100 protein-coding genes (1 of these 100 running past the window's edge) are annotated in these 115,343 nt (G+C 62.3%); 33 read left to right on the top strand and 67 right to left on the bottom strand.

Annotation, left to right across the window (positions count from 1 at the left end; translation table 11 throughout):
* The 5 genes in view from SJI03_RS00500 to SJI03_RS00480 are tightly spaced (at most 57 nt apart) and all read right to left on the bottom strand, a layout consistent with a single transcriptional unit that may run on beyond the window.
* Window positions 1-218 carry the beginning of an ABC transporter ATP-binding protein gene (locus tag SJI03_RS00500; protein WP_322425894.1) on the bottom strand. It extends 814 nt beyond the left edge of the window, so the window shows 218 of its 1,032 coding nt (coding positions 1-218); it begins with the start codon at window positions 216-218; its stop codon lies off the left edge, out of view.
* Window positions 219-231: 13 nt separating this feature from the next.
* The gene (locus tag SJI03_RS00495; RefSeq protein ID WP_322425893.1) at window positions 232-1,011 is read right to left on the bottom strand and encodes an ABC transporter permease; all 780 of its coding nucleotides are present in this window, start codon (window positions 1,009-1,011) and stop codon (window positions 232-234) included.
* Window positions 1,008-1,847: an ABC transporter permease gene (locus SJI03_RS00490; protein WP_034778816.1), complete on the bottom strand. Its 840-nt coding sequence runs from the start codon at window positions 1,845-1,847 to the stop codon at window positions 1,008-1,010. Before SJI03_RS00490 ends, SJI03_RS00495 begins: the two co-directional genes overlap by 4 nt.
* A 21-nt stretch (window positions 1,848-1,868) precedes the next feature.
* The gene (locus SJI03_RS00485; RefSeq protein WP_233515970.1) at window positions 1,869-2,891 is read right to left on the bottom strand and encodes an ABC transporter substrate-binding protein; all 1,023 of its coding nucleotides are present in this window, start codon (window positions 2,889-2,891) and stop codon (window positions 1,869-1,871) included.
* 57 nt (window positions 2,892-2,948) lie between these two features.
* A complete protein-coding gene (locus SJI03_RS00480; protein ID WP_233515969.1) occupies window positions 2,949-4,064 on the bottom strand; it encodes a porin in 1,116 nt (371 codons plus the stop codon).
* Window positions 4,065-4,289: 225 nt separating this feature from the next.
* Here SJI03_RS00480 and SJI03_RS00475 point away from each other — a divergent pair, with 225 nt between their 5' ends.
* Window positions 4,290-5,207 (top strand): LysR family transcriptional regulator, encoded by a 918-nt coding sequence (locus tag SJI03_RS00475; RefSeq protein WP_034778821.1) that lies wholly within the window; start codon window positions 4,290-4,292, stop codon window positions 5,205-5,207.
* Window positions 5,208-5,299: 92 nt separating this feature from the next.
* Here SJI03_RS00475 and rsmA read toward each other — a convergent pair whose 3' ends face one another.
* The 4 genes from rsmA to SJI03_RS00455 form a co-directional block, all read right to left on the bottom strand.
* Window positions 5,300-6,079: a 16S rRNA (adenine(1518)-N(6)/adenine(1519)-N(6))-dimethyltransferase RsmA gene (rsmA, locus tag SJI03_RS00470; RefSeq protein WP_099403958.1), complete on the bottom strand. Its 780-nt coding sequence runs from the start codon at window positions 6,077-6,079 to the stop codon at window positions 5,300-5,302.
* Window positions 6,080-6,131: 52 nt separating this feature from the next.
* Complete coding sequence (pdxA, locus tag SJI03_RS00465; protein WP_099376268.1) at window positions 6,132-7,181, bottom strand: 4-hydroxythreonine-4-phosphate dehydrogenase PdxA; 1,050 nt, start codon at window positions 7,179-7,181, stop codon at window positions 6,132-6,134.
* A gap of 19 nt (window positions 7,182-7,200) precedes the next feature.
* Window positions 7,201-8,589, bottom strand: coding sequence for a peptidylprolyl isomerase (locus SJI03_RS00460; protein ID WP_322425892.1), 1,389 nt, complete (start codon window positions 8,587-8,589; stop codon window positions 7,201-7,203).
* 103 nt (window positions 8,590-8,692) lie between these two features.
* On the bottom strand, window positions 8,693-10,930 hold the full coding sequence (locus SJI03_RS00455) for an LPS-assembly protein LptD (protein WP_322425891.1): 2,238 nt from the start codon (window positions 10,928-10,930) through the stop codon (window positions 8,693-8,695).
* A 99-nt stretch (window positions 10,931-11,029) separates the two neighbouring features.
* Here SJI03_RS00455 and SJI03_RS00450 point away from each other — a divergent pair, with 99 nt between their 5' ends.
* The 5 genes from SJI03_RS00450 to SJI03_RS00430 all read left to right on the top strand — a co-directional run bounded on the left by SJI03_RS00450 (window position 11,030) and on the right by SJI03_RS00430 (window position 16,403).
* Entirely contained in the window at window positions 11,030-12,097 is a 1,068-nt protein-coding gene (locus SJI03_RS00450) for an aminoglycoside phosphotransferase family protein (protein WP_322425890.1), read from the top strand.
* A 43-nt stretch (window positions 12,098-12,140) separates the two neighbouring features.
* The gene (gene murU / locus SJI03_RS00445; protein ID WP_099376264.1) at window positions 12,141-12,860 is read left to right on the top strand and encodes an N-acetylmuramate alpha-1-phosphate uridylyltransferase MurU; all 720 of its coding nucleotides are present in this window, start codon (window positions 12,141-12,143) and stop codon (window positions 12,858-12,860) included.
* Window positions 12,860-14,182 (top strand): aminopeptidase P N-terminal domain-containing protein, encoded by a 1,323-nt coding sequence (locus SJI03_RS00440; RefSeq protein ID WP_322426417.1) that lies wholly within the window; start codon window positions 12,860-12,862, stop codon window positions 14,180-14,182. The genes murU and SJI03_RS00440 overlap by 1 nt, the downstream gene beginning before the upstream one ends.
* 9 nt (window positions 14,183-14,191) lie before the next feature.
* Window positions 14,192-15,334 carry a UbiH/UbiF/VisC/COQ6 family ubiquinone biosynthesis hydroxylase gene (locus SJI03_RS00435; RefSeq protein ID WP_322425889.1) on the top strand — a complete coding sequence of 381 codons (1,143 nt, stop codon included), beginning with the start codon at window positions 14,192-14,194 and terminating at the stop codon, window positions 15,332-15,334.
* A gap of 115 nt (window positions 15,335-15,449) precedes the next feature.
* Complete coding sequence (locus SJI03_RS00430; RefSeq protein ID WP_322425888.1) at window positions 15,450-16,403, top strand: sensor domain-containing diguanylate cyclase; 954 nt, start codon at window positions 15,450-15,452, stop codon at window positions 16,401-16,403.
* A 45-nt stretch (window positions 16,404-16,448) separates the two neighbouring features.
* Here SJI03_RS00430 and SJI03_RS00425 read toward each other — a convergent pair whose 3' ends face one another.
* Genes SJI03_RS00425 through SJI03_RS00415 form a run of 3 tightly spaced genes read right to left on the bottom strand, consistent with a single transcriptional unit; the run spans window position 16,449 to window position 19,364 of the window.
* A complete protein-coding gene (locus tag SJI03_RS00425) occupies window positions 16,449-17,903 on the bottom strand; it encodes an NAD(P)(+) transhydrogenase (Re/Si-specific) subunit beta (protein ID WP_099376260.1) in 1,455 nt (484 codons plus the stop codon).
* A gap of 8 nt (window positions 17,904-17,911) precedes the next feature.
* Window positions 17,912-18,226 (bottom strand): NAD(P) transhydrogenase subunit alpha, encoded by a 315-nt coding sequence (locus SJI03_RS00420; RefSeq protein WP_034778841.1) that lies wholly within the window; start codon window positions 18,224-18,226, stop codon window positions 17,912-17,914.
* A 25-nt stretch (window positions 18,227-18,251) separates the two neighbouring features.
* The gene (locus SJI03_RS00415; RefSeq protein ID WP_099376259.1) at window positions 18,252-19,364 is read right to left on the bottom strand and encodes a Re/Si-specific NAD(P)(+) transhydrogenase subunit alpha; all 1,113 of its coding nucleotides are present in this window, start codon (window positions 19,362-19,364) and stop codon (window positions 18,252-18,254) included.
* 412 nt (window positions 19,365-19,776) lie between these two features.
* Here SJI03_RS00415 and SJI03_RS00410 point away from each other — a divergent pair, with 412 nt between their 5' ends.
* The gene (locus tag SJI03_RS00410; RefSeq protein ID WP_034745637.1) at window positions 19,777-20,256 is read left to right on the top strand and encodes an NUDIX hydrolase; all 480 of its coding nucleotides are present in this window, start codon (window positions 19,777-19,779) and stop codon (window positions 20,254-20,256) included.
* Window positions 20,257-20,297: 41 nt separating this feature from the next.
* The gene (gene mnmA / locus SJI03_RS00405) at window positions 20,298-21,413 is read left to right on the top strand and encodes a tRNA 2-thiouridine(34) synthase MnmA (RefSeq protein ID WP_322425887.1); all 1,116 of its coding nucleotides are present in this window, start codon (window positions 20,298-20,300) and stop codon (window positions 21,411-21,413) included.
* Window positions 21,414-21,563: 150 nt separating this feature from the next.
* On the opposite strand, the gene SJI03_RS00400 is transcribed toward mnmA, so the two are convergent.
* From SJI03_RS00400 to SJI03_RS00390, 3 genes are all read right to left on the bottom strand, one after another.
* On the bottom strand, window positions 21,564-21,971 hold the full coding sequence (locus SJI03_RS00400) for a response regulator (RefSeq protein ID WP_152250886.1): 408 nt from the start codon (window positions 21,969-21,971) through the stop codon (window positions 21,564-21,566).
* Between the two features lie 41 nt (window positions 21,972-22,012).
* A complete protein-coding gene (locus tag SJI03_RS00395; RefSeq protein WP_322425886.1) occupies window positions 22,013-22,786 on the bottom strand; it encodes a 5'-3' exonuclease in 774 nt (257 codons plus the stop codon).
* A gap of 216 nt (window positions 22,787-23,002) precedes the next feature.
* Entirely contained in the window at window positions 23,003-23,674 is a 672-nt protein-coding gene (locus SJI03_RS00390) for a glutathione S-transferase (protein WP_322425885.1), read from the bottom strand.
* 163 nt (window positions 23,675-23,837) lie between these two features.
* Here SJI03_RS00390 and SJI03_RS00385 point away from each other — a divergent pair, with 163 nt between their 5' ends.
* From SJI03_RS00385 to nagZ, 4 genes are all read left to right on the top strand, one after another.
* Complete coding sequence (locus tag SJI03_RS00385; protein WP_322425884.1) at window positions 23,838-24,890, top strand: YjgN family protein; 1,053 nt, start codon at window positions 23,838-23,840, stop codon at window positions 24,888-24,890.
* 1 nt (window position 24,891) lies between these two features.
* On the top strand, window positions 24,892-25,905 hold the full coding sequence (locus SJI03_RS00380) for a M48 family metallopeptidase (protein WP_099376254.1): 1,014 nt from the start codon (window positions 24,892-24,894) through the stop codon (window positions 25,903-25,905).
* Between the two features lie 101 nt (window positions 25,906-26,006).
* On the top strand, window positions 26,007-27,617 hold the full coding sequence (locus tag SJI03_RS00375) for an FMN-binding glutamate synthase family protein (RefSeq protein ID WP_322425883.1): 1,611 nt from the start codon (window positions 26,007-26,009) through the stop codon (window positions 27,615-27,617).
* Window positions 27,618-27,787: 170 nt separating this feature from the next.
* The gene (gene nagZ, locus SJI03_RS00370; protein WP_322425882.1) at window positions 27,788-29,329 is read left to right on the top strand and encodes a beta-N-acetylhexosaminidase; all 1,542 of its coding nucleotides are present in this window, start codon (window positions 27,788-27,790) and stop codon (window positions 29,327-29,329) included.
* 49 nt (window positions 29,330-29,378) lie between these two features.
* On the opposite strand, the gene SJI03_RS00365 is transcribed toward nagZ, so the two are convergent.
* The 4 genes from SJI03_RS00365 to SJI03_RS00350 all read right to left on the bottom strand — a co-directional run bounded on the left by SJI03_RS00365 (window position 29,379) and on the right by SJI03_RS00350 (window position 32,088).
* Complete coding sequence (locus tag SJI03_RS00365) at window positions 29,379-29,540, bottom strand: hypothetical protein (RefSeq protein WP_322425881.1); 162 nt, start codon at window positions 29,538-29,540, stop codon at window positions 29,379-29,381.
* Window positions 29,541-29,611: 71 nt separating this feature from the next.
* Complete coding sequence (locus SJI03_RS00360) at window positions 29,612-29,890, bottom strand: hypothetical protein (RefSeq protein WP_322425880.1); 279 nt, start codon at window positions 29,888-29,890, stop codon at window positions 29,612-29,614.
* Window positions 29,891-29,899: 9 nt separating this feature from the next.
* Window positions 29,900-31,801: a ferrous iron transporter B gene (feoB, locus tag SJI03_RS00355; protein WP_322425879.1), complete on the bottom strand. Its 1,902-nt coding sequence runs from the start codon at window positions 31,799-31,801 to the stop codon at window positions 29,900-29,902.
* Window positions 31,802-31,803: 2 nt separating this feature from the next.
* Complete coding sequence (locus SJI03_RS00350; protein WP_077408814.1) at window positions 31,804-32,088, bottom strand: FeoA family protein; 285 nt, start codon at window positions 32,086-32,088, stop codon at window positions 31,804-31,806.
* A 412-nt stretch (window positions 32,089-32,500) separates the two neighbouring features.
* On the opposite strand from SJI03_RS00350, the gene SJI03_RS00345 reads away from it, so the two are divergent.
* A complete protein-coding gene (locus tag SJI03_RS00345) occupies window positions 32,501-32,716 on the top strand; it encodes a (2Fe-2S)-binding protein (RefSeq protein ID WP_034745611.1) in 216 nt (71 codons plus the stop codon).
* 17 nt (window positions 32,717-32,733) lie between these two features.
* On the top strand, window positions 32,734-33,435 hold the full coding sequence (locus SJI03_RS00340; protein ID WP_077409313.1) for an energy transducer TonB: 702 nt from the start codon (window positions 32,734-32,736) through the stop codon (window positions 33,433-33,435).
* Between the two features lie 219 nt (window positions 33,436-33,654).
* Here the strand turns inward: SJI03_RS00340 and SJI03_RS00335 are convergent, their stop codons facing one another.
* The gene (locus SJI03_RS00335) at window positions 33,655-34,335 is read right to left on the bottom strand and encodes a Fe2+-dependent dioxygenase (protein WP_101483046.1); all 681 of its coding nucleotides are present in this window, start codon (window positions 34,333-34,335) and stop codon (window positions 33,655-33,657) included.
* A 421-nt stretch (window positions 34,336-34,756) separates the two neighbouring features.
* Here SJI03_RS00335 and bfr point away from each other — a divergent pair, with 421 nt between their 5' ends.
* Window positions 34,757-35,233: a bacterioferritin gene (gene bfr / locus SJI03_RS00330; protein ID WP_034745609.1), complete on the top strand. Its 477-nt coding sequence runs from the start codon at window positions 34,757-34,759 to the stop codon at window positions 35,231-35,233.
* A 181-nt stretch (window positions 35,234-35,414) separates the two neighbouring features.
* Here the strand turns inward: bfr and SJI03_RS00325 are convergent, their stop codons facing one another.
* The 5 genes from SJI03_RS00325 to SJI03_RS00305 form a co-directional block, all read right to left on the bottom strand.
* The gene (locus SJI03_RS00325) at window positions 35,415-36,743 is read right to left on the bottom strand and encodes an MFS transporter (protein WP_322425878.1); all 1,329 of its coding nucleotides are present in this window, start codon (window positions 36,741-36,743) and stop codon (window positions 35,415-35,417) included.
* Complete coding sequence (locus SJI03_RS00320; protein ID WP_322425877.1) at window positions 36,740-38,602, bottom strand: alpha-amylase family glycosyl hydrolase; 1,863 nt, start codon at window positions 38,600-38,602, stop codon at window positions 36,740-36,742. Before SJI03_RS00320 ends, SJI03_RS00325 begins: the two co-directional genes overlap by 4 nt.
* A gap of 14 nt (window positions 38,603-38,616) precedes the next feature.
* Window positions 38,617-40,911, bottom strand: a complete 2,295-nt coding sequence (locus SJI03_RS00315; RefSeq protein WP_322425876.1) for a TonB-dependent receptor — start codon at window positions 40,909-40,911, stop codon at window positions 38,617-38,619.
* A 312-nt stretch (window positions 40,912-41,223) separates the two neighbouring features.
* Window positions 41,224-42,252, bottom strand: coding sequence for a LacI family DNA-binding transcriptional regulator (locus tag SJI03_RS00310; RefSeq protein ID WP_322425875.1), 1,029 nt, complete (start codon window positions 42,250-42,252; stop codon window positions 41,224-41,226).
* A gap of 7 nt (window positions 42,253-42,259) precedes the next feature.
* Window positions 42,260-42,874, bottom strand: a complete 615-nt coding sequence (locus SJI03_RS00305) for a glutathione S-transferase N-terminal domain-containing protein (protein WP_070290828.1) — start codon at window positions 42,872-42,874, stop codon at window positions 42,260-42,262.
* 277 nt (window positions 42,875-43,151) lie between these two features.
* Between SJI03_RS00305 and purB the strand changes: the two genes are divergently transcribed.
* The 6 genes from purB (at window position 43,152) to SJI03_RS00275 (ending at window position 49,469) form a co-directional block, all read left to right on the top strand.
* Window positions 43,152-44,531, top strand: a complete 1,380-nt coding sequence (purB, locus tag SJI03_RS00300) for an adenylosuccinate lyase (RefSeq protein WP_099376249.1) — start codon at window positions 43,152-43,154, stop codon at window positions 44,529-44,531.
* 185 nt (window positions 44,532-44,716) lie between these two features.
* Window positions 44,717-45,241 carry a cytochrome b gene (locus SJI03_RS00295; protein ID WP_322425874.1) on the top strand — a complete coding sequence of 175 codons (525 nt, stop codon included), beginning with the start codon at window positions 44,717-44,719 and terminating at the stop codon, window positions 45,239-45,241.
* A 43-nt stretch (window positions 45,242-45,284) separates the two neighbouring features.
* Window positions 45,285-45,839: a YceI family protein gene (locus SJI03_RS00290; RefSeq protein WP_322425873.1), complete on the top strand. Its 555-nt coding sequence runs from the start codon at window positions 45,285-45,287 to the stop codon at window positions 45,837-45,839.
* A 150-nt stretch (window positions 45,840-45,989) separates the two neighbouring features.
* On the top strand, window positions 45,990-46,565 hold the full coding sequence (locus SJI03_RS00285; protein WP_322425872.1) for a YceI family protein: 576 nt from the start codon (window positions 45,990-45,992) through the stop codon (window positions 46,563-46,565).
* A 173-nt stretch (window positions 46,566-46,738) separates the two neighbouring features.
* A complete protein-coding gene (locus tag SJI03_RS00280) occupies window positions 46,739-47,008 on the top strand; it encodes a GlsB/YeaQ/YmgE family stress response membrane protein (protein WP_071075198.1) in 270 nt (89 codons plus the stop codon).
* 307 nt (window positions 47,009-47,315) lie between these two features.
* Window positions 47,316-49,469 (top strand): S46 family peptidase, encoded by a 2,154-nt coding sequence (locus tag SJI03_RS00275; protein ID WP_099376247.1) that lies wholly within the window; start codon window positions 47,316-47,318, stop codon window positions 49,467-49,469.
* A gap of 68 nt (window positions 49,470-49,537) precedes the next feature.
* On the opposite strand, the gene SJI03_RS00270 is transcribed toward SJI03_RS00275, so the two are convergent.
* Entirely contained in the window at window positions 49,538-50,110 is a 573-nt protein-coding gene (locus SJI03_RS00270; protein WP_322425871.1) for a hypothetical protein, read from the bottom strand.
* 158 nt (window positions 50,111-50,268) lie between these two features.
* Between SJI03_RS00270 and SJI03_RS00265 the strand changes: the two genes are divergently transcribed.
* Entirely contained in the window at window positions 50,269-51,957 is a 1,689-nt protein-coding gene (locus SJI03_RS00265) for a M14 family zinc carboxypeptidase (protein WP_322425870.1), read from the top strand.
* 90 nt (window positions 51,958-52,047) lie between these two features.
* Window positions 52,048-54,198: an FUSC family protein gene (locus SJI03_RS00260; RefSeq protein ID WP_322425869.1), complete on the top strand. Its 2,151-nt coding sequence runs from the start codon at window positions 52,048-52,050 to the stop codon at window positions 54,196-54,198.
* 11 nt (window positions 54,199-54,209) lie between these two features.
* Here SJI03_RS00260 and SJI03_RS00255 read toward each other — a convergent pair whose 3' ends face one another.
* From SJI03_RS00255 to SJI03_RS00230, 6 genes are all read right to left on the bottom strand, one after another.
* A complete protein-coding gene (locus tag SJI03_RS00255; RefSeq protein WP_322425868.1) occupies window positions 54,210-56,159 on the bottom strand; it encodes a S9 family peptidase in 1,950 nt (649 codons plus the stop codon).
* Between the two features lie 67 nt (window positions 56,160-56,226).
* The gene (locus SJI03_RS00250) at window positions 56,227-57,699 is read right to left on the bottom strand and encodes an amino acid permease (protein WP_322425867.1); all 1,473 of its coding nucleotides are present in this window, start codon (window positions 57,697-57,699) and stop codon (window positions 56,227-56,229) included.
* 413 nt (window positions 57,700-58,112) lie between these two features.
* A complete protein-coding gene (locus SJI03_RS00245; RefSeq protein WP_099376242.1) occupies window positions 58,113-59,543 on the bottom strand; it encodes an amino acid permease in 1,431 nt (476 codons plus the stop codon).
* A 130-nt stretch (window positions 59,544-59,673) separates the two neighbouring features.
* Window positions 59,674-60,132 carry a RidA family protein gene (locus SJI03_RS00240; protein WP_034745569.1) on the bottom strand — a complete coding sequence of 153 codons (459 nt, stop codon included), beginning with the start codon at window positions 60,130-60,132 and terminating at the stop codon, window positions 59,674-59,676.
* A 254-nt stretch (window positions 60,133-60,386) separates the two neighbouring features.
* Complete coding sequence (locus tag SJI03_RS00235; protein ID WP_322425866.1) at window positions 60,387-61,970, bottom strand: ATP-binding cassette domain-containing protein; 1,584 nt, start codon at window positions 61,968-61,970, stop codon at window positions 60,387-60,389.
* 151 nt (window positions 61,971-62,121) lie between these two features.
* A complete protein-coding gene (locus SJI03_RS00230; RefSeq protein ID WP_099376239.1) occupies window positions 62,122-63,234 on the bottom strand; it encodes an NADH:flavin oxidoreductase/NADH oxidase in 1,113 nt (370 codons plus the stop codon).
* Between the two features lie 164 nt (window positions 63,235-63,398).
* Here SJI03_RS00230 and SJI03_RS00225 point away from each other — a divergent pair, with 164 nt between their 5' ends.
* Entirely contained in the window at window positions 63,399-63,959 is a 561-nt protein-coding gene (locus SJI03_RS00225) for a glycine zipper 2TM domain-containing protein (RefSeq protein WP_099376238.1), read from the top strand.
* On the opposite strand, the gene SJI03_RS00220 is transcribed toward SJI03_RS00225, so the two are convergent.
* From SJI03_RS00220 to SJI03_RS00175, 10 genes are all read right to left on the bottom strand, one after another.
* On the bottom strand, window positions 63,956-64,465 hold the full coding sequence (locus tag SJI03_RS00220) for a DUF1993 domain-containing protein (protein ID WP_322425865.1): 510 nt from the start codon (window positions 64,463-64,465) through the stop codon (window positions 63,956-63,958). The genes SJI03_RS00225 and SJI03_RS00220 overlap by 4 nt on opposite strands.
* Before the next feature lie 68 nt (window positions 64,466-64,533).
* Window positions 64,534-65,496, bottom strand: a complete 963-nt coding sequence (locus tag SJI03_RS00215) for a DUF2167 domain-containing protein (protein ID WP_233515963.1) — start codon at window positions 65,494-65,496, stop codon at window positions 64,534-64,536.
* Between the two features lie 147 nt (window positions 65,497-65,643).
* The gene (locus tag SJI03_RS00210; RefSeq protein ID WP_322425864.1) at window positions 65,644-66,669 is read right to left on the bottom strand and encodes a succinylglutamate desuccinylase; all 1,026 of its coding nucleotides are present in this window, start codon (window positions 66,667-66,669) and stop codon (window positions 65,644-65,646) included.
* Complete coding sequence (locus tag SJI03_RS00205) at window positions 66,669-71,396, bottom strand: NAD-glutamate dehydrogenase domain-containing protein (protein WP_322425863.1); 4,728 nt, start codon at window positions 71,394-71,396, stop codon at window positions 66,669-66,671. Before SJI03_RS00205 ends, SJI03_RS00210 begins: the two co-directional genes overlap by 1 nt.
* A 150-nt stretch (window positions 71,397-71,546) precedes the next feature.
* Window positions 71,547-72,887 (bottom strand): N-succinylarginine dihydrolase, encoded by a 1,341-nt coding sequence (astB, locus tag SJI03_RS00200; RefSeq protein WP_322425862.1) that lies wholly within the window; start codon window positions 72,885-72,887, stop codon window positions 71,547-71,549.
* A 20-nt stretch (window positions 72,888-72,907) separates the two neighbouring features.
* Window positions 72,908-74,404 (bottom strand): succinylglutamate-semialdehyde dehydrogenase, encoded by a 1,497-nt coding sequence (gene astD / locus SJI03_RS00195; protein WP_322425861.1) that lies wholly within the window; start codon window positions 74,402-74,404, stop codon window positions 72,908-72,910.
* The gene (gene astA / locus SJI03_RS00190) at window positions 74,397-75,461 is read right to left on the bottom strand and encodes an arginine N-succinyltransferase (protein ID WP_322425860.1); all 1,065 of its coding nucleotides are present in this window, start codon (window positions 75,459-75,461) and stop codon (window positions 74,397-74,399) included. The genes astD and astA overlap by 8 nt, the downstream gene beginning before the upstream one ends.
* Window positions 75,462-75,474: 13 nt before the next feature.
* Window positions 75,475-76,506 (bottom strand): arginine N-succinyltransferase, encoded by a 1,032-nt coding sequence (locus SJI03_RS00185; protein WP_322425859.1) that lies wholly within the window; start codon window positions 76,504-76,506, stop codon window positions 75,475-75,477.
* Window positions 76,507-76,601: 95 nt separating this feature from the next.
* The gene (gene astC / locus SJI03_RS00180) at window positions 76,602-77,843 is read right to left on the bottom strand and encodes an acetylornithine/succinylornithine family transaminase (RefSeq protein WP_099376230.1); all 1,242 of its coding nucleotides are present in this window, start codon (window positions 77,841-77,843) and stop codon (window positions 76,602-76,604) included.
* Between the two features lie 139 nt (window positions 77,844-77,982).
* Complete coding sequence (locus SJI03_RS00175; RefSeq protein WP_099376229.1) at window positions 77,983-78,927, bottom strand: GlxA family transcriptional regulator; 945 nt, start codon at window positions 78,925-78,927, stop codon at window positions 77,983-77,985.
* A 131-nt stretch (window positions 78,928-79,058) separates the two neighbouring features.
* Here SJI03_RS00175 and SJI03_RS00170 point away from each other — a divergent pair, with 131 nt between their 5' ends.
* The 3 genes from SJI03_RS00170 to SJI03_RS00160 all read left to right on the top strand — a co-directional run bounded on the left by SJI03_RS00170 (window position 79,059) and on the right by SJI03_RS00160 (window position 80,831).
* Window positions 79,059-79,493: a MarR family winged helix-turn-helix transcriptional regulator gene (locus tag SJI03_RS00170; RefSeq protein ID WP_199534201.1), complete on the top strand. Its 435-nt coding sequence runs from the start codon at window positions 79,059-79,061 to the stop codon at window positions 79,491-79,493.
* Window positions 79,494-79,538: 45 nt separating this feature from the next.
* A complete protein-coding gene (locus SJI03_RS00165; protein ID WP_034778933.1) occupies window positions 79,539-79,823 on the top strand; it encodes a hypothetical protein in 285 nt (94 codons plus the stop codon).
* A 159-nt stretch (window positions 79,824-79,982) separates the two neighbouring features.
* Window positions 79,983-80,831, top strand: a complete 849-nt coding sequence (locus SJI03_RS00160) for an HDOD domain-containing protein (RefSeq protein WP_099376227.1) — start codon at window positions 79,983-79,985, stop codon at window positions 80,829-80,831.
* On the opposite strand, the gene SJI03_RS00155 is transcribed toward SJI03_RS00160, so the two are convergent.
* From SJI03_RS00155 to queA, 9 genes are all read right to left on the bottom strand, one after another.
* Window positions 80,828-80,992: a hypothetical protein gene (locus SJI03_RS00155; RefSeq protein WP_322425858.1), complete on the bottom strand. Its 165-nt coding sequence runs from the start codon at window positions 80,990-80,992 to the stop codon at window positions 80,828-80,830. The genes SJI03_RS00160 and SJI03_RS00155 overlap by 4 nt on opposite strands.
* 187 nt (window positions 80,993-81,179) lie before the next feature.
* On the bottom strand, window positions 81,180-81,806 hold the full coding sequence (locus tag SJI03_RS00150) for a glutathione S-transferase family protein (RefSeq protein ID WP_322425857.1): 627 nt from the start codon (window positions 81,804-81,806) through the stop codon (window positions 81,180-81,182).
* 74 nt (window positions 81,807-81,880) lie between these two features.
* A complete protein-coding gene (locus SJI03_RS00145) occupies window positions 81,881-82,582 on the bottom strand; it encodes a helix-turn-helix transcriptional regulator (RefSeq protein WP_199534200.1) in 702 nt (233 codons plus the stop codon).
* Window positions 82,579-83,328 (bottom strand): hypothetical protein, encoded by a 750-nt coding sequence (locus tag SJI03_RS00140; protein WP_322425856.1) that lies wholly within the window; start codon window positions 83,326-83,328, stop codon window positions 82,579-82,581. Before SJI03_RS00140 ends, SJI03_RS00145 begins: the two co-directional genes overlap by 4 nt.
* A gap of 74 nt (window positions 83,329-83,402) precedes the next feature.
* On the bottom strand, window positions 83,403-84,425 hold the full coding sequence (secF, locus tag SJI03_RS00135; RefSeq protein ID WP_322425855.1) for a protein translocase subunit SecF: 1,023 nt from the start codon (window positions 84,423-84,425) through the stop codon (window positions 83,403-83,405).
* Window positions 84,426-84,514: 89 nt separating this feature from the next.
* The gene (gene secD / locus SJI03_RS00130) at window positions 84,515-86,380 is read right to left on the bottom strand and encodes a protein translocase subunit SecD (protein ID WP_322425854.1); all 1,866 of its coding nucleotides are present in this window, start codon (window positions 86,378-86,380) and stop codon (window positions 84,515-84,517) included.
* Between the two features lie 97 nt (window positions 86,381-86,477).
* Window positions 86,478-86,810, bottom strand: a complete 333-nt coding sequence (gene yajC, locus SJI03_RS00125) for a preprotein translocase subunit YajC (RefSeq protein ID WP_322425853.1) — start codon at window positions 86,808-86,810, stop codon at window positions 86,478-86,480.
* 196 nt (window positions 86,811-87,006) lie between these two features.
* Window positions 87,007-88,146, bottom strand: coding sequence for a tRNA guanosine(34) transglycosylase Tgt (gene tgt / locus SJI03_RS00120; protein ID WP_034745502.1), 1,140 nt, complete (start codon window positions 88,144-88,146; stop codon window positions 87,007-87,009).
* 1 nt (window position 88,147) lies between these two features.
* Complete coding sequence (gene queA / locus SJI03_RS00115; protein ID WP_322425852.1) at window positions 88,148-89,203, bottom strand: tRNA preQ1(34) S-adenosylmethionine ribosyltransferase-isomerase QueA; 1,056 nt, start codon at window positions 89,201-89,203, stop codon at window positions 88,148-88,150.
* Window positions 89,204-89,402: 199 nt separating this feature from the next.
* Here queA and recG point away from each other — a divergent pair, with 199 nt between their 5' ends.
* Window positions 89,403-91,505 (top strand): ATP-dependent DNA helicase RecG, encoded by a 2,103-nt coding sequence (gene recG, locus SJI03_RS00110; protein ID WP_322425851.1) that lies wholly within the window; start codon window positions 89,403-89,405, stop codon window positions 91,503-91,505.
* Window positions 91,506-91,518: 13 nt separating this feature from the next.
* Here the strand turns inward: recG and SJI03_RS00105 are convergent, their stop codons facing one another.
* From SJI03_RS00105 to SJI03_RS00060, 10 genes are all read right to left on the bottom strand, one after another.
* Window positions 91,519-91,644: a hypothetical protein gene (locus SJI03_RS00105; RefSeq protein WP_322425850.1), complete on the bottom strand. Its 126-nt coding sequence runs from the start codon at window positions 91,642-91,644 to the stop codon at window positions 91,519-91,521.
* Complete coding sequence (locus SJI03_RS00100) at window positions 91,644-92,858, bottom strand: MFS transporter (protein WP_322425849.1); 1,215 nt, start codon at window positions 92,856-92,858, stop codon at window positions 91,644-91,646. The genes SJI03_RS00105 and SJI03_RS00100 overlap by 1 nt, the downstream gene beginning before the upstream one ends.
* Window positions 92,855-93,859, bottom strand: coding sequence for a Gfo/Idh/MocA family oxidoreductase (locus SJI03_RS00095; RefSeq protein ID WP_322425848.1), 1,005 nt, complete (start codon window positions 93,857-93,859; stop codon window positions 92,855-92,857). The genes SJI03_RS00100 and SJI03_RS00095 overlap by 4 nt, the downstream gene beginning before the upstream one ends.
* 1 nt (window position 93,860) lies before the next feature.
* Entirely contained in the window at window positions 93,861-94,679 is an 819-nt protein-coding gene (locus tag SJI03_RS00090) for a DUF3025 domain-containing protein (protein WP_322425847.1), read from the bottom strand.
* A gap of 7 nt (window positions 94,680-94,686) precedes the next feature.
* A complete protein-coding gene (gene pyrC / locus SJI03_RS00085; protein ID WP_322425846.1) occupies window positions 94,687-95,739 on the bottom strand; it encodes a dihydroorotase in 1,053 nt (350 codons plus the stop codon).
* A 157-nt stretch (window positions 95,740-95,896) separates the two neighbouring features.
* Window positions 95,897-96,622 (bottom strand): amino acid ABC transporter ATP-binding protein, encoded by a 726-nt coding sequence (locus SJI03_RS00080; protein WP_099376217.1) that lies wholly within the window; start codon window positions 96,620-96,622, stop codon window positions 95,897-95,899.
* A 19-nt stretch (window positions 96,623-96,641) separates the two neighbouring features.
* The gene (locus tag SJI03_RS00075) at window positions 96,642-97,334 is read right to left on the bottom strand and encodes an amino acid ABC transporter permease (RefSeq protein WP_099376216.1); all 693 of its coding nucleotides are present in this window, start codon (window positions 97,332-97,334) and stop codon (window positions 96,642-96,644) included.
* A 1-nt stretch (window position 97,335) separates the two neighbouring features.
* The gene (locus SJI03_RS00070) at window positions 97,336-98,085 is read right to left on the bottom strand and encodes an amino acid ABC transporter permease (protein WP_058051014.1); all 750 of its coding nucleotides are present in this window, start codon (window positions 98,083-98,085) and stop codon (window positions 97,336-97,338) included.
* A 101-nt stretch (window positions 98,086-98,186) separates the two neighbouring features.
* Complete coding sequence (locus SJI03_RS00065; RefSeq protein WP_099376215.1) at window positions 98,187-99,143, bottom strand: amino acid ABC transporter substrate-binding protein; 957 nt, start codon at window positions 99,141-99,143, stop codon at window positions 98,187-98,189.
* A 195-nt stretch (window positions 99,144-99,338) separates the two neighbouring features.
* Window positions 99,339-101,189 carry an ABC transporter ATP-binding protein/permease gene (locus SJI03_RS00060; protein WP_322425845.1) on the bottom strand — a complete coding sequence of 617 codons (1,851 nt, stop codon included), beginning with the start codon at window positions 101,187-101,189 and terminating at the stop codon, window positions 99,339-99,341.
* A 136-nt stretch (window positions 101,190-101,325) separates the two neighbouring features.
* Here SJI03_RS00060 and SJI03_RS00055 point away from each other — a divergent pair, with 136 nt between their 5' ends.
* Together SJI03_RS00055 and SJI03_RS00050 are read left to right on the top strand one after the other, a co-directional pair.
* Entirely contained in the window at window positions 101,326-101,691 is a 366-nt protein-coding gene (locus SJI03_RS00055; RefSeq protein ID WP_223278886.1) for an acyl-CoA thioesterase, read from the top strand.
* Window positions 101,692-101,727: 36 nt separating this feature from the next.
* Complete coding sequence (locus SJI03_RS00050; RefSeq protein WP_322425844.1) at window positions 101,728-103,320, top strand: alkaline phosphatase D family protein; 1,593 nt, start codon at window positions 101,728-101,730, stop codon at window positions 103,318-103,320.
* Here SJI03_RS00050 and SJI03_RS00045 read toward each other — a convergent pair.
* Entirely contained in the window at window positions 103,317-104,183 is an 867-nt protein-coding gene (locus SJI03_RS00045; protein WP_322425842.1) for a LytTR family DNA-binding domain-containing protein, read from the bottom strand. The two genes, SJI03_RS00050 and SJI03_RS00045, sit on opposite strands and share 4 nt — an antisense overlap.
* 158 nt (window positions 104,184-104,341) lie before the next feature.
* On the opposite strand from SJI03_RS00045, the gene SJI03_RS00040 reads away from it, so the two are divergent.
* Window positions 104,342-105,514, top strand: coding sequence for an acyltransferase family protein (locus SJI03_RS00040; RefSeq protein WP_322425841.1), 1,173 nt, complete (start codon window positions 104,342-104,344; stop codon window positions 105,512-105,514).
* On the opposite strand, the gene SJI03_RS00035 is transcribed toward SJI03_RS00040, so the two are convergent.
* From SJI03_RS00035 to SJI03_RS00020, 4 genes are all read right to left on the bottom strand, one after another.
* Window positions 105,511-107,193, bottom strand: a complete 1,683-nt coding sequence (locus SJI03_RS00035) for a long-chain-fatty-acid--CoA ligase (RefSeq protein ID WP_099376211.1) — start codon at window positions 107,191-107,193, stop codon at window positions 105,511-105,513. The two genes, SJI03_RS00040 and SJI03_RS00035, sit on opposite strands and share 4 nt — an antisense overlap.
* Before the next feature lie 55 nt (window positions 107,194-107,248).
* Window positions 107,249-108,931: a long-chain fatty acid--CoA ligase gene (locus SJI03_RS00030; RefSeq protein WP_099376210.1), complete on the bottom strand. Its 1,683-nt coding sequence runs from the start codon at window positions 108,929-108,931 to the stop codon at window positions 107,249-107,251.
* A 276-nt stretch (window positions 108,932-109,207) separates the two neighbouring features.
* Complete coding sequence (locus SJI03_RS00025) at window positions 109,208-110,263, bottom strand: aminopeptidase (RefSeq protein ID WP_322425840.1); 1,056 nt, start codon at window positions 110,261-110,263, stop codon at window positions 109,208-109,210.
* Window positions 110,264-110,265: 2 nt separating this feature from the next.
* Window positions 110,266-112,341, bottom strand: coding sequence for a molybdopterin-containing oxidoreductase family protein (locus SJI03_RS00020; RefSeq protein ID WP_099376208.1), 2,076 nt, complete (start codon window positions 112,339-112,341; stop codon window positions 110,266-110,268).
* 206 nt (window positions 112,342-112,547) lie between these two features.
* Here SJI03_RS00020 and SJI03_RS00015 point away from each other — a divergent pair, with 206 nt between their 5' ends.
* Window positions 112,548-113,741, top strand: coding sequence for a M20 aminoacylase family protein (locus SJI03_RS00015; protein WP_322425839.1), 1,194 nt, complete (start codon window positions 112,548-112,550; stop codon window positions 113,739-113,741).
* 1 nt (window position 113,742) lies between these two features.
* Here SJI03_RS00015 and SJI03_RS00010 read toward each other — a convergent pair whose 3' ends face one another.
* On the bottom strand, window positions 113,743-114,645 hold the full coding sequence (locus SJI03_RS00010; RefSeq protein ID WP_416208679.1) for an NAD(P)-dependent oxidoreductase: 903 nt from the start codon (window positions 114,643-114,645) through the stop codon (window positions 113,743-113,745).
* Between the two features lie 83 nt (window positions 114,646-114,728).
* Between SJI03_RS00010 and SJI03_RS00005 the strand changes: the two genes are divergently transcribed.
* Window positions 114,729-115,301 carry an acyloxyacyl hydrolase gene (locus SJI03_RS00005; protein WP_230539252.1) on the top strand — a complete coding sequence of 191 codons (573 nt, stop codon included), beginning with the start codon at window positions 114,729-114,731 and terminating at the stop codon, window positions 115,299-115,301.
* Window positions 115,302-115,343: the final 42 nt, after the last annotated feature.

Raw genomic sequence — 115,343 nt, 5'->3', positions numbered from 1 at the left:
GGCGCCAGCTTGCCGATTTCGCGGCCATCCAAAATGATGCGGCCCGACTGCAGCGGCATCAGGCCGGCGATGGCGCGCATGGTGGTGGTCTTGCCGCAGCCGCTGGGGCCCAGCAGGGAAATCAATTCGCCCTGCTCGACGTGCAGGTCCAGGTCTTTCACGGACGTCGTGTTCTTGGCGTAGCCGAGGTTCAGCTTGTGCAGTTCCAGATAACTCATGGTGTGTTGCCTCTTACATGTATTTAGAAATGCCCAGCACCTTCTCGGTCACCATCACGAAGGCCATGGTGAACAAGACCAGCAAGGTCGACAGGGCAGCGATCGACGGATCGAAGCTGTTTTCCATATGCCCCAGCATCTCGATCGGCAAGGTGCTGATGCCGGGCCCTGTCAGGAACAGCGAGACGGGCACCTGGTTGAACGAGGTGACGAAGGCGAGGAAGAAGGCGGCGATCACGGCGTTGCGGATATTCGGCAGCACGATCATGAAGAACGCGCGCAAACGCGACGCGCCCAGCGTGATGGCCGCATCCTCGATATCCACGCGCAGGTTCACCAGGCTGGCATACACCACGCGCACCGAGTACGGAATCAACAACGCGATATGGCCGATCAACAGGCCCACATACACGGGCGCGTTGATGGTCAGGACCAGGTGGTGCAGCAAGCCCAGGCCGACGAGGATGGCGGGAATGATTAGCGGCGACGTCAGGATCTGGCGGATGGCGCCGATGCCGGGCGGCGGCATGCGCGAAAACGCATACGCGACGGGTATGCCCAGCAACAGCGCGATAACGGTGGCGATCAAGCCGATTTCCAGGCTGGTCTGGAAGGCGCGGCGGAACTCGGGCGCCGACCACACTTCGAAGATCCAGCGCAGCGAATACGACTCGGGCGGGAACGCCAGGGTTTCGCCGCCGGAAAAACCTGCCAGCACGACGATGGCGAAAGGCCCCAGCAGGAACAAAAACACCAGCCAAAGGACGGCGCGCGAAAACAAGCTTTCTTTCATACGGAACTCCGGCTCGATGAAATACGTTTAAGGCCGGCATTCACCAGCAGGGTCATGCAGACGAGGATGACGGCGATGACATTCGCCGCGCCGAAGTCGCTCTCCACGCTGACCTTCTGGTACAGCAGGGTTTCCAGCATCAGCACCTTGGTGCCGCCCAGCAGGGCCGGCGTCACATAGGCCGTCACGCAGCCCGTAAACACCAGGGTGCCGCCGACCACCAGGCCTTCCTGCGTCAGCGGCAGGGTGACCTTGCAAAACACTTGCCATGGATTGGCGCCCAGGGTAGCGGCGGCCGGTTCCACGTCGCGCGGCAGGTTTTCCAGCGCGCCCGCCAGCGACATCAGCATCAGCGGCAGCAGCAGTTGCAGCAGGCCGACAAACACGGCGAACTCGCTGAACAGCAAACGCAGCGGCTCTTCCGTCAAGCCCATGTTGACGAGCGCCGCGTTGACGGCGCCATTGCGGCCCAGCAACACGATCCAGGCGTAGGTCCGCGCGATCGGCGAGACCATCAGCGGCAGGATCATCATGCCCACCACCAGCCCGCGCCACTTCGGCGACACGCGCGCCACGGCTTGCGCGGCCGGGTAGCCGAGGATGATGGACGCCAGGGTCACCAGCGCGGCAATGCGCAGGGTGCGCCAGAAGATGGTGCGGTTGAATTCCTGCGAGAAGAATTCAATGAAGCGGTCGACGCCCCACTGCATGCCGTCGCCGACGCGGAAGGCATCGACCAGCAAGGCCAGCACGGGCAGCAGGAAGCAGACAACGATAAAGATCAGCGCCGGCAGGACCAGCAGCAGTCCCAGGCGCTTTTTTGGATCAGCAAACATGGTGTTTTCTCCTCGTCACCACTATTTGCTCATGGCCTTGTTCCACTGCGTCATCCAGTTGCTGCGCTGCTTGAGGATGGTTTCCGGCTTGACGAATTTCAGCGAGCTGATCTGGTCGGCGCCATAGGTATTGAATTGCGCAGCCGCCACGGACAGGCGCACGTCCTTGTTGACGGGCGAGTCGACCAGGTTGGTCGCCAGCTGCGTCTGCACTTCCTTGGACAGCCAGAAATCCATCAACTGGTACGCCAGGTCCGCATTCTTCGAGCCGGCAACGATGCCCATCACGTTCATGCCGGCCGCCTGGCCTTCTGCCGGGATGCTCCACTTCAGGGGCAGGCCCGTCTTGAGCATTTGCGACCAGGTAAAGCGCGCCACGGGCGCGGCCCAGATTTCATCTTGCGCAAACAGGGCGGCCAGCTGCGCGCTGTTCTTCGAGAACGTGACGACGTTGCCCTTCATGCCGACGATCTTCGCAAAACCGGTGGCGTAGTCGTCCGTCTTGCCGCCCCAGGCCGCATCGGCCATGCGCAGCATCAACGGGCCCTGCGTGGTGCTCACGTCAGGGAAGGCCACGCGGCCCTTCAGTTCAGGGCGCCACAGGTCCTTCCAGGACGTCAGCGGGGCGATCTTGTCGCTGCGGTACACCAGGCCGACCGAGTACAAGGTGTAGCCGACGGCGAAATTGCCGCCGATGGGGTTTTTCGCCACGTCGTACAGGGCTTTGTAATTGCTCAGCTTGGAGTAATCCATGGGCTGGATGACGCCCTTTTGCGCCGCTTCCAGCATGCCGGAATCGGACAGCAGCACCAGATCGATCACCGGATTCTTGGCGTGCACCACCAGCTTGGCGATGCGGTCCGCGTTATTCCCCGTTTCCACCTTGATATCGCACCCGCATTTGGCCTTGAACGGCTCGTACACATACTTCATGAACAAGGGCTGGGCAATCGGATAGGCCGAAATGACCAGCTCGCGTTTTTCCGCGTGGGCGGCGTTAGCCAGCAAGCCTAGGCTCAACGCCAACATGAGGTGCTTTTTCAAGATGCTTCCTTTCAGGGGACGGCGCTGCGGGACAGCGCCTGTAAAGATGAATCAGTGTCAGAAATAATGTCGCATGCCGACGATCAGGACGCTTTGCGTCTTGCCGCCCGAGGCGCCAAAGCCGAACACGCGCGCGAATGTCGCATCGCCGGCCGCTTTCTGGTAGCTCCAGGTGATGGCCACATCGGTGCGCTTGGACAGGAAGTAATCGGCCTGGAAGTTGACCTGATGCCATTTCGGCGTCTTGTTGATCACGTCATATTTACCCGTGGTAAAGAAATACGACGCGCCCAAGTTCAACGCTTCCGTCAGCTTGTGGTTCACGTTCAAGTCCACGTTTTGCAGGGTCAGGTTGCTTTGGTCCAGGTAGTGGTAGCGCACGTTGGTGTACAGCGCACCAAACTTGGTCTTGCCCACATTATAAAAGCCTCCCGTGCCGGCGATGGCCTGGCTGTCCACGCCCGCCCCCTTGACGGCGCTCTTGTTGAAAATCAACAGGGAGCTGCCATAGTCATTGCCGATGGCGCCATTCGGCGCATCCGGGCTGTTCGGGCGATCCATCTTGGTATAGGCGACGGCCCAGCTGAAGGCATCGACCTTGTAACCGGCGCCCATGCTGTAGACGCGGTTGCGGTTGGAGTCTTCCGGGTTCTCGCTGAAACCGTACAAGCCCGTAAACGACAGGTTGCTGATGTTCGGGCTGACGTACTTGACGGCGTTTTGCACGCGCAAGTTGTTGTAGCCATTGTCGTTGTCGCCGATATGCACGCCGTTACTGGCGATGACCACCGGGCCCAGCAGATCCTTGACGGCTTCGTACTGACGGCCCAGAGTCAGGGTACCCTTGTCGTTGCTGGACAAACCCACATACGACTGGCGGCCGAACAGGCGACCGCTTTGCGAGGCCGTGCCCGTCATCACGTTAAAACCGTTTTCCAGCACGAAGAGAGCCTTGGTGCCGTTTCCCAGGTCTTCCTGGCCGCGGAAACCGATGCGGGGATTCTGATTCGTACCGCTCAGCGCATGCGTGCGGCTGCCGTTACCCTCATCCGACACATAGCCGATACCGGCCGACAGCAAGCCATACACTTGCACGCTGCTTTGCGCCTGCGCCGCGCCCTGCGCCGCCAGCAAGCCACCCACTACCATCGTTCCCGTCATCCATTTGTTCATCGCCGCCACCCTAAAAAGAATAAACCCTGAGTTTTTTTGGAATTATTGTATTGATGCGTCCCTTGCATGGCGTGCCACCGCGAGTACCGGTGCCGCCTGGCAAGCGCTTCTCTGAAGATTGTTGCCTTCAAGACAAGTAAAGACCAGTCCAGAATATGGTAAATTGCGGGATAAGAAAATTTGTTTATTTTTATAAATCCATTACTTTTTCTAATAAGCAAACCCATGCATGAGTTGAGCAAGAAGATTTCCTTACGACATTTGCAAGCGTTTGCCACCCTAGCCCGGGTAAACAGCTTCAGCAAGGCTGCACAGGAATTGTGCGTGACCCAGCCGGCCCTCAGCGCGTCGATCAAGCTGCTGGAAAATCAACTGGGAAAAAAGTTGTTTAACCGCACAACCCACCAGCTGGAACTGACGCGCGAAGGCAAGCTGGCGCTCGATTACGCCACGCATTTATTGAATACGGCGAGCAACACGTTTGCCGACATCCAGCGCGCCATCGGCAGCGGCCGCCACCGCATCCGTATCGGCGCGATACCGTCCGCCATGGCGATGACGGCCGTGGTGGTGGCGCGCTACTGCGAGCAGCATGGCGATGAGGTGGAAATCGTCCTGTCGGACATGCCCAACGACGGCTTGCTGCACGCGCTGCATTCAGGCCAGCTGGACTTTTGCGTGGGCATCGAGGTGCCCGGCTCCGTGTCGCTGGAAAGCGTGGGCCTGTTCGAAGACGAGCTGGTGCTGGTGACAGCGGGACGCCATGCGCTGGCGCCGCTCAAGGAAGTGCGCTGGGAGCAATTGGCGGGCCAGGAAATCGTCGTGTTCACCAAGGGCAGCATCTGGGAGTTCGCCTCGAGCGCGCTGCGCCAGCATGGCTTGAGCCCGTCGAGCCTGTACCAGATGATCCACAGCGAATCGCTGTACGGCGTGGTGCGCGCCGGCATCGCCGTGGGCATCATGCCCAGCCTGTACACGACCTTCCTCAACGACGAGGACTTGCATGTGGCGCCGCTACGCCAGCCCACCTGCAAGCGCAAGATCGCCTTGATGCGGCGCAATGAAATCAGCCGCAACCACCATGTGGACGACTGTTTTTCAGCCCTGCGGCAAGATTTGCAGCAAGTCGACCAATGGTTTTAAGTTAAGCCAGCACTACCGGGGTCAGACCCCCGCTCACGTCGGCGTCTGCTCAGACGCCGATGGTGGAGAGGGTCTGACCCCAGCCCTTGCCATTACTGCGGTGCTTTGAGCAGATTCGCCAAAGCAACATACTGCTCCAGCCCGACAGTCTCCGGGCGCAGGGTCGGATCGATGCCGGCCGCCTTGATCTGCTCTTCCGTAAACATGCCGGCCAGGCAGTTGCGGATCACCTTGCGGCGTTGCGAGAAGGCCTTCATGACCACCGCTTCCAGGGTAGCCTGGTCGCACGCCAGGCGCTCGGCCACGGGGATCATGCGCACGATGGCCGATTCCACTTTCGGCGGTGGGTCAAACGCTGTCGGCGGCACGATGAACAGCAAGGACATGTCATAGCGCCATTGCAGCATCACGGACAGGCGGCCATACGCCTTGCTGCCCGGCTCGGCTACCATGCGTTCGACGACTTCCTTTTGCAGCATGAAATGCTGGTCCAGCACCAGCGGCGCGAAATCCGCCAGGTGGAACAGCAACGGGCTGGAAATGTTGTACGGCAAGTTGCCCACGATGCGCAGCTTCTGGCCGGCCGGCACGGGGATTTGCGCGAAATCAAACTTCAGCGCGTCGCCCGAATGGATCGTCAGCTTGGCCGGATTGAAGGTCTTTTCCAGGCGCACGATCAGGTCGCGGTCCAGTTCGACCACATGCATCTGTTTCAAATGGCGCAGCAACTGCTCCGTCATGGCACCCAGGCCGGGGCCGATCTCGACCATGGCATCGTCCGGCTGCGGTGCGATGGCGGCCGTGATGTCGTCGAGGACGAAGCGGTCATGCAGGAAATTCTGGCCAAAGCGTTTGCGGGCAACGTGTTTCATATTCTGTTTTTCTATTCTAGAGGCGGTGTAGCGGGGTAAAACCGGTGGGCAGTCAGGCGCGGGTGCTGGCGCGCAGCATGTCGAGCGCCGTTTGCAGGGCTTGCTCCATGCTGTGGCAATCGGCCAGGCCGAGGCCCTGCGCGGCCAGGTCCAGCGCCGTACCGTGGTCGACCGAGGTGCGGATCAGCGGCAAGCCCAGGGTGATATTGATGCCGCGCCCGAATGTCGCGTATTTCAGCACGGGCAAGCCCTGGTCGTGGTACATGGCCAGCACGCAATCGGCATCGGCCAGATACTTGTGCTGGAACAGGGTGTCGGCCGGATACGGGCCGCGCGCATCGATGCCGCGCGCTTGCGCCGCAGCAATCGCCGGTGCGATGACGTCGATTTCCTCGCGTCCCAGATACCCCCCCTCGCCCGCGTGCGGGTTCAGGCCGGTAACGAGGATGCGCGGTGCGGCGATGCCGAATTTCTGTTGCAAGTCCGTCTGGAGAATATCCAGGGTGACGGCCAGGCTGTCCATCGTGATGGCGGCGGACACGTCCTTCAAGGGCAGATGCGTGGTGGCCAGCGCCACGCGCAGGGTCGGTTCGCCATGGCCGGGTTCGCCGGCCAGCATCATCACCACTTGCGGTGTATTGGTTTTTTCTGCCAGGTATTCCGTATGGCCGGAAAAGGCCACGCCGGCGTCGTTGATCGTGCTCTTTTGCAAGGGCGCCGTGACCATGGCACCAAACCAGCCGGCTGCTATACCTTCCACGGCCGCGTCCAGGGTCGCGAGCACGGAACGCCCGTTTTCCTTGTCGAGCACGCCAGGAATGACATTGTTCACCGTGGGAATATCGATCACGGCCAGGCGGCCCGGTCCGAACTGGGGCAGGCCACTGTTGCGCACGGCTTGCAGCGACAGCGCCGCCAGGCGGATATCCGGATCGATCAGGCTGGCCGTCAGCGCCAGGAAGGCGGCGTCGCCCAGCAGGATGCAGTTGACGTCATTGCGCATGGCCCAGGCCGCGCGTATGGAGATTTCCGGGCCGACACCGGCCGGTTCGCCACAAGTGATGGCGATGGCCGGGCGCCGTGCAGGGGGCAAGTTACTCATGCGCAATGAATCAACGGCATTATTGGTCGTCCGCGCGGAATTCGACGTAAGCACGGTCGCGCACTTCGCGCGCCCAGTTTTCCGTCGCTTCTTCCAGCTTGCGTTCGCGCAAGGCATTGCGTGCAGCGGCGCGCTGTTTCTCTTTCGAGACGTCGTCGCTCTTGCGTTCCAGCACTTCGATCAGGTGGAAGCCGAAGCTCGATTCGATCGGCTCGCTCACTTCGCCCGGTTTCAGCGCATTCATCGCCGTTTCAAATTCCGGCACGGTGTCGCCTGGATACAGCCAGCCCAGGTCGCCGCCCTTGGCAGCGGAACCGTCGTTCGAGAACAAGCGGGCCAGGTCTTCGAACTTGGCAGCCTTGTTATCGAGGCGCTCTTTCAATTCCAGCAATTTGCGCTTGGCTTCGGCAGCCGACAAGGTCGGCGTTATTTTCAGCAAGATATGGCGGGCATGCGTTTGCTGCACGGCAGCAACGGCTTGCGCCTCGGCAGCGCTGCGGCGGTCCACCAGCTTGAGGATGTGGAAACCCGTGTTGCTCTTGATGATAGGCGTGATCTGGCCAGGCTTCAGTTTCAGCAGTTGCTCCGTGAACAGGGGCGGCACGCGGTCGCTATGGCGCCAGCCGATATCGCCGCCGCTCAGCGCATCGCTGGCGTCGGAATAGGTGGCGGCCATCTTGGCGAAATCGGCGCCCGTGCGCAGCTGGCGGCTGACTTCTTCGGCGCGCGCGCGGCGCGCGGCGATCTGTTCAGGGCTGGAGTTTTCCGGAATGCGCACGAGAATCTGCGCCAGGTTCAGTTCCACCTGTTCGCTGGCGGCCGCTTTTTCCGCTTCCAGGAAGTTATCCACTTCGGAATCGGAAATCTGGATCTTGGCGTCGACTTCATGCTCGCGCAGGCGCTGCATGATGATTTCATCGCGGATTTCTTCGCGGAAAGTCGCAAACGGCGTGCCTTCCTTTTCCATCTGATTGCGCAGTTCCTGCACCGTCATTTTTTGCTGTTCAGCAATACGGCCAATCGCGCGGTCCAGGGTCAGGTCGTCCACGCGCACGCCCATTTCCTTGGCCAGCTGCATTTGGGCGCGTTCAACAATCATGCGCTCCAGCAATTGACGACGCAGGTCGGCAGGATCGGGCAAGGGCACGTTCTGCGACTTCATGCGCTGCTCCACGCTCTTGATGCGGGCCGCCACTTCATTGCGCGTAATCACCTCGTCATTGACGACGACGGCGATGGAGTCGATGGTCTGGCCACTGCTCGAGGCAGGTGGCGTGAACCCCTTGGCCGGTGCCGTGGCAGCGGGCGTGGCGACAGGCGCTGGCGCAGCCTGTTGCGCCCAGACACTACTGGTCGTGGCGCCGGAAATGGCGCACAACAAAACCGTTGCAATTTTGAGTTGGTGCATACTGGCATTACGCATAATGTGTAGAGCGCTCATGAGTTCAGGTGAATAAAAAAACCGGTTTGTGCCAGCGCCGGGAACACCGGCGGCGGCAACGGTGCCTATCTTAACGGAGTGGCTGGCTCAGTGTCTGGTAACCAGGGATGGTTTTTGTAAAAGTTTCCAGGCCATTCGCGCCCAGGCCCAGGCCATTCGACAAGCCCGTCAATTCCAGCTGGAAGAAGATCGGCGTCGAAACAGTCTTGTTCGTCGTCACGAAACGCTGCGCTCCCATGCGGAACACCCAGCAATCGCCCTTGTATTCCAGGCCGACCAGGCTTTCCAGCATGCTGCGATCCTTCAGGGAGTAACTGATGCGTCCCACGCCATACAGACGGTCCGTCAACGGCCATTGCGTCGACACTTCCGCATTGCGCAAACTGCCACGCTGGAAACGATTACTGAAATTCAATACTTTCTTGACACCGGGCTGATATTGCAAGGTGTAGTTGTAGCTCATCAACTGGCGATCGCTGGGATTGTACTGTACCAGGCTGTCGACGGTCCAAGTCTCGGACACGCGGCCCGTTGCCGCCAGCAGGATATCCGAACGCGACTGGTTGACGGGCGTGGTCGAATTGAGCTGCACGCGCTGGTCGGCAAAATAGAAACGCTGGCCGAAGGTCAGGCGCATGCGCTCCGTGCCGTCCGACTGCAGGAAGCGCGAGACGACGGCGGCCGTGACCTGGTTGGCATCGCCGATGCGGTCGCTGCCGACAAAACGGTTTTCCGTGAAGATCTGCGTCAGGTTGAAGGTGCCGTCGGCCGTATCGAATTTCGGAAACTGCGACTGGTCGCGGTACGGCGTGTAGACATAGAACAGGCGCGGCTCCAGCGTTTGCGTGCCGCCCTTGGCGCCAAACAGATTCGTGTCGCGCTCAAACACCAGGCCGCTGTCGACCGAGAAAGTCGGCACGACGCGCGTAAACGAGGTATCCGGAAACAGCGCCTTGGTCCTGGCGTCATTGTCGAGCTGATACGCACTGGCATTGAGCATCAGCTTGGGCGTGATGAAGTAGCCAGGGCGCATGATGGGGAAACTCACTTGCGGCACGGCCACCAGGCGCGACCCTTGCACCAGGGTCGGGTGCGCAAAGCGCGTCGCTTCCGCGTCGAAGGTCCAGTCGAAACCGCCCCAGACGTCATATTTGCCAGCGTGGAAGTTCACCGCCGGCAAGCGGTCATACGGGCGCGGCACGGTCACCGTGGGATCGGGATCCTGCAGCACCTGGTAATTCTGCACGCGCGCCGTCAGGCTCCAGTCCTCGGTGCGGTAATCGGTGCGCAATTCGCGCAGCAACTGGCGCTCGGTGGCGGTGGCAACGGTTTTCGAGAAATCGTTCGGGTAATTATTGTCGGACGCCTCGCGCAAATCCCAGCTGTAGCTCCAGCCCTTGGCCAGCGCCTGCTCATGCTTGGACTTGATCATGTAGCGGTTGGTCTTGGTCTGCTTGTCGTTTGGCAAGAACTCGAACGACGTCTCGCCCTGATACAGGCCGGCATCCGTCTCGCCCATGTAGCGGCCCGTCGCACCGAGCTGGATGCCGCGCCGCTGGATGTAGCGCGGGTACAGGGTCAGGTCGCGGTTCGGCGCGATGTTGAGGTAATACGGCATCAGCAGCTCGAAACCGTTCTTCGAGGCAAAGCCCGGCGTGGGCGCCAGCCAGCCCGAGCGGCGCGCACCGGACAGCGAAAACGAGATGCCCGGCGTGCCCAGGATCGGCACGTCCTTGAAATAGATGATGGTCTTGCTGCCGGTACCCACGTCGCGGCCCGTATCGAGGTTCAAGGTGCTCGATTTCAGGTACCAGTCCGGATTCGGCCCTTCGCAGGTACTGTAAGTACCATCGATGACATTGGCTTCATCGGGGTTGATGAAGTCGACGCGCTCGGCCTTGCCCTGGCCGCCGCCCACTTCGAAGCGGTACGTCGGGTTGAGCAGGAAACCCTTGCCGGTCTCCATGTTCAGCTTCAGGACGTCGCCCGTGTAGTAATCCCCGAAACGCCACATCTTGATATGGCCCTCGGCGTCGAACTCATCTTCAACTTGTTTGTAACAAGCTGTATCGGCCGTCATTTTTGTGGTTTTTCCGCGCTCGATCACGACATTTTGATCGAGATTGAGCTCCCTTTCGGGGCGTCCCTTCATGCTGTTCGCCGTCATGACGGTGGGCGCATCGGGATCTTCCACATGAACCGGACGCGGCGCTTTCTGGGCGTGGACAGGCACCGTCGTGGCGGCGACGAGCGCGCTGATGGCGAAAGCCCAGCGCTGCGAAGGGGGGGAGGCCGAAAACCAGCTCATGAATTGGAAGGGGCAAGCACCATTGACAGGCGATTTTTTGATTTGAATCCCTTATTATATGGGAATCTGCACCATCAACCCGATTCCACAGGCCGCTTAATGTCATTCTCCCCAAATTCCCCTGCCGCGCCGGCCTCCGCCGACGCTCGCCTGACCCTGTTGAAAGCCTGGTTGGCCCCGCTGAACCTCGTCGCGCCCGATTCCGCCCGCCCCGCTTCCAGCGATGCGAGCTTCCGCCGCTACTACCGCCTCGATGTCTTGCCCGGCGATACAACCTTGCCAGGAAAGACACTGATCGCCATGGATGCGCCGCCCGAGCGCGAAAACGTGCCCGCCTTTGTCAAGGTGGCCGGCTTGCTGAAAGGCGCCGGCGTGTCCGTGCCCGAGATCATCGCGCAAGACCTGGAGCAGGGCTTCCTGCTGCTCTCCGACCTGGGCACGACCACCTACCTCGACGCCCTGAACCACGACAACGCCAGCGTGCTGTACGCCGAAGCGCTCGAGTCGCTGATGAAAATCCAGCTGGCCAGCCAGCCGGACGTCTTGCCCGAATTCGACCGCGCCTTCATCCTGCGCGAAATGAATCTGTTCCCGGAATGGTTTATCGGCAAGCACCTGGGCGCCACCTTGACGGATGTGCAACAAACCCAGCTGGACAAGGTCTTCGAAGCCATCACGGCGAATATCTTGTCGCAGCAGCAAGTTTTCATGCACCGCGACTACCATTCTCGCAATTTGATGCACATCAACGATGGTTCACTCCCCAATCCCGGCATCCTCGATTTCCAGGACGCCGTCTTCGGCCCCGTCACCTACGACATCGCCTCGCTGCTGCGCGACGCGTATATCCAGTGGGATGAAGAACTGGTGCTCGACTGGGTGATCCGCTACTGGCAGCGCGCCAAGCAGCTGGGCTTGCCAGTCAATCCCGACATCGACGCCTTCTACCGCGATTTCGAATTCACGGCCCTGCAACGCCATTTGAAAATTCTCGGCCTGTTCGCGCGCCTGAATTACCGCGACGGCAAGGATCTGTACATGGGCGACCTGCCAACCGTGCTCGACTACGTGCGCAAAACGGCCAACCGCTACACGGAACTCAAGCCGCTGGTCCGTTTGCTCGATGCCCTGGAGAATAAAACGCCGCAAGTTGGCTACACCTTCTGATCACTTCAGAGCAATTTACAATGAATCAGAAAACGAGTATTCCATGAAAGCCATGATCTTTGCCGCAGGCCGCGGTGAACGGATGCGTCCGCTTACCGATACCTGTCCCAAACCGCTGCTGAAAGTGCGCGGCCGTCCGCTGATCGTCTGGCACGTGCTGAACCTGGTGCGCGCCGGCATCACGGACATTGTCATCAACCATTCGCACCTGGGCCACCAGATCGAGGCAACCCTGGGCGATGGCAGCGCGTACGGCGCGCGCATCGCGTATTCGCCCGAGACCACGCCGCTGGAAACGGCAGGCGGCATCGCCCAGGCGCGCCACCTGCTGGGCGATGAACCCTTTCTCGCCATTTCCGGCGACATCTATTGCCCGTATTTCGACTTCAAGCAGGTACTCGACGTGCTGGCCGACAAGGACGTGCTGGGCACGCCGTATCCGGCCGACCAGCGCGACATCGCCTGGACTTACCTGGTGCCCAATCCCGACTTCCACCCACAGGGCGACTTCGGCCTGACCTTGTTCGCGATCAACAATACGGACGATACCAAGTGGACCTTCGCCAACATCGGCGTGTACCGTCCCGAGATGTTCGACGGCATCACGCCCGGCAGCCACGCCAAGCTGGGCGATTTGCTGCGCCGGTACGCGGACCAGGGCCGCGTGGGCGGCGAAGTCTATCCCGGCGAGTGGACGAATGTCGGCACGCCAGCGCAGCTCGACGTACTCAACGGCGTCACGGCCAAGGCCAGCGCAACATGATGGCCAACTACGCGGCCCGGCGCGCGGCGCTGCTGGCGCAGATGCTGCCGGGCAGCGTGGCCATCCTCGCCACGGCGCCCGAAGTGCCGCGCAACAGCGATTGCGATTATCCATACCGCCACGACAGCTATTTCTATTACCTGAGCGGCTTTACGGAACCCGACAGCGCCGTGGCCCTCGTGGCCGCCAGCGCCACGGCGCCCGCGCGCGCCATCCTGTTTTGCCGCGCCAAGAACACGGAGCGCGAAATCTGGGACGGTTTCCGCCACGGCCCCGAGGCGGCGCGCACGACGTTCGGCTTCGACGGCGCCTTCCCCATCGAGGAACTCGACGTGGAAATGACGCGCCTGCTGGCCGACGCCCCCGCCATTTACTATGCGCTGGGCGGCAGCCTCGATGCGCAGGTCAAGGTCTGGCTGCACAACGTGCGGCAAAAGGCCCGCAGCGGCGTCACGGCGCCCGCCATCGCGCATGACATCAACGGCATGCTCGACGCCATGCGCCTGCTGAAAGATACGGAAGAACAGGGCCTGATGCGCCGCGCGGCCGCCATTTCCAGCGCCGCCCACGTGCGCGCCATGCGCGCCACGCGGCCCGGCATGCACGAATACGCGCTGGAAGCGGAGCTGCTGTACGAATTTCGCCGCAGCGGCGCGCAATTCCCCGCGTATTCCTCCATCGTGGCCGGCGGCGGCAACGCCTGCATCCTGCATTACAGCGCCAACAACGCGGTATTAACCGACGGCCAGCTGGTGCTGATCGACGCCGGCTGCGAACTCGATGGCTACGCCTCCGACATCACGCGCACCTGGCCCGTCAACGGCCGCTTCAGCGGCCCGCAGCGGGCGCTGTATGAGCTGGTGCTGGCCGCGCAACAGGCAGCGCTGGACATGCTGCGCCCCGGCTTGCCGCACAGCGCCATCCACGAGGCGGCCGTGCAGGTGCTGGCGCAGGGCATGCTGGACCTGGGTTTGCTGGACCGGCAGAAAAGCGGTGGCGTGCAGGACGTCATCGCCGACAAGGCCTATATGCCCTTCTACATGCACGGCACCAGCCACTGGCTGGGCATGGACGTGCACGACGTGGGCGCCTACCGAGACACGGGTGCGCCCGGCAAGCCGTGGCGCGCGCTGGAAGCTGGCATGGTGCTGACGGTGGAACCTGGCATCTATGTGCGCCCCGGCGCGGGCGTGCCGGAGCAGTTCTGGCATACCGGCATCCGCATCGAAGACGACGTGCTGGTCACGCCGCAAGGCCATGAAGTCTTCAGCACGGCGCCCAAAAGCGTCGCTGAAATCGAACAACTGATATCACAGGATTAACGCCGTCGCATGCATACACCGTCCACTTTCGATCTCGCCATCTGCGGCGCCGGCCCCGTCGGCATGGCGCTGGCCGCCCTGCTGGTGCAGCGGGGCAGCCGCGCCGCCGGCATCGCCCTGCTCGACGCCAAATCCCTCGATCAAGCCAGGCGTGACCCGCGCACCATCGCCCTGTCGCACGGCAGCCGCCAGATTCTCGAGGAAGCGGGCGCCTGGCCCGTGGAGGCGACACCTATTCACCAGATTCACGTCTCGCGCCGCGGCCAGTTCGGGCGCAGCCTGATGGACCGCAGCGAGCATGGCGTCGAGGCCCTCGGCTATGTAGCCCGTTACGGCGCCGTCGTCAGCGCGCTGGCCGACGTGTGCGAACGCCTGGGCGTGGCCAGCCTGCGCCCGGCCCTGGTGACGGGCAGCGTGGAAGACGCCGACGGCGTCTGCGTGCAGCTGGAACAGGATGGCGCCGCGTCGAGCTTGCGCGCCAGCCTGCTGGTGCAGGCCGAAGGCGGCCTGTTCGGTCAGCAGCAGGAACGCGCCGTCAGCCGCGATTATGGCCAAAGCGCCATCATTGCCCATGTGCGCACCAGCGATCCCGTCGCCCACCGCGCGTACGAGCGCTTCACCGATGAAGGCCCGCTGGCCCTGCTGCCGCAGGACGACGGCTACGCGCTGGTGTGGTGCGTGCCGCCCACGCGCGCCGAACAATTGCTGGCCCTCGACGACGCGGCCTTCCTGGCGCGCCTGGGCGCCGCCTTCGGCAGCCGCCTGGGACGCTTTAGCCACACGACGGCGCGCCTGGCCTATCCGCTGGGCCTGAACGCGCAGACGGGTGGCACGGCGCGCACGGTCGCCATCGGCAATGCGGCGCAAACCCTGCATCCGGTGGCGGGACAGGGCCTGAACCTGGGCTTGCGCGACGCCGCCGTGCTGGCCCGCGTGCTGGCGCAGGACAGCAGCCCGGCCGGGCTGGAACGCTACGCCAGCCTGCGCCAGGCAGACCGGGGGCTTACCGTGCGCGTGACCGACACCATGGCGCGCATCTTCACGGGCAGCGCGCCCACGCAAGGCTTGCTGGGCCTGTCGCTGGGCTTGCTGGACGCATTCCCGCCGGCACGCAAGGCACTGGCCGGATTGATGATGTACGGCCGCCGCTGAGTCTTGACAATAAGGAAATAGCTGGGGCGAAAAAGAAACAGGCGGGCGATCCGGCATGGAGTAAACGGCCCGCGGATGCGACAATGGCTGTCACCTGGCTTTTGGCGACCGTTCCATGACAGATGCATTGCCCGCAGCACCGCCTGCCGCTCTTCCCGAAGTGCTGTTTTCCCGCCTGCTGGAAGACGCCCTCGACGCCGTCATCATCATCGACGAGCAGTGCCGCATCCGCTATATCAATGGCGCCATGCAGGCATTGTCCGGCTATGCCAGCGGAGAATTGCTGGGCCAGACCCTGAACGGCCTGCTGCCCGACGCCGTCGGCGCCCAGCACGATAACCACGTGATCAACTACATCCGCAGCTCGCGCACCTCCAGCGTGCTGGGCAAGATACGCGAATTCGCCATCCGCCACCGCGACACGCAAATGATCCCCATCGAAATGAAGGCGCTGGACCTGGGCGTGGTCGACGGCATGCGCTATTTCGGCGCCTTTTTGCTCGACGTGCGCGAACGGCGCGAACTGGCGGCAAAAAACGCCAGCCTGCTGGCGCAGTTGGAACAGCAGGCGCTGCACGATGCGCTGACGTCGCTGCCCAACCGGCGCGCCTATGAAGCGCAGGCCGAGCAGGCGATGGCGCGCGCGGCGCGCAGCGGCGCCGCCCTGAGCGTGGGCGTGGCCGATCTCGACCATTTCAAAAAGATCAACGACCGCTATGGTCATGCCGTGGGCGACGCCGTGCTGCGCACGGTGGCGCAGGCGCTGCGCGACACGGGGCGCATCACCGACGTGGCGGCGCGCCTCGGTGGCGAGGAGTTCGGCCTGCTCTTCCCCGACGCCAGCCTGCAACAGGCACACCAGGTGGCCGAGCGCATCCGCGCGGCCGTGGCAGCGGCGGTCACCGTGCTGCCCGACGGCAGCCCGCTGCACGTCACCATCAGCATCGGCGTGGCGCCGCTGGTACAAGGCGCCAGCCTGGACGCGGCCATCTCGGATGCCGACAAGGCGCTGTATGTCGCCAAGCACCAGGGACGCAACCAGGTCGTCGCGGCAGCGGCCGGCCAATAAAAACGGCCCGCGCAGGGCGGGCCGCTCGTCTTGCACCGAGAGACTTTACTCGATTGCCTTGACCATATCCTCGATCACCTTCTTGGCGTCGCCAAACACCATCATCGTGTTCGGCTGGTAGAACAGGTCGTTGTCCAGGCCCGCATAGCCGGACGCCATCGAACGCTTGTTGACGATGATACTCTTGGCTTTATACGCTTCCAGGATCGGCATGCCGGCGATCGGCGATTTCGGGTCTTTCGCCGCCGGGTTGACAACGTCGTTCGCACCCAGCACCAGCACCACGTCCGTCTGGCCGAATTCGCCGTTGATGTCTTCCATCTCGAAGACCTGGTCGTACGGCACTTCCGCCTCGGCCAGCAGCACGTTCATGTGGCCCGGCATGCGCCCTGCCACCGGATGGATCGCATACTTGACGGTGATGCCCTTGTGCGTGAGCTTTTCCACCAGTTCTTTCAACGAATGCTGCGCGCGCGCCACGGCCAGGCCGTAGCCGGGCACGATGATGACGGTTTCCGCATTGCCCATGATGAAGGCGGCGTCGTCGGCCGAACCCGATTTCACGGGACGCTGTTCCTGCGCGCCCGCCGCGCCTGCGGCCGGCGCATCGCCGCCGAAGCCGCCCAGGATGACGTTGAAGAACGAACGGTTCATGGCCTTGCACATGATGTACGACAGGATCGCGCCGGACGAACCAACGAGCGAACCGGCGATGATCAGCATCGAGTTATTCAGCGAAAAACCGATGCCGGCCGCGGCCCAGCCCGAGTAGCTGTTGAGCATCGACACCACCACCGGCATGTCGGCGCCGCCGATGGGAATGATGATCAGCACGCCCAGCGCAAAGGCGATGACGGCCATGACGATGAACGGCGTCCACGCCGGTTCGACGCCGTCGGCGAAGCAGAACACCAGGCCCAGCGCGATCATCACCAGCGCCAGCACCAGGTTGAGCATGTGCTGGCCCTTGAAGCTGACGGGTGCGCCCTGGAACAGGCGGAACTTGTATTTGCCCGACAGCTTGCCGAAGGCAATCACCGAACCGGAGAACGTGATGGCGCCGACAAAGGTGCCGATGAACAGCTCGAAGCGGTTACCGATGGGCAGCGCCTCGCCGTTCTTGGCAATATTGAAGGCCCACGGTTCCGACACGGCCGCCACGGCGATGCACACGGCCGCCAGACCGATCAGCGAATGCATGGCCGCCACCAGTTCCGGCATCTTCGTCATTTCCACGGTTTTCGCCAGGTAGGCGCCGATGGCGCCGCCCGTGACGATGCCGATGATGACGAGGGTCAGGCCCATGCCGCCCGTCTGCTGTTCCTTCAGTTTCAGGATCAGCGCCACGGTGGTGACGGCGGCAATGGCCATGCCGCTCATGCCGAAGGCATTGCCGCGGCGCGCCGTCGAGGGCGACGACAGGCCTTTCAAGGCCTGGATGAAGCACACCGAGGCGATCAGGTACATCATCGTCACCAGGTTCATGGTGACGAAGCTCATGGCGTGACTCATTCTTTTGCTCCTTGCTTGGCTTTCGGTTCTTTTTTACGGAACATCTCGAGCATGCGCTGCGTGACGAGGAAGCCGCCAAACACGTTGACGGCGGCCAGCGCCACGGCCAGGGTGCCGGCCGCCTGCGCCAGCGGGCCTTGCGTCAGGCCGGCCGCCAGCATGGCGCCAACGATGATGATGGCGGAAATGGCATTGGTGACGGCCATCAGCGGCGTATGCAGCGCCGGTGTGACGGTCCAGACGACGTGGTAGCCGACATAAATGGCCAGCACGAAGATGATCAGGTTAATGATGGTGTGACTGATTTCCATGATGTTGTTCTCTCCGGGCGCCGCGTTATTTTCTGAGGATGTCATTGCCCGCGCAAACCAGGCTGGCCTTGATGATTTCATCCTCGCGGTCGATCAGCAATTGGTCGTCCTTGTCGATGATGAGCTTTAAAAAGTCCAGCACGTTGCGCGCATACAGGGCCGACGCATCGGCCGCCACCAGGGTCGCCAGATTCGGTTCGCCCACGATGTAGACGCCGTGCTTCAGCACCGTCTTGCCCAGTTCCGAGAGCGGGCAGTTGCCGCCCTGCTCCACGGCCAGATCGACGATGACGGAGCCGGGTTTCATGGCTTTCACCGTTTCTTCGGAAATGAGCACGGGCGCGGCGCGGCCGGGGATCAGCGCGGTGGTGATGATGATGTCGGCCAGTTTCGCCCGTTCATGCACCAGTTCGGCCTGGCGGCGCATCCAGTCGGCCGGCATGGCGCGCGCATAGCCGCCCGCACCCTTGGCAATCTCTTTTTCTTCATCCGTGAGGAAAGGCACGTCGAGGAACTTGGCGCCCAGCGACTCCACTTGTTCCTTGACGGGCGGACGCACGTCGGACGCCTCGATGACGGCGCCCAGCCGCTTGGCCGTGGCGATCGCCTGCAAACCTGCCACGCCCACGCCCATGATCAGCACGCGGGCCGCCTTGACGGTGCCGGCCGCCGTCATCAGCATCGGCATGAAGCGTTGATAGGTATTCGCCGCCACCAGCACGGCCTTGTAGCCGGCGATGTTCGCCTGCGACGACAGCACGTCCATCGACTGCGCGCGCGTGATGCGCGGCACGGCTTCCAGCGCGAAGGCGGACAGGCCGGCCGTGGCCATGGCGGCGATATTGTCCGCATCAAACGGGTTGAGCATGCCGATCAGCACCGTGCCGCTGGCCATCAGGGCCCGTTCACCGGCATCGGGCGCACGCACCTTGAGCACGATGGCGCAGCCATAGGCTTCCTGGGCGGTGCCGATCTGCGCGCCGGCGGCGGCATACGCGTCGTCAGGAATCGAGGCTTGCAGGCCCGCTCCCGACTGCACGACGATCTGATGCTTGGCTGCCAGCTTCTTGACTGTCTCGGGCGTGGCTGCCACCCGCGTTTCACCAGGCCGTGTTTCGGCCGGTATGCCTATCCTCATGATGCCTCCGCTAATTGATAAACTGACTAGAATCTAACACGGAAAGCAGCGCGTTAAACGTTTGTGAACCAGCAACTTTTAGTTGTACGACACTAATTTACCCCTAATACCAATCCTCGTTCCGCCATGCGGTATGGCGCCCGTATTGTGGGAAAGGTGTGTCAATCTCACCACAGTCGAGCACGTGTGCGCGCTTGTTTTGACCACCGGTAAAGCCTATATTAGCGGGCGTTTCCTGCCATCTTGCCGCCTAAGCCCCCATGCTAGTGCGCTCCCCGGGAGAGACGTAAGTACCTCCCACCGCTATTTGCTAAAACGTTGTCATTTATCAATATGTCCGCGCAACAGAAGGCCGGGTTCAAACCGCGCGCGCAGAACAAGATAAAATGTCGGCTCTTTCAAGGATGGAATCATGCCGAGAATCTGGAAACCCTCTGTCACCGTTGCCGCCATCGTCGAGCGCGACGGCCTGTTTTTACTGATTGAAGAAGAGACCAGCGAAGGCATCAAGATCAATCAACCGGCCGGTCACCTCGACCCGTTCGAGTCGCTGGAACAGGCGGTGATCCGCGAAACGCTGGAAGAAGCGGCCTACGATTTCATCCCCACGGCACTGGTCGGCATGTACATGTCGCGCTATCAGTCACTGCGCACGGGCGAGGACGTGACCTATTTGCGCTTCACCTTTTGCGGCACGGCCGGCGCCGAGCATGACCGTCCGCTGGACGAAGGCATCATCCGCACCCTGTGGATGACGCGCGACGAGCTGGCGGCGTGCCAGGAACGCCACCGCAGCCCGCTGGTGCTGCAGTGTGTGGACGAATACCTGGCCGGCCGGCGCGCGCCGCTGGCCCTGCTGCACACGCATGCGTCCGTTTTCAATAGCGCATAGCAATACGCATTGCCATATTATTAAAGTAACTGGAAAGCAAGATGAGCAAGAAGAAAGTCGTTATCGGCATGTCGGGCGGGGTCGATTCCTCGGTCGCGGCATGGATGCTGAAGGAACAAGGCTATGAAGTCATCGGCCTGTTCATGAAAAACTGGGAAGATGACGACGATTCGGAATACTGCTCCACGCGCCAGGACTGGATCGACGCGGCCAGCGTGGCCGACGTCATCGGCGTCGATATCGAAGCCGTCAATTTCGCCTCCGAATACAAGGACCGCGTGTTCGCCGATTTCTTGCGCGAATACCAGGCTGGCCGCACGCCGAACCCGGACGTGCTGTGCAACGCCGAAATCAAGTTCAAGGCCTTCCTCGACCACGCCATGACGCTGGGCGCCGACCTGATCGCCACCGGCCACTATGCGCGTGTGCGCCAGGCGCCCACCGATGCGGGCCGTTATGAGCTGCTGAAAGCCGTCGACGCCAGCAAGGATCAAAGCTACTTCCTGCACCGTTTGAACCAGGCGCAGTTGTCCAAGACCTTGTTCCCGCTCGGTGAAATCCCGAAGACGCAAGTGCGCCAGATCGCCGAGAAACTGGCCCTGCCGAACGCGCAAAAGAAGGATTCGACGGGCATCTGCTTTATCGGCGAACGTCCGTTCCGCGAATTTTTGAACCGCTACCTGTCCTACAAGCCAGGCCCGATGAAAACGGCCGACGGCAAGACCGTGGGCGAACACGTGGGACTGAGTTTTTATACCCTGGGCCAGCGCAAGGGCATCGGCATCGGCGGCGTGAAGTCGTACCAGAACGCCGACGGCAGCAGCGACGCCTGGTATGTGGCGCGCAAGGATATCGCCAACAATACCTTGTGGGTGGTGCAGGGTCATGACCACCCGTGGCTGCTGTCACCGGCCTTGACGGCCGACCAGGCCAGCTGGGTGGCGGGTGTGGCGCCGCAGGCGGGCGCCTTGAGCGCCAAGACGCGCTACCGCCAGGCCGACGTGGCTTGCCACTTGCTGCCGGAGGGGAATGAACACTTCAGCCTGGCCTTCGACCAGGCGCAATGGGCCGTCACGCCGGGCCAGTCGGCCGTGCTGTACGACGGCGACGTGTGCCTGGGCGGCGGCATTATCGCCAGTTCAACCGGGGTGCTGTAATAATTGTATGCGTAAAGTTCAGTATCAACGCCTGAGAAAATCGTAGCGAGCGGCAGTGAGGCTCGGCGCCCCCGTTGGCCCGAGAAGCGCAGCTGTACTTTAGTACAGTGAGCATCGCCGGCCGCAAATCGCGACGCGCAGTAGATTTAATCAGGCGTCCTTCTGAGCAGCGGCCAGCGCCTGCTGCTGCTTGCGCACCATGGCAATGACCGTGTTGCGCACGGTTTTCAGGACCGTGTCGGCCATGAACGGTTTCACGATGAAGCCCGACACGCCCATGGCGTGGGCCGCCTGCAGCGAGGCGGCATCGATGCCGCCCGAGACCATGAAAATGAGCGTCTTCGGATACTGGGCGCGGATGGTCTGCACCACATTGCTGCCATCTTCCACCTGCTCACGCGCGATGCAGACGAAATGCGGATGGTGCTTGACCAGCAGCGCCAGCCCCAGCGCGCTCGTATGCGTCTGCCCGCAGACATCGTAGCCGCCATCGGTCAGGACCGTATTCAGCAGGCCGCGCGCCACGGCGCTGCTATCGATCAGGACTGTCTTTAACATCATGATTTACTTCCCTTGCTTGATTGTTCTTGCCTGGCGCTCTACTTTTCCCACGCCAGCTTGTTCCAGGTCACGCCCAAGGTCACATCCGTTTTGAGCGCAACTAACTTTCTTGAAAGATACAGTATTTCCCGCTCTTTTCGCAGGCTTTCACCGAGCGCACCGGGCAAAATGCCCGCGCCGGCCATCACGGCGTCGATATTGCCGTAGGCACGCAACAGTTTCGCGCCCGTTTTCAAGCCGATCTTCGACACGCCGGGAATGCTGTCGGTGACGTCGCCCATCAGCGCCAGCAGGTCGGGCAGCAGTTCCGGCGGCACGCCGAACTTTTTCTCGACCCAGGCGTGGTCGTGCCAGATGCCCTTGAAGTGATCCCAGACGAGCGCGCCGTGGGCGATCAGGCCATGCAAGTCCTTGTCGGTGGTGGCGATGACGGCCGCGCCGCGCCCCTCGTGCAGCCAGCGCATGACGGCCGTGCCGATCACGTCGTCGGCCTCGACCTCGGGAATGCTGACCACATGCATGCCGAAGCTGGCCAGGGTGTCATAAAAGCCGGGCAAGGCGTCGCGCAGCACCTGCGGCATGGGCTGGCGCCCCTCGCGGTAACCGGCATACAGGGCGTGGCGCCAAGTCGGGCCACCAAAGTCGAAGGCCGGCAGGATGTGCGTCGGCTCATGGTCGTTGATGAGGGTGCGGAATGACGACAGCGCATGGCGCAGCGCGATCTCCGCCTTCAGGTCGGAATCGGGTTCAGGACTGGCTTCGTAGACGCGGCGTACGATATTCAAGCCGTCGATAGCGAGGAGTCGGGCCATGCGGTAAGTGGATACTGATTGAATTGATCATTTTACCGTATGGAGCAAGCACTATTCCCCGCGAATTCCGCTTGGCAGGTTTTACGCGGCGTAACAACGCCTAACAAAACCGTAGCGAGCGGAAGTGAATTGTGGCTAAGAAGCGCAACCGTACTCAAGTACGGTGAGCATCGCAGGCCGCAAGTCGCGACGCGCAGTAGGTTTGGTTCGGCGTTCTCATTTGGCGAAATCGTAGAGCCCGCCTTTTTCCAGGGCGCGCTGGTAGGCCGGGCGCGCGTGGATGCGCTGCAGGAACGCCGTCAGCTTCGGCAAGCGCTCGTCGAGTCCGCCGCGCATGGCGGCCGCTTCCAGCGGAAAACTCATCTGGATGTCGGCCGCCGTGAATTCATTGCCGGCAAACCATTTGGTTTTCTCCAGCTCCGCTTCCATGTAGGCCAGCTGGCTATTAATATTGGGCAGGACGAAGCTGCTCTTGACCTTGCTGGCGATGCCGCGCGCGATCGGCTTGACGAAAAACGGCATCGGCGACGATTCGACCTTGTCGAACACCAGCTTCATCAGCAGCGGCGGCATGGCCGAGCCTTCCGCGAAATGCAGCCAGTAAGTCCAGCGCAGCTTGTCCGGCGTGCCCGCCGCCGGTATCAAGCGGCCATTGCCGTAGCGCTCGACCAGGTAGTCGATGATGGCGCCCGATTCGGCGATGGTGTTGGCGCCATCCGTGATCACGGGCGACTTGCCCAGCGGATGCACGGCTTTCAAGGAAGCGGGCGCCAGCATGGTTTTCGGGTCGCGCTGGTAGCGCTTGACCTCGTAGTCGAGGCCCAGTTCCTCGAGCAGCCAGAGCACGCGCTGCGAGCGCGAGTTGTTCAGATGGTGGACGACGATCATGGTTTTCCCGGTAACGATGGTTGAGTTCCAGTATAGCCGGGGACGGCCGGATCGGGTCGGCGCAAGCGAATCGACGAAAAAATTGCGAAAAACAGTATTTTCAATTGATAACTTTTCAATAATCCCTTATCTTGTTTTGTTTCCAATCAGTAAGGAAACCCCTGTGGATTTCGACGCAAACAACACTACTCCCCGGCAAGAAGCCATCACCTTCAGCGCCACCGGCAGCGAATACTTCCGTATCTGGATCGTCAACCTGCTGCTGAGCATCGTCACCCTGGGCATTTATTCCGCCTGGGCCAAGGTGCGCCGCAACCGCTACTTCTATTCGAGCACCCACCTGGCGGGCGGCAGCTTCGAATACCATGGCAACGCCGTGGCCATCCTGAAAGGCCGCATCGCGGCCGTGGTGCTGATCGCCGGCTACAACATCGCCTTCCAGGTCTCGCCCGTCGTCGGCTTGCTGATGTTCGTGCTGCTGGCCGCCATCCTGCCCTGGCTGGTCTGGAAAAGCCTGCAATTCAAGCTGTACAACACCAGCTATCGCGGCATCCGCTTCGGCTTTGGCGGCAGCGCCAAGGAAGCCTACAAATATTTCCTGTGGCTGCCCATCCTGAATACCTTCACGGGCGGCCTGATGACGCCTTTCCTGCACCAGCGCCTGAAGCGCTTCCAGCACACGCAAAGCCGTTTCGGCGCCACCCATTTCAGCTTTGACGCCACGGTCGGCAGCTTCTACAAGACCTACCTGCTGTTCTTCGCGCTGCTGCTGGGCGGCTTGCTGGTCCTGATTTTCGTCGTCTTCGGCAGCGTGTTCGCCTCGTTTGCGGCCAATGCGAATGACAAGACCAAGGTGGGCAGCCTGCTGTTTGCCATCGGCGCCTTGTACCTGTGGGCGTTCACCGTGCTGCCGCTGTTCCTGACCATGATCCAGAACCTGATCTGGAACCATACGCGCCTGCAGCAACACCAGTTCCAGTCGCAGCTGACCTGGGGCCGCACCACCTTCGTCATGCTGAGCAACCTGCTGGGCATCGTCGTCACCCTGGGCCTGTTTACGCCATTCGCCCATGTGCGCTGGCTGAAGTACCGCCTGGAAGCGACTTCCATGCTGGTGCACGGCAGCCTGGACGAATTTGTCGCCGCCACGGGCCAGCAAGTGTCGGCCACGGGCGAAGGCATGGTCGACCTGCTGGACTTCGACCTGTCGCTGTAGCATGACGCCCGATCACGACGCGCCGGGCGCGGCCCCCGTGCCAGCGCGCTATTTCGACGGCCAGACCTCACGCCTGTACCACGTCACGCTCAGCGTGCGCGATGGTCAGGCCGTGCTGGCCGGCGACATTGAGCGCAGCTGCCCCTTGGGCGAGCTGCACGTGTCCGAACGCAGCAGCCACGCCGTGCGCAAGGTCAGTTTTGCCGATGGCGCCTACCTGGAAATCGCCGACCAGCTTGCCTTCAACAGCCTGCTGCACGACACGGGCCACCGCGACGGCTGGGTGGTGCGGCTGCAGCAAAGCTGGCGCGGCGCCCTGCTGGCCACGGTCGCCACCGTGCTGGCCCTGTGGCTCAGCTACCAGTACCTGCTGCCGCTGGCGGCCAAGGGCATCGCGTACACCCTGCCGCAGTCTGTCGAACGGCAGCTGGGCCAGGGCGTGCTCGACATGCTGGACCGCCATGTGTTCGCGCCCAGCCAGCTCGATGGCGCGCGCCAGCAAGCCTTGCGCGCCCAGTTCGCGCGCCTGGCCACGCCAGGCGACAGCACGCCCGTGCACCGCATCGTTTTCCGCAAGAGCAAGATCGGCCCGAACGCGTTTGCCCTGCCATCCGGCGACATCGTGCTGACGGACGAAATGATCGAACTGCTGCCGGACGACCTGGCCATCATGGGCGTGCTGGCGCATGAGCTGGGGCATTTGCAGCAGCGCCACCTGACGCGGCGCATCATCCAGACTTCGGCCGTCGGCGCCGGCGCTGCGCTGCTGTTCGGCGACGTGTCGACGGTGGTGGCGACCCTGCCGCCGCTGCTGCTGGACTTGAAGTATTCGCGCGATGTGGAACGCGACGCAGACGACTACGCCATCGCCATGCTGCGCCAGAACGGCATCCCGCTGGAACACCTGGCGCAAGTGTTTGTCGCCCTGGGCAAGCTGGACGAGGGCACGCCCTACCTGTCGAGCCATCCGGCCAGTACTGAACGCATCGAACGCATCCGCGCCGCACAACGCTGATCCTGCGCGGCATCCACGGGGCGCCGCGTTCTTTCCCACCAGCACGTTCCGCGAATCGAAGGTAGACTCGGCAATATCAGTCTGACTTCACCGGAGTGCCCATGCACCTAGTACCATTTCGCTACCTGACCTTCATTGCGACGGCAGCCATCTTTGTCCTGTCCCTGTTTTACTACGATCATTACTGGCTGCCCGTGCTGGCCGGCGCGCTGACCCTGGTCGGCATCAGCGATCTGCTGCAAACGAAGCGCGCCCTGCGCCGCAACTACCCCATCCTCGCGCATTTCCGTTTCTTCTTCGAGAGCATCCGCCCCGAAATCCGCCAGTATTTCCTGGAAAGCGACAGCGAAGCGACGCCGTTCTCGCGCAGCCAGCGCAGCATCGTCTACCAGCGCGCCAAGGAGCAGACGGACAAGCGTCCGTTCGGCACCCAGCTCGACGTGTATGAAGCGGGCTACGAATGGATCAACCATTCCATCGCTCCCGCCAAGGTGACGGGCCACGATTTCCGCATCGAGATCGGCAACCATCCGGACTGCCCGCGTGAAAAGCCGTATTCGGCCAGCGTCTTCAATATCTCGGCAATGAGCTTTGGCGCCCTGTCGGCCAATGCCATCCTGGCCCTGAACGGCGGCGCGCGCAGCGGCGGCTTCATGCACGATACGGGCGAAGGCAGCATCAGTCCTTATCACCGCGAAAACGGCGGCGACCTGGTATGGGAAATCGGCTCCGGCTATTTCGGCTGCCGCAACCAGGACGGCACGTTTTCGGAAGAGCGCTTCCTCGCCAACGCCAGCTCCGAGCAGGTCAAAATGATCGAGCTGAAAATGTCGCAGGGCGCCAAGCCGGGCCACGGCGGCGTGCTGCCCGGCCCGAAAGTGACGATCGAGATCGCCACCACGCGCGGCGTGATGGTGGGCGAGGATTGCGTCTCGCCGGCCGCGCACAGCGCCTTTTCCACGCCGCTGGAAATGCTGCACTTTATCGACCGCCTGCGCACGCTCTCCGGCGGCAAGCCGACGGGCTTCAAACTGGCCATCGGCCACCCGTGGGAGTTTTTCGCCATCGTCAAAGCCATGCTGGAAACGGGCATCACGCCCGACTTCATCGTTGTCGACGGCAGCGAAGGCGGCACGGGCGCCGCGCCCCTGGAATTCACGGACCATGTCGGTACGCCGCTGCAGGAAGCGCTGGTGCTCGTGCATAACACCCTGGTGGGCGCCAATCTGCGCGAACGCATCAAGATCGGCTGCTCGGGCAAGATCATCACGGCCTTCGACATCGCCCGCCTGCTGGCGCTGGGCGCCGACTGGTGCAATTCGGCGCGCGGCTTCATGTTCGCGCTGGGCTGCATCCAGTCGCAAAGCTGCCACACGGACCGCTGCCCGACCGGCGTGGCCACGCAAGACCCGCAGCGCCAGCGCGCGCTGGTGGTATCCGACAAAATCGCCCGCGTGGCGCACTTCCATCAGAACACCATGAAGGCGCTGGCCGAACTGATCGCCGCCGCCGGCCTGGCGCACCCGCAGGAACTGCGTCCGCACCACCTGGTGCGCCGCATCTCGCCGAACCAGGTGAAACTGGCCTCGGCCCTGCTGCCCTTCCTGGAAGCGGGCCAGCTGCTCGACCCGAGCCAGCTGCCGCAACTGCCGCCCGTGTTCGGCCTGTACTGGCCCAAGGCGCAATCGGCATCGTTCCAGCGCCTCGATTGATACGGCCTTTGCGCAAGTGGAGCAATACCACTTAATAACCACTTGCGCAATTATCTGAATCCAATACAATACCAAAAAAAGGCAGCTTTTCCGGTGATTGTCCAGATGCGTCACCAGGGGCCAGAATACGGACTTGTCGTCATCAGAATGAATACCGGAGGAGTTGCAGCATGGAGCAGGGTTTGCGCGAGAAAGTAGGACAGCTATTCATGGTGGGCTTCGACGCCCTGCAGGCGGACGAGCATATCAAGACCTTGATACGCGAAAAGAAGGTGGGCGGCGTGATCCTGTTCCGCCGCAACGTGCACACGCCCGCGCAAGTGTCGGCCCTGTGCCGCGAGCTGCAGGAGATCAACGCGGAAGTGTCCGACACGCCGCTCTTGATTTCCATCGACCAGGAAGGCGGCATGGTCATGCGCATCGAGCAGGGCGTGACGCCAATTCCCGCCGCGATGGCTTTCCAGGCGGCCGGCTCCATCGAGGACTGCGAACGCATGAACCAGATCTGCGGCGATGAAATGCGCCAGGTGGGCATCAACCTGCTGCTCGCGCCCGTGCTGGACGTGAACAACAACCGCAACAATCCCGTCATCGGCGTGCGCGCGTATGGCGAGGATGCCGCCACCGTCATTGACTACGGCATGGCGGCCATGCGCGGCCAGCGCGCCAGCGGCGTGGCCGTGACAGCCAAGCATTTCCCCGGCCACGGCGACACGGCCATCGATACGCATTACGCCATGGCGCTGGTCCCGCACGACAAGGAACGCCTGCGCGCCGTGGAACTGGCACCCTTCCGCGCAGCCATTGCCGGCGGCGTGGACGCCATCATGACGGCGCACGTGGTCTTCCCCGCCTTCGAGGCCGACACCAGCGTGCCGGCCACCCTGTCGAAAGGCGTGCTGACGGACCTGCTGCGCGGTGAAATGGGCTACAAGGGCGTCGTCATCACCGACTGCCTGGAAATGGCGGCCATTGCCGACGGCATCGGCATCGCCCAGGGCGCCATCGCCACCCTGCAGGCAGGCGCCGACATCGTCCTCATCTCGCACCGCGAAGCGCAGCAGACGGCCGCTATCGATGCCGTCATCGCCGCCGTGGAGCGCGGTGACATTGCGATCTCCCGCATCGACGCGGCTTGTGCGCGCGTGGCTGAACTCAAGCGCAAACGCGCCGTGCGCGACTGGCGTGCGCGCCCCGTCACGCCACCGGCGCTGATGCAACCGGCCGCCATGGCCCTGTCGCAGCTGCTGCAAAAAGCCGCCTTGCGCGTGCAGGGAGACTACCGCCCGCTCGACGCCAGCCTGCCCGTGATCCTGCTGACGGTGGAAGTGCGTTCGCGCAGCGAAATCGACGAAGTGGCGCTGGGCCGCAACAAGGAAGCGCGCAGCTCGATGCTGCCGGCGCTGCTCGAAACGGGCCTGGACGTGCGCGAGTATGCCTTGTCGGCCGAAGCGCTGGACGACGAGGTCAACGAGGCCATCGCCTTTGCGCAAGGCGCGCAGCAGATCGTGCTGCAAACGTATAACGCCATGTTCGTCGACGGCCAGCGCCGCCTCGTCGAAGCCCTGCCGCACGATAAACTGTGGCTGGTGGCGGGCCGTTTACCGTATGACCTGGACCTGGCGCCCAACGCGCAAGGCCGCCTGGCCGCCTTCGGCTGCCGCCCGGCCGCGCTGGTGCCGGTCGTCGACAAGCTGGCTGGCAAAGCGTAAGCGCCGTACTGCAGACGTAAAAAAACCCGCATGCGCGGGTTTTTTTCATTCAGGTTGCTGCGACGGGCGGCAGAGCCGCCACCGCCAGCAAGGCAAACGGCCCGAGGAACAGGCCGATGCCGAACCAGAGTCCCCCGTGGCGGCCGCGCCGGCTGGCCAGCAGCCAGGTGGCGATCGCAAACAGAAACATGAAGATCAACAGTATCGCCATTGCCACTCCTTGCCATGCGGAAATCCCAGTGTAGCCCACTGGCGCACCCGTGACCAGACCTACATCAAGCCCTAACGCTGTACCTGCATCAGGATCACGCGCTTGCTGCTGCCGTCGGCCGGCGGCGTGGCGGACGGCGGCGGCGGCGGACTATCGCAGGAGCCGCAGGAACCGCAACCGCTGCCGCAGCCCGGCGCCACCTTGAAGAAGGTCGACAGCTTCGCCTCATCGAGGCCGCAGCGCACGAGGCCACGTACGATGGCGCGGCGCACGCCCGCCGGCAGGTACTTGGTCGAAAAATGCAGCAGCGCGGCTGCGACGATCAGGGCGACGATCAGGGTTTGCCACATGGTTTTCTCCTAAGCGCCCAGCATCAGGGCGACGCGGTACGTGATGAACGAGGCGGCGTAGGCCAGGGCGAACATGTAGCCGGCCATCAGCAGCGGATAGCGCCAGCCGCCCGTCTCGCGCTTCACCACGGAAAGGGTCGACAGGCACTGCGGCGCAAACACATACCAGGCCAGCAGGGACAGCGCGGTGGCCATCGACCACGAATGGGCGATCAGAGGTTCCAGCGTGGTGGCCAGCGCGTCGCCCGTTTGCGACAGCGCGTACACGGTGCCCAGGGCGCCGACGGCCACTTCGCGCGCCGCCATGCCCGGCACCAGCGCGATGCAGATCTGCCAGTTGAAGCCGATCGGCGCGAAGATCACTTCCAGGCCGCGGCCCAGGATGCCGGCCAGGCTGTAGTAGATCGGCGGATGGATCGCATTGTCCGGCGGGCCGGGGAAGGTGCTGAGGAACCACAGGATGATCATCAGGCTCAGGATGATGGTACCGACGCGCGTGAGGAATATCTTCGCGCGCTCCCACAGGCTGACGGCCAGGTTGCGCAGATGCGGCCAGTGATACGCCGGCAGTTCCAGCATCAGCGGCTGGTTGCCGCGCACGCCCATGCCGCGCTTCATGACCCAGGCCACGGCCATGGCCGAGATGATGCCGGCGAAGTACAGCACGAACAGCACCAGGCCTTGCAGGCTCAGATAGCCCCATACCTGGCGCTCGGGGATGAAGGCGGCGATGATCAGCGCATACACGGGCAAACGCGCCGAACACGTCATCAGCGGCGCGATCATGATGGTGACCAGGCGGTCGCGCGGGTTCTGGATGGTGCGCGCCGCCATCACGCCGGGAATGGCGCAGGCAAAGCTCGACAGCAACGGGATGAAGGCGCGGCCGGACAGGCCCACGCCGCCCATCAGGCGGTCCAGCAAAAATGCCGCGCGCGGCAGGTAGCCGCAGTCTTCCAGGCTCAGGATGAAGAAGAACAAAATCAGGATCTGCGGCAGGAACACCAGCACGCTGCCGACGCCGCCGATGATGCCTTCCACCAGCAAACTTTTCAGGTGACCGTCAGGCATGTTCGCCGTCAGCACGGCGCCCAGGTGGCCCACGCCATCGGTGATCATTTCCATCGGCGTGGCGGCCCAGGCAAACACGGCCTGGAAGATCAGGAACATCAGCACGGCCAGGATGATGGGACCGAATACGGGGTGCAGCACCACGTCGTCGATCTTTTCCGTCAGGTTGCCCTTGTCGCTCGTGTCATTGCTGACGGCGGCCAGGATGCGGCGCACTTCGCGCTGGGTTTCCTCGACGCTGACGGCATCGATGGCCGCCAGCGGTTTCGCTACCACCACCGGCAGCGGCAGCATGGCGTCGATGGCATTCAGCAAGGCTTTTTCGCCGTCGTGCTGCACTGCGACGGTTTCCACCACGGGCATGCCCAGTTCCTGCGACAGCCTGGCCGTGTCGATCAGCATGCCGCGCTTGCGCGCCACGTCCGTCATGTTCAGCGCCAGCAGCATGGGCAAGCCCAGGCGCTTGACTTCCAGCACCAGGCGCAGATTCAGGCGCAAATTGGTGGCGTCGACGACGCAGATGATGGCGTCCGGACGCGGGTCGCCGCGGCGCAGGCCGCCCACCACGTCGCGCGTGATGGCTTCATCGGGCGTGGTGGCCGACAGGCTGTAGGCGCCCGGCAGGTCGAGCAGGCGCACGGGCGTGCCGGCGGGCGAAGTGAAATGGCCTTCCTTGCGCTCGATGGTCACGCCGGCGTAGTTCGCCACTTTCTGGCGCGCGCCCGTCAAACGGTTGAACAGGGCGGTCTTGCCGCAGTTGGGATTGCCCAGCAAGGCAATTTGTGGCTGATGCGGCGGCTTGTGCACGCCCGCATCGACGATAGTTTCGACAGCACCCATGGTCATTCCGGTTGAAGCAGCGGTTGAATCGTAATCAGCGCCGCTTCGAAGCGGCGCAGCGCGAATGTGGCATTGCCGACCTTGATGGCCAGCGGATCGCCACCGGGAATGCCGCGCTTGAGCATGCGGATACGTTCGCCGGGAACGAATCCCAGCTCCATCAAACGGCGGGCCAGGTCGACGCCGTCCTCCGTCTGTCCTGCCGTGTGGGGCGTGATATGCAACACCGTGCCGCTCTGGCCGACTGCCAGCGCATCGAGCGTCATCATGGGTGGAACTAGAGTCATGAGCAAATTCCGTTCAAATTAAGAACACCTGATACCGGCGACGGCGCAAGGCGCCTTGCACCGGTTCGAGGTTTGTGAGGTAAAACGCAACTGTTGCGCATTACCGACAAGCGGCCATTCAATCTGTCCAGACGGCGACCGTCCGAGACAATACCAGCATTATAAACATGAATGCGAATAGTTTTTATTTAGCCCGGAGAGCCGCCCCCATCAAGGGCTGCGTCATACGGGAACATGGCCTGTCAAGCTACGGCGCCAGGCCGCCAACTGCCGCACACTTGATCAAAATCGCTTGCATTGTCCTGCACTTTGCGCGACAATGAAACGTAATGATAATGATTCTCATTAAAACACTAGCAACAATGCTTTCCAGCACTAGTGTCTGTTCATCCTCCAGCCAGAAGGTGTATCAATGATTGTATGTGTCTGCAACAACATATCTGATCGTGAAATCCGTCAAGCCGTCGATCTTGGCCTGTCCAGCATGGCCGAACTGCGCCGCGACCTGGGCGTGGCCACCTGCTGCGGCAAATGCCACACCTGCGCACGGGAAGTGCTGAACGATCACCTGAACGCCACCGTGGCGCTGCAAGAAACCGTATTGATGCGAGCTGTACTGACAAACTAAAGAAAGCGATGAATGCCATGACGATGATGCCCCCGCCCGTAACGGTGCAGGCCGTGCAGCAATTTGCCGACTTCGACAAGAAGCGCAACAAATTCGCGCCGCTGATGGCCATCGTCGTCCTGCATATCGCCGGCTTTTACGCCATCCAGAGCGGCCTGCTGAGCCGCGTGGTCACGGCGGCCATGCCGACCATCACCACCATCAGCATCATTGCCCCGCCAGCGCCGCCCAAGCCGCCGGCACCCTCCGTACCGAAAACCGTGGAATTGAGTGCCCCCGTGCCGCGCGCCGTGATCCCGCCGCTGCCGCTGATTGCCGTGGCGCCAAGCGAACCGACGATCACGCCGCCGCAGCCGACGCGCGCCGAAGCGGCACCGGTTGCCACCGCCGCGCCGACAGCACCATCGACACCGTCGCCGACGCCACCGGCGCCGTCGACACCGCGCACCGTCAGCAGCGTCGAATACATCAAGGCGCCGCAACTGATCTACCCGAACCTGTCGCGCCGCCTGGGCGAAAGCGGCACCGTGGTGTTGCGCATCCTGATCAATGAAAAGGGCTTGCCCGAGCAAATCCTGATCCATAAATCGACCGGCTACGGCAACCTCGATGAAGCGGGCCGCCAGGCCGCCCAGCGCGCGCTGTTCAAGCCGATGATCGAAAACGGCAAGCCCGTCCCCGTGTACGTGCTCGTGCCCCTGACCTTCCAACTGAGCTAGCCTTCCGGCGGCCACGGCGCCGCTGCCAGCCCGCAAGCATCGCACCATGTGCCCTGCTTGCTTTTTTGCGCCCTGTTTTTTTAGTCAAGCGATTTGCTTGTTTCAGTCTGCCAGCCTACATCCCCGGGCCCGGCAGACTTTTTTTTGCCGGTGCTTCACGCAGTATCGTAGGTCGGATTAGCGCGGCCACAGGCCACACGTAATCCGACACCGCCACGATCACATCTCCGCCCACATCCTGAGCAGGTTGTGATAATGCCCCGTCAAGCCCACGGTCGCCGGTGAATCGCCGTGCTCGCCGCGCACGCTCTGGATGTTCTGATCGAGCTCGAACAGCATGCTGCGTTTCCAGTCTTCGCGCACCATGCTTTGCGTCCACAGGAAGGAGCAGATACGCTCGCCGCTGGTGACGGGCAGCACCTGATGCACGCTGCTCGACGGATACACAATCACGTCGCCGGCCGGCAGTTTCACTTCATGCGTGCCGTAAGAATCGACCACCACCAGCTCGCCGCCTTCGTACTCGTCCGGCTCGCTCAGGAAGACGGTCGACGAGACGTCGGCGCGCATCGACTGCATGCCGTTTTTCGGCGTGCGGATGGCGCCGTCGATATGCAGGCCATAGTGCTCGCCGCCCGCATAGCTGTTGAAGAAGGGCGGCAGGATGCGCAGCGGCAGCACGGCCGAGAAGAACAGCGGATTGGCCATCAGCGCGCGGCTGACGATCTCGCCCAGCTCCAGCGCCAGCGGCGAACCCTCGGCCAGCTGGCGATTGCGCTTGACTTGCGCGCCTTGCGCCCCGACGCTGGCGCGCCCGTCGACCCAGTCCGTCTGCGCCAGGCGCTGGCGAAAATGCGTGACCTGTTCCGGCGTCAGCACGCCGGGTATATGCAGCATCATCTTGCTATCCTTTTTCAATAAATATCGCTGCCTGATTATCGCATCGCCGGCAGCGGCCAAGAAGACACAAAAGCAAGAACGGAACAACATTTCCCGCCTTTTCAGCGCGACCATGCAGGCGCGCCAGCGGCGGCCAAATAGCGGCGGGAACGCGAATGAGAATGGCCTTCATTTTCCTTAACAAATAAAAAACGGAAAAATGTGGCAATCCATTTGAGAATGGGTTTTATTCGCACGATATTTACGTTAAAAAGACGGAAAAATGCCGTTTAGCGCCCGAAATCGCCCATATTTTGCGCTATCATGCGGGCATAGCGAAACCGGCAACCTGCGCGCCACCAGGCAGCCAGCGCCACCCGGCAGTGAACGCCAGCAGCCTCCGGTTTCATCATCGAACGCGACACAGAACAAAGGAAATCCCATGAAGGGCGATAAAGAAGTCATCCGCATGCTCAACGCACAGCTCACCAACGAACTGTCGGCCATCAACCAGTACTTCCTGCATGCGCGCATGTACAAGCACTGGGGCCTGGAAAAGCTGGGCAAGAAGGAATACGAAGAATCGATCGGCGAAATGAAACACGCCGACAAGCTGATCGACCGCATCCTGATGCTCGACGGCCTGCCTAACCTGCAAGCGCTGCACAAGCTGCTGATCGGCGAGAACACGCCGGAAATGCTGGAATGCGACTTGAAGCTGGAACGCGCCGCGCACGCCACCGTCAAGGAAGGCATCGCCATCAGCGAAAAAGCGGGCGATTATGTGTCGCGCGACCTGTTCCTGATGATCCTGGAAGACACGGAAGAACATATCGACTGGCTGGAAACGCAGATCGACCTGATCGCCAAAGTCGGCATCCAGAACTACCTGCAAAGCCAGATGGCGATCGAAGAGTAATGAGGACACCTGCCAAAACCTACTGCGCGTCGGCATAGGCGGCCTGCGATGCTCACCGTACTAGAGTACGGTTGCGCTTCTCGGCCACCTCTTCCTTCCGCTCGCTACGGTTTTGTCAGGTGTCGTAACATCATTAGTGGAACAAGAAAAACCGGCAGAGCCGGTTTTTTTACGTGTGTCCTCAAGTCTTTGTGGCCTGCCGCGGTCGCAGCTTGACGAACAGCACCGCCACCGCTGCGCACAGCAACAGGGCGCCGGCCAGCCGGATGACGTTCTCCGGATTGCCGCCCAGCCAGCTGCGGTAATACAGCGGCAAGGTGAATATCTGGATGATCATCGGGATGACGATGAACATGTTGAAGATACCCATGTAGACACCCGTGCGCTCGGGCGGAATGCAGCCGGCCAGCATGATGTAGGGATTGCCCATGATGCTGGCCCACGCCAGGCCCACACCCAGCATGGGCAGCAACAGCAGCGCCGGGCTATGGATCAGCGGAATGCTCAGCATGCCCACGCCGGCCGCGCACAGGCACAGGCTGTGCATGCGCTTGGGACCGAAGCGGCGCGTGAACGGCACCAGCGCAAAGGCGGCGACAAAGGCGACGAAATTGTAGAAGGCGCCCACCTGCCCGTTCAGCAGGCCCGCGTCGCGAAAGCCTTGCGACGCGGGGTCCGTCGTGTGAAACAGGGTGGCCGCCAGCGACAGCGCAATGTACTGCCAGTAGCAGAACAGCGCGTACCACTGGAACAGGTTGACGAGGGCCAGCTGTTTCATCGTCGGCGGCATGTCGCGCATGGCCGCGCCGATGTCGGCCAGCGTGTGGCGCCAGCCGGGCGGGCGGCTGCGGATGGCTGCCAGCTCGGCCGCCGTGAGCGGATTTTCCGGCGTCGTCTTCAGGGTCCACAGCACCGAGGCGAGCGAGAACACGGCGCCGATCAGGAAGGCGGCGATGACGATGTGCGGGATATGGCTGCCGTTGACGGCATCCTTATTCATGCCCAGCATGACGAGCAGCGATGGCGTCAGATAGGCCAGCGTTTGTCCCAGCCCCGTAAACGCGCTCTGCGTGAGAAAACCCAGCGAATGCTGCTTCTTGTCGAGCTTGTCGCTGACAAAGGCGCGGTACGGTTCCATCGTCACATTGTTGGCCGCGTCGAGTATCCACAGCAGGCTGGCGGCCATCCACAGGGTGGGACTGAAGGGCATGGCCAGCAGGCCCAGGCTGCACAGGATGGCGCCGATCAGAAAATACGGCGTGCGGCGGCCCCAGCGCGTTACCGTGCGGTCGCTCATGGCGCCGATCAGCGGTTGCACGAGCAGCCCCGTCATGGGACCGGCCAGCCACAGGTACGGCAGGCTCGCTTCGTCGGCGCCCAGGTATGTGTAGATGGGGCTCATGCTGCTTTGCTGCAGCCCAAAGCTGAACTGAATGCCGAAAAAGCCGACATTCATGTTGACGATCTGCCAGAACGACAGATGCGGACGGTGCGCGGTCGCGTCGCTCATGACTGTTCCCTTTCCAGCCACAGCATATGCCATGGCTGCAAGCCCACCGTGCCGGCCAGCACGCTGCCATCGAGGCTGTTGCGCCATTCGCCTGCGGGCAAGGTGAAACGCTGGCTGGCGCCGCTGAAGTTGCTCAGGTTGAGAAACGCGTCGCCGCGCAGCAGCGCCAGCACGGCCGGCGTGTCGGCGGGCAGCACGCTGCGCGGCGCAGCGGCGGCCAGGGCCGGCAAGCGCCTGCGCGCATCGACCAGCTGGCGCAGCGCCAGGTACAGCCGGCCGCTGGCGCTCACGCCATCGTGGCGCCATGCCAGCAGGCTGTCGTCGAACGCGGGACGCTGCAGCCAGCGGCTGTCCATGGCCCGGTCGGCGTGCTGCGTGTAGCTGTCGTCGTTGGTCATGCCCAGTTCATCGCCCATGTACAGCACCGGCAAGGCGCCAAAGCTCAAGGCCAGGCCATGCAGCAGCAGCAGGCGCCGCAACGCGTATTCCTGCTCCTGCACCGTAGTGGCGCTTTGCAGGCCGGCCAGCGAGGCGGCCATGCCGTTGCTGCCATGCGCCTTGTCGGCGCTGCTGCTCTGGAAGGCGGCGCCGCGCGCATAGCTGCCCGGTGTCCCCGCAAAGAACCGCGCGATGCGCGCCAGGCGCGCCGGCCCGTCCGTGCCCGCTTCATTGAGCAGCACGTTCCAGCCGATGTCGTCGTGGCAGCGCACATAACTGAGCCAGCTTGCGGCCGGCGGCAGCGGCGGCGTGGCGGCGATCACCTGCTGCAGCAAGTCCGTGCTTTCCTCCGCCAGCGCGCCCCAGCCGGCGGCCATCAGGCTGCTGTGATAAGCGATATGGCATTCGGGCGCGCTATCGCTGCCAAAGTAGGCGGGCAGCTTGGGCGTGGGCACGATGGCTTCGGCCTTGAGCAGCACGCCCGGCGCGACGATGGCGGCAATCGCGCGCAACGCCTGCAGCAGGCTGTGGGCTTCGGGCTGGTTCATGCAGTCCGTGCCTTCGCGCTTCCACAGGAAGGCCGTCGAATCGAGGCGGAACACCTCGACGCCCTTGTTGGCCAGTCCCAGCATGGCGCCGGCCATGGCCGCGAAGACGGCTGGATTGGCGTAGTTCAAATCCCACTGGTAGGGATAGAACGTGGTCCAGACCCAGCGCTCGAGCTCCGGCACGAAGGTGAAATTACCGGGCGCCGCCTGCGGGAAGACCTGGCCCACGGTCTGCTCGTAGCGGTCCGGCTGCACACGGTCGGGATAGGTATGGAAAAAATCGCGCAGCAGCGGATCGCCCGCCTTGGCGCCCAGCGCCCACGCATGGTCGTCGGCCACATGGTTGAGGATCAGGTCCGAGCACAGGCTGATGCCCGCCGCGCGCAGCTGCGCCGTCAACGCCAGCAAGTCGGCATTGCTGCCCAGCGCAGGGTCGACTTCCTCGAAGCTGGCGACGGCAAAGCCGCCATCGCTTTCACCGGCGCGTGCACGCAGGAACGGCAGCAGGTGCAGATACGTCACGCCCAGTTCGCGCAAGTGGGCAATGCGCGCCGCCACGCCCTGCAGGTTGCCGCCGAAGCGCTGCACATAGGCGCTGTAGCCGAGCATGGACTGGCTGGCAAACCAGTCCGGCTGCGCTGCGCGCTGCGCATCCTGGCGCAGCAGCTCGGGGGCACGTGCCGCATACAGCCGCCCCACGCTTTCCATCAGGTCGCCCAGCCAGGGCAGGAAGTCCGGCCGCTGGCCATACAGGCTGCCCAGGCGATCGAGCAAGACCGCCTCCTGGCGCGCATAGCGGCGCGCCGCTTCGTCGCGCAAGTGCGTGGGGAGCGGCGCCAGCAGGCGCGCCAGGGGGCTGCGTATCGACATCATGAATCTATCCTTGCTTAAAATGCGTATTTCAGGCTGACCTTGACGGCGCGCCCCGTGATCGAGCGGGCCGCATGGCCATCGCCCTCGACTTCCGTATAGCCGATCTTGTTGAACAGATTGTTCGCCGTCAGCGCCACCTGCATCTGCGGCGTGAGCTGGTAATTGACGAAGGCATTGAGCACCTGGTAGGCGGGCAAGGTGATCGTGTGCGCATCGTCGCCCCACGACTTGCCCGTGCCGACCAGACTCGCACCCAGGGTGGCCTGCCCCCACTCATAGGTCGGCGCGATCTGGTACACGACGCGCGCCTGGCGCCGCGGCGTATTGCCGATCAGCGCCACGTCGGCCGCCGCCGTGCCCGTGATCTCGGCATCCGTGAACGTCAGGCCGCCATTGATGCGGAAGTCGCCGGCGCTGTAGGCCGCTTCCAGTTCCACGCCCTTCGCTTCATAGCTGTTGGCCGTACGCAGCTGGGTGGTCGCTTCGTAATTGCTTTCCTTGGTCTTGGCCTGGAACACGGTCACAAAAGTGCTCAGGGGTCCCCGCCGCCATTTCACGCCGCCTTCGAGCTGGCGCACGGTGTTGATCGCCACCGGCACGCTGCCATCCAGGGGCGTGCCGAACAGGATGCGGTCCGCATTGAAGGCCACACCTTCGCTGACGCGGGCAAACACGGCCAGATTCGCCTGCAGCTTGTAGTTCGCGCCCAGCGAGTACGAGGTATGACCCAGGGTGTAATCGACCTGCTGCACCGTCGACGGCAGATACGCTTGCGCTCCCGAGGCCTGGTTGGCCGTGCCGCTGGCATGCTGGCGGTCACGCCGCAGGCCGCCGTCGAGGTTCAGCGCGCCGCTTTCCCAGGCCAGGTTCAGATAGGGCGACGTCGTGCGGTATTCCATGTCGACGGCGCGCGAGCAGCAGGCGCCGAAGGCCGGGCCGATGTAGCCGGGTGTGCCGCTGGCCGTTTGCAGCAGCGCGGGCTGGTCGCCCGTGGCCTGCATCAGGTATTCATTGAAGTTCCAGGTCAGGCCCAGCTTTTGCTGCGACAGGTACAGGCCGGCCGTGGTGGTCAGCTTGCCGCTGTCGAGCACAAACGTCTTGGCCAGCTTGGTGTCGCTCAGGGTATTGCTGGCGTCGTCGATGGACGTGTTGAACACCACGGCGGAAAACGCGCGGCCCGTGTAGGGTTTGCCCTGGTTTGGGCCGCTGGCAAACACATAACTGCCGTCGCTGCCGTTATTCGATGGGAACACGCCGATGAAGCGGCCCGAATTGTCGGCGTAGCGGAAGTTTTCGCTCACGCTCCAACCCTGCCCCAGCTTGAACGACGCTTCCAGCCCCACGGTATCGCTCTTGACGTGCAAACCGTCGTTGACGCGGGTGGCCACGCGCTGGTTATCCTTGTTCAGCACCATGTCGGGCACCCAGTACGGCGAATAGAAACTGGCCTTGCGCGGGTCGATGCCGGCGATTTCCCCAATGCGGCCATTGCGCACGCTGACCGGCACCGGCAGGGCCGTGGGCGACTGGTCGTCGAGGTGCTTGAACGACAGGCGCACGAAGCCGCTGTCGAATTCATGCGTGACATTGCCGCGGATCTGGCCCCCCTTTTCGCTGTTGACGCCACTGTGGCGGATGCCTTCGCCCGTGCGCCAGGAGCCGCCGATGAAGAAGCGCGTGCGCTCCGACAGCGGCGCGCCATAATCAAAATCAACGCGCGTCTGGTCATACCCCAGGCCACGGCTGAGGGCCACGCTGCCGCCCTTCTCCTTGCCATTCTTGCTGATGAAATTGATGATGCCGCCCGGCGAATTGGTGGCCAGGGTGGAAGCCGAACCGCCGCGCACCACTTCCAGGTGGTCGAGCGTGGAATCGATCTTGACGAAGCTGTCGGGCGTGGTGAAGTTGAAATCACCGAACTGCAGCACCGGCAAGCCGTCTTCCTGGATCTGCACATAACGCGCGCCGCCGGCGGAAATGGGCAAGCCGCGCACGGTGATGTTGGCATTGCCTTCGCCGCCCGAGGATTCGGCCCGCAAGCCCGGTACCGAGCGCAGGACTTCGGCGGCGCTGGTCGGCGCATTGTGCAGGATGGTGTCGAGTTCCATGCTGCTGACGGAATTGCTCGACTTCATTTTGGATGTGCCGCCGGTGGTGCCCGTGACGACAATGCGTTCCAGGTTCAGGCCATCGGCGGGAGCGGCGCTGGCGGTATTGGCGGTCGTTTGCGCCTGGGCGGCGCCCCATTGCAGCAGGGCCAGGGCGACGGCGGCGGCCATGCAGCCGCGTTGAGCAGTACGTGTCTTCATCTTGTCTCCAGTGTTGTATGCCGATACATCGAGGTATCCGCTTGTTATGAGTCCTGGCCGCCGCATGCCGTGGCGCGCTGGCTGAGCCGGTACGTCATTATTCAACGAATAAGAATTTATTGCAATCGATTGCAATAGAGCACTGCAACATGGATTTTATGTTGTTTTCAAGAGAATTTTACGGGTGTCACAGAGCCAGATATGCGGGATCTGAGGCGAATACGAAGGCTTTCATGCTGCGGCGCAGCATGAAAATATACGGATAAATTGGAATTTATTGCAATCGGTTGCAGCAGAGAAGCAACACGCTCTTCAGCGGCCCGAGGCGCGTACTATCAGCTCGGTTGGCAATTGCTGCGATGGCGCAGGCGCGCCGTCGACCAGCGCCAGCAACGAAGCCACCAGCGCCCGCCCGGCGGCGCGGATCGGCTGGCGCACGGTGGTCAGCGGCGGGTGGAAGTACGCGGCCAGTTCAATATCGTCGTAGCCGACCACGGCCACCTGTTCCGGCACGGCCACGCCACGCGCGCGCAGGGCGCTGATGGCGCTCATGGCCAGCAAGTCGCTGCAGGCAAAGATGGCGTCGAACGGCAACTGGCGGTCCAGCAGTTCCTGCACATCCGTCGCGCCGCCCTGCGGCAGGAAGGAGCCGGCCACGTACAGTTGCGGGTCGGGCGCCAGTCCCTGCGCGGCCAGCGCCTGCGCATAGCCCTGGTGGCGCTGCGCCACTTCGGGCAGCTTGGCGTCGCCAAAGAAGGCGATGCGCCTGCGCCCCGCCGCCAGCAAGTGTTCCGTGGCCAGCCGGCCGCCGGCGATGTTGTCGCCGCCGACGGTGCAATACAGCTGCTGCGGCAATTGCGCGCCCCACACGACAATGGGCACCTGGCGCGCGGCCAGCTGGTTCAGTTGTTCATGGTGGCGCCACTGGCCGATCAGGATGATGCCGATCACGCGGCCGCTATCGAAGGACTGGGCGGCCGCATCGAGCGTTTCGGCATCCACGCGCGAGATGAGCATGTCGAAACCCTGCTCCGTCAGCGCATCGGCCAGGCTGCCCAGCATGCTCAAAAAGAAAGGATCGGACAGGTGCTGGCGCGTGGCCGCGTCGTACGGCACCACCACGCCGACCGTGCGGTTCTGTTTCAGGCGCAGGTTTTGCGCGCCGATATTGATGGAATACTTGAGCGAACGGGCCAGCGCGATGACGCGCGCGCGCGTCTCTTCATTGACCAGCGAGCTGCCGCTCAGGGCGCGCGACACGGTGGACGTGGACACGCCGGCCAGGCGCGCGATATCGGCCATCTGCAGGCGTTGCTGTGCCTTCGTATCGGAACCGGTCATCGTGCGCTCACTGCGGCACGGTGTCCTTGAACGACTGCCGCTCGGACAGTTTGTCGAACAGGCGCGCCAGCGCCGGGTGATCAGCGCGCCAGTCGATTTCCGGGAAGCGGAAGCTGAGCCAGCCCAGGGTGCAGCCCACGGCCACGTCGGCCAGGGTGTAGTTCTTGCCGGCGCAATAGGCGCTCTCGCCCAGGCGTGCTTCCAGCGCCGCCAGACCCAGCGTGACTTTGTCCAGCTGGCGCGCGATCCAGGCCGCGCTTTGCTGCTCGGGCGGGCGCTGCGTGCGCTCCAGGCGCACCAGCACGCCCGCGTCGAGGATGCCGTCGGCCAGCGCTTCCCAGTTCTTGATATCGGCCCGCTCGCGGCCATTGCCGCCGGCCGGCAGCAGCTTGCACACGGGCGTGAGCGTGTCGAGGTATTCGACGATGACTTTCGAATCGATCAGCGTGCTGCCATCCTCCATCACCAGGCAAGGCACTTTACCGAGGGGATTGGCCTGGGCGATGCGGGTTTCCGGCACCCACACGTTTTCCAGCTCGAAGACATAGTCGAGCTTTTTTTCCGCCAGCACGATACGGGCTTTGCGGACATACGGGCTGGCGAGGGAACCGATCAGTTTCATAGGTACTTTGAGGTAAGGGAGCAGCAAGCAGTATAGCATCGGCGGCAGCGGTGTTTGGCAGCACGCGCCCGACGGTCGCTCGGGTGTGGCAGGCACGCCGCATCGGGGCCAAATTCGGCCAAATTGCGGTGCGCCGGCGGCCAACGGACGGCTGGCCAGCGGCCAGCGGTGGTAAAATCGCCCTTTACTGTGGCGCCGTCAGTGTTGCTGTATTGCAATAGCCCTGCCCTCCCCGCGCGCCACACGCCAACCGTTTCTTTAACTTGCGTCCGCTCTCATGACTTCTACTACTCCGTATTCCACGCTGTCGGCCCTGTCTCCGCTCGATGGCCGCTACGCCAGCAAGACCGATCTGCTGCGCCCGATCCTGTCCGAAGCCGGTTTCATGCACCACCGCGTGAAAGTGGAAATCTCCTGGCTGCAAGCGCTGTCGCAAGCCGGTTTCGCCGAGATCAAGCCTTTCTCGGCAGAAGCGAGCGCCCTGCTTGACAAGATGGCGTCCGATTTCTCGGAAGCCGACGCGGCCCGCATCAAGGCCATCGAAGCGGTCACCAACCATGACGTCAAGGCTGTCGAGTACTGGCTGAAGGAACAAGTGGCGGACGTGCCGGAACTGGTGGCGGCGTCGGAATTCATCCATTTCGCCTGCACCTCGGAAGACATCAACAACACCTCGCACGGCATGATGCTGAAAGCCGCGCGCGATGGCGTGATGCTGCCCGCATTGAACGGCCTGGTGGCCAAGCTGACGCAGATCGCGCACGACAACGCCGACGTGCCGATGCTGTCGCGCACGCACGGCCAGACGGCCAGCCCGACCACCCTGGGCAAGGAGTTCGCCAACGTCGTGGCCCGTCTGCAGCGCGCAGTGAAACGCATCGAGCAAGTGGAAATCCTCGGCAAGATGAATGGCGCCGTCGGCAACTACAACGCCCACCTGTCCGCCTACCCCGGCTTCGACTGGCCGGCATTCTCGCAGGCCGTCATCGAACAGCGCCTGGGCCTGGTCTTCAACCCGTACACCATCCAGATCGAGCCGCACGACTACATGGCTGAACTGTTCGACGCCTTCGCGCGCGCCAACACGATCCTGCTGGACCTGAACCGCGACATCTGGACCTACGTGTCGCTGGGCTACTTCAAGCAAAAACTGAAAGCGGGCGAAATCGGTTCCTCGACCATGCCGCACAAGGTCAACCCGATCGACTTCGAGAACTCGGAAGGCAACCTGGGCCTGGCCAATGCTGTCCTGAAACACCTGTCGGAAAAACTGCCCGTCTCGCGCATGCAGCGCGACCTGACCGATTCGACCGTGCTGCGCAATATCGGCGTGGGCCTGGGCTACACCCTGCTGGCCTATGACAGCTGCCTGCGCGGCCTGAACAAGCTGGAAGTGAACCACGCGCGCCTGGCGCAAGACCTGGACGCGACGTGGGAAGTGCTGGCCGAGCCCGTACAAACCGTGATGCGCCGCTATGGCATCGAAAATCCGTACGAGCAGCTGAAAGAGCTGACGCGCGGCAAGGGCATCTCGAAAGAAGCGCTGCAAACCTTCGTCAATGGCCTGGCCATTCCGCAGGATGCCAAGGACGTGCTGTTGACCATGACGCCGGGCAACTACATCGGTATCGCCGCGCAATTGGCCAAAGCCATCTAAGCAGTTTCCACATGGGGATCCTGCTATCCCACTCCTGCGGGGCGGCCAGCACACAAATGCTGCCCGCCCCGCGGTTTTTCCAGCAATCTTTCTTGTAGAATCTGCAGCACGCAGCGCAATTTGCTTTTCTTTGGTATATTAGGCCGAATTAGTCCTAATACGTACTACTTTCAAGAAAGCCGTCGATGCAACGCTACACCACCACCGCCATCATCCTGCACTGGCTGACCGCCCTGCTGATCATCAGCGCCTTCATCATGGGCCTGGTCATGGTCGACATTCCCGGCCTGACGCCCACCAAGCTCAAATATTTCTCCTGGCATAAATGGCTGGGTGTGACCGTGCTGGCCATCGCCGCCATCCGCCTGCTGTGGCGTAAGGCCAACGTGCCGCCGCCGCACCCTGCCAGCATGGTGGCCTGGCAAAAGAAGGCGGCCGACGCCATGCATGTGCTGCTGTATATCCTGATCTTCGCCGTGCCCGTCTCCGGCTACCTGTACACGCTGGCCGCCGGCGTTCCCGTGGTTTACCTGGGCCTGTTCCAGCTGCCCGTCATCATGGCGCCGAACCCGGAACTTAAGCCGCTTTTAAAAGAGATTCATTATGTTCTGAACATGACGATGGCCGCCGCCGTGGCCTCCCATGTGCTGGCGGCACTGAAGCACCAGTTCATCGACCGCGATGGCGTCCTCAAGCGCATGTTGCCGTAACACCGACTTCCCTTGCTCACTGAAACTACAGGAAAAAAACAAGATGAAAACCACCCAACGCATCGTCCTCGCTTCCCTGCTGGGCCTGTCCGTGGCCGCCACCGCCGCCACCTTGCTGAAAGTCGATCCCGCCAAGACCAGCGTGTCGGCCGTGTTCAAGCAAATGAACGTGCCTGTGGAAGCGAAGTTCAAGAAATTCAATATCGCCATCGATTACAACCCGGCCACGCCGGACGCGTCGAAAGCATCGGTGGAAATCGAGACGGCCAGCATCGATATCGGCGATCCGGAATACAACAAGGAAGTGGCCAAGAAAGAATGGTTTAACGCGGCCCAGTTCCCGAAAGCCACCTTCGTCTCGAGCAGCATCAAAGCCGCCGGCGCGGGCAAGCTGACGGTCAGCGGCAAGCTGAGCATCAAAGGCAAGACTACCGACGTGACCTTCCCCCTGGCGGTCAAAGCCGATGGTGGCAAATATGCGTTCGACGGCGCCCTGCCGATCAAGCGCCTGACCTATAACATCGGCGAAGGCGAGTGGAAAGACACGAGCATGGTCGCCGACGAGGTAACGATCAAATTCCACGTCGCCGCTCAGTAACACCTGAGAAAACGTCCATGACTGCGTTGCTCTTGCCTCGTCGTGCTATTCGCACTGCCTTCGGCAAGGCGCCTTGTCCTGAACGTTTTTCAGGCGTTACATATCAGATCAACGCCCAAAAATCTGTTGTTCAACTTAGTTAGGAATTCAATGAAATTGAAGCACTTGATGATCGCCGTGCTGGCAGCGGCCGGCGCGGGTTCGGCCATGGCCGCGACCGACACCTACAACCTCGACCCGACGCACACTTTCCCCAGCTTTGAAGCCGATCACATGGGCATGTCCGTGTGGCGCGGCAAGTTCAACAAGACCAAGGGAACCGTGACCCTGGACCGCGCCGCCAAGACGGGCAGCCTGGACCTCGTCATCGATGCCGATTCGATCGACTTCGGCCTGGACGCCATGAACACGCACGCGAAAAAAGCGGACATGTTCAATGTCGAGAAATTCCCGCAGATCACCTACAAGAGCACATCGCTCAAGTTCAACGGCGAGCAGCTGGTGGAAGTCGATGGCGAACTGACCCTGCTGGGCGTGACCAAGCCCGTCAAGCTGAACGTGAGCAAGTTCAAGTGCATCATGCACCCGCGCTACAAGCGTGAAGTCTGCGGCGCCGATGCCACGGCGGACTTCAAGCGCAGCGACTTTGGCCTGAACTACGGCATGCCGGCGTTTTCGCCGGAAGTCAAGCTGGCCATCCAGGTGGAAGCCATCAAGGCCGATTAAACACGACCTTGTCGCATGACAAGCCCGCCTCGCTGCCCGCAGCCAGGCGGGCTTTTGCATGTGCCATGCGAATCCGCTGGACTTTTCTATCGTGCGGCATCAGTATCAATTTGCCATGACGTGCAGGCCGCACCGCTCTGGCACAACCACTCATCCATCGCGCGGAGGATTACATGAATTTCATTATCTGGATCGTTATTGGCGGTGTCATCGGCTGGCTGGCCAGCATGGTCATGAAAACGGATGCGCAACAGGGCATCTTCCTCAATATCGTCGTCGGTATCGTCGGCGCCTTCCTGGGCGGCTGGCTGCTGGCGCCCCTGTTCGGCACGGGCACCATCAATAGCGACAATTTCAGCCTGTCTTCGCTGCTCGTTTCGTTCCTGGGCGCCGTGATCCTGCTGGGCATCGTGAATCTTTTGCGCCGCGGCAAAATACGCTAAGCAGACACATCGCAGCGCATCAGCAAGTGGCCGGGCCGCGCAAGCGCCCGGCCACTTTTTATTGCCGGCAAGACAATTGTATGGACAATACCACAGCCGCGGCACGAGAAAATGCCCGTTCACAGCCCGCTTCTGCCCCTGCAATATCAAAAATAGTGTAATTTTCATAAGCAACTACAAACATGCCGTCGGGAAAATGTGATTGACTAGTGCGAGTTCGATACGGATACTCTAGGTCGCCCGCTGAGAAAAAACACTGGGTACACGTTGGTTCCGACTTCCCTTCATGTAAAAGACTAGAACTCGAATGAAAAAATCTTTAATCGCGCTCGCTATCCTGAGCAACTTCGCACACGCCGACGAAGGCATGTGGATGCCCCAACAGCTGCCACAAGTAGCCAAGGAACTGAAAGCGGCCGGACTGAAACTCGATCCGACCACCCTGACCAAACTGACGGAATTCCCGATGGGCGCCATCGTCAGCCTGGGCGGTTGCTCGGCCTCGTTCGTCTCGCCGCAAGGCCTGGTTGCCACCAACCACCATTGCGTCTACAACAGCGTGGCGGTCAATTCGACCAAAGAGCGCGATTTGCTGGCCAACGGTTTCCTGGCCAAGACGTTCGCTGAAGAATTGCCGGCCGCCCCAGGCAGCCGCATCTTCGTCACCTCGGCCGTGACCAATGTCAGCGACAAGATCATCACCGCCGACGTGGCCAAGCTGCAAGGCAAGGCACGCATCGACGCGATCGAGAAAAACCAGAAAAAACTGGTCGCCGAATGCGAAAAAGAAGCCGGTTTCCGCTGCACCGTGTCCGCCTACTACGGCGGCCTGGAGTTCTACCTGATCAAGCAACTGGAAATCCGCGACGTGCGCCTGGTGCACGCGCCTCCGGCAGGCGTGGGCAAGTTCGGCGGCGATACCGACAACTGGATGTGGCCACGCCACACGGGCGACTACGGTTTCTACCGCGCCTATGTCAGCAAAGACGGCAAAGCTGCCGACTTCAGCAAGGACAACGTGCCTTACCAGCCAAAACACGTGCTGAAACTGGCCAAGGATGGCTTGAAAGAAGGCGATTTCGTGATGGTCCTGGGTTACCCTGGCCGCACCAACCGTCACCGCCTGCCATCGGAAGTGGCGTACACGTTTGACTGGAACTACCCGGCCTTCGTGAAAGCGTCGGGCGAAACCCTGGCCATCATCGCGCGCGAAACCAAGGACAACAAGGATGTTGCCCTGAAATATGCGGGTCAAGTTGCTGGCGTGAACAATTACTACAAGAACCGCCAAGGCATGCTCGATTCCTACGCCGGCAGCGACTTCCTGGCACGCAAGACAACGGAACACGACGCCCTGAAAGCGTGGGTCAACGCCACGCCGGCACGCAAGGCTGAATTTGCCGGCGATATCGAGCAAGTGGAAAAGCTGATCGCCGAGCGCGATGCCGACACCAAGCGCGATTTCTTCCTCAGCTACGCACAGCCACGCCTGCTGAACACGGCACGCAGCCTGTACCGCCTGTCGAACGAAGGCACCAAGGCCGACACGGAACGCAAGTCCGGCTACCAGACGCGCGATTTGCCGCGCCTGACGTCGGGCATCACATCGGTCGAACGCACCTACGATGAAAAAGTCGACAAGGCGCTGGTACTGAACAGCCTGACCAAGTACGCCGCGCAACCGGCAGCACAACGCCGCGCCAGCTTCGACGCCGCCATCGGCATCAAGGACGGCATGTCGCCAGCCGACCTGTCCGCCGCCCTGGACAAACTGTATGCAGGCAGCAAGCTGGCAGACAAGGAAGAACGCGCAGCGTGGCTGAAACGCACGCCAGCCGAATTCCAGGCCAGCAAGGACAGCTTCATCCAGGCAGCCGTCGCCATGTATCCGGATTCGCTGAAAAACGAAGCGGAAGACGAAGAATTGGCAGGCAAGATCCAGCAAGCCTATGCCAACTACATGAAAGCAAAAATTGCCTTCATGAAGAGCAAAGGCCAAGCGGTCTATCCTGACGCCAACAGCACCCTGCGCGTCACGTTCGGCAAAGTGGCCGGCCGCGACCATGGCGCCGATGGCACCACCTGGACTGCCTTCACCACCGTCAATGGCGTCGTTGCCAAAGCCACGGGCCAGGGCGAGTTCAATGCACCAGCCAATCAACTGGCCGCGATCAAAGCCAAGGACTTCGGTAAATTCGTCGATCCGAAGCTGAAAACCGTGCCGGTCGACTACCTGGCCACCCTGGACATCACCGGCGGCAACTCCGGTTCGGCTGCCCTGAATTCCAAAGGCGAGTTCATCGGCCTGGCCTTCGACGGTACGCTGGACTCGATCATTTCCGATTGGGACTACAACAAGGCCAACACCCGTTCGATCCAGGTCGACCTGCGCTACATGCTGTGGAACATGAAACACATCGACCACGCAGACAACCTGCTGAAAGAAATGGGCGCTGAGTAACAAAAAGCAATAACCCGGCAACGGGCGCTTTAGCCTGAGCCACTCCTGCGGGAGTGGCTTTTTTTCGCCTAGCGTTTTACCTTGCTAAAGCGGTAAGGTACGGCTTGCTCCGCGCCAAACACTTGCGCGCTGCCATGGCCCAGCGGCAGCATGACTCGCCGCCCCTCGTGCAGCAGCAAGGCCAGGTCGGCGCCGGGAAAGCGCTGCGCCAGCAGCGGATAGGCTTGCCGTTCGATAGGGGCGGCGGGAATCACGATGCGGTAGTCGCTATCGCCAAAGTCCAGCAGCAGCGCGGGAAGCGCATCGGAGCCCGGCAGCGCCGTGATGCGCAGGCGCGCGCTTCCCTTGACGAGCTCGAAGGCTGACCACAGGGGCAAGCCGCGCCGCATGGGGCCAATCTGCAACTGTGGCGCGTGGCCCGCATCCGCCGACGTCAACACGATGTCAGGCCGCTCTTCCGGCACGGCGCCATCGATGGCCAGCAGCCAACCCCGGTAGCGTATCAGCGCGCCCTGCGCGCTAGCCGTGACAGACCCGCCCTGCGCCACCGCTCCCTTGCCCGCCGGCAAGCGCAACGGCGCCGCCTGCGCCGCCAGGCAAGCCCACCACACCAGCACCGCCATCGCAGTCGCAGTCGCCATCTTCACCATGCCGCCTCCCTCGTGCGTGAAACGTATTCATAACACAAGTACCGCGACAAGCCCCTGCGGCGCCTCAAGGCGGCAGCGCCGGTGCTACAATTGGCCCCTAGCGGGCGTACTTACCCAGCGCGCCTTCCCCCTCCCAGACTCAGACCGCTATGCCACCAGACTTGCGCACGACCTACGAACTCGGTAACCACAACCAGACCACGACCTGGCTGGAATGCATCACCTTCTATCAAGATCTCGCCGCATGCTATCCGCAGGTGCTGCACTTCGAACAGATCGGCCTGTCCGACTCGGGCGTGCCCATCCACGCTGGCGTCGTCAGCGCGGACGGCGTGTTTGACCGCGAGCAAATCAAGCGCGCAGGCCGCACCGTGTTCTTCAACAACAACGGCATCCATCCGGGTGAACCGGAAGGCATCGACGCCTGCATGGCCATCGTGCGCGACCTCTGCACGCAGCCGGAGCGCCTGGCCGCGCTGGGCAGCACCGTGCTGCTGTTCATTCCCATCTACAACGTCGATGGCAGCCTGAACCGCGCCAACGCGTCGCGCGTGAACCAGGATGGTCCGGAGCAATTCGGTTTCCGCGGCAATAGTCGCCACCTGGACTTGAACCGCGACTTTATCAAGTGCGACAGCCTGAACGCGCAAGTGTTCAACCGCCTGCTGACGAATTGGGATCCGGATGTGATGGTCGACACGCATACATCGAACGGCGCCGACTACCCGTACACGATGACCCTGATCCACACGCAGACGGATAAGCTGGGCAATGGCCTGGGGCCCTTCCTGCAAGACACCATGCTGCCGCACATCTTTGCGCACATGGAAAGCGCTGGCTGGCCCACGTGCCCGTATGTGAATCCCGTCAAGGATAGCCCCGACCACGGCATCGCCGAATTCCTCGAAGTGCCCCGTTTCTCGACCGGTTTTGCGGCCCTGCATCACGTCATCGGTTTCATGCCGGAAACGCACATGCTGAAACCGTTTGCCGACCGCTACGCCTCCATGCGCGCCCTGCTCGACATCACGATGGCGTTCACGGTGGAACACGGCGAGAAAATCCGCCAATTGCGCGCGCAAGCCAAGGCGGCGGGCCGCACGCAAGCCGAGTGGCCGATCCACTGGGTCATGAACGAAGAGCAGCCGTCGACCTTCCCCTTCAAGGGCTATGCGGCGCAATACACGCCGAGTCTGCTGGGTGACTACCAGCGCCTGTCCTACGATCGCTCGCAGCCGTGGGAACGCGATATCAAGTATTACAACCGCTTCGATGCGGACGTCACCGTGGCCGCGCCGAAAGCCTATGTGGTACCGCAAGCGTGGCGCGAAGTGATCGAACGGCTGCGCTGGAACGGCGTCGAAATGAGCCGCATCACCACCGAACAGACGCTAACGGCCCGCTACTACCACATCGCCTCCGTCGGCACGCGCGCCACGGCCTACGAAGGCCACATGTTCCACGACCATGTAGAACTCGAAGCGCGCACGGGCCAGTTCACCGTGCAAGCGGGCGATTATGTGATCAGCCTGGACCAGGACAACGCCCGCTACGCCGTGGAAACCCTGGAACCGCAGGCGCACGACAGCTTCTTCCGCTGGGGTTTCTTCAATAGCGTGCTGGAGAAGAAGGAAGCGTTTTCCGATTACGTCTTCGAAGACATGGCATCCGAACTGCTGCGCGATGAACCGGCGCTGGCGGCCAAGTTTGCTGAGTGGAAAGCGGCCAATCCCGCCTTGCTGAGCAATCAGGAAGCCGTGCTGAACTTCATCTTTGCACACTGCCAGCGCTTTGCCGAGCCGGAATGGCGGCGCTACCCAGTGATCGCCCTGATGTAAATCCGGGCTGTAGCGACTGCAACATCCTGGCGCCGCATCGGAGACCCCGGTGCGGCGCCTCTTTCTGTGCCCTGCCCACAAGGTAATCCCATGCACTACGCACTGAACCTGCGCACCTTTATTTACAGCCATTATTTTTATCTGGGCTTGCGCGTGGCCATCGGTCTCGTCGGCCTGGCCTTGCTGACCCAGGAAATCAGTGACAGCGCCACCGCCATGACGGTGTGCATCGGCGCCCTGTGCACCACCTTGATGGACATGCCCAGCCCGCTGCGCCACAAGTTCAACGAAATGCTCGCTTCCGTGCTGCTGTGCAGCGCCGTGACACTCCTGATCAGCCTGTGCGGGCCCGTGCAGTGGCTGTTGATGACGGTGCTCGTGCTGGTCAGTTTCCTCGCCAGCATGATGGTGGTGTACGGCAAGAAATCCATGCCCTTGCAATTGGCCGCCCTGTTCATCATGACCATGTCGATGGAGCACCAGATGACGTGGCAGCAATCGTTCCACCACGCGGGCCTGTTCATGCTCGGTGGCCTGATCTATCTGGCTTACGCCATGGCCATCGCCTGGGTCTTGCGCCACCGCATCAAGCAACAAGTGCTGGCCGAAGCCCTGTTCGAACTGGCCGCCTACATCGATATCAAGGCCGATTTCTACGACACGCGTTTTAATTTGACGGAGCAGTTCAACAAGCTGGTGCGCCATCAAAGCATTTTGGCCGACCGCCAGCAAGCGTCGCGCGACCTGATTTTGCGCAGCCACAAGAACAGCAAGGATGCCATCGTCGTGCAAGTGCACGTATGCATGCTCGATCTGTATGAACTGATACTCTCGACCCACACGGACTACGCGCTGCTGCGCCAGCACCTGGCCGACTCCGACGTCCTGAAATCCTTGCACGACCTGGCCTACAAGGCGGCACGCGACATCGAAGCCGTCGCCTATGCCGTCACGCGCAAGCGCGCCTCGTATGCGCAGATCAGCTATGACAAGGAATGGGCCGATATCGAAGCGGAAATCGTCCGCCTGCAGGCCAAGGGAGACAACGCGCAGGAAGCGCTGGCCACCCTGCGCGCGCAGCGCAACAAGATCCGCGCCATTTTGAAAATGATCGCCGAGCTGCACCTGGCCACGCAAAAAGTCTATGCCGACGTGCCATTCTGGAGTGGCGCGGACATGGCACCCTTCTTGTCGCAGCAGAAATATGAGCTGACAACCCTGCTGTCGAATCTGCGCCTGGACTCGCCTGTGTTCCGCTTCGCCCTGCGCGTCTCGATGGCCATCTCGGTGGGATTGCTGATCGGCCACTGGCTGCCGTATGCGGCCCACAGCTATTGGATCGTCTTGACTATCGTCATCATCCTGCGCCCCACGTTCAGCATGACGCGCCAGCGCCGCGCCGACCGCATCATCGGCACCATCATCGGCTGCGTCATCACGGCCATCGTGATCCGCTACGTGCACAGCAATATCGTGCTGATGGCCATCCTGTTCCTCTCCATCGTGGCCACGCCCACCTTCATCTATTTGCGCTACCGCTACACGGCCATCGCCGTCAGCCTGATGATCTTGCTGCAAATGCATTTGGTGGCGCCCAGCAACCCGAACCTCGTCAGCGAGCGCCTGATCGACACCCTGATCGGCGCGGCGGTGGCCACCGTGTTCAGCTTTGTACTGGCCAACTGGGAATACCAGAGCCTGCCACGCCTCGTGCGCCAGGTGTTGAATGTGAATGTGAGTTATATGCAGGCCAGCTTCGCGCTGCTGCAAGGCAAATGTTTTGATGATTTCGCCTACCGCATCGAGCGCAAGCGCTTGATGGACAGCCTGGCCGCGCTCAGCTCGGCGCTGGTGCGCATGCTCGATGAACCGGCCAGCAAGCAGCGGGCCGTGGAAGACATCAACCTGTTCATCGTGCAAAATTATTTATTGGTCGCCCACGTGGCGGCGCTGCGCTCCATCCTCGGGCGCCATGCCAGCCAGCTTCCCGTCGCCCCCGTCAATGCCTTGCTTGGCCACAGCCATACGCAAGTGTGTCTGACCCTGTCGCGCGCGCTGGAACAGCTCGACGACAAGGCTGTCATCAGCGCCCCGCTGGCTACCCTGCCCGCGCCGCCCGTCAGCGACGTGGCCTGGTCGGGATGGCCGCTGGTGCAGCGGCGCATCCGCCTGTTACAGGCAGATGCCGACAAGATTGTGATACATAGCGCGGCGATCGTGCATATTGTGGCACCGCGCTAAGCCTGCTCAGCTTACTTCAGGTATTGTTCAAACCAGCCGATAGTGCGCTTCTGCAAGTCGCGCTGGTGCTCGGGCTTGCGGAAGGAATGGCCTTCGCCATCGTAGATGAACAGGCTGGACGGCACGCCCATGGCGCGCAGGCCGTGCCAGAATTCCAGCGACTGGGCGGCAGGCGTTTCCACGTCGCGCTCGCCCACGTAGATCAGGGTTGGCGTCTTGGCCGCCTTGATCGATTCGATGGGCGACGCCTTGCGGTAGACAGCCGGATTGTCATAGGCGGAGGCGCCAAAGAACGGGATCATCCACTGGTTGATGCCGTTCTGGCCGTAATAACTGATCCAGTTCGACACGCCCGCGCCCGCCACGGCCGCCTTGAAGCGGTCGCTGTGCGTGACGCCCCACATGGTCGTGAAGCCGCCATATGAATGGCCGATCAGGCCCAGGCGCTGGCCGTCGACGGGCGCCACTTTTTCCACCGCATCGATGCCGGCCAGGATGTCGCGCCAGTCGCCGCCGCCAAAGTCGGCCATGTTGGCGCGCGTAAATGCCTGGCCCTGGCCAAAGCTGCCGCGCGGATTGGGCAGGAAGACGAAATAGCCTTTTTGCGTCAATTCGTGGATCAGGGTGCTTGCCGCTACATAACGTGGCGAGGCGGCCGCGCCGGGCCCGCCATGCACGTTGACGACCATCGGGTAGCGCTTGCCGGCGTCCGTCTTCAACGGCCCCAGCAGCCAGCCCTGCACCTTGTATTGCTCGTTGTTCCAGCCCACGTTCTGCACCGACAGTTGCGGCGCAAAGCCGTCATTGTCGCGCGTGATCTTTTTCAGCTGGCCCACCGGTCCCGCCACCAGGTAGGAAGCGTGCGTAAAGTCTTCCTGCGCGGCAGCGGCGTGACGGCCATCGGCGCTGAACGACAAGCGGCCATCGCTGCCGCTGCTGCTGAGTTCACCGAGCATCACAGGTTGGCTGGGGCCGGTCTGCGCATCGACGGGCACCAGCGCCAGCTGCGAATCGATCAGAGCCGTTGCCAGCAAGCCGGCGCCGCGCCAGACGACGCCATTGAACGTGCCGCGATAGTCTTGTGTGAGGTTGCGCGGCGTGCCGCCGGCCAAGGGTACCGTGTAGATATCGCCGCCGATGGAGCCGAAATCGCTCATCAGACCGCCGATGAAGACCACTGTCTTGCCGTCCGGCGAAACCGATGGAAGGTTCAGCTGCATGGCCGGTGACGCGATCACGCGCAGGGTGCCAGTGGCAGCATCGATATGGCTGAGCTTGGCGACCCACCAGTTGCTGTCGCCATTGCCTTGCGCGCTGGTGGCAACAAAGCCGCGGCCATCGGGCGTCCAGCTGTATTCATACACATAGGTGTCGCCTGGTGACAGCAGACGCGGTTCGCCGCCGCTGGCCGGCACGACGGCGATGCGCTGGGCATCGTCTTCGCTACCCACTTCGCCCACCTGGCGCGCACCCGCTTCGACGGCGCCGGCCAGCTTGCGTGCGCCCACCGTCGCCAGCAGGGCCAGCTGCTTGCCGTCCGGCGACCAGCGCGCCGTGCTGGCCACGCCCTTGATACTGGTCAACATCCGCACCGGCGCCTGCGACAGGGTGGCCAGGTACAGCTGCGCCGTGCCCGCCTTGGCGTCGTAGCCGACAAAGGCCAGCTGTTTGCCGTCCGGTGACCAGCTGGGCTTGTCGTAGGAACACACGGCACACGGATCGAATTGCTGCACGATGGCGCCGTTGGCGGCGTCGCGCACGACGATGGCCGCATGCGGGCGCTGCGTCTGTTCACCCGCTCGGCTCGACTCGATGGCGGCGATGCGCTGGCCGTTGGCCGACAGGGCCACGGCGCGGTAATCGCGCAAGGCCGGCTCGGTTGCAGGGGCGGCGTGTGCCAGGGTGCCCAGAAGGCTGCTTGCCAGCAAGCCGCAAGCGGCCAGATCAGTTATTTTCATCATGTAAATTCCGGTTAGAAATAAAAAAAACCGCCGGCAAGCGCGGCGGTTTCGGATGGAACAGACTGCATTAGCGGGCCTTCTTGCCCAGATGCGAATGCCGCATGCTGTACAGGAAGTAAATAGCTACCGTCACCGCCATCCACACGCTGAACACGACAAACGTCGTATGCGGCAAATCGCGCATGATGTACAGGCAAGCCAGGATGCTCAGGCCCGGAATCACGTACGGGCCGAACGGCACGCTGAAGCCTTCGATGCGGTTCGCGCCCTGCTTGTGGCGCAGCACGGGCACGGCGATCGAGACCACCATGAAGGCCGTCAGGGTACCGATGCTGACCATATCCCACAGGTAAGTCGCATCGACGGTACCGGCCACCACGGCCACGACGAGGCAGACGATGATGGTATTGCTGACCGGCACCAGTGTGCGCGGGTGGATCTTCTGGAACGATTTCGGGATCAGGCCGTCGCGGCTGACGGCAAACAGGATGCGCGTCTGGCCGTAGATCGTCACCAGGGTCACGCTGAAGACGGAAATGACGGCGCCGGCCGACAGCACCAGTGCGGGCCAGGTCTTGCCTGTGACGTTTTGCAGGATCACCGCCAGGCCCGCTTCCTGGCCTTCAAACAATTTCGCTTGCTGCGCGCCGAGGGCCGCCACGGCCACCAGCAGATAAAACACGGTAACGATGAGCAAGGCGCCGAGGATGCCGCGCGGCACATTGCGCGTGGGATTTTTCACTTCGTCACCCGCCGTCGCCACCGTATCGAGGCCGATGAAGGAGAAGAAGACGGTGCCGGCCGCGGCCGTGACGCCCGTCATGCCGGCAAAGCCCTTGCTATTGTCGGTATTGAAGAAGGGGAAGAAATTGTCGGCATTGAAACCGGAAAACGCGATGACGATGAAAAACACGAGGATCGCCAGCTTGATGATGACCATGATGGCATTCATCAGGGCCGATTCCTTGGCGCCGCGCAGCAGCAGAAAGCCGCACATGCAGATCAAAAAGATCGGCGGCAGGTTGATGTGGCCGGCATGAAACTCCATCCCATGCGGGCCGGAAACGATCATCGGCGTGCGCAGCATCTCGGGGATGTGCCAGCCAAACGCGTTTTCCAGGAAATTATTCAGGTAGGACGACCAGCCGATGGCCACGGCACTGCCCGCCAAGCCGTATTCGAGCAGCAAGCAGGCGGCCATGATGAAGGCAAGAAACTCGCCCACGGTGGCGTAGGCAAACGAATACGAGGAGCCGGAGGCGGGTATGCGGAACGACAATTCCGCATAGCACAAGGCCGTCAGGCCGGCCGTGATGGCGGCGATCAGGAAAGACAGGACGACCGAAGGGCCCGCCTTGGGGACGGCTTCGACCATGGTAAAGAAAATGCCCGTGCCGATGGTGGCGCCGACGCCGATCATGGTGAGGGAAAACAGGCCGATGGACCGGCTCAAGCCACTGCTGCTGAGGCCTTCACCATATTCGACCGTGGTATCGATCGGCTTGGTGCGGCAAAGTTTCTGGACCAGGGTTTGGCTCACTAACATTCCTTTATGAGGCATGCACTTGAACACCTGCAAAAACCTACTGCGCGTCGCGATTCGCGGCCTGCGATGCTCACTGTGCATTCGCACAGCTGCGCTTCTTAGCCACGATTCGCATCCGTTCGCTACGGTTTTGTCAGGTGTTGTTCGCAACATGACGGGTAAAAACAAATAGCGCTCCGGCCCTACCTGGCAAAAAACCGGAAAGATCGCGTCCATTTTCAAAACTAAGCGATTATAGGGCTTTCATCGGCCCAGCTAAACAGAAGTTTGATGCAAGGAAACAACGCCAGGCGTGCGCCGCAAAACGCGCACTGGCGCTAGGGGAACATGGAATTGCCAATATGAAACAAAAAGCGCGCCGCTGCAGGAGCAGGGGCGCGCTTTCGGTTCAGCTCAGCCGAGCCGGATTACTTCTTGCCCTGCGGCGCGTCAGCCGGTGGCCAGCCCGCTTCGTAGCCTTGCGGCACATCGTCGCGGCGCTCTTTCGGCGCCAGGCCCAACGCGTAGTACAGCACCGTCAGCAGGATCAGCCAGGCAGGTCCCACCATCAGGGCGATGCGCGTATCGGGGAAATACGCCATCAGGCCGATCACCAGCGCCAGGAACGCCAGCGAAATCCAGGAACCGTACGGTGCGAACGGCATGCGGAAGGCCAGGTTCTTGATTTCCAGCGGCGTCAAGGTCTTGCGGAACTGGATCTGCGTGACCAGGATCACGCCCCAGGTCCAGACGGCGCCGAAGGTGGAAATCGAGGTGACCCAGATAAACACTTTTTCCGGCACCAGGTAGTTCAGCAGCACGCCCAGCAGCAGCGCGAAGACGGACACGAGGATGGCGCGGCGCGGCACGCCGGCGGCCGTGGTTTCCGCGAATGCCTTTGGCGCCTGGCCTTGCAGCGCCAGGTTGTACAGCATGCGGCCCGTGCTGAAGATGCCGCCATTGCACGACGACAAGGCTGCCGTCAGCACGACGAAGTTGATGATGCCGGCGGCCGTCTTGATGCCCAGGCGTTCGAACGTCATGACGAAGGGGCTGCCGGTGGTGCCGATTTCATTCCATGGGTAGATCGACAGGATGACGAACAATGCGCCGACATAGAAAATCAGGATGCGCCAGAACACGGAATTGATGGCGTCAGGAATCGATTTCTTCGGGTTCGCCGCTTCGCCCGCCGTCAGGCCGATCATTTCCACGCCCAGATAGGCAAACATCACCATCTGCAGCGACATCAGCACGCCCTGCGCGCCGTTAGGGAAGAAGCCGCCATGCGTCCACAGGTTCGAGATACCGATGGCCACGCCGTCGTTGCCGAGGCCGAAGATGATCATACCCGTGCCGCCGATGATCATCAGGATGATGGTGACCACCTTGATCAGGGCAAACCAGAATTCGAACTCGCCGTAGGCTTTCACGGCCAGCAGGTTGATGGCGCCCATGGAACCGAGGGCCGCCAGGGCCCAGATCCAGCGCGGCACGTCGGGGAACCAGATGCCCATGTAGATGGCGACGGCGGTAATTTCCGCCACGCACGTGACCAGCCACAGGAACCAGTAGTTCCAGCCCGTCAGATAGCCTTGCAGGGGGCCCAGGTAATCCTGGGCATAGCGGCTGAAGGAGCCGGCCACGGGATTGTGCACGGCCATTTCGCCCAGCGCGCGCATGATCATGAAGATGACCGCGCCACCGATGATGTACGACAGCATGATGCCGGGACCGGCCATCTTGATCGCGTTGCCGGAACCCAAAAACAGGCCCACGCCAATCGCGGCGCCCAGCGCCATCAGGCGGATCTGCCGCTCACCCAGGCCGCGGTGCAAGCCTTGTTCACTCGTTTTCATTACGTGTCTCCGTTTTTTTCTTGAATACACCGATCCCTCCACCCCAATGGCGGTTCCGCTCTTGCTGGAAAGGAGGAAAAGGCTGGCCGGCGGCTGAGCGCCGGCATGCTCATGTGGTCAGGCTACTGTGTCAGGCCAGTTCGGCGATCAGCTCGATCTCGACGCAAGCGCCCAGCGGGATTTGCGCCACGCCGAAGGCGGAGCGGGCGTGCTTGCCGCTGTCGCCGAAGACTTCGACGAACAGTTCCGAGGCGCCATTGGTCACCAGGTGCTGTTCCGTGAATTCGGAGGTGGAATTGACCAGGCTCATGACCTTGACGATGCGCTTGACCTTGTTCAAGTCGCCGCCGCACGCGTCTTGCAGGGTGGCGATCAGTTCGATGGCGATGCCGCGCGCAGCGATCTTGCCTTCTTCCGTGGTGACATCCTTGCCCAGCTGACCAACCCAGACCTTGCCATCCTTCTTGGCCAGGTGGCCGGACAGGAAGACGGTGTTGCCCGTACGGGCATGCATCACGTAGGCGGCAGCTGGCGCGGCAACGACTGGCAGTTCGATGTTGAGGGCTTTGAGTTTTTCGTAAAACGACATGCTATTTCTCCAAGAAAACAATATAAGCGAAACCAAAATTCATGCACGGCAGGGCACGGAGGATGACGCCCTGGCAGCGCGGCAGTGACCGACAACAGTGCCAGATTAAACGTCATCATATTGGTGAACCAGCAGTTTTAGTTCACAAATAGGCCCGGTTATTCAGTGGATTATACCGACAATCAAACAAAATTCAGCATCGGTTCATGAAGCATGCTCTACAGGCATCGAGCGTGACTTTTTTCATTAAATTGTCACTTGTGCAATGTCAAGCCCTCCGGGTCAAGGTTTATCGCTTCCAGAAATACCTGGTCGTGCGAAACCACAAGTAGCGCGCCCCGATATTGCAGCAGCATCTGCTCCAGCGCCTGCAGACTGGCCAGGTCCAGATGATTGTCGGGTTCATCGAGCAGCAGCAGTTGCGGCGGCGCCAGCGCATACAGGTCGGCCGCCAGCGCCACCTTCATGCGCTCGCCGCCGCTCAGCAAACGGCTGGGCATGGTGGCGCGCGCGCCGGCAATGCCCAGCAGCGCCAGCCGCGTGCGCAACTCGCCTTCAGGCAGAATGCTGTTGCGTGCCTGCAAGCGCTGCACGGCGCTCCACTCGCCATCTTGCTGCCCCGCATGCTGGTCCAGCCAGGCCACCCGCGCATGGCAGCGCAGCGCGCCGCTGGCGGGCGCCAGCTGTCCGGCGATCACGCGCAGCAAGGTCGACTTGCCACTGCCATTATTACCGGTCACGGCCAGGCGGCGCGGGCCACTGATGACCAGGTTGATGGCGTGTGCCTGGCCATGCGGCAAGACCACGTCGCGCAGCTCCAGGATCAGCTTGCCGTTCGGCACGGCACTCTCGGGCGCCAGCAGCAGCCGTTCCGCCTCGGGTGCGCAGCGGACGCTGGCCTCCATCACCCTTTGCTGGCGCGCCTGCTGCGCCTCTTGCGCGCGCAGGCGCAGCTTGCCCTGGCTATCCTGGCTTTTCTCCTTTTTCGCGTCCAGCAGCAGCTTGCTTTGATTGCCTTCGCGCCCCTCGCGCTCGCCACGCACCACCCGTTTCTGCTGGCGTTCGGCCTGCTGCTGCGCCTCGCGCTGTTCGCGTCTGGCGCCCGCCTTTTCCGCTTGCAGGACAGCGGCGTAGCCGGCCTGTTCCAGCGCGCGCTGCTGCGCATACATCGCGTAATTGCCGCCATAGCTGCGCAAGCCCTGCGGCGACAGCTCGGCGATGTCATCGACGTGCTCGAGCAAGCCGCGGTCATGGCTGACCAGCAGCAAGCCGCCCGGCCAGCGCGCCATCTGCGCCACCAGACGAGCGCGCTGCTGCGCATCGAGATGGTTGCTCGGCTCATCGAGCACCAGCCAGTCGGCCTGCGACAACCAGGCGCCCTGCAGGGCGATGCGCTGGCGTTCGCCGCCGCTCAGGCTGGCCGTTGGCGTGTCGGCATTGACGTGCCGCAAATCGAGCGCATCGAGCGCCTGGCGCAGACGGGCGTGGGCATCCCAGCGATCTCCCACGAGAGCGTAATCGGCTTCATCGATGCTGCCTTCGGCGATGCGCGCCAGCGCGGCCAGCAAGCTGGTCACGCCAGCGAGGGCCGCCACGGTGGGATAGTGCTGCGGATCGAGTTCCTGCGCCACGTAATGCACGGCGCCGTCGCAGCGTACGGCGCCAGAAGACGGCTGTGCCTGGCCCGCCAGCAGGCGCGCCAACACGCTCTTGCCCACGCCGTTATCGCCGACGAGGCCGATGCGTTGCGGGGCAAAGCTAAATTGCAAATCGGAAAATAATACCCGGCCACCGGGCAGCACAAAGGAAAGACGGTCGAGTTGCAGGAATGCGGGCATGGATACTCCTTGAGCAAGGCTGGCGAACCCGCGCGGCGCAAGGCGCTGTGGCGGGATGGGCGAGGCCGTGCACAGCACGGCAGTATCAATGGCGCATGTCGAAGCGTCCTGGAGAAATGGGGAAAGAAGCGTCAGTGTAGCAGAGTAAGCCTTAACGCTGCCCCAGGGTCGTGTCGCCGAACAGGTTCTTGTATTCGCGCGGCTGCGAGCGCCAGTACTGCGGTGGCGCCTGCACTTGCGCGCCCAGCTCGGCCGCCGCATGCCAGGGCCAGCGCGGATCGAACAGGATGGCGCGCGCCAGCGCCACCATGTCGGACTGACCATTGACGATGATGTCTTCCGCCTGCTGCGCCTCCGTGATCAAGCCCACGCTGATGGTGGGCAAGCCGCTGTCGCGCTTGATGCGTTCGGCAAACGCCACCTGGTAGCCTGGGCCCACAGGGATTTGCTGCTGCGGAGAAATTCCGCCACTGGAAACGTGGATGAAGTCGGCGCCCAGCTGCTTGAGTTCCTGCGCGAAACGCACGCTTTGTTCGATTTCCCAGCCACCTTCGACCCAGTCGGTGGCGGAAATGCGCACACCCACGGCCACGCTGGCTGGCACGGCCGCGCGCACGGCTTCATAGACTTCCAGCGGGAAACGCATGCGGTTTTCCAGGCTGCCGCCATACGTATCCGTACGGTGATTGGACAGGGGCGACAGGAACTGGTGCAGCAGATAACCGTGCGCCGCGTGCAATTCGATGCCCTCGATACCGAGCGCATGCACGCGCTGCGCAGCCGCCACAAAGGCGCCCTTGATCTGCAGCAAACCCATTTCATCGAGGGCGATCGGCACGGTTTCGCCAGGCGCATGGGCGATGGCCGATGGCGCCACCGTTTGCCAGCCACCGTCGGCCAGGTGCACGCAGGCGCCGCCCTGCCAGGGCGCGCGGCTCGACGCCTTGCGTCCCGCATGGCCCAGCTGCACCACCAAGGGAATCGGAGAGTGGCGGCGGATCGCCTGCATCACCTTGGCCAGCGCAGCTTGATTCGCGTCCGACCACAGGCCCAGGTCATCGGCCGAGATGCGTCCCTCGGGCGAGACGGCCGTCGCTTCCGTCATCAGCAAGCCCGCGCCGGACAGGGCCAGGTGACCCAGGTGGATCATGTGCCAGTCGGTGGCGTTGCCGTTGTCGGCCGAATACTGGCACATGGGCGCGATGGCAATGCGGTTGGCCACCTGCAAGGGGCCAAGGGCATATGGCGTGAATAGCTGGCTCATGGCGGACTTTCGGAAAAGGGGAAGCACCGATTCTACTGTGCTTTGGAAAACGCGGCTTACACCTGCTTACGTTTGATACAGCGCACCATCTAGCCTTGTGGGCAGCACACCGTTAATCTGGACACATCAACAACACGGCAATACCTTGCCATCCAGGAGAGCACATGAACACGACGACTACCGCCAGCCGCATCCACCCTTTGATGGCAGGCGCCGCCATTTCCGTGACGGTCCTGTGCCTGGTGGGCGCAGCGTCCATCGCCGGCATCCTGCCCAATTCGCGGGCGAACGTGCCAACCGTGCCGGCCGACGTAGCCGCCATGACGCCAGCCGGCGCCGCTGCCCTGGCCGCTCCCGTGACTGCACCGGTGGCCGCGCCTGTCGTCGCGCAAGCGGCCCCGGCACCAGCCCCGGCGCCCGTCGTGCACAAGCGCGTCGTGCATCACACGCAAGTGGCGCAATCGCGCCCTGCCTACAATGACAGCAATGATGGCTACCGCGACACCGCCTACCGCGAACCCGTGCGCCAGCAGCCAGTACCTGCCCCGGCACCGGCACAACCCAACTACGTGGGCATCGGCACAGGTGCCGTCATCGGCGGCTTGATCGGCAATCAGGTCGGTGGCGGCCGCGGCAAGGCGCTGGCGACGGTGGCCGGCGTCATCGGCGGCGGCATGCTGGGCAATGCGGTGCAGAACCAGGTCGAGCAGCAACCGCAACGTTAATCGTAAGGACCAAGATAATCGAGCTTGCCCACGGCCACGCCATTGTTTCTCAGGATGGCGTGGACGATGGAGACGTGGAAATAGAAGTTCGGCAAGGCAAAGCTGAGCAGGTAATTGTCGCCAGAGAATGTCGTCCCCTCGTCAGTCCAGTTCAGCACGACTTCTTTCTGCGCGCTGCCCGCCATCTGGCCCGCATTCACGCTGTCGATGTAGGCGATGGTGTTGGCGATGCGCTCTTGCAGCTGCTCGAACGACGCTTCGTTATCCTCGAATTTCGGCGCCGGCACGCCGCTCAGGCGCTCGACCGACATCTTCGACGTATCGCTGGCACGCTGCACCTGCGCCGTCAAATCCAGCATGTCGGGCGCCAGCTGCGCACCCAGTAAAATCTCGGGCACGATGCCATCTTCTTCCACATGGGCTTGCGCTTTTTCCAGCAGGGCGGAAACGACCCGCAAGCCGCGGATGAAGACGGGAATGGTTGCCTGATACATGGACACGGACATGGCGGACTCCTGATAGTGAACGATGAGCCAGTGTACCCGAGGCGCCGCCTGCGGGTGCGCACACAGGCTTACTTGTCCAGATTCACCTTGCCATCGGGCGCATGGGAGGGCTGTTCAGGCGGTGCGGCCTGCGGCGCCTGCTTTTCCTTGCGCTTGCCGCTGAAGAACTTGACAATGGCCGCGCCGCCGCCCACCACGGCCAGCAGCAGCACTTTCTTGAAGGCCAGCAGCAGCGCCAGCAATTTGCCAAACAGGCCCAGCTTGCTGGCCACGCCACCGGCCACCAGCGCCGCCAGGCCATATTCGGCCACCTTGTCCGTCTTGCTGTCGAAATCCGTGTAGCGGTTACCCTCGGTAAATTCCGTGAACGCCGTTACTTGCTGCATCTCTTTCTTGATCGCCTCGATCTGCTGCATGCTGGCAATCGCGTTCAGGTTCAGCACACCTTCGCGGCCCAGCACGCGCACGTTGTAGTTCAGCGAGTGCTCGCCGCCATCGACCATCAGGTCCTTGGCCCAGTACAGCTTGTGCGTATCCTTGGCATAGCTGGGTTTTTCCGCCCAGCCCATCAAATGGATGCCGGGATAGCCCTGCTTCTTGCGCTCCGCATTGTTTTCCAGCACGGACGCCTGCATATCCTTGAGCAATTCGTCGTACTTGATGCTGTCCGCATCGTCATCCTTGATATGCCCTTCCTTTTCATACGTGACGATGACACCCCAGCTGTCGCGCTCAAGCACGCTGGTCTTGGCGGGCACGATCATGCCCAGCGATTCCATCCCCGGTGGGTTGCCCCAGGCATCGACCAGCACGCGCTCGGCGTCCGTCGGCGACAAATAACGGAAGTTGGCGGGCAAATCCAGGGTGGCGATGCCACCGGGCAAAGTGATCTTGCCGCGCTGCAGGTGCAACTGGGCGAGGAATTGCTCGGCCGTCATTTCCGGTGCGGCGGCCTTGTCTTCGGCAGGGGCGGCAGCCGTCAGGCCGGAGAGGGTCAGACACAGCAGGGCTGTCAGCAGGCGTTTCAACATGATCGGTCCAAAAAATTGCAAAGGGTAAATATTTTAAATCAATTGATTGCTTAATGGATAATTATTTCTGTGCGGCATCTTTTTCATGAAAAAAGCGCCAGGCGGGGTTCCCCGGCTGGCGCCTGATGCTGTGTGACGGCTGGGCGATCAGGAGGTACGCACCACCATCAAGCCCGCACGCAAGCCCACGCGCACGTCCGGGTTCGGAAACACCACCAGCTCTTCCGCGTGCTGCACCGTGTAGACATGGTCGCCATCGCTGGCGATCACGGCGTGCTGCGGCAGGGACGTGAAATTCTGCGTGCTGCGATCAAAAGCCATGCGGAACTCATCGCTGTGCTTGATGATTTCCTGCGCCACCTTGAACACGTGCGGTTGCGCCTTGACGGGCTGCCCAGGCAAGCCGCGCAGCAAGCCGTCCAGCGCCCGCGATACGTCGTCGAACAGGGACAAATCGTTCTGCCCCAGGGTGCCCACGCGGCCCAGCTCCACCGTGCTGGCGGCCGCGCCGAAATGCTCGGCCGAATAATAGCTGTAGGTGCCGGCCGACTGCGGGTTCATGATGATGGCGCCGATGGCCGCCTGGCCCAGCCAATCGATCAGCTGCGCCTTGGCGTCGTCAGCCACCAGGTCGGGCACGATGGCAAACGTAGGATACACGGAGGGCCGGATGGCCGTGTGCAAATCCAGGTGCCAGCGCACGGGACCGGCCGCTGCAAAGAACGCCTTTGTTGCAACGATCATTTCATCGGCGCGTGCGCTTTCCGCCGCTTGCGCCAGGCTCCCCCGCACGGGGCGGAACATGCGATTCAGGTCGGCGTCGATGAAACGCTTGCCGGCCCGGATCGCATCGACATTGCCCACGCAAACGAGCAGGTCGACGGCCAGCTTCGACGCATCGCGCGACAGCGCGTCGAGCAGATGCGCCAGCACTTCGATCGGTCCCGTTTCGTCGCCATGCACGCCCACCGAGACGGCCACGCTGGCGCGCGCCTCTCCCGGCTTGACGACTTGCAGCATGCCGGGCGCCGGCAAGGCCACCGTGAAACCGGCGTTGACGAACAACTGCGCCACGCCGCTGAAATCGGCCTGCGCCAGCGCCTGCACGGCTGGCGGCAAGCCGCCAGCGCCCGGTACTACCCGGGATACTGCTTGCGTTGCTTCTTGCGTCATTACACCGCCGCTTCCGCTGTGGGTTTCGCCGTGATTTTATTCACGGCTTCCGACAAGGTCCACACGTCCAGCATGGCTTGCTCCAGTTCCGTCGCCGCCACATAGGCCGACAGGCCCAGCGCGCCCGTCACGGCATCGATGGCCTGGCCCGCATTGCCTTGCTCGGCGCGCGCCAGCACCTGCGTCAGCAGACGCTGTTGCGTGCGGCGCAGCGCTTGCTGTGCATAGTTGCGCAACTGTTCCTGCGACTTGCCTTGCGCGGCCAGCTTCAGGCCACGCTCCAGGGTGCCGATGCCCGCCTGGCTGCGCAGGGCCAGACCCACTTGCAGGAAGGCGGCCAAGTCCATCGAGGCAGGACGCGGCACGGACAGGGCCGGGAACAGGAAGCCGGCGACGACTTCCAGCGCATCAACCGCATCCCACGCCTGCACGAAGGCCGGCGTCAGACCCGGCACCAGCGCCGCTTCCGACTTGATGCCGACAGCTTTCAGCAGGTCGCGCTTCGATTCCGCGCCAAACAGGCGCGTGAGTTCGGCCAGGCCGGCGCCACGCAATTGCTCGGCCGGCACGGACAGCACGCCGGCGATCATGGTTTGCTGCAGCACGCGCGTTTGCGCGTCGACCTTGATCGACACCTCGCGTGGAATCGTCAAGGCATCCGCATCGAGCGCATCGAACACGGGCGCCAGGTTCAGCGCCACCCATGCCTGGCCCCAGGCCAGGATCACGGCCGATTCGTCCACGCCGTGTTCCGCCGCCAGGTTGCGGATCATCAGGGGGCCGCAGCGGTTGATCACTTCATTGGCCAGCACGGTCGCCAGGATGGCGTTGGCCAGCGGGTGGTCGAGCGCCGAACGGGTTTCCACCAGCAAGGACGGGAAGTACGGTTTCAGGACCGGCTCGGCCCACGTTTCGCCCGTCAACGGCAAGGCGGACAGGATGCGCTTGAAGCGGTTCTTCACGTTGGCGATCACCACGGCCAGTTCCGGCGTGGTCAGGCCACGGTTATCGAGCTTGCGACGCGCCAGTTCGGCCACCGACGGCAGCTGCTCCAGCTCGCGCGACAGGGCGCCCTCTTCTTCCAGGCTGGCGATCAGCGCGGCATAGCCATCCTGCACGGCGCTTTCGCTTTGTGCCTGCAATTCGCGCACCAGCAAATGCGTCTGCTGCGTGTTGTCGCGCAAGACCAGGCGCTCGACGTCGTCCGTCATCGCATACAGCTCGCGATTGCGTTCGGCTTCCGTCAGCTTGCCCGCATTGACTTCCACGTCCAGCCAGATTTTTACGTTCACTTCATGGTCCGAGCAATCCACGCCGGCCGAATTGTCGATCGCATCGGTGAAGATGCGTCCGCCCGCCAGCGCGAATTCGATACGACCGGCCTGCGTCGCACCCAGATTCCCCCCTTCGGCCACGACTTTCACGCGCAGCTCATTGCCGCTGACGCGGATATGGTCATTCGCGCGGTCCTTCACCTGTGCGTGCGTTTCCGTCGACGCCTTGATGTAAGTGCCGATACCGCCGTTGTAGAACAGGTCCACGGGCGACTTCAGGATGCGATGCATCAGTTCTTCCGGCGCCAGCGAAGTTTCCGCGATATCGAGCGCGGCGCGGATCTGCGGCGACAGTTCGATGGTGCGTGCGGAGCGCGGATACACGCCGCCGCCTGCCGAGATCAAGTCCTTGTTGTAGTCGTCCCACGAGGAACGCGGCAAGGCAAACAGGCGCGCGCGCTCGTCGAACGAGACGGCGACGTCCGGTGTCGGGTCGAGGAAGATGTGACGGTGGTCGAATGCGGCCACCAGTTTCAGCTGGCGCGACAGCAATACGCCATTGCCGAACACGTCGCCCGACATGTCGCCCACGCCGACCATCGTGATCGGGGTGGTATTGAGGTCGTGGTCCATTTCATAGAAGTGGCGCTTCACGGCTTCGAACGCACCCTTGGCGGTGATGCCCAGTTTCTTGTGGTCGTAACCGTTCGAGCCGCCCGAGGCAAACGCGTCGCCGAGCCAGAAACCGCGCTGCACGGCGATGCCGTTGGCGATGTCCGAGAACGTGGCCGTGCCCTTGTCGGCAGCGACCACTAGGTAAGGATCGGCCTCATCGAAGCACACGGTGTCGACTGGCGGGACGATATTGCCCAGCGAACGGTTGTCCGTCACTTCCAGCAGGCTGGAAATGAACAGTCGGTAGACGGCTTCGCCTTCTGCCGCGATGGTTTCACGCACGGCATCCTTCGGCATCATCTTGCAGACAAAACCACCCTTCGCGCCGGCCGGCACGATGACGGCGTTTTTCACCATCTGCGCTTTCACCAAGCCCAGGACTTCGGTGCGGTAGTCTTCCATGCGGTCCGACCAGCGCAAGCCGCCACGGGCGACCGGGCCGCCGCGCAGATGCACGCCTTCGAAGCGGCGCGAGAAGACGAAAATCTCGCGGTAAGGACGCGGTTCCGGCACCAGCGCCAGGCTGCTGGTGTCGAACTTGAAGATGATCTTGTCACCGGCTTGATTGTTCTGGAAGTAGCTGGTGCGCAGGGTGGCGGCCATCAGGTCGGCCAGCGCGCCGAGGATTTCCTCGGTATCGGCATGGTTCACGGACGGCAGGCCGGCCTTGATGGCGGCGATGCTTTCCAGGGCTGCCGCATGCTGCGCGCCGGACAGCGAAGGATCGAAGCGCTGCAGGAAGGCTTCGACCAGGGCTTTGACCTGGGCCGGCTGCTTGCGCAGGCTTTCGGCGATATAGCGTACCGAGAAGCGGCTGCCCGTCTGGCGCCAGTAGCTGGTATAGGCGCGCACCAGCTGCACTTCGCGCGTCGACAAGCCGCCTTCAATGACCAGGCCATTCAGGCGGCCATCTTCGGCCGTGTCGTTGAACAGGGAAGCAAACAATTCCTGCGCCACGGCGACAACAGATGGTTGCGCCAGTTTCGCCGCGCTGGCGGCATCGACCGTCAGGCTGGTGACGAAATAGCGCGTGCCGTCGGACAGCGAAACCGAATACGCCTGTTCGCGGTCGATGGCCACGCCCGCATTGTGCAGGGCCGGCAGGATGGTCGACAGCGGCGGCACCTTGTTGGCCGAGTACAAACGGATGGTGGTAACGGCACCCGTCTCGATGCGCACGGCCACGTGCGCCGGATCGGTGTTGCGCAGGATGGTGTCGAGGTCGCGGAAGGCGATGGCAGGCGCGGTGGCGGCCACGTAATCGAGCGGCAAAGTCGCGCACAGTTTGCGCAGGCTGGTGCGCAGGGCCACGTCGGGCACGGCGTCGGCCACGGCGGCAAAGCCGTTATGCCAGCCATCGAGCACGCTCAGCAGCGGCTGTTCGATATCCGTTTCCAGGTCCAGCGGGTAGCGCGCGGCGTGGGCGATCAGGTAGACGCGCGCCAGGGGGCCGTCGGCCACCAGGGTCTGCGTGCTCACATGCGTGGCGCCGGAACTGGCTTGCAGGGCTTTTGCCAGGCTCGATGCCACGCTGGCGCTGTAGCGCTCGCGCGGCAGGTAGACCAGCACGTTCAGGTGGCGCGCATACACGTCGCGACGCGCGAAGACTTTGGTGCGCGGCTGCTTGTATAGCGAAACGACGGAACCGCACACTTGCGCCAGCCAGTCGAGGTCCGCTTCCAGCGCTTCCGTGCGCGGCAGCGATTCGAGGATTTCGCGGAATTTCTCGGCGCGGAAGCCTTGCTGGCGCACGCCGGCCAGGCTCAGTACCTTGGCCACGCGGCCACGCGCAAACGGCAGCGCGGCCAGCGGGGTGGAATTGCCGGCGCGGGTAAACAGGCCGACGAAGCAATGCTCGCCCAGGATCGCGCCTTGCGCATCCATGTCGCGCACGCCGATGAAGTCCAGCTGCTGGTCGCGGTGCAAAGTGCCCGCCACGTCGGCCTTGACGATGGACAGCGCCGAGTCGCGCTTGGCCAGGGTGTCGAAGTCGCCGGGAATGTTCGCCAGGCAGGTGCCGTAGACCGGGTGCGCCGTATCCTGCAGCACGCCGACACGGCTAGGAATGTCGCGTTCGAGTTCGCGCACGCCCGGCTTGACGCGGTAGTAGGCGTAACCAAATACTTCAAAGCCGCCGCTGCGGGCCCACTCCAGGAAGGCGGCCACTTCCGCGCCCTCTTCGCCATGCTGCGCTGCGGCCGTGGCGACGGTGGCCAGGCGCTCGCTCATGGCGGCGGCATCGCGGCGCACGATGGCGGCGTCACGCGCCACCATGTCGATGGCAGCGACCAGCGCGGCCAGGGCTTCCGGCGCCAGCTCTTCGTCGAGCAGTACCAGCACATACGATTCGAGCGGGTCGCCCGGCTGGCGCACCGCTTCGACGCTGCCATCAAGAGCGCGGCGCACGGGCAGCACGGTGTTCATTACGCCGCGCACGGCCAGGTGCTGGCGGCGCATGGTCATGACGATGGAGTCGACCAGGTAAGGCATGTCCTCGTTCAGGATCAGCAAGGCGCTCGCCATGCCGCCACGGCCATCCGCATAACGCAGGGTGGCAATCTGGCAGCCGTTGCCAGTGCGCTTGGCCGCTTGCGTGAAGCCGTCCACCAGCACGGGTGCCAGGCTGTCGGGCGCGATGTCGGCCAGGTCTTCGGCGTCGAGCGAATCGAGCCATGCCTGCACCAGCTGCACGACAGGCGCTGCCGCCTTGTTCGCATTGCCAGCCGCGTTAATCAACTCCAGCGTTTGTGTACGCAAATCTTGTGGCGTGTGATTCATCTTGCATCTCCATTACGGTAATGTGAATGTCCAACGCTGTCGTTCGGGCTTGTGGCTGGGCGGCAGCGGTGTCAAGAGACGGGGGTCGCCCGTCCAATTCTGTCTGTGCTACGGATAGTTGTCTCGGATTTTCTGTATTTTTTCTATCGCCTACAAGTCGTACAATCCAGGTAAGTTGAGGATGATCGTCAATTCTTCAAGCGCCGCATGCACTTCCAGCGCCAGCTGCGGATCGGCCAGGTCGCCCGGCTCCAGATGGTCGCGGTAGTGTTTTTCCACCCACTGCACCAGCCGATGGTACAGCGTTTCCGTCATGATCACGCCCTGATGCATGGCGCGTGCCTCGGTTTCCGTCAACGCCACGCGCAAACGCAGGCAGGCAGGCCCGCCGCCGTTGCGCATGCTCTGGCGCAGATCGAAATGAATCAGTTCATTGATGGGACCACCGCTGGCCACCAGGCCTTCCAGGTAGCGCGACACGGCGCGGTTTTCCTGGCACTCCTGCGGGATCACCAGCGCCATCTTGCCGCCCTCTTTCGTCAGCAACTGGCTGTTGAACAGATAGCTGGTCACCGCATCCTGGATCGGCACCTGGCCCGTGTCCACGCGCAGCGCGTCCAGTTGCGCGCCCGTGGCGGCGACGGCGCGGCGCAGCTGCGACAGGCTCGCTTCTTCATCGGCAAACGCCTGCTCATGGTAGAACAGCACATTGCCATTGCCGACGGCGATGACGTCGTTATGGAACACGCCCTGGTCGATCACGTCCGGATTCTGCTGCACGTACACGGTGCGCTTCGCGTCCAGGCCATGCAGGCGCGCCACGGCTTGCGACGCTTCCAGGGTCTGGCGCGCCGGGTAGCGCTTCGGCGACGGTGCGGAAGGGTCGAACTCCACCCGACCATACACGAACAATTCAACGGATGGCGCGCCGTGGCTGGCACCCAAACGCGTGTGGTTGGCCGCGCCCTCGTCGCCAAAGGCCGGCGTCGACGGCAGCGCCTCGTGCACGGCGAAGTGCTTGTCGTCGCTGAAAATGGCGCGCAGGCTGCGCGCCGACTGCGCGTGCTCGAAGGCGCGGTGCAGCTTGTTATTCAGGTTGGCGGCCGTGAAATGCACACGGCCATCTTGCGTGTCGGCCGACGGGCTGACCGTGGCGGCATTCGCCGTCCACATGGGCGAGGCGGAATACGCGCAGGCCAGAATCACAGGGGATTCCTTGTAGGCGCGCGCCAGCACGTCGGCATCCGTGCCAGTGAAACCGATGGAGCGCAGCAGGCGGAAATTCGGCCGGTCCTGTGGCGGCAGCAAGGCTTGCGCAAAGCCGCGCGCGGCCAGGGCACGCATCTTGGCCAAGCCCTGCAAGGCGGCCTGCTTCGGATTGGAGGCGCTTTTCACATTGCTGAACGAGGCCACGTTGCCGAACGACAGTCCGGCATAGTTATGCGATGGTCCGACCAGGCCGTCAAAATTGTATTCGCGCGTGCTGTGCATGGGAGGCATGTCCTTAAAATTTAAAAATTCAGGCCGGGCGACAGCTTGGCCGGCAGTTCCAATACGCCATTCTCGATCGAAGCGACCGGGTAGGCGCAATAGTCAGCCGCGTAATACGCGCTCGGACGGTGATTGCCCGATTTGCCGACGCCGCCGAATGGCGCCGTGCTGGCCGCGCCCGTGGTCGGACGGTTCCAGTTAATGATGCCGGCGCGCGCGCGTACCTGGAAGGTTTGCCACAGGGCCGGATCATCGGACAACAGCGCCGCGGCCAGACCGAATTCCGTGGCGTTGGCGACCTTCAGGGCGGTGTTGAAATCGGCCACGCGGATCACTTGCAGCAACGGACCGAACCATTCTTCGTCAGGGATCCCGGTGGCAGCGGTCACGTCGACGATGCCGGCCGTGACAAAGCCCGCCTCGGGATTGAGCTGGCGCATCTGCAGCAGAGTGGTGCCGCCCTTGGCGACCATGTCGGCCTGCGCCTGCACCAGGCGCGCGGCCACGGCGCTTGAGACCACAGGGCCCATGAACGGTTGCGGCTGCGCGTCGGACGCGCCGATGCCCAGTTTCGCCGCCACGTCGACCAGTCGCGCAACGAAGGCAGCCCCCGCTGCATTGTCCTGCACCACCAGGCGGCGCGCACACGTGCAGCGCTGGCCGGCGGAGACAAAGGCGGAGAAGATCGCGTGGTGCACGGCCGCGTCGACATCCTTCACGTCCCACACGACGAGGGCGTTGTTGCCGCCCATTTCCAGCGCCAGCATCTTGCCCGGCTGGCCGCCGAACTGGCGGTGCAGGCTGATGCCCGTCTGGCAGGAACCCGTAAACAGAACGCCGTCGAGGTGCGCATTGGCGCCCAGGGCGACACCTGTGTCGCGCCCGCCGTTGACGAGGTTGACGACGCCATCCGGCAAGCCGGCCTGCTGCCACAGTTGCACGGTCTTGATGGCCGTGCGCGGCGCATATTCGCTGGGTTTGAAAACGATGGTGTTACCGGCGATCAGGGCCGGCACGATATGGCCGTTCGGCAGGTGGCCAGGGAAGTTATACGGGCCGAACACGCCGAACACGCCATGCGGACGGTGGCGCAGCACGGCGTCGCCATCGGCGATCTTGCTTTGCGTGATGCCCGTGCGCGCGTTGTACGACTGCACCGAGATATCGATCTTGTTGGCCATGGTGGCCACTTCCGTGCGCGACTCCCACAAGGGTTTACCCACTTCTTCCGAGATCAGCAGCGCCAGCGCTTCCGCATGTTCCTTCAGCAGTTCGCGAAAACGCACGCAGATGGCGATACGCTCTTCGACGGGCGTCTCTGCCCACGCTTCAAAGGCGGCGCGGGCGGCCTGACAAGCCTGTTCGACTTCATTCTCTGTCGCTTCCAGGCTGGCCCAGGTCTGCTTGCCGGTCGACGGGTCGATGGTGAGCAGTTCGCGGCCCGTGCCCGGCAGCCAGGCGCCGTTGATAAAATTCGATGCTGCGGTAGATGAATTAAGGTTGGACGATTTAGACATGGGGATGCTTCCTCGGGTTGAGTGACAAGGTGCGCACGGTGTCGCCGTGATGGCAGCGCAGCAGATGCAGTTCATCGTCGTCCAGCGCGATCTTGCCGCTGTGCGGATTGGCGCCGGTGACGATCATGCGGAAATCTTTCAGGTCGGTGTTCGACACCAGGTAAGGTTCGGCCAGGGCCGTGTCGCCGCACACTTCCGGCACAGGCACTGGCACAGTCGCGGCGTCGAGCACGGCCGGCATGCTGTCGCGCATGGCGCGCAACTCGGACACGCGCGCCTGCAGCACGGGACCGGCGTCGAAAATATCGACATAGCCTTCGAAGTGCAAGCCTTCCTGTTCCAGCAGGCGGCGCGCGGGCGCCGTGCTCAGATGCACCTTGCCAATGACTTCCTGCGCCTCGTCGGGCAGGTAGGCCACGTACATCGGTTGGCGCGGCATCAGTTCGGCGATGAAGGATTTCTTGCCCAGGCTCGTCAAGTCGTCGACGTGGTGGAAATCCATCTTGAAGAAGTGGCGCCCCAGGCCTTCATAGAACGGCGAGCTGCCGTCCGTCGCCTGGTAGCCGCGCATTTCGGCGATCAGCTTTTCCGTGAACAGGTGCGGGAACTGGGCGATGAACAGGAAGCGGCTTTTCGACAGCAGCTTGCCGTTGTTGCCGCTGCGGTAATCAGGGTGCAGAAACAGCGAGCACAGTTCCGTGCTGCCCGTCAGATCGTTCGACAGGTACAGGGTTTCCATGCGCGTAAACACATCGAGTTCGCGGCTGGAATGGACCAGGGTGCCGATGCGGTAGTTATAGAACGGCTCTTCCAGGCCCACGGCGCCCTTGATGGCACAAACGCCGGCCAGGCGGCCCGTATCCGTATCCTCCATGACGAACATGTAGTCGCGCTTTTCGGGCGGGATGGTTTCGGCGAACGACGCGCAGGCGATGGCCAGGCGGTCGCCCAGCATTTTCATGTCCGGCTTGAGGGTGGTCATGCCGGTGCCGACCTGGCTGGCCAAGCCGTACAGGGCGTCCAGGTCAGAAGCGTTGATGGCGCGTACTACTAGCATAATGTTCTCTCGGTTAAATGCGCACGCAAATGACGCTGTCGCCTTCGGCCACGGCCAGCGCTTCAAGCAGCTCGGGCGGCAAGCCGACGGTGTCCTGCGCTTCGAGCGCATCGCAGGTAAAGGTGATGGCGCGGAAGTTGCGTTCCGCGCCCGATGCGACCGCGTAATGCACTTTCAGGCCCGTGCGGCTGGGCGTGACGCCTGCGACGACGCGGCGCGTGAGCGAGCCCGTAAACGAGCGCAGCGCATGCTTGTGTGCCTGCAGGATCGGACCGCCATCGAAGATGTCGATGTAATCGTCGGCTTCAAAGCCTTCTTCCGTCAGCAAATTGAATGCCAGTTCGCCGCTCGGATGGATCTGGCCCATGGCCGCCTGCGCGTCGCCGGGCAGCAGCGGCACGTACACGGGGTAATGCGGCATCAGTTCGACGATCAGGGTGCGGTTGCGCGCGCCGCCGATGACTTTTTCGGCATCGAGGAAATCCATCTGGAAGAACTTGCGGCCCAGCGCATCCCAGAACGGCGACTGGCCGTTGGCGTCCGTGATGCCGGCCAGCGGCACGAAGAAGCGGTCGCCGAAGCGGTGCGGCGCCAGTACGGCGAACAGCAGCCGCGCGCGCGACAACAGGGCCGCTTCCAGGCCCGCCTGCTCCATGTTGCGCACATAGAAACCGGACAGCTGCGAGTATGCCGTCAACTCCGAGCACAGGGTCAGCGCATGCACGCTGTGGCTGATGTTCAGGTCACGCGAGACTTGCTGGATGACGTCATTGCGAAAGGAAAAATAGGTGCCGTTCGAGCCGGCCGAGGCGAAGATGGCAGCCGTGCCGGCAATGCTCTTGTCGAGCAGGGATTCAAGCACGAAGAGATACGACTCTTCGCTGGGGATGTCGACATGGGCGGCAAACGAGGCGATGGAGCGCTCGACGGAGGCGGCGATTTTTTCGCGCGTCTTCGGCAGGGTATGGACACCCGGCATGGTTACCGCGGCCAGCGCTTCGAGGGCTGCGATATCCGCAATTTCTACCGGACGGACAACATACATGGGTACTCCTTCAATGCTGACGATGCTGGGGGTAGAACCAAGCCGGCCCGCAGCAAAGCGGCGGGCCGGTGATCAAACAGGGAGTGCGGCTAGCCTCAGGCTTTCAGCATGCCGTCGATGGCCACGCGCAACAGACGGCCTGCTTCGGCGATCTGCTCGTCCGAGACGATCAGGGCCGGCGCCAGGCGCACCACGTCCATGCCGGCGATCAGCACCATCAAGCCTTGCGCTTCGGCCGCCTTCTGGATGTCTTTCGCGCGGCCTTTCCAGGCATCGCTGACTACCAGGCCCAGCAGCAAACCGCTGCCGCGCACGATGGAGAACACTTGCGGGTAATCCGTGATCAAGCTTTGCAGCATGGCGATGGTGTTGACGCTCGCTTCTTTCACGCGCGCCAGGAACGCCGGCGTGTTGATCGTCTCCAGCACGGTCAGGGCCACGGTGGCGGCCAGCGGGTTGCCGCCGTAGGTGGTGCCGTGGGTGCCGACGGCCAGGGTCTGCGCCAGTTCATTCGTGGTCAGCATGGCGCCGATCGGGTAGCCGTTGCCCAGCGCCTTGGCGGCCGTCAGGATGTCCGGCGTGACGCCGTAGCCCATGTAGGCGAACAACGCGCCAGTGCGGCCCATGCCGCTCTGGACTTCGTCGAAAATCAAGAGAGCGCCCGTCTTGTCGCACAGGGCGCGCAGCTCCTTGAGGAACTCAGGGTTGCCCGGCACCACGCCGCCTTCGCCTTGTACCGGCTCGACGATCACGGCGCACACGTCATCGCCGATGGCGGCGCGCGCCGCTTCGATGTCGTTGTAGGCGATGTGGTCGATCGATGGCGGCAGCGGCTCGAAGCCTTCCGTGTACTTGGCCTGACCGCCGACGGAGACCGTAAACAGGGTGCGGCCGTGGAAAGAGCTGAAGCACGAGATGATGCGCGACTTGTGCGCGCCGAACTTGGTGTGCGCGTACTTGCGCGCCAGTTTCAGGGCCGCTTCGTTGGCTTCCGCGCCCGAGTTGCAGAAGAAGGCGCGGTCGGCGAAGGTCGCTTCCGTCAGGGCCAGCGCCAGGCGCAGGACAGGCTCATTGGTGTAGCCGTTGCCCAAATGCCACAAATTATTGATTTGCTTGGTCAGCACGTCGACCAGGGCCGGATGGCAGTGGCCCAGGCTGTTGACGGCGATGCCGGAGGTGAAATCGAGGTAATGCTTGCCTGACTGGTCCCACAGATCCAGGCCGGAACCGCGCACGGGCACCATGGCGGCAGGGGCGTAGGTAGGAACGAGGACCTGGTCAAAGGTTTCCCGGGTGACTGGACGAGCCGTTACGGTCGAATCAAGCTTGGCATTCATAGCATTTCCCCATCAATATGTTAGGTACTCCGCAGCTACGACAGCTACGTGTGTACTGCATTATAAAAAGCGGGATGCTAAAACTCTTTTGAATCTGCGACAAGGATTTTCACAATTCATCACAGCTGCCTTGCCGCTGCTAGGCTGGCGGCATCAGCTTTCTTTGCCGCTCTTCGCGCGGAGTATTGCCAAACAGGGTGCCAAAGGCCGTGGAAAAGTGCGAACCGGAGGAAAAGCCGCACATCAGGCCCACTTGCACGATGGAATAATGTGTATCGAGCAACAGTTGCCGTGAGCGCTGCAGGCGCAACTCCAGGTAGTAGCGCGACGGCAGACTGCCCAGGTATTGCTTGAACAACCGCTCGAGCTGCCGCCGCGACAGGCCCACCAGGCTGGCGATGTCGTCGGTCGACAGCGGTTCCTCGATATTGGCTTCCATCAAGGTCACCGCTTCGGACAATTTCGGCTGCAGCACGCCGAAACGCGCCTGCAAGGCCACGCGCTGGCGCTCTTCCTTGCCGCGTACCTTGTCCACGCACAGCGCTTCCTTGACGAGTGCCTGCACGTCGGCGCCAAAGATGGTCTCGATCAGGGTCAGCGAAAAGTCGATGCTGGCCGCGCCGCCGCAACACGTGATGTGCGGGCCGTCGATATCGAACAGGTGCGGCGTCAGGATGGCCCGTTCCGCCTTCGCTTCCGCATCCGCGTACAGGGCCCACGGCAAGGCGATGCGCACGCCATCCATGACGCCTGCGTCGGCCAGCCATAGCACGGCCGCGCCCACGCCGCCCCAGAATGGCGCCGAGCGGCAGCGTTCGATCACAGCCCGGCACAGCTCGGCGCGCAACGGCGCTTCCGTTTCATCGGCCACCAGCAGCGCGATATGCCAGTTGCCACCCTGCGCAGCCACCTGTTCCGGCGTGCGCACGTCCAGTTGCAGGGCACCGGATCCCAGCGCCCGCGCGCACAAGCGCAGCGGCTGCACCAGTCCGGCCCAGGTGATCGACTCGGCATCGCCGGCATGGACCAGCAGCAAACGCAGCGGTTTGTCGAGGCCGATACGGGAAAGATTAGCGAAGGACATCGGCGAGGCGGGCCTGGGGCAAGGGCTGAGTTGCCCACATGATACCGGACTTCCGCCCTCTCCAGCCCTCCGTGCAAGGGTCCATCCTGGCGCGGCGGAAAAAAGCGGGGCGGAAGGATATAATCACCCCCATGGGTGAACGATATTTAAAAAGTATCCGGCTGCTGGCCGAATGCATGCAAGGCTTCGAGCGGTTTTCTGGCGACTTCGTGCGCCAGTACGGCTTGACGCATGCGCAATTCGACATCATCGCCACGCTCGGCAACACCTGTGGCATGTCCTACAAGGAACTTGGCCAGAAAACCCTCATTACCAAGGGTACCTTGACGGGCGTGGTGGACCGGCTGGAACAAAAGGGGCTGGTGATCCGCGAACGTTGTCCACGCGACAAGCGTTCCTATTACGTGCGCCTGAGCTGCGAGGGCGAACAGGTGTTCCATGACGTGTTCCCCAAGCTGACAAAACAGGGCCAGCGCCTGTTCGACGGCTACACCGAAGACGATTTCATGCGCCTGGAAAGCACCCTGGCAGGCTTGAAACACGCCATCGCCAGCGGCCACGGCTGATCATTCACCAAGCACAGACATTCAAACAAGACAAAGGAAACCAAGTTGAAAACCTCACTGCTCGAAGGCAAAAAGCCTGCTCATTTCGATAAACACATCATCGGCAACCTGCTGCTCAACGCCAGCACGCCGGAACTGGTACGCCAGGAAAAACTGATCATCGGCGTGCGCAACGAAGACGGCGAAATCTACCGCCTGATCGGCGCCACCAAGCACAACAGCTTCATGAACGCCGTCGAGGAACTCTTCGACCTGGGCTTGACGGATGAGCTGGAAGACAGCGACGAACTGGTTGAAGGCTGCGACGCGATATTTAGTGAATCGCTGTAGTAACGCTTGACGATCGCTGTCGTTCAAAAAGGCATGCCGCTATATCTGCGGCATGCCTTTTTCCGTTTACGGGGCTTTGCTTGCCTTTTGCTAAGCTGTTTGCGAAAAGATCATGGTTAAAAAGTTCCGTACGGAAATATTGCGAGTATAATTTTTTCAATGAACAGACTCGACGCCTTTAAAAGCATCGCCGCACAAGCCGCTCGTGGCGAGCTGACCTTTCCTGCCAATGTGGACGCTTCGCTCAAGCTGCAAGAGGCGCTGGCCGATCCCGACTGCCATATCGAGGCCGCCGCCAAGCTGGTGCAGGCTGACCCGCTGCTGGCCGCGCGCACGGTGGCCATTGCCAATTCCGTGGCGTTCAACCGTTCCGGCAATGAAATCACCAGCGTGCGCAACGCCGTGCAGCGGCTCGGCGTGCGCACCCTGCAATCGGTGGTGGCATCGCTGATCGTGCGCCAGCTGGGCAGCACCATCACCGATCCCGTGCTGCAAGCGAAGGCCAACCAGCTGTGGGAACATACGGCCCACGTGGCGGCCCTGTCGCAGGTTCTGGCCCGCCGCGTCACCAAGGTGGATCCCGATACGGCCCTGTTTGCCGGCATCATGCATGAAGTGGGCGGCTTTTATCTGTTGTCGCGCGCGGCCGAATTCCCCGGCATCCTCGACGGCGAACCTGAGGACTGGGTCGAACATGGCGAACAAGCCATCGGCCACGGCGTACTGGCCAAACTGAAGGTGCCGGAAGCGGTAATGGGCGCCATCGGTGCGCTGTGGGAAGGCTTGCGCGCCATTCCGCCCGAATCGCTGGGCGACACCCTGCTGCTGGCGAATGACCTGGCGCCCGTCTCGTCGCCCCTCAACGAAAGCCCGGCCGCCATCGCCGTGCGCGCCGCCCGCGCCGCACGCAGCATAGATTGCCTGATCGGCGACGATGCGACCCTGTCGAGCATCATGGAAGAATCGGACGATGAAGTGCAGTCGCTGCTGAAGGTGCTGGTGCACTAATCCGCAGGCTTCTTGATGACCGGCGGCGGCGCCGCCGGCTTGAGCGTATCGACGATCAGCACATGCTTGTCCATGGCCTGTGTTCCCTGCTTTTGCTGGACGACTTGCGTGGCGACCGCCTTGGTACTCAACAGGGGTTTCGGATGGCGTGGCATGAACATGGCGTACCTGCTGGAAGTGGGATGCATCCCATCTGCGCAGCGATTATCAATTTATCAAGCCGCTATTCAAAAAAAAACCCGCTCGAAAGCGGGTAAAGTCCAAAGCTAGGGATGTCCTGAAAGAGACAGCCCTATCTTATGCGGTGCGCAGCGCCAGCTCCGTGCGCTGGCACACTTAGCGCGCACATTATCCCGGCAATAGCTGCACATCCGTTTCCTGCCAGGCGCGCAGCTGCCGCACGCGGGCAAACCACGCCTGGATATGCTGGTATTGCGCCAGGGGCAGCCGCACGGCCTCGCTGTACATCAGCGGCGCGGCCACGGCGAAGTCGGCCAGGGTCACATCATCTGCGTGGATCCAGCTGCGCCCCGCCAGATGCGCGTCCAGCACCACGGCGCACTCATGCAGGTCGCGCTCTCCGCGCGCCTCTTCCAGCGGATCCGCCGGCCCATTGCCCGTCATGCCCTTCCAGGCGCGCTCCCAGGCCAGCACGCTGATGGCGGGCGCGAAGTGCTGCGCAGCCCAGAACAGCCAGCGGTTGACGTCGGCGCGGGCTTGCGGCGCCTGCGGATAAAGCGTCTGGCCCGGCACCTGCTCGGCCAGGTATTGCATGATGGCGCACGATTCCCACAGCAGGAAAGCGCCATCGGCCAGCACGGGAACCTTGCCGTTCGGGTTCAGCTCGGACAGGCGGCGGCGGTCATCCGCATTCATCAGGTCGACTTCCGCCAGTTCCAGCGGCAGGCCGAGGTGGATCGCCGTCATCAGGGCACGGCGGGCATTCGAGGACATGGGGTGGTGGTACAGGCGCATGATGGATGGCTCCGGTGAGTGAGGAAGCCACCATCGTAGTCGCCGTTACTGACAGTTTTTGTCAGGAGCGAATATCAGGATTCCGGATCAATCTCGTGCGCCTTGCGCCAGGCATCGAGCAGCACATGGCGCCGCGTGGGATAGCGCTCCTCATGCTGCTGCACGCTGGCGATGCGGTCGATGCGGAAATGCCGGTAATCGCCGCGCAGCTCGCACCAGGCGGCCAGCAGGCGCTTGCCTTCGAAAAAGGCCAGGGCAAACGGCCACACCGTGCGCGAGGTGGCGCTGCCATGCTCATCCTGATAGGCGAGCGTGATTTTCTGTTCGTAGCGGATCGCCTCGCGCACGGGCTGCACGTAGCGGTCGGCAGCCTGCGTGCCATCGGCGGGGCGCCCCAGCGGCACCCACAAGCTGGTCTCGGCCATGCTGTCGCGCAGGTCGCGCGGCGAGGCGGCCGCGATCTTGGCCAGGGCATTGCTGGCCGCCTGCGCCAGGCCCGCATCACCTTGCCGGCGCACCCAGCGCGCGCCCAGCACCAGCGCTTCCAGTTCATCGGCGCCAAACATCAGCGGCGGCAAGAAGGCGCCACGGCGCAGCACATAGCCGATGCCCGCTTCGCCCTGCAGGGGCGCACCCAGTTCGGCCAGGGTCTGGATATCGCGGTAAATCGTGCGTTCGGAGACACCCAGCTGCTGCGCCAGCTGGGCCGCCGTCACCGGTACCCGCCTGGCGCGCATGGCGTCCATCAGCAAGAACAAACGGCCGCTGCGGCTCATGGACAGGCCTGCAAAGCTTGGTCACCCATGACGAGAGCCGACAGGGCTGGCACGTACACGTAGCCATCGGGCAGTATGCGCGCCGCGCGCGTCCCCTCTTCCACGCCGCCGATGCCGTAGCAGCGCTGCAGGCGGGCGGCGGCGGGCCACCAGTAAATGGCCGCCTCCTGGTCGGGAAAGCGCTGGCGCACGCTCTCGGCCTGCGCCGCCACTTGCCGGAAATCGCGGTAAAAGGCGGGAGAAAAGCCCAGCTGCGCGGCAAACGCCGCTTCCAGCGCCGCCGTCTCTGCCAATTGAGCTGCCAGCGCTTGCATTTCACTGTCCAGGTCCTCGGCCGCCACGCCCGCCTCACGCAGGCTGCGGCGCATCTGCTCCTGGTTCGCCTGCGTGCGCAGGAAAGCCGACTCCTGCAGCGCCAGCACGGCATCGGCCGCAATGTGCTTGCGGCGTGCGGCCGGGAAGACATACAGGGCGCAGCTGCCCGCGCACACGGTGTCGACGGCGATATCGAGCCGCAGCTGGCGCACCAGGCGGCCCAGCTGCATCGCAGCCTGCGCATCGCCGCCGTCGCTATTCACGCGCAACAACGCGGTGCCCGGCGCGGCCAGCCGCCGCAGCTTGTCCACGTCGCCCTCGGCAATCGGGCCGCGCATGGCGATGCTGTCACTGCCAGTGCGGCTGAAATCGGCGGCGCCGGCCAACGCCGTCACGCCCGCCATCAGACCTGTCCATAAAAAACGCTTCATCGTCATCCGCCATAAAAAAAACGACCACCGCAAACGGTGATCGTTCTTCATTCGACCTGCAAAAAAACCTGCGCTTACACCACGGCGCCGTCGGTTTCGTCTTTTTCCTTGACCGGCTTGATCAAGTCTTCGCGCTTGACGCCCAGCCACATGGCGATGGAAGCCGCGACGAACACGGACGAGTAAATACCGAAGCAGATACCGATGGTCAGCGCCAGTGCGAAATGGTGCAGGGTCTGGCCGCCGAAGACCAGCATCGACAGCACCATCATCTGGGTGGAACCGTGGGTGATGATGGTACGCGAAATGGTGCTGGTGATCGCGCTGTCGATCACTTCATGCACGCTGGCCTTGCGCTGCTTGCGGAAGTTTTCGCGGATACGGTCAAAGATCACCACCGATTCGTTGACCGAGTAGCCGAGCACCGCCAGGATCGCCGCCAGCACCGTCAGCGAGAATTCCCACTGGAAGAAGGCGAAGAAGCCCAGGATGATCACCACGTCATGCAAGTTGGCGATAATGGCCGAGACAGCGTATTTCCACTCGAAGCGGATGGCCAGGTAGATCATCACGCCCAGAATCACCATCACCAGCGCGTTCAAGCCGTTCTGCTTCAGTTCCTCGCCCACTTGCGGGCCGACGAATTCGACTTTCTGCAAGACGACCGATTCGCTACCGGCCGCGTCCATGCAGGCGCTCTTGATGACGTGCTCGCCCTTTTCGGTGACGGTATCGACGCCCTTGGTCGTGCCTTGCTCGGCCTTGCACAAGGCTTCAAACACGCGTTGCGAGGTGTTCGCGGCGCTGACGCCCTTTTCCACCGGCAGGCGGATCATGACGTCGCGCGCCGTATCGAAGCTGGTCACGCCCGGCTCTTCATAACCCAGGCCGATCAAGGTGCCGCGTATGCCTTCAAGGTTGGCCGCTTTCGGGTACTTCACCTCCATCACGGTGCCGCCCTTGAATTCCACGGACAGGTGCAAGCCCTTGTGGAACAGGAAGAAGACGGCGGCAAGGAAGGTCACGGCCGAAATGACGTTGAAAATCAACGCATGGCGCATGAAGGGAATATCTTTTTTGATCCGGAAAAATTCCATGAAATCCTCTGAGTTCTATTCTGTGCGTCCGGCGGCTGTGCCACCGGACGCTATCGCTGTTGACGCTATTGGGTGAGTCGGGGCGTCGCTTATTTGCTGGTGCCCGGCACCCACACCGTACCGATCGACAAGGTCGTCAGCTTTTTCTTGCGGCCATACCAGAGGTTGACCACGCCGCGCGACACGAACACGGAGGAGAACATCGAGGTCAGGATACCCAGGCAATGCACGACAGCGAAGCCGCGCACGGGACCGCTGCCGAAGGCCAGCAGTGCCAGGCCGACGATCAGGGTGGTCACGTTCGAGTCGAGAATCGTGGCCCAGGCGCGGTCGAAGCCGGCGGCGATCGCCGCTTGCGGCGTATTGCCTGCGCGCAGCTCTTCGCGGATACGTTCATTGATCAGCACGTTGGCGTCAATCGCCATGCCCAGCGCCAGCGCGATAGCGGCGATACCTGGCAGTGTCAGCGTCACCTGGATCATCGACAGCAAGGCGATCAGCAACAGCAAGTTGGCGGCCAGGGCCAGCACGCTGAAGGCGCCGAACAACATGTAGTAGGCGATCATGAAGATGGCGATGGCGATGAAGCCATACAGGGTCGAGTGGAAGCCCTTGGCGATGTTTTCCGCGCCCAGCTGCGGTCCGATCGTGCGTTCCTCGATGACGGTCATCGGTGCGGACAGGGCGCCCGAGCGCAGCAGCAGCGCCAGTTCATTCGCGTTTTCCGCGCCGCCCATGCCGGTGATCTGGAAGCGCGAACCGAGTTCCTGCTGGATGGTCGCAACCGACAGCACTTCCGGCTTGCCCTTTTCAAACAGCACGATGGCCATGCGCTTGCCTACGCGTTCGCGCGTCGCTTCGCGCATCTTGCGTCCGCCGTCGCCATTCAGGTCGATCGACACGGCAGCCTGCTGGTTCTGGTCGAAGCTGGCCGTGGCGCTGGAGATATAGTCGCCCGTCAGGATCACGTCTTTCGCCAGCACGACAGGGACGCCCTTGCCGACGGTGAACAGTTCCGAATTGAATGGAATGGCGCTCGACAGTTCGGTGCCAGGCACGATGGTTTCATCGACCAGGCGCACTTCCAGGGTCGCCGTGCGGCCGATGATGGCTTTCGCGCGGGCCACGTCCTGCACGCCAGGCAATTGCACCACGATGCGGTCAGGACCTTGCTGCTGGATCAGCGGCTCGGCCACGCCCAGTTCGTTGACGCGCTTGGACAGGGTGGAGATATTCTGTTTCACGCCTTCGTCGATGGTCGCCTTCAGGGCGGCCGGTTTCAGCGTGATGTTCAGTTTCAGGTCGCTGCCTTCGCCCGCATCGGCGAACGCCAGTTCCGTCATCTGGTCGGACAGGACATTCTTTGCCTTCAGGCGCGTTTCCGCGTCACGGAAGTTGATCTGCACGCTGTCGCCCACGCGCTCGATGCCGGCGTGGCGGATATTCTTGTCGCGCAACACGCTACGCGAAGCGGACTGGACGCCCTGGACTTTCTTGTTCAGTACGGCTTTCGCATCGACCTGCATCAGGAAATGCACGCCACCGCGCAAGTCCAGGCCCAGGAACATCGGCAAGGCATGCAGTTTCTGCATCCACATCGGCGTATTGGCTTGCAGGTTGACAGTCACGATGTACGCAGGGTCGCTGGCATCCGTGTTCAAGTCCTTTTCCAGCACCAGTTTCGCCTTGAACTGGGTATCGGGATCGGCGAAACGCACGCGCACGGAAGCGAGATTGCCGGCGCCATCCATGGTGACACCTTCCGACTTGACGTTTTCTTTCGTCAATATTTGCTCGACTTGCGTCATCAGATCGCCCGTCACTTTGACAGTCGACTTGCCGCTGGTTACTTGCAGCGCCGGTGACTCACCGAAATAATTGGGCGCCGTATAGAGTGCGCCCAGCAATAAGGCGACGACGATGATGATGTATTTCCAGGCAGGATAGCGATTCATAGTGATTCAGCGTTCAGTGTTGAGCGTCGGAGGCGTCCCGAGGGGCGGCGGATAGCCGCCCCGGGTCTATCATTGCCTAGGCAATGACAGCGAGGAATTACAGTGCCTTCAGGGTGCCTTTAGGCAGCAAGGTGGTAATGGAGCTCTTTTGCACCGTGATTTCGGTGCCGGCCGCCACTTCGACGGTGACGTAAGCGTCCACTACCTTGACAACACGGCCCAGCATGCCGCCGGCGGTGACGACTTCGTCACCCTTGGCCAGCGCGTCCATCATCGCCCGTTGTTCTTTGGCGCGTTTTTGCTGTGGGCGGATCATCAGGAAATACATGACCACGAACATCAATACCAGCGGCAGGAAGCTGGTCAGGTTGCCGCCGAGGCCCAGGGCTTCGGTTGGGGCTTGCGCATAAGCGTTGGAAATGAAAAACACGGTGACTCCAGTTCTAATCAGTTTGAAAAAATAGCGCTGTATTCTAGCATTGGCTATACGTCATAACCCGAATTGCAGCCATGGCAACTTTAAATGGGGCTAAAAAAGCATTATGCAATGCTTTATCGCCCCAGTCCAAGCACCAATACACAAAACTTCCGGCCATGCTGCCGCCGGGACGCAAGCTAAGGTTTTCTTAAGTTCCGCGTGCGCGTTCCGCGTGGAATTGCAAGGTAAATGCATGGAAACGGTCTTCATCCAGCGCCTCGCGCATCTGGCGCATCAAGTCCAGGTAGTAATGCAGGTTATGGATGGTGTTCAGGCGCGCGCCAAGGATTTCCTTGGAGCGGTGCAGATGGTGCAGGTAGGCGCGCGAGAAATTGCGGCAGGCGTAGCAGCTGCAGGTCTCGTCCAGCGGCGCCTGGTCTTCCTTGTACTTGGCGTTCTTGATCTTGATGTCGCCAAAACGGGTGAACAGCCAGCCATTGCGGGCGTTTCGCGTCGGCATGACGCAATCGAACATGTCGATACCGTTCGAGACACCGGCCACCAGGTCTTCCGGCGTGCCCACGCCCATCAGGTAATGCGGCTTGTTGGCCGGCAGGCGCGGGCCCACGTGGGCCAGCATGCGCATCATGTCTTCCTTCGGCTCGCCGACGGACAGGCCGCCGATGGCGATGCCGGGGAAATCGATCTCTTCGAGCTTGGCCAGCGACTCGTCGCGCAGCATTTCGAACATGCCGCCCTGCACAATGCCGAACAGCGCATTCGGATTCTCGCCACGGTGGAACTCGTCCTTCGAGCGCTGTGCCCAGCGCAAGGACATGCGCATGGACTTGGCCGCTTCCTCGATGGTAGCCGGGCGGCCCTGGATTTCGTACGGCGTGCATTCGTCGAACTGCATGACGATGTCGGAATTCAAGACGCGCTGCACCTGCATCGACACTTCCGGCGAGAGAAACAATTTATCGCCGTTGATCGGCGAATTGAAATGCACGCCCTCTTCCGTGATCTTGCGCATGGCGCCCAGCGAAAACACCTGGAAGCCACCCGAATCCGTCAGAATCGGCTTGTTCCAGCCCATGAAGCCATGCAAGCCGCCGAATTTTTCCATGACGGTGTTGCCAGGACGCAACCACAGGTGAAACGTGTTGCCCAAAATGATCTGCGCGTCGATCTCGTTGAGTTCCAGCGGCGACATGGCCTTCACGGAGCCGTAAGTGCCCACTGGCATGAAGATCGGCGTCTGCACGACACCATGGTTGAGTTTCAAGGTGCCGCGGCGTGCCTTGGTCAGGCCGCTCGTGTCGGTCTTGAGTAATGTAAATTCCAGCATGTCAGTCTTTCACGGGAGTATCAAGGTTCAACGGTGCGCGCGATTGCGTGGTCAGCAGCATCGCGTCGCCATAGCTGAAGAAACGGTAGTTCTGCGCGATCGCATGCGTGTAGGCACTGCGGATCGGCTCATAGCCGGCAAAGGCCGACACCAGCATCAGCAGGGTCGATTTCGGCAAATGGAAGTTGGTGATCAAACGCGTCACCGTTTTAAACGCATAGCCGGGCGTGATGAACAGGGCCGTATCGGCGCTGCCCGCCACCAGCTGGCCGCTTTGCGAGGCCGATTCCAGCGCGCGCAAGCTCGTCGTGCCGACGGCGACCACGTCGCGCCCGGCAAGTTGGGCGGCGCGCACGGCGTCGACGGTTTCCTGCGGCATGGTGTACCACTCGGTGTGCATCTTGTGTTCGGCCAGCACCTCCGTGCGCACGGGCTGGAAGGTACCCGCGCCCACGTGCAGGGTCACATAGGCAAAGTTGACGCCCTTGGCCTTCAATTGATCGAGCAGGGCCTGGTCGAAATGCAGGCCGGCCGTCGGCGCGGCGACGGCGCCGGGCACCTTGTTGAACACGGTCTGGTAGCGCGTCTCGTCGAATTCGTCCGCATCGTGCTCGATGTACGGCGGCAGCGGCAAGCGGCCATGCGCCTCGATCAGTTCGAACACGTCGGCCTCGAAGTGCAAAGTGAAAAACTCGCCGGCGCGCTGGCCGACGGTGACGTCAAAGGCGTCGGCCAGGCGGATGCGGCAACCGGGCGGCGGCGACTTCGACGCGCGCACCTGGGCCAGCACGGTGCGGTCATCGAGTACGCGCTCGACGAGCGCCTCGATCTTGCCGCCGCTTTCTTTGACGCCGAAGAAACGCGCTTTCAGCACGCGGGTATCGTTCATCACCAGCAGGTCGCCCGCCTGCAACAGCCCGACGATGTCGGCAAAGCTGCGGTCAACCAGGGCGTCGCCGTCCAGATGCAACAGGCGCGAGGCGCTGCGCTCGGCCAACGGAGTTTGCGCAATGTTTTCTTGCGGCAAATTAAAATCGAAATCGGAAAGCGAATACATGCGTTTTGCTTCAAAAGTACGTCAAAAATGATTAGGAGTGCGCAATGGAACATCTGGCACTATACTGTGCGCCTATACAGGCATTACAATAATCCGCCGCAACAATTTACAACTGCGGTACGCACAGGGTGTGCCGGACAACCCTCTATTTTACGCTAGCGGCATAAAAACCTGCGCTAATGGCACTAAAACCTTGCATATGCCCGATCCAACGCCCGATCTTCCACCCGTAGCCAGGCCGGCCGCGAAGCCGAAAGCCGTCAAAAAAGTGGTCAGCACGGAAAGCCGGCTGGCCAAACTCGGCTTGCGCACGGATATGGACCTGGTGCTGCACCTGCCGATGCGCTACGAGGACGAAACCAAGGTCTACACGATACGCGACGCCTGCCTGCGCGGCGGCGAATCGTGGCAAGTCGAGGGCATCGTCACCAAATGCGAAGTCAATTTCAAGCCGCGCAAGCAATTGCTGGTGACGATCGCCGACGAAACGGGCAATTTGCTGCTGCGCTTCATGAATTTCTACGGCAGCCAGGTCAAGCAGCTGGCCGAAGGCACGCGCGTGCGTGCGCGCGCCGAACTCAAACACGGCTTTTTCGGCGCCGAGATGGTGCACCCGACGTATAAGGTGGTCAACGAAGGCGCGCCGCTGCCCACGGCCCTGACGCCTGTATATCCATCGGGCGAAGGCCTGTCGCAGCACGTGCTGCGGCGCGAGATCGCCGACGCCATGCGCCGCATCGACTGGCAGGACACTTTGCCGGACGAGCTGCTGCGCGAGATGCAGCTGTCGCCTTTCCGCGCCGCCGTGCACCTGCTGCACTATCCGCCGCAGGACATCGATGAAAGCGCGCTGATGGACCGCTCGCACCCGGCCTGGGTGCGCATGAAGTTCGATGAGCTGCTGGCGCAGCAACTGTCGCTGAAACGCGCCCAGCGCGCGCGCCGCTCGAAAGGCGCCGCATCGCTGCCCATCGTCGGGACTTTATCGAATGCCTTCGGCGCCGCCCTGCCCTTCAAGCTGACGGGCGCGCAGGCGCGCGTGCTCGAGGAAATCCGCGCCGACCTGCACCAGCCGTATCCGATGCAGCGCCTGCTGCAAGGCGACGTCGGCAGCGGCAAGACGGTCGTCGCCGCCCTGTCGGCCACGCAGGCCATCGACAGCGGCTACCAGGCAGCGTTGATGGCGCCCACGGAGATTCTGGCGGAGCAGCACTTCCGCAAGATCGCCGCCTGGATGGAGCCGCTGGGCGTGAAGGTGGCCTGGCTGACGGGCAGTCTGAAGAAAAAGGAAAAGACGGCCGCGCTGGCCCTGATCGAATCGGGTGAAGCGCAACTGGTGATCGGCACGCATGCACTGATCCAGGATAATGTGCTGTTCGCGAAACTGGGCCTGGTCATCGTCGACGAGCAGCACCGCTTCGGCGTGGGCCAGCGCCTGACCTTGCGCAACAAGGGCGATAGCGCGGCCGTGCCGCACCAGCTGATGATGTCGGCCACGCCGATCCCGCGCACTCTCGCCATGACGTATTACGCCGACCTGGAAGTGTCGGTGATCGACGAGCTGCCGCCCGGCCGCAGTCCCATCGTCACGCGCGCCATCGACCAGAACCGCCGCGATGAAGTCATCGCCCGCGTGTATGCTGCCGCGCTGGAAGGCCGGCAGGTCTACTGGGTCTGCCCGCTGATCGAGGAATCGGAAGCACTGCAGCTGCAGACGGCCACCGACACCTACATGATGCTGGCCGAGGCTTTGCCCGCGCTGCAGGTGGGCCTCGTGTACGGCCGCCTGAAACCGGCGGAAAAGCAGGAAGTGATGGATGCCTTCATCGCCGGCCATATCCACGTGCTGGTGGCCACCACCGTGATCGAGGTGGGCGTCGACGTGCCGAACGCCTCGCTGATGGTGATCGAACACGCCGAGCGTTTTGGCTTGTCCCAGCTGCACCAGCTGCGCGGCCGCGTGGGCCGCGGCACGGCGGCCAGCGTCTGCCTGCTGCTGTACCAGGGTCCCTTGGGCGGCGTGGCGCGCCAGCGTTTGATGACCATGCGCGAGACGACGGACGGTTTTGAAATCGCGCGCCGCGACCTGGAAATCCGCGGCCCCGGGGAATTTCTCGGCGCGCGCCAGTCCGGCCAGGCCATGCTGCGCTTCGCCGACCTGGAAACGGATCAATGGTTAGTAGACCAGGCCCGCGACGTGGCGCACGATTTGCTGCACGCCACCACGACGGCCGCAGCGGCCACCGTGGAAGCGCACCTGGCGCGCTGGCTCGGTGGGAAAGAGGAATTTTTAAAAGTGTAGGACCGGATGCCTGCTACATGCACATCCAGAAGCGGTTCGCCAGGTCGAGCATGAAGTCGGGGCGCAGATAGGCCAGGAAGACACTGGCCAGCAGCACGGCGCCAGCCAGGCGCCACAGCCATGTGCGCCAGCTGGCCATTACGCGGCCACCGCCACGCGCTTGATGGCACGCTCGTCGATGGGCAGATTGATCAGCGCGGCCAGCAAGCCCAGGCCGATGGTGATCATCCACACGATGTGGTAACTGCCCTGGTGCTCGTACAGATAGCCACCCAGCCAGGCACCGAGGAAACTGCCCACCTGGTGCGAGAAGAACACCATCCCGGCCAGCATCGACAAATGCTTCACGCCGAAGATGCCGGCGATGATGCCGTTCGTCAGCGGCACGGTCGACAGCCACAGCACACCCATGCCTGCGGCGAACAGGTACACGGACCACGCCGACAATGGCGCCAGCAGGAACACGGTGATGACTACGGCGCGCGTCACGTAGATGGCCGACAGCAGGTAGCGCTTGGCGATCTTGCCACCGAGTTTGCCCGCGTAGTAGGAGCCGACGATGTTGAACAGGCCGATCAGGGCCAGCGCCGTGACGGCGATATTCGGATTCATCAGGCCCTGGTCCTTCAGGTAGGCCGGCAAGTGCACGCCAATGAAGACGAGCTGGAAACCGCAGACAAAATACCCTGCCAGCAGCAGCCAGAACGACCGGCTGGCGATGGCTTCGCTGAAGGCGGCGCCAACGCTTTGCTGCGGGCCGCTGGCGTGCGAGACGGGCGGCTCGCGCAGGTAGAAGGCCATCGGGATCATGGCCAGCAGCACCAGCGCTGCCAGCACATAAAAGGCGTTTTGCCAGCCCACGGCGGAGATCAGCTGCTGCTCCACCGGCATCATCAGGAACTGGCCGAACGAGCCGGCCGCCGACGAGATGCCGAAGGCCCACGAGCGCTGCTCGGGCGGCGCGCTGCGGCCGATGATGCCGCTGATGGCGCCAAAGGCCGTGCAGGCCAGCGCCAGGCCGATGAAGATGCCGGAACCGACGATGAACAGGGTGGGCTGCGTCACGAGCGCCATCCACACGAGGCCCGCCATGTAGCTGATGGCGCCGACGATGACGACGCGCATGGTGCCGAAACGGTCGGCCGCCATGCCTGCGAACGGGCCGAAGACGCCCCACATCAGGTTTTGCATGGCCAGCGCCAGCGAATACGTTTCGCGCGTCCAGCCATTCGCTTGCGAGATCGGCTGCATCCAGAAGCCCAGGCCGTGGCGCACGCCCATCGCCAGGGTCAGGACGACGCCGCTGGCGATGAGGACAGTTTTCAGGCTGGGACGGGATGAGTGCAATGTCATGGTGTTCCTGCGGACGCCTGGTCGGCTTGGTAGACGAGGCCGATCTGGCCGCGCATGGTGTCAAGGTTGTGCATCAGCGCCACGCTGTCGGCGTGCGGCATGACCGGGCTTTCCAGCAGGCCGGCGCGGATGCAGCGCATCGCTTCGATGGCCTCATGCGCGTAGCCATTGCCCAGGTGCGGCGCGGCGACAACGCGGCGCGCGCCATCCATCGTTTCGACGATCAGCTGATCGGGCTTGTAGAAACGGCTGGGCAGGCGGATGCGTCCCAGGCTGCCGGAAATGGTCATTTCCGTCGGCGTCTGCGCGCGCAGGCTGCAGGCGCAGGACGAGGTGCCGCCGCCGGCGTGCAGCAGCGAAAACACGACCTGCTCATCGACACCGGTGGGGCCCATCTCGGCCAGCGCCTGCACCTGCGTTACGGGGCCGAGGAAGAAGGCCGCCATCGACAGCGGATAAATGCCCACGTCGAGCAGCGCGCCGCCGCCGAGTGCGGGATTGAACATGCGGTGCTCGGGCGGGAAATTGGCGACAAAGCCGATATCGGCCTGCACCTGCTGCGGCACGCCGATCTCGCCGCTGGCGATGATGCGTTTGGCCTCCTGCACGGCGGGCAGGAAACGGCTCCACATGGCTTCCATCAAAAACAGTTTTTTGTCGCGTGCCAGATCGACCACGGCCTGCGCTTCGCGCGCATTCATGGTGAACGGTTTTTCGCACACGACGTGCTTGCCGGCGGCCAGGCACAGCAAGGCATTTTCGGCATGCAGGGTGTGCGGCGTGGCGATGTAGATCACGTCCACGTCCGGGTCCATGGCCAGCGCCTGGTAGGAACCGTGGCAACGCCCGATGTCGAATTCGGCGCCGAAAGCCTGTGCGCCAGCCTCGCTGCGCGAAGCGACTGCCACCAGTTGCGCACCGGGCGCATCGCGCAAGCCATGGGCCATCGCGCGGGCGATCTTGCCGGTGCCGAGGATGCCCCAGCGGACGGTATTTTCCATGCTATTGATCTCTTTCTGCGCCAGCCACTTTGCGCTTCGGGCGGAACACCGCCGCGTCATTGTAAAAATCGTCGTCCTGGCCTTCGCACCAGCCGGGCAAACCCAGCACGGGCAGCGGCGTGAAGTCCGCCGTAGTGAGACCTTGCTGCGCCAGGTCTTGCGCCACCCTCTCGTCGAGCCAGGCGCGGCGTGCCGCATCGTCCAGAGTGAAATAGGCGTCGCCGGCGAAGATCACGCGCGTATGCGCCGTGATGGCCTTGCGCGGCGCTACCAGTTTTTCCATCAGCGCGTGGCCGAACAACCAGACCTCGGCGTCACCGTCCGCGCCAAATTTATCGCGCTGCGCAATGAACACGCTGCGCCAGTCGTGCCCGCGCAAGGCCGTTTCCAGTGCGCGCCCCGCGTCGCTGTCGCGCAGCACCAGCAAGGCGGAATTTTCGTCAAAAATCGTCGCGCCATCGCGCGCGGGACCGCGCGATTTACCGACGCCGGACAGGGCGATCTGCGCCGCCTGCAGCGCATTCAATTGACGCTTGATCCGCGGGAAGGTGAGCCACACGAGCGCATTGAAAAAATCGTGCAGATTGTCGCGCGTGGGCACGCCGCCCGTCGCGCCGATGAACTCCTCGTACGCCACGCCTTCGGGCAGGTCCGCTTGCGGCACGAAGGCCAGCGGCAAGCCGGTGGGATTGCGCAAGTCCAGCGCCCGCGCCCGTCCGTTCAGCGCGGTAATCACCGTGTCGCGCTGCAGGTCCAGCTGCCGTCGCGCCGGCAGCACCGTGGCAAACCAGGGGCGGGTCCAGTCTATCGATGGCAGCATGGAGTAATTACACCATTTTCCAGTTGATCTGCTCGCCCGCGTTGAGCGGAATCACATGGCTGTCGCCCAGCGGCAGCGAGGCCGGCAAGGTCCAGCTTTCGCGCTTCAAGGTGATGGTGTCCGTGTTGCGCGCCACGCCGTAGAAGGCCGGGCCGTGGAAGCTGGCGAACGCCTCCAGTTTATCGAGCGCGCCGGCCCGTTCGAACGCTTCCGCATACATTTCCATCGCGTGCAGGGCCGTGTAGCAACCGGCGCAGCCGCAGGCCATTTCCTTGGCGCCCTGCGCGTGCGGCGCAGAATCGGTGCCGAGGAAGAAACGCTCGTCACCGCTGGCGGCGGCCGTCATCAGTGCCAGGCGGTGCTCTTCACGCTTCAGGATGGGCAGGCAGTAGTAATGGGGGCGGATGCCGCCCTTGAAAATCTCGTTGCGGTTGTACAGCAGATGATGCGCCGTGATGGTGGCGGCGATCGGGCCCTCCGCTTCGGCCACGTACTGCGCCGCATCCTTGGTGGTGATGTGTTCGAACACGACAGACAGGGCCGGGAAGGCGCTGCGCAGCGGACGCATCACGCGCTCGATGAAGACGGCTTCGCGGTCGAAAATGTCGATTTCCGGGTCCGTCACTTCGCCGTGCACGAGAAAGGGCATGCCCACTTCCTGCATCACTTCGAGCACCTTGTAGCAATTCTTCAAATCCGTCACGCCCAGGTCGGAATTCGTCGTGGCGCCGGCCGGATACAATTTGACGGCTTGCACGATGCCGCTATCCTGCGCGCGGCGGATTTCGTCGGGCGAAGTGTTGTTCGTCAGGTACAGCACCATCAGCGGATCGAAGTTCACGCCTTGCGGCACGGCGGCCAGGATGCGCTCGCGGTAGGCGCTAGCATCGGCCGTGGTGGTGACGGGCGGCTTCAGGTTCGGCATGACGATGGCGCGGCCGAACTGGCGCGCGCTGTGTGGCAGCACGCTGGCCATGACGGCGCCGTCGCGCAGGTGCAAATGCCAGTCATCCGGACGGGTGATGGTGATGGAGGCTGGGGTGTGATCGAGTGTGGACATGGCGGCTGCTCTCAGGCGGTCATTGCGAATAGCCCCATTTTACCAGCCGCGGGGCTGCCTTAGCGGCCAGGGTGCCTGAGGAAAACCGGGCGCAAGCGTACTGTGAACGCAAAAACGGCCGGTGAAGGCCGGCCGCTTTTATCGAGAAAACCTGGGATCAGTGAATGATCTTCGCCAGGAAATCGCGCGCGCGGTCCGAGCGCGTCGTGTTGAAGAAGTCATCCTTGCTGCAATCTTCGATGATCTTGCCCTGGTCCATGAAGACGATGCGGTTGGCCACGCGCTTGGCAAAGCCCATTTCGTGGGTGACGACCATCATCGTCATGCCTTCCTGCGCCAGGCCCACCATCACGTCGAGCACTTCGTTGATCATTTCCGGATCGAGCGCCGATGTCGGCTCGTCGAACAGCATGGCGATCGGATCCATCGACAGCGCGCGGGCGATCGCCACACGCTGCTGCTGGCCGCCCGACAGCTGGCCCGGGAACTTGTCCTGCTGCGACAGCAAGCCCACTCGGTCAAGGTACTTCAAGCCCTTGGCATTGGCTTCGTCGGCGCTGCGGCCCAGCACCTTGATCTGGCCGATGGTCAGGTTTTCGCGGATCGACAGATGCGGAAACAGCTCGAAATTCTGGAACACCATGCCGATGCGCGCACGCAGTTTCGACAAATTCGTTTTCGGATCGTTGACGCTGATGCCGTCGACGATGATCTGCCCCTGCTGGATCGGCTCGAGGCCGTTGACGGTCTTGATCAGGGTTGACTTGCCGGAGCCGGACGGGCCACAAATGACCATCACGTCACCCTTGGCGACCTTGGTGGTGCAGTCGGTCAGTACCTGGAACTGGCCATACCATTTGCTGACGTTATTGAGTTCAATCATCTTGTTCTTTCTTTTACGGTTAGCGAATGATGGCGACGCGTTTCTGCAGGCGTTTTACCAGGAACGACAAGGCATAGCACAGCACGAAATACACGACGGCGACAAACACGTACATCTCCACCAGGCGGCCGTCGCGCTGGGCGATCTTCGAGGCGGCGCCGACGAAATCGGGGATCGACAGCACGTACACGAGCGACACGTCCTGGAACAGCACGATGGTTTGCGTCAGCAGCACGGGAATCATGTTGCGGAACGCTTGCGGCAGCACGATGCTGCCCATGGTTTGCCGGTAGTTCATGCCCAGCGCCTGGCCCGCCCACACCTGGCCACGCGGGATCGACTGTATGCCGCTGCGCATGATCTCGCAATAGTAGGCCGCCTCGAACATGATGAAGGTGATCAGCGCGGAAGAAAACGCGCCCACTTTCACGGGTTCGTCGGCGCCGATGATCCAGGCGGCGATGTACGGTACCAGGAAGTAGAACCAGAAGATCACCAGCACCAGCGGGATCGAGCGTATCAGGTTGACGTAGCTCGACGCCACGCCCGAAACGATGCGGTTGCCGGACAGGCGCATCAGCGCCAGCAGGGTGCCCAGCACGATGCCGCCGACCATGGCCAGCGCCGTCAGTTTCAAGGTAAACACCATGCCGGTCTGGAACAGATAGACCCACGAGCGGGAGATGACATCGAAGTCGAAATTACCGAACATATCAATGTCCTCCCGTCTTGGCGCCGGCGACGATGAAGCCAGGGATGGCGACCTTTTTCTCGATCAGGTGCATCAGCACCACCACCAGCAGGTTGACGACGACGTAGATGATGGTGGCGGCCGAAAACGCCTCGAATACCTGAAACGAGAATTCCTGGATGGCGCGCGCGCTGGCCGTCAGTTCGATCAGGCCGATGGTCAGCGCCACGGAACTGTTCTTGATGATGTTCAAAAATTCGCTGGTCAGCGGCGGCATGATGACGCGCGCGGCCATCGGCAGCAAAATGAAGCGGTAGGTTTGCGGCAGGGTCAGGCCCAGCGCCGTGCCGGCCAGTTTCTGCCCGCGCGGCAGTGCCTCGATACCCGTCGTGACCTGCACCGCCACGCGCGAGGAAGTAAAGAATCCCAGGCACAGCACGGCCGTGACGAACGGCGCATTCGGCAGCGACTTGACCCAGGCGCCCAGGTCAGGCGGCAGCAGTTCCGGCATGACGAAATACCAGAGGAACATCTGCACCAGCAACGGCACGTTGCGGAACAACTCGACGTAGGCATTGGCCACGCCCACCAGCCATTTGTTCGGCAAGGTGCGGATGGTGCCGATCACCAGGCCCAATATCAGCGCCATGATCCACGCCGCACCGGCCGTGGCCAGGGTCCAGATCAGGCCGGACCACAGGGTGTCCATATACGTGCCCACGCCATCGGGAGAAATCTCCCAGAAAATGCGCCAATTCCAGTTGTAATTCATGATCATCCTTCGCATGCAGCCCGAGGATGGCGGCCAGCCGGCCACCCATCCCGTAAATTAAAACGGGAGGCTTGCGCCCCCCGATTTGTTACGCACTCTTGTTACTTTTTCCGTTTGTCCGAGGTCTTCTGCGCTTCCGGTACGGCCGCATACGCAGCCGGGTCGCCCGAATCGGTCGGATTCGTGAAGACGGCCTTCAATTGCGGCGGCATGGGGAATTTCAGGTTGATGTTTTTCGGTGGGATCGGCGAGGTAAACCATTTCGCGTAGATGCGGTTGATGTCGTCGCTCTTGTACAGGCGGATCAGGGCGTCATCGACCACTTTCTTGAAGGCTGGATCGCCCTTGCGCAGCATGATGCCGTACGGCTCGACGGACAGCGCTTCCTTGGTGATTTCGTAGTCGTTCGGGTTCTTCGAGTTGGCCACTTGCGAGGCCAGCAGGATATCGTCGTTGGCTTCGGCCACCGCGCGGCCCGTTTCCAGCATCAGGAACGATTCGGGATGATCCTTGCCGACGGCAATCGTCATGCCCAGGTTTTTTTCCTTGTTCAGGATGGTCATCTGCTTGATGGTCGACGTGCCGGCCGTGGCGACCAGGGTCTTGCCGCGCAAGTCTTCCAGGGTCTTGATGTTCGAGGATTTTTTCGACAGCACGCGGTTGCCGATAACGAACATGGTCGGGGCGAATGCCACCTGCTGCTGGCGCTCCAGGTTGTTCGTCGTCGAACCGCATTCGAGATCGATGGTACCGTTGGCCATCAGCGGGATGCGGTTGGCCGAGGTGACGGGGCTCATCACCACTTTCAGTTCGCTCAGGCCCAGGTGCTTTTGCAGGGCCGTGACGACTTTCATGCACAGGTCGATCGAATAACCCTGGTATTGCTGCTTGTCATCGAGATAGGAGAAGGGCACGGAGCCGTCGCGCACACCGAGGGTGACGGAACCGGCTTTCTTGATCTTGGCCAAGGTGCCGGTCAATTCCTGAGCCTGGACTGGCGACATGCTGCTGATGACACCGACGCTGAGCAGCGTGGCGAAGATTTTGGTCAATTTCATAAATTCTCCTGGGCGGACAAACCGGATGGACTCCGAACGAAACAACTGTGGTGCAGACGCCACCAATGGAATTAATTTTATTTCATTTTCAGCGCCGGACCAGCCGTTTTCTGCGATTGCCCGCAAATAGGCGCTATACGCGCGCCTGAACCGGCGCGGCTGTAGCATTTTTCCTACTGATTTCACATTCCCGATTTATTTTGCCGGCGCCAGCCCCGCCAACTCGTCCTCTTGCGCCTCGTCGTCCATATTTGCCTGCTGGCGTTGCCACATCTGCGCGTACAGGCCATCGAGCGCCAGCAATTGCGGATGCGTGCCCCGTTCGACGATGCGGCCATGGTCGAGCACCAGGATTTGCTGGGCGTCGGCCACCGTCGACAAACGGTGCGCAATGACCAGGGTGGTGCGGTTTTTGGCAATGTCCTTCAGCTGCGACTGGATCGCCTGCTCGGCCTTCGAATCGAGCGCCGAGGTGGCTTCGTCGAAGATCAGGATGGCCGGGTCTTTCAGCAAGGTGCGGGCGATGGCCACACGCTGCTTTTCGCCGCCCGACAGTTTCAAGCCCCGCTCGCCCACCATGGAACTGTAACCATCTGGCAAGCTTTCAATAAAATCATGGATCGACGCCGCTTTGGCCGCCGCCACGATGGCGTCCTTGGTGGCGCCCGGCTTGCCGTAGGCGATGTTGTATTCGATGGTATCGTTGAACAGCACCGTATCCTGCGGCACGATGCCGATGGCCGCGCGCAGCGAATCCTGCGTGATGGCCCGCAAGTCCTGGCCATCGATGGTGATGCCGCCGCCATCGACTTCATAGAAGCGGAACAGCAAGCGCGACAGGGTCGACTTGCCCGAGCCGCTGTGACCCACCACGGCCGTCGTGGTGCCGGCGGGAATCTGGAAATCCACGTCGAACAGGATTTGCCGCTTGGCTTCGTAGCTGAAATTCACGTGGTCAAAACGCACGGCCGCGCCCCGCGTGACGAGCGGTTTTGCTTCCGGCGTATCGGCGATTTCGCGGTTCTCGTTCAGCAAGGAAAACAGGCGTTCCATGTCGGCCAGGCTTTGCTTGATTTCGCGATAGATGACGCCCAGGAAATTGAGGGGAATATACAGCTGGATCATGAAGGCGTTCACCAGCACCAGGTCGCCCAGGGTCATCGTGCCGGCGATCACGCCCACCGTGGCGCGCCACAGGATCAGGGTGACGGCCGTGGCGATGATCAGGGACTGGCCCGTATTGAGCAGGGACAAGGAAGTCTGCGATTTCACGGCCGCCGATTCATAGCGCTGCAAGCCTTCGTCGTAGCGCTTCGCCTCGTAATCCTCGTTGCCGAAATATTTCACGGTTTCATAGTTGATCAGCGAATCGATGGCCTTGGTATTCGCTTTTGAATCGAGGTCATTCATGGTACGGCGGAAATGCGTGCGCCAGTTCGTCACCAGCACGGTAAACGCGATATACGACACGAGCGCCACCGCCGTGATCACGGTGAACCAGATGTCGTAATGCAAGACCAGGTAACCGAGCACGAGGGTGATTTCCACCAGGGTCGGCAAGATGTTGAACAGGGTATAGGAAATGAGCGAGCCGACGCTGCGCGTGCCCCGTTCGATATCGCGCGTCATGCCGCCCGTCTGGCGGTTCAAATGGAAACGCAGCGACAAGGCATGCAGGTGGCGGAACACTTGCAGGGCAATGGTGCGCACGGCCCGCTGCGTGACCCGCGCAAACAGGAATTCGCGCAATTCCGTAAACAAGGTGGTCGACAGGCGCAGCAAGCCGTACGCCACCAGCAAGCCGACGGGCAACACCAGCAGTGCTTGCGGATGGGCCGCCGTGATCGTCATGGCGTCGACGAGTTTTTTCAGGATCAGGGGCACGCCCACGTTGGCCAGCTTGGCGCCCACCAGGCATAGCAGCGCCAGCAGCACCCGCCATTTGTAAACCCACAGGTATGGCAGCAAGGTCTTAATGGTGGCGAAATCGCTGTGGCTGGCGGAGGCTGGCGAGCGGGGCGGAGGGGGAGTCTGGGAACGGCGCATGGCGAAGGTCGGCTTTTTATGGTTCAATCGGGGCAATTGTAGCCTTTCATGAGAATAAAAGATGAGCACCTCCCCCGACCGTCCCGACAACTGCCTCGCCTCCGGCCTTCCCGCCGGAAAAATGCCGGAATTGCGCATGATGCCCGCACCGTCCGACGCCAATGTGTACGGCGACGTCTTCGGCGGCTGGATCATGGCGCAGGTCGATATCGCCGGTTCCCTGCCGGCCACGCGGCGCGCCAACGGCCGCGTCGCCACCATCGCCGTCAACTCCTTCGTCTTCAAAAATCCCGTCTTCGTCGGCGATCTGCTCTCCTTCTACGCCGACATCGTCAAGGTTGGCAATACCTCGATCACCGTCAATGTCGAGGTGTATGCCGAGCGCAACCGCCTGCAGGCATGCATCGTGAAAGTCACGGAAGCGACCCTGATCTATGTGGCGACGGACTCCGACCGCAAGCCGCGCAAGGTGCCGCCGATCGAGACCTTGTTGTCGTCTTGATTGTCGCAATAATCCCACGTTTTATTTTCAGACGGCATGGATAGCCAGCGCCGCATCTTCCTGCGGAGCGCCGCCCGCATCGGTGCGCTGGCCGCGGCCGGCGGCGTGCTGTCCGGTTCCAGCACCGGCGCCGCCACGCGCCTGAACGGCGCCGGCTATCCGTTTGCGCTCGGCGTTGCCTCCGGTTCACCCTTGCCGGACGCCGTCGTGCTGTGGACGCGCATCTGCTACGACCCGCTGCACGCAGCCGCCACGCCCGCCATCGCCTTGAGCGTGCGCTGGGAAGTGGCCCACGATGAAGGTTTTCGGCGCATCGCCGCCAAGGGCCAAGCCACGGCCACGCCCGCCCTCGCGCATAGCGTGCACGTCGACGTGGGCGGCCTGACACCCGGGCGCTGGTACTGGTACCGCTTCATGCTGGGCGACGCCGTCAGCCCCGTGGGCCGCACGCGCACGGCGCCCGAGCCCGGCGCCATGCCTGCCTCGCTGAAACTGGCCGTCGCCTCATGCCAGCACTGGGAATTCGGCGCGTATGCGGCGCACCGGCACATCGCCGCGGCCGCGCCCGACCTGGTGGCCTTCCTCGGCGACTATATCTACGAATGGGGACCGTACCAGTTGCAGCACCCGAGCCGGGCCGTGCGCACACACGAAAGCTTTACCCTGGCCGACTACCGCGCCCGCTACGCGCAATACAAGAGCGACCACGACTTGCAGGGCGCGCACTTGGCCGCGCCGTGGATCGTCACCTGGGACGACCATGAAGTGGCCAATGATTACGGGAATGACCGCGGCGAGTTGCTCACGCCATCGTTTCTAGAACGCCGCGCGGCCGCCTACCAGGCGTTTTATGAACACATGCCGCTGCGGCTACTACCGCTGGGACGGCGGGGCTTTGTCGACATGCGCATCTACCAGCGCTACGACTGGGGCCGCCTGGCACGCTTCCACGTGCTGGATGACCGGCAATACCGTGCCCACCACGCGTGCGCCAAACCGGGCCGCGGCGGTTCGAATTCCGTCACCACGCGCAACTGCCCCGATTTGCTGAAACCGCAGCGCACGATGCTGGGCGAGGAACAGCAGCGCTGGCTGCAAGCCGGCCTCGACGACTCCCCCGCGCGCTGGAATATCCTCGCCCAGCAAACCCTGATGGCGCAATCGAGCCAGGTGCCAATTTTGCGGCCCGGTGACGAACGCATCTGGACCGATGGCTGGGATGGCTACCCGATGGCGCGCCAGCACCTGCTCGACGCTTTGCGCAGGAGCAAGGCCAGCAATCCACTGGTACTGTCAGGCGACGTGCACACTTTTTATGCCACCGAACTGAGCCGCAACGCCATGCGCCCCACCGGCAAGGATAATCCCGTGCTGGCGACCGAATTTTGCGGTACCTCAATCACCTCGAGTTCCCGCCCGCAAGCGCGCACGGAGCAGTACGTGGCGATGAACCCGCACATCCGTTACGGCCGCAGCGACAAGCGCGGCTATATGCTGATGGAGATCACGCCGGAGAAAACCACGACCCTGTTCCAGGGCCTGGAGAATGTGCGCGACGGCGCATCGAGCATCGCGACATTGGCCAGATTTACCGTCCAGGACGGCAAGGCTGGCGTGCAACGCATCTAGCCCATGCTTTTCAAGGCATCGCGGTAGCGCCGGCTGACGGGCACTTCACCGCCCGTGGATAGCACGGCGCGCGCATCACCCGATTCCAGCGGCACGATGCTCTGCACAAATGCAAGGTTGACGATGTAGCTGCGATGCACGCGCACAAAGCGCTTGCCGTCCAGGCGGCGCTCGATGGCGGCCATGGTCGAGCGCAGCGGGTAATCGTGGCCGCGCACGTGCAAATTCACATAATTGCCCCAGGCCTGTATCCATTCGATGTCGCTGGCGGGCAGCAAAAAGTCCTTGCCCAGCTTGCGCACCAGAAACCGTTCTGGCTGCTGTACCGGCTCCACGGCCGGGCCTTCATCGGGTTCGCCCAGCAGGGTCGCCTCGCCTTGCCAGCGCATCAGCAGCAACTGGTAAAAGCCCGTGAACAATAAGATGGAGAAGTAAGTACGCACATCCTTGACATATTCGTATGGCAATTCACGCCACCAGTTACCGAAATCGTAATCGCTGCCGGCACTCCAGTAAGCCAGTTTGCGCAAGGCCACCATGGCCAGCACATGCACGAGGCTGTAGACCAGCGAGACGACCAGGTGCCAGCGCAGGTTCTGGCGCTGGAACACCAGGTGCAGCGGCCGCAACTGGTTGGCCAAGATCACCAGCGGTACCAGCGCCAGCAACACCAGGTTGCTGCTCCACTCCCACACAGCCACTTCCCAGAAGGGCGTAGCGAGCCCGGCACGCTGACGGTCGGTCCAGCTGATCCAGCAGTTGAGCGACGTTTGCAGCAGATACAGGATGATCCAGAAAGCTGGTTCGGCGATCTGGCGCCAGCGTCGGTATCGTTGCAACAAATCGGTGGAAGACAGGCGCATGGTGTCGGACGATGAATTAGTTGCATGATTGTAAGGTCCCAAAGCCGTCCCAGCATCACCGCTCGTCACAAACAGCCCGCAATTGGTCACTTTTCGCTGGTTCGCCCCGCGCGGCCTGCCTATGCTGGGGCCTTCCCTTACCAACGGATCCCGCGACCATGACCACCAATTCTCGCCGTTACGATATCGATGCCCTGCGCTTTCTTGTCTTCAGCCTGCTGATCGCCTACCACACGGCCATGCTGTACCTGGACGGCGCCGCCTTCCACATGAAGAGCAGCTACCTGACGGAAACGTTGAACTATCCCATGGTCTTTATCAACCGTTGGCGCATGGAAATCGTGTTCCTCATTTCCGGCGTGTCCTGCGCCATGATGACGCAAACGTCCCGAGGGGCCTTCCTGCGGCGCAGGGTCAAGCGCCTGTTGTTGCCCCTGCTGTTTGGCGTGCTCGTGGTGATACCCGTGCAGCCGTATTGCGAGGGTGTAGCGAACGGCTTGGTCGAGCCTGGCTATGGACAATTCCTGCTGCATTACTTTGGCGGCCATGCCTGGCCAGCCGACGCATTTACGGGCTGGAAAACCAGTTTTACCTGGAACCATCTGTGGTATCTCGTGTATCTGTTGCTGTACACCATCGTGCTGGTGGCGCTGCAGCCACTGCTGGCCAGAGCGCGGCCGCTATTCACAGGGCTGCGCGGCTGGCGCCTGTTGATCCTGCCGTCCCTGCCCACGCTGGCGGCAACAGCCTTCCTGAAACTGCGCTATCCGGAAAACCACGCGCTGGTGAAAGACTGGTATGCGCACGCCATCTATTTCACCATGTATCTGTATGGCTGGTGGCTGGGCAATGACAAGGGAGTGTGGCAGGAGCTGGCGCGCTTGCGCTGGCATGCGCTGCTGCTGGCGCCCTGCGCGTTTGCCGTATATCTGGGCTACGACCTGGTGTATTCGGAAAACCTGCTGACCTGGGCCTCGGCCGGCTCCTGGCCCATGCGCAACCTGTATATGTGGCTGGCCATCTGCGCCATCCTTGGCTGGTCGCACACCTTGCTGAATAAACCGTTTGCCTGGCTGCCATGGGCGCGCCAGGCCGTCTTCCCCTGGTACATATTGCACCAGAGCGCCATCGTGCTGCTGGCCTATTGGCTGGTGCCCCTGAAGCTTGGGCCAGTGGTGGAACCGCTGCTGGTACTGGCCGGCACGGTGGCGACCTGCTGGCTGGGGACGTCGCTGCTGATCAGCAAGGTGAACTGGCTGCGCCCCTGCTTCGGCTTGCCCGCCCGCCCAGGGCGGAACCTGGCGGCGGACACGGCCCTGGCTGCGAATTAGGCAACCTTCTTTTCGTCGCGTAATTGACGGCGCAAGATCTTGCCGACATTGGTTTTCGGCAATTCATCACGAAACTCGATGTACTTCGGTTTCTTGTAAGCCGTCAGCTCATGCTTGCAATGCTCGCGGATCTGTTCCACCGTCAGGTTCGGATCCTTGCGCACAACAAACACTTTCACGGCTTCGCCCGCGTTGGCATCCGGCACGCCGATGCAGGCGCATTCCAGCACGCCAGGGCAGGAAGCGACCACGTCTTCCACTTCATTCGGATACACATTGAAGCCGGACACGATGATCATGTCTTTCTTGCGGTCCACGATTTTTACGTAGCCGCGCTCATCCATGACACCCACATCGCCCGTCTTGAAGTAACCGTCGACCGTCATCGACTTGGCCGTCTCGTCCGGACGCTGCCAGTAGCCGGCCATCACTTGCGGGCCGCGCACGGCGATCTCGCCCGGCTCGCCCAGCGGCACTTCCACGCCGTCGTCGTTCAAGATCGCCACCTCCGTCGAAGGGAAAGGCAAGCCGATGGTGCCCGTAAATTCCGTGATGTCGACGCGGTTGCCCGTCACCACGGGCGACGTTTCCGACATGCCATAGCCTTCGATCAGCGGGCAACCCGTCAGTTTCAGCCAGCGCTCGGCCACATTGCGCTGCAAGGCCATGCCGCCGCCATTGCACACTTTGTAGCTGGAAAAATCGAGCTTGGCGAAGTCGGCATTGTTCAGCAGCGCGTTATACAAGGTATTGACGGCAGGGAAGACGACGATCTTGTGTTTGGACAATTCCTTGACGAAACCGGGGATGTCGCGCGGGTTGGGTATCAGCACGCTCATGCCGCCCAGGCGCATGCCCATCAGGGCGCTGACGGTCAGAGAATAGATGTGATAGAGGGGCAGGGCGCACATGAATCCCATCGAGGTGGCGCGCATTTCAGGCGTCATCACGGGCGACATCCACGCCTCGTTTTGCAGTACGTTGGCGATCACGTTGCGATGCAGCAACATCGCACCCTTCGACACGCCCGTCGTGCCGCCCGTGTATTGCAGGAAGACGATATCGTCATGCCCCTGCTGCACCGGCGTCAGGCTCAGGCGTGCGCCTTCGGCCAGCATCTTGTTGAAGCTGATGGCGCCCGGCAAGGAAAACGCGGGTACCATTTTCTTGATCTTGCGCACGACGAAGTTGACGATCGTGCCTTTCAGTCCGCCCAGCAAGTCGCCCATGGTGGCGACGATCACATGCTTGACCTGGGTATGTGGCAATACCTGCTCCACCGTGGTGGCAAAGTTTTCCAGCACGATGATCGCTTCGCTGCCCGAATCGGTCAGCTGATGCTGCAATTCACGCGGCGTGTACAGCGGGTTCACGTTTACCACCGTATAGCCGGCGCGCAAAATTGCCGCCATGGCCACCGGATACTGCAGCACGTTTGGCAGCATGATCGCCACGCGCGCGCCCGCTTGCAGGCCCTTGCTTTGCAGCCAGGCGCCCATCTGCTGCGACAACTGGTCCAGCTCGCGGTAGGTGAGGAATTTATCCATGCACACGAAAGCATTGCGGTCCGCATATTTCTGGAACGACTCTTCCAGCAAATGCGTGACGGAACGGTATTGCGTGCAGTCAATCTCTGCAGGAACGCTGTCCGGGTACGACTTCAACCAAATCTTGTCCATCTCGCCTCATCTTTATCTGTAAAAGGGATGCGCCTCCTGGTGCATCCCACACTGTTTATGCTGCTGTCTTCGTTTCGTCACGCAGGGCGCGACGTAAAATCTTGCCGACGTTGGTCTTCGGCAGCTCATCGCGGAACTCGATGTATTTCGGCCGCTTGTAACCGGTGAATTGCTCCTTGCAGTACGCGGCCAGCACTGCCTGGGTCAGGTTCGGATCCTTGCGCACGACAAACACTTTCACGGCCTCGCCCGAGTGCTCATCCGGCACGCCCACGCAGGCGCACTCGAGCACGCCAGGATGGGCCGCGATGACGGCCTCGACTTCGTTCGGATACACATTGAAGCCGGAGACGAGAATCATGTCTTTCTTGCGGTCGACAATCTTCACGTAGCCGCGCTCGTCCATGATGCCCACATCACCGGATTTAAAGTATCCATCAGGTGTCATGACCTTGGCCGTTTCATCGGGACGGTTCCAGTAGCCGCTCATCACTTGCGGGCCACGGATGGCGATTTCGCCCGTCTGGCCCAGCGGCACTTCCTTGCCGTCATCGTCGAGGATGGCGATCTCGGTCGACGGAATCGGCAAGCCGATGGTGCCGGAAAACGCCGTGCTGTCGGCGCGGTTGCAGGTGGCGACAGGCGACGTTTCCGACAAGCCATAGCCTTCAATGATGGACACGCCCGTCACTTGCAGCCACTTGTCGTTGACGGCTTGCTGCACTGCCATGCCGCCGCCATTGGCGATCTTCAGGCCCGAGAAGTCGAGCTTGGCGAAATCGGGGTGATTCACCAGCGCGTTATACAGGGTATTGACCGCTGGTAGCAGGTTGAATTTGTACTTGCCCAGCTCCTTGATCAGGCCCGGGATATCGCGCGGATTCGGGATCAGGATATTCAGGGCGCCCACGCGCGTGCCCCACATGGCGCACGCCGTCAGGGCAAAGATATGGTACAGCGGCAAGGCGCAGACGATGATCATCTGTTCCTTGCTATTCTGGTCGAGCGCCGCGCCCGACCACGCTTCGCTTTGCAGCACATTGGCGATCACATTGCGGTGGCTCAAGGTCGCGCCTTTCGATACGCCCGTCGTGCCGCCCGTGTATTGCAGGAAGGCAGGGTCATTGATGCCCAGCTCGACAGGCGTGAGTTTCATGCGGCTGCCCAGCGCCAGCGCCTGCTTGAAACGCATGGCGTTCGGCAAGGAATACGCGGGCACCATCTTCTTGACGTTGCGCACGACAAAATTGACGATCATGCCCTTCAAGCCGCCCAGCATTTCGCCCATGCTGGCGACGACGATGTGCTTGACAGCTGTCTTGCCCAGCACTTGTTCGAGCGTATGGGCAAAGTTCTCCAGCACGATGATGGCTTCGCTGCCCGAATCGTTGAGCTGATGCTCAAGTTCGCGCGGCGTATATAACGGGTTGACGTTGACCACGGTGTAGCCGGCGCGCAGGACGGCGGCGATCGCCACCGGATACTGCAGCACGTTCGGCATCATCAGGGCGACCCGGGCGCCCTTCTTCAGGCCACGGCTTTGCAGCCACGCACCCAGCTGGCGCGAATAGGTGTCGAGTTCGGCATAGGTGAGAAATTTGTCCATGCAGACATAGGCATTGCGATCCGCATATTTTTGAAACGCTTCTTCCAGCAAATGCACCAGCGAACGATATTGATCAGGATCGATGTCGGCAGGTACGCCGGGAGGGTACGACTTCAGCCAAATTTTTTCCATCCTGTGCCTCTTGTCTCAAATAATCGTGGGGGAGCCGGCGCACCCTGCCGGCGCGGATCATTGCTGCGGATTCTGTCGTCCTGCAGTCAGTTTGAGCATTCTGACGAGCAATTGCTCTATGCTACTAATGCGATGCTATCGGGCGCCGGGCTTCCATGCAAGCGCTTTCAACAGTATTCGAGCGGCAACTCTAGGGGCTTTTTGTGCTGCAGCGCAACATGATAAATACACTGTTGCAGGATCGTTCGCCCTGACGTGCGAGACAATCTTTACGGGTCAGGGGCTGGACAATTGTTCCAGCGCACGCCTGCGCTCAGGCTTCTTGATCTGGGCCATTGTGTGCACTGCAGCATAAAAAGCACGAAAGTTCTTTTTTTCTTCCAGCAATTTTTTGAAGGCAGGCAAAAATTCATTGTAGGTAGACACGGAAGCCAGGTGCGCATTGCTCAACGGCTGCTCGAACCAGCGGTCGTAACCGGCAAAACCACCCCAGTTTTGCTTCAGTACCTGGTAGGCATCTTGCAATGCCGCAAATACCTGCGCCTTGCGGGCGCGCTTGTCCGCATCGCTGGCGCCGCTCGCATACACGGCGTCCAGTTCACCCCGGTATGTCAGCAGCAAGGCGAGAAAATCCTGGCGCCGCGCCGCATACTGGGCGTACGCGGCGCGCATGGCGTCATTGCCCTCGCGCGCCAGCCAGCGCTGCACGCCCACCTCTTCCACGGCACTGGCAAACGACTCGTTGAAGGCCGAATCGCCAGGTACGTACACCACCTGGTGCGCCAGTTCATGGAAAATCAGGCGCGCCAGTTCCGCATCGTTGTAATTGATAAAGGTCGACAGCAGGGGATCGTCGAACCAGCCCAGGGTGGAATACGCGGGCACGCCGCCCACCTGCACGTCGTAATGCTGGGCCCGCAACTCGTCGGCATACGCCAGCGCCTCTTCCTTGCTGTAATAGCCGCGGTAATTCACGCAGCCGGCGATGGGGAAACACCATTGCAGCGGCTGCAGCGACAGTTCCGGCGTGGCCACCACGTTCCACAGCACAAACGGGCGCCGCAGGGAGGCATAATTCTTGTAGCTGCCATTGTCGGGCAAGTCCAGTTCGCTGACGGCAAAGCGACGGATTTGCTGTGCCTTGGCCAGGCGCACTTTCAGGCGCGGCTCCGTGGCAGGGTCATCGAGCCAGTCACCGATGGGGCGCGCGCCGGACCACAGCGCATATTGCCCTTGCGCCGCCTGCGTGTAGTAGCGCAGCTGCGTACAGCCACCCAGCAACATGCACAGCGTGCCGACAAGCAAGCGGGCCGGCCAGCGCGCCAGGGTCATGGTCAGACTGCCTTTTCCACTTCAACCAGCGTATCGTAGAAGGTCGGCGCGCGGCCCATGTCCGTCAGGCGCTGGCTCGTCACTTCATTGGCGTTCTTGCCATCGCTGGCGAGTTTCTTCCACCACACGGACAAGCCCACCACCAGGCCGCGTCTGGCCTTGTCCGTCACCCTGGCCTTGGCCACAAAGCTGCCACGGTCATTAAAAATGCGCACCATGTCGCCGGCCGCGATGCCGCGCGCGGCGCCATCGTCGGGATGGATATCGAGGTGCGGCTCGCCCTCGGCCGCGCGCAGGCTTTTCACGTTCACGAAAGTGGAATTGAGGAAATTGCGCGCCGGCGGCGAAATCATGGCCAGCGGATAACGGGCCGCCAGCGCAGGATTGCTGGCTTGCGATTCGTGCGGCGCGATATACGTCGGCAAGGGATCGAGTCCCGCCAGCGCCATGGCGCTGGAATACAACTCGCACTTGCCCGATGGCGTGGGGAAACCACCTTCGGCAAATGGCGCTTCGGCCATGGCCAGCTTTTGCCAGCCCGTGCGTTTCAGCGATTCCCAGTCGAAATGTACGGCGCGCGCATCCGTCGTATCGAACGCCTTGGCCGCCAGCGCATCGTCGCTTTCCTGGAAGCACGGGTCATCAAAGCCCATGTGCTGCGCCAGCAGGCGGAAGATTTCCGTATTCGCCTTCGCTTCGCCCAGCGGCGCCACGGCCGCGTTGTTCGCCATCATGTACAGGTGACCGTAGGTGGAATGCGCATCGACATGTTCCAGCTGCGTGGTGGCGGGCAGCACGATGTCGGCGTAATCGACGGTATCGGTCTGGAAGTGTTCGAGCACGACCGTAAACAAATCCTCGCGGGCAAAACCCTGTGCCACTTTCGACGAATCGGGCGCTACCGCCAGGGGATTCGAGTTGTAGACGATCACGGCCTCGACTTGCGGGCCGAACTCGGGCGACGCTGTTTTCAGCAGATCGTCGCCGATGGTGCTCATGTTGATGGTGCGCGGCGTGCCTTTCAATAGATCCGGGCGCTGCAGGGCCTTGCGGTTGACGGGGAAGGAACCCGAGCTCGACAGCTGCATGCCGCCCGCCGGATGGCGCCAGGCGCCCGTCAGGGCCGGCAGGCAGGCAATATTGCGCACCGCCATGCCGCCGCCATGCACGCGCTGCACGCCGTAGTTGGTGCGGATGGCGGCGCCTTCGCCAGAGCGGCACGCCTGGCCGTACAGGCGCGCCAGTTCTACCACTTCCGTGGTCGTGATGCCGCATACCTCGGCCACGCGCCCAGGCGGCCATTCCAGCGCGCGCTGTTTCAAGGCATCGTAGCCTACAGTGTAGCGATCGATGTAGTCATGATCGAGCAAATCTTCCACAATCAAGACATGCATCAAACCCAGCGCCAGGGCCGCATCGGTACCCGGCAGCAAGGCGATGTGCTGGTGGCACTTTTCGGCCGTCAGCGAACGGTAGGGGTCGATGGCGATCAAGGTGGCGCCATTGCGCTTGGCCTCTTGCGCGCGCATCCAGAAGTGCAGGTTTGAGGCGATCGGGTTGCCGCCCCAGATGATGATCAATTTCGCGTTCTGGAATTGCTCCAGGTCCGTGCCGATGCTGGCGCCCACCGTGTAGCGGTAACCGGTGGCGCCGGCCGACGCGCAAATGGTGCGATCCAGCAGGGAAGCACCGAGCTGGTTGAAGAAGCGCGAGGACATCGATTCACCCTGCACCAGGCCCATGGTCCCGCAGTAGCTGTACGGCAAGATCGCCTGCGGATCGCGCGCGGCGATCGGTTTCAAACGGGCCGCGATGGTCTGCAGCGCTTCTTCCCAGCTGATGCGTTCGAACTTGCCTTCCCCCTTCTTGCCCACGCGGCGCAGCGGATGCAGCAGCCGGTCCGCATGATAGGTGCGTTCCGTGAAGCGCGACACCTTGGTGCACAGTACGCCAGCCGTGGTCGGGTGGTCGGGATCGCCCTTGACGGCTGTTGCCACCCCATCGGTCACGGTGACCAGCAAGGCGCAGGTATCGGGGCAGTCGAGCGGGCAGGCGGCGCGCACTTGGGTGGTGGTCATGGGGCAATCCAAAAACGTTGGGGGAAGGCGATACTGTAAACCATTCCGTGCGCTTGCTGTTGGCGCCGTGGCAAGCACGTCCGTGCGCTGGATTTACCCGGCAAACAAGGGCTACAATGCACTATTAGCCGCGCCTGTTTTTGATCAAACAAGCACGGTCCGGCGCGCCATACATTGCTGCGTGCCAGCATTCACAGGAGAGTCCCATGAAACTAGTTGATCCGATCTTGGCGTTTAAATCCGAGCTGCAAGGTATACGCCGCGACCTGCACGCGCATCCCGAGCTGTGCTACGAAGAACAGCGCACTTCGGACGTGGTCGCCGCCAAACTGACGGAATGGGGCATTCCCGTGGTACGCGGCCTGGGCCGCACTGGCGTGGTCGGCATCATCCAGCATGGCACCTCCAAGCGTGCCATCGGCCTGCGCGCCGATATGGATGCCTTGCCGATGCAGGAAATGAATACCTTCGAGCACGCTTCACGTCACCCAGGCAAGATGCACGCCTGCGGCCACGACGGCCACACGGCCATGCTGCTGGGTGCCGCTCATTACCTGGCGCAGCACCGCAACTTCGACGGCACGGTCTACCTCGTCTTCCAGCCGGCCGAGGAAGGCGGCGCGGGGGCGCGTGAAATGATCGAAGACGGCTTGTTTACCCGCTTTCCCATGGATGCCATCTACGGCATGCACAACTGGCCAGGCGCGGAAACAGGTACCCTGAGCGTGGTGGAAGGGCCAATGATGGCATCCAGCAATGAATTCCACGTCACCGTCAAGGGCAAGGGCGCGCACGCGGCCCAGCCCCACAAGGGCATCGACCCCGTCATGGTGGCCGTGCAAATCGCGCAAAGCTGGCAAACCGTCATCACGCGCAACAAGAGTCCGCTCGACACGGCCGTGCTGTCGATCACGCAAATCCACGCGGGCAGCGCCACCAATGTGATTCCCGATGACGCCAGCCTGGTCGGCACCGTGCGCACCTTCACCACGCCCGTGCTGGACTTGATCGAAGAGCGCATGCGCGACATCGCAGTGCATACGGCCGCCGCCTTTGGCGCTGAGGTCGATTTCCACTTCAAGCGCAACTATCCGCCGCTGGTCAACCACGCAAAAGAAACGGCGTTTGCCGTCGAAGTCATGAAAAGCGTGGTGGGCGCCGACAAGGTCAACGCGAATGTCGAGCCGACCATGGGCGCCGAAGATTTTGCCTTCTTCCTGCAAGAAAAGGCTGGCTGCTACATCTTCATCGGCAATGGCGATGGCGAGCATCGCGATGGCGGCCACGGCCTGGGTCCGTGCGTCTTGCACAATGGCAGCTACGACTTCAACGACAATCTGCTGCCCATCGGCGCCAGTTTCTGGGTCAAGTTGGCCGAAGCGAGCCTGCCCATCGCTTGAATCAGCTCAGTTGATCCGGACCGGTGCCCAGGCGCTGGCCCGGATTCAACGCTTCCAGAGCCAGCAAGGCCGCCGCGTGATCAGCTGTCGGGTGCGTGGTAGCGAGGCTTTCATAGCGCTGCGTCACCAGTTGTGTCACCGGCAAGGTGACGTGGGCCGCCTCGGCTGCCGCGAGGATATTGTGCATATCCTTGATCTGGCTTTTCACCTGGCCACCGGCAACAAAATTACGTTCCAGCATGCGCTGGCCATGCACCTCCAAAATCCTGCTTTCGGCAAAGCCGCCGCGGATGGCTGCCCGTACGGCGCTCGCATCGGCGCCAGCCGCCTGGGCCAGCAGCAAGGCTTCCGCCACGATATTCAATGTCGCGCCGACGATCAGCTGGTTGCATAGCTTGGCGACCTGCCCGCTGCCGGCCGGCCCCACCAGCGTCGGGCGTCCCATGGCCGATAGAATCACTTCAACCCGCGCGTAATCGCCGGTGCTGGCGCCAGCCATGATGGCCAGGGTGCCCGCTTGTGCCCCGCCGACGCCGCCCGAGACGGGCGCATCGATGAAACCATGGCCTGCAGCGTGCAAGGTGGCATGAAATTGCTGGGCTTCTGCCTGCTTGGTGGAACTCATGTCGATCCAGATCGCGCCGCCTGCCAGGGCCGGCAACGCCTGTTGCAGCACTGTTGCCACGATGGGACCGGCTTCCAGCATCGAGATGACCACATCCGCGCCATTGACCGCCTCAGTGATGGAAACGGCGGGTTGCGCCCCTGCTGCACGCAGGACTTGGGCCTTGCTGTGCGTGCGATTCCAAATTGTGACAGAATATCCAGCGCGTAGCAGGCACCGGACCATCGGATCCCCCATCAGACCGATACCGAGAAATGCGATTTTTGTAGAGAATGTCAATTGAACCCCTGAGATCAACAAGTGGCGAGAGCGGCATCAAAGCAAGGTGCCTGTACAACAATAGCCTATCGGCCAATTTTACGATGAAAGCCTCTATGTTCTTCAAGAAGAATCTCCTCAAATCCATCGCCGCTGTTGCCGCGCTGATGGCGGCCAACGCCGGCTTTGCCGCCGACGACAAACTGATCGACTCCGTCTACGGCGAATATGCCAAGGGCGTGAAGGTGCAAATGGTACGCGCCGGCGTGACCTCGAACTGGGATAAGGCCTGGTTCGTATCGAATGGCACACAGCTGAGCGGTTACTGGGATGCCAGCATCGGCGGCTGGGATGGCAAGAGCTATCGCAATGTCCCTGGCCAGCATCAAAAACTGTGGGACCTGGGCTTTACCCCCGTGTTCCGCTTTGAAAACACGAACAAGCTGGGCTTCTATGCGGAAGGCGGCATTGGCGTGCACATGCTGTCCAAGCTGTACGATAACGACGATAACCGCCTGTCGACCCACTTCCAGTTCGGCGACCATATCGGCGTTGGCTATATTTTCAATAATAAATGGGAAGTCGCTGCGAAGATCCAGCATTTCTCGAACGGTGGCTACAAGAAACCGAATAGCGGCGTCAATTACATGAACGTCAAAGTCGCTTATCACTTTTAATGAGCGTGATAAATGACAAAGGCAGCGCGCAGCGCTGCCTTT

The organism is Janthinobacterium sp. GMG1 (assembly GCF_034427795.1).
Taxonomy (GTDB): Bacteria; Pseudomonadota; Gammaproteobacteria; order Burkholderiales; family Burkholderiaceae_D; genus Janthinobacterium.
This window is presented reverse-complemented; position numbering and strand designations above follow the sequence as displayed.

Excerpts from the sequence above, each read along its gene's own strand:
- purB (WP_099376249.1), top strand. The coding sequence starts at position 43,152 with ATGACTTCTACTACTCCGTATTCCACGCTGTCGGCCCTGTCTCCGCTC.
- SJI03_RS00310 (WP_322425875.1), bottom strand. The coding sequence starts at position 42,252 with ATGACCGGTTCCGATACGAAGGCACAGCAACGCCTGCAGATGGCCGAT.
- SJI03_RS00140 (WP_322425856.1), bottom strand. The coding sequence starts at position 83,328 with ATGAAGCGTTTTTTATGGACAGGTCTGATGGCGGGCGTGACGGCGTTG.
- SJI03_RS00435 (WP_322425889.1), top strand. The coding sequence starts at position 14,192 with ATGCATACACCGTCCACTTTCGATCTCGCCATCTGCGGCGCCGGCCCC.
- SJI03_RS00480 (WP_233515969.1), bottom strand. The coding sequence starts at position 4,064 with ATGAACAAATGGATGACGGGAACGATGGTAGTGGGTGGCTTGCTGGCG.
- SJI03_RS00280 (WP_071075198.1), top strand. The coding sequence starts at position 46,739 with ATGAATTTCATTATCTGGATCGTTATTGGCGGTGTCATCGGCTGGCTG.
- SJI03_RS00170 (WP_199534201.1), top strand. The coding sequence starts at position 79,059 with ATGGGTGAACGATATTTAAAAAGTATCCGGCTGCTGGCCGAATGCATG.
- SJI03_RS00210 (WP_322425864.1), bottom strand. The coding sequence starts at position 66,669 with ATGACGCAAGAAGCAACGCAAGCAGTATCCCGGGTAGTACCGGGCGCT.
- SJI03_RS00460 (WP_322425892.1), bottom strand. The coding sequence starts at position 8,589 with ATGCACCAACTCAAAATTGCAACGGTTTTGTTGTGCGCCATTTCCGGC.
- SJI03_RS00030 (WP_099376210.1), bottom strand. The coding sequence starts at position 108,931 with ATGGAAAAAATTTGGCTGAAGTCGTACCCTCCCGGCGTACCTGCCGAC.
- SJI03_RS00060 (WP_322425845.1), bottom strand. The coding sequence starts at position 101,189 with ATGCGCCGTTCCCAGACTCCCCCTCCGCCCCGCTCGCCAGCCTCCGCC.
- SJI03_RS00050 (WP_322425844.1), top strand. The coding sequence starts at position 101,728 with ATGGATAGCCAGCGCCGCATCTTCCTGCGGAGCGCCGCCCGCATCGGT.
- SJI03_RS00270 (WP_322425871.1), bottom strand. The coding sequence starts at position 50,110 with ATGGCGACTGCGACTGCGATGGCGGTGCTGGTGTGGTGGGCTTGCCTG.
- SJI03_RS00075 (WP_099376216.1), bottom strand. The coding sequence starts at position 97,334 with ATGTTCGGTAATTTCGACTTCGATGTCATCTCCCGCTCGTGGGTCTAT.
- SJI03_RS00305 (WP_070290828.1), bottom strand. The coding sequence starts at position 42,874 with ATGAAACTGATCGGTTCCCTCGCCAGCCCGTATGTCCGCAAAGCCCGT.
- SJI03_RS00455 (WP_322425891.1), bottom strand. The coding sequence starts at position 10,930 with ATGAGCTGGTTTTCGGCCTCCCCCCCTTCGCAGCGCTGGGCTTTCGCC.
- SJI03_RS00155 (WP_322425858.1), bottom strand. The coding sequence starts at position 80,992 with ATGTTCATGCCACGCCATCCGAAACCCCTGTTGAGTACCAAGGCGGTC.
- SJI03_RS00340 (WP_077409313.1), top strand. The coding sequence starts at position 32,734 with ATGACGATGATGCCCCCGCCCGTAACGGTGCAGGCCGTGCAGCAATTT.
- SJI03_RS00070 (WP_058051014.1), bottom strand. The coding sequence starts at position 98,085 with ATGAATTACAACTGGAATTGGCGCATTTTCTGGGAGATTTCTCCCGAT.
- SJI03_RS00025 (WP_322425840.1), bottom strand. The coding sequence starts at position 110,263 with ATGACCCTGGCGCGCTGGCCGGCCCGCTTGCTTGTCGGCACGCTGTGC.
- astA (WP_322425860.1), bottom strand. The coding sequence starts at position 75,461 with ATGCTAGTAGTACGCGCCATCAACGCTTCTGACCTGGACGCCCTGTAC.
- SJI03_RS00055 (WP_223278886.1), top strand. The coding sequence starts at position 101,326 with ATGATGCCCGCACCGTCCGACGCCAATGTGTACGGCGACGTCTTCGGC.
- SJI03_RS00275 (WP_099376247.1), top strand. The coding sequence starts at position 47,316 with ATGAAAAAATCTTTAATCGCGCTCGCTATCCTGAGCAACTTCGCACAC.
- SJI03_RS00420 (WP_034778841.1), bottom strand. The coding sequence starts at position 18,226 with ATGGAAATCAGTCACACCATCATTAACCTGATCATCTTCGTGCTGGCC.
- SJI03_RS00080 (WP_099376217.1), bottom strand. The coding sequence starts at position 96,622 with ATGATTGAACTCAATAACGTCAGCAAATGGTATGGCCAGTTCCAGGTA.
- SJI03_RS00425 (WP_099376260.1), bottom strand. The coding sequence starts at position 17,903 with ATGAGCTTCGTCACCATGAACCTGGTGACGATGATGTACCTGATCGCC.
- SJI03_RS00175 (WP_099376229.1), bottom strand. The coding sequence starts at position 78,927 with ATGTCCTTCGCTAATCTTTCCCGTATCGGCCTCGACAAACCGCTGCGT.
- SJI03_RS00440 (WP_322426417.1), top strand. The coding sequence starts at position 12,860 with ATGGCCAACTACGCGGCCCGGCGCGCGGCGCTGCTGGCGCAGATGCTG.
- SJI03_RS00105 (WP_322425850.1), bottom strand. The coding sequence starts at position 91,644 with ATGGCCAGCTGGCGCACATGGCTGTGGCGCCTGGCTGGCGCCGTGCTG.
- SJI03_RS00495 (WP_322425893.1), bottom strand. The coding sequence starts at position 1,011 with ATGAAAGAAAGCTTGTTTTCGCGCGCCGTCCTTTGGCTGGTGTTTTTG.
- SJI03_RS00400 (WP_152250886.1), bottom strand. The coding sequence starts at position 21,971 with ATGTTAAAGACAGTCCTGATCGATAGCAGCGCCGTGGCGCGCGGCCTG.
- SJI03_RS00095 (WP_322425848.1), bottom strand. The coding sequence starts at position 93,859 with ATGGAAAATACCGTCCGCTGGGGCATCCTCGGCACCGGCAAGATCGCC.
- astD (WP_322425861.1), bottom strand. The coding sequence starts at position 74,404 with ATGTCTAAATCGTCCAACCTTAATTCATCTACCGCAGCATCGAATTTT.
- SJI03_RS00295 (WP_322425874.1), top strand. The coding sequence starts at position 44,717 with ATGCAACGCTACACCACCACCGCCATCATCCTGCACTGGCTGACCGCC.
- SJI03_RS00145 (WP_199534200.1), bottom strand. The coding sequence starts at position 82,582 with ATGAGCCGCAGCGGCCGTTTGTTCTTGCTGATGGACGCCATGCGCGCC.
- SJI03_RS00450 (WP_322425890.1), top strand. The coding sequence starts at position 11,030 with ATGTCATTCTCCCCAAATTCCCCTGCCGCGCCGGCCTCCGCCGACGCT.
- SJI03_RS00230 (WP_099376239.1), bottom strand. The coding sequence starts at position 63,234 with ATGAGCCAGCTATTCACGCCATATGCCCTTGGCCCCTTGCAGGTGGCC.
- SJI03_RS00365 (WP_322425881.1), bottom strand. The coding sequence starts at position 29,540 with ATGGCGATACTGTTGATCTTCATGTTTCTGTTTGCGATCGCCACCTGG.
- murU (WP_099376264.1), top strand. The coding sequence starts at position 12,141 with ATGAAAGCCATGATCTTTGCCGCAGGCCGCGGTGAACGGATGCGTCCG.
- SJI03_RS00380 (WP_099376254.1), top strand. The coding sequence starts at position 24,892 with ATGACGCCCGATCACGACGCGCCGGGCGCGGCCCCCGTGCCAGCGCGC.
- SJI03_RS00290 (WP_322425873.1), top strand. The coding sequence starts at position 45,285 with ATGAAAACCACCCAACGCATCGTCCTCGCTTCCCTGCTGGGCCTGTCC.
- SJI03_RS00185 (WP_322425859.1), bottom strand. The coding sequence starts at position 76,506 with ATGTATGTTGTCCGTCCGGTAGAAATTGCGGATATCGCAGCCCTCGAA.
- SJI03_RS00335 (WP_101483046.1), bottom strand. The coding sequence starts at position 34,335 with ATGATGCTGCATATACCCGGCGTGCTGACGCCGGAACAGGTCACGCAT.
- recG (WP_322425851.1), top strand. The coding sequence starts at position 89,403 with ATGCCCGATCCAACGCCCGATCTTCCACCCGTAGCCAGGCCGGCCGCG.
- SJI03_RS00205 (WP_322425863.1), bottom strand. The coding sequence starts at position 71,396 with ATGAATCACACGCCACAAGATTTGCGTACACAAACGCTGGAGTTGATT.
- SJI03_RS00240 (WP_034745569.1), bottom strand. The coding sequence starts at position 60,132 with ATGTCGTTTTACGAAAAACTCAAAGCCCTCAACATCGAACTGCCAGTC.
- SJI03_RS00245 (WP_099376242.1), bottom strand. The coding sequence starts at position 59,543 with ATGAAAACGAGTGAACAAGGCTTGCACCGCGGCCTGGGTGAGCGGCAG.
- SJI03_RS00235 (WP_322425866.1), bottom strand. The coding sequence starts at position 61,970 with ATGCCCGCATTCCTGCAACTCGACCGTCTTTCCTTTGTGCTGCCCGGT.
- SJI03_RS00020 (WP_099376208.1), bottom strand. The coding sequence starts at position 112,341 with ATGACCACCACCCAAGTGCGCGCCGCCTGCCCGCTCGACTGCCCCGAT.
- SJI03_RS00015 (WP_322425839.1), top strand. The coding sequence starts at position 112,548 with ATGAAACTAGTTGATCCGATCTTGGCGTTTAAATCCGAGCTGCAAGGT.
- SJI03_RS00265 (WP_322425870.1), top strand. The coding sequence starts at position 50,269 with ATGCCACCAGACTTGCGCACGACCTACGAACTCGGTAACCACAACCAG.
- secD (WP_322425854.1), bottom strand. The coding sequence starts at position 86,380 with ATGAATCGCTATCCTGCCTGGAAATACATCATCATCGTCGTCGCCTTA.
- SJI03_RS00215 (WP_233515963.1), bottom strand. The coding sequence starts at position 65,496 with ATGTTGAAACGCCTGCTGACAGCCCTGCTGTGTCTGACCCTCTCCGGC.
- SJI03_RS00430 (WP_322425888.1), top strand. The coding sequence starts at position 15,450 with ATGACAGATGCATTGCCCGCAGCACCGCCTGCCGCTCTTCCCGAAGTG.
- SJI03_RS00285 (WP_322425872.1), top strand. The coding sequence starts at position 45,990 with ATGAAATTGAAGCACTTGATGATCGCCGTGCTGGCAGCGGCCGGCGCG.
- SJI03_RS00360 (WP_322425880.1), bottom strand. The coding sequence starts at position 29,890 with ATGTGGCAAACCCTGATCGTCGCCCTGATCGTCGCAGCCGCGCTGCTG.
- astC (WP_099376230.1), bottom strand. The coding sequence starts at position 77,843 with ATGAATGCCAAGCTTGATTCGACCGTAACGGCTCGTCCAGTCACCCGG.
- SJI03_RS00390 (WP_322425885.1), bottom strand. The coding sequence starts at position 23,674 with ATGATCGTCGTCCACCATCTGAACAACTCGCGCTCGCAGCGCGTGCTC.
- mnmA (WP_322425887.1), top strand. The coding sequence starts at position 20,298 with ATGAGCAAGAAGAAAGTCGTTATCGGCATGTCGGGCGGGGTCGATTCC.
- bfr (WP_034745609.1), top strand. The coding sequence starts at position 34,757 with ATGAAGGGCGATAAAGAAGTCATCCGCATGCTCAACGCACAGCTCACC.
- SJI03_RS00220 (WP_322425865.1), bottom strand. The coding sequence starts at position 64,465 with ATGTCCGTGTCCATGTATCAGGCAACCATTCCCGTCTTCATCCGCGGC.
- SJI03_RS00150 (WP_322425857.1), bottom strand. The coding sequence starts at position 81,806 with ATGCGCCTGTACCACCACCCCATGTCCTCGAATGCCCGCCGTGCCCTG.
- queA (WP_322425852.1), bottom strand. The coding sequence starts at position 89,203 with ATGTATTCGCTTTCCGATTTCGATTTTAATTTGCCGCAAGAAAACATT.
- pdxA (WP_099376268.1), bottom strand. The coding sequence starts at position 7,181 with ATGAGTAACTTGCCCCCTGCACGGCGCCCGGCCATCGCCATCACTTGT.
- astB (WP_322425862.1), bottom strand. The coding sequence starts at position 72,887 with ATGCACAGCACGCGCGAATACAATTTTGACGGCCTGGTCGGACCATCG.
- SJI03_RS00475 (WP_034778821.1), top strand. The coding sequence starts at position 4,290 with ATGCATGAGTTGAGCAAGAAGATTTCCTTACGACATTTGCAAGCGTTT.
- SJI03_RS00065 (WP_099376215.1), bottom strand. The coding sequence starts at position 99,143 with ATGAAATTGACCAAAATCTTCGCCACGCTGCTCAGCGTCGGTGTCATC.
- SJI03_RS00345 (WP_034745611.1), top strand. The coding sequence starts at position 32,501 with ATGATTGTATGTGTCTGCAACAACATATCTGATCGTGAAATCCGTCAA.
- tgt (WP_034745502.1), bottom strand. The coding sequence starts at position 88,146 with ATGCTGGAATTTACATTACTCAAGACCGACACGAGCGGCCTGACCAAG.
- SJI03_RS00490 (WP_034778816.1), bottom strand. The coding sequence starts at position 1,847 with ATGTTTGCTGATCCAAAAAAGCGCCTGGGACTGCTGCTGGTCCTGCCG.
- SJI03_RS00315 (WP_322425876.1), bottom strand. The coding sequence starts at position 40,911 with ATGAAGACACGTACTGCTCAACGCGGCTGCATGGCCGCCGCCGTCGCC.
- SJI03_RS00035 (WP_099376211.1), bottom strand. The coding sequence starts at position 107,193 with ATGGACAAGATTTGGTTGAAGTCGTACCCGGACAGCGTTCCTGCAGAG.
- SJI03_RS00320 (WP_322425877.1), bottom strand. The coding sequence starts at position 38,602 with ATGATGTCGATACGCAGCCCCCTGGCGCGCCTGCTGGCGCCGCTCCCC.
- SJI03_RS00100 (WP_322425849.1), bottom strand. The coding sequence starts at position 92,858 with ATGACATTGCACTCATCCCGTCCCAGCCTGAAAACTGTCCTCATCGCC.
- SJI03_RS00415 (WP_099376259.1), bottom strand. The coding sequence starts at position 19,364 with ATGAGGATAGGCATACCGGCCGAAACACGGCCTGGTGAAACGCGGGTG.
- nagZ (WP_322425882.1), top strand. The coding sequence starts at position 27,788 with ATGGAGCAGGGTTTGCGCGAGAAAGTAGGACAGCTATTCATGGTGGGC.
- rsmA (WP_099403958.1), bottom strand. The coding sequence starts at position 6,079 with ATGAAACACGTTGCCCGCAAACGCTTTGGCCAGAATTTCCTGCATGAC.
- SJI03_RS00395 (WP_322425886.1), bottom strand. The coding sequence starts at position 22,786 with ATGGCCCGACTCCTCGCTATCGACGGCTTGAATATCGTACGCCGCGTC.
- SJI03_RS00225 (WP_099376238.1), top strand. The coding sequence starts at position 63,399 with ATGAACACGACGACTACCGCCAGCCGCATCCACCCTTTGATGGCAGGC.
- SJI03_RS00350 (WP_077408814.1), bottom strand. The coding sequence starts at position 32,088 with ATGACTCTAGTTCCACCCATGATGACGCTCGATGCGCTGGCAGTCGGC.
- SJI03_RS00255 (WP_322425868.1), bottom strand. The coding sequence starts at position 56,159 with ATGATGAAAATAACTGATCTGGCCGCTTGCGGCTTGCTGGCAAGCAGC.
- SJI03_RS00325 (WP_322425878.1), bottom strand. The coding sequence starts at position 36,743 with ATGAGCGACGCGACCGCGCACCGTCCGCATCTGTCGTTCTGGCAGATC.
- SJI03_RS00375 (WP_322425883.1), top strand. The coding sequence starts at position 26,007 with ATGCACCTAGTACCATTTCGCTACCTGACCTTCATTGCGACGGCAGCC.
- SJI03_RS00260 (WP_322425869.1), top strand. The coding sequence starts at position 52,048 with ATGCACTACGCACTGAACCTGCGCACCTTTATTTACAGCCATTATTTT.
- pyrC (WP_322425846.1), bottom strand. The coding sequence starts at position 95,739 with ATGTCCACACTCGATCACACCCCAGCCTCCATCACCATCACCCGTCCG.
- SJI03_RS00040 (WP_322425841.1), top strand. The coding sequence starts at position 104,342 with ATGACCACCAATTCTCGCCGTTACGATATCGATGCCCTGCGCTTTCTT.
- SJI03_RS00410 (WP_034745637.1), top strand. The coding sequence starts at position 19,777 with ATGCCGAGAATCTGGAAACCCTCTGTCACCGTTGCCGCCATCGTCGAG.
- SJI03_RS00160 (WP_099376227.1), top strand. The coding sequence starts at position 79,983 with ATGAACAGACTCGACGCCTTTAAAAGCATCGCCGCACAAGCCGCTCGT.
- secF (WP_322425855.1), bottom strand. The coding sequence starts at position 84,425 with ATGGAATTTTTCCGGATCAAAAAAGATATTCCCTTCATGCGCCATGCG.
- SJI03_RS00090 (WP_322425847.1), bottom strand. The coding sequence starts at position 94,679 with ATGCTGCCATCGATAGACTGGACCCGCCCCTGGTTTGCCACGGTGCTG.
- SJI03_RS00045 (WP_322425842.1), bottom strand. The coding sequence starts at position 104,183 with ATGCGCCTGTCTTCCACCGATTTGTTGCAACGATACCGACGCTGGCGC.
- SJI03_RS00005 (WP_230539252.1), top strand. The coding sequence starts at position 114,729 with ATGAAAGCCTCTATGTTCTTCAAGAAGAATCTCCTCAAATCCATCGCC.
- feoB (WP_322425879.1), bottom strand. The coding sequence starts at position 31,801 with ATGGGTGCTGTCGAAACTATCGTCGATGCGGGCGTGCACAAGCCGCCG.